General features: G+C 65.5%; 98 protein-coding genes and 3 tRNA genes. 56 read left to right on the forward strand and 45 right to left on the reverse strand.

What is annotated here, in order from left to right; translation table 11 throughout:
• From AD89_RS19925 to AD89_RS0110335, 6 genes are all read right to left on the reverse strand, one after another.
• Positions 1 to 207 (reverse strand): hypothetical protein (locus AD89_RS19925; protein ID WP_155807409.1); only part of this gene is annotated, 207 nt, incomplete at its 3' end.
• Positions 208 to 376: 169 nt separating this feature from the next.
• Complete coding sequence (gene ligA, locus AD89_RS0110315; protein WP_025778584.1) at positions 377 to 2,605, reverse strand: NAD-dependent DNA ligase LigA; 2,229 nt, start codon at positions 2,603 to 2,605, stop codon at positions 377 to 379.
• Positions 2,602 to 3,690: a hypothetical protein gene (locus tag AD89_RS0110320; RefSeq protein ID WP_025778586.1), complete on the reverse strand. Its 1,089-nt coding sequence runs from the start codon at positions 3,688 to 3,690 to the stop codon at positions 2,602 to 2,604. Before AD89_RS0110320 ends, ligA begins: the two co-directional genes overlap by 4 nt.
• A complete protein-coding gene (locus AD89_RS0110325) occupies positions 3,683 to 5,734 on the reverse strand; it encodes a S9 family peptidase (RefSeq protein WP_025778587.1) in 2,052 nt (683 codons plus the stop codon). Before AD89_RS0110325 ends, AD89_RS0110320 begins: the two co-directional genes overlap by 8 nt.
• 66 nt (positions 5,735 to 5,800) lie before the next feature.
• Positions 5,801 to 7,015: a tRNA 2-thiouridine(34) synthase MnmA gene (mnmA, locus tag AD89_RS0110330; RefSeq protein ID WP_025778590.1), complete on the reverse strand. Its 1,215-nt coding sequence runs from the start codon at positions 7,013 to 7,015 to the stop codon at positions 5,801 to 5,803.
• Positions 7,012 to 8,223 (reverse strand): cysteine desulfurase family protein, encoded by a 1,212-nt coding sequence (locus tag AD89_RS0110335; protein ID WP_025778592.1) that lies wholly within the window; start codon positions 8,221 to 8,223, stop codon positions 7,012 to 7,014. Before AD89_RS0110335 ends, mnmA begins: the two co-directional genes overlap by 4 nt.
• Before the next feature lie 114 nt (positions 8,224 to 8,337).
• On the opposite strand from AD89_RS0110335, the gene AD89_RS0110340 reads away from it, so the two are divergent.
• Together AD89_RS0110340 and AD89_RS0110345 are read left to right on the forward strand one after the other, a co-directional pair.
• A complete protein-coding gene (locus tag AD89_RS0110340; protein ID WP_025778593.1) occupies positions 8,338 to 8,688 on the forward strand; it encodes a hypothetical protein in 351 nt (116 codons plus the stop codon).
• A 146-nt stretch (positions 8,689 to 8,834) separates the two neighbouring features.
• On the forward strand, positions 8,835 to 9,227 hold the full coding sequence (locus AD89_RS0110345; RefSeq protein WP_025778594.1) for a hypothetical protein: 393 nt from the start codon (positions 8,835 to 8,837) through the stop codon (positions 9,225 to 9,227).
• Positions 9,228 to 9,234: 7 nt separating this feature from the next.
• Here the strand turns inward: AD89_RS0110345 and AD89_RS0110350 are convergent, their stop codons facing one another.
• From AD89_RS0110350 to AD89_RS0110360, 3 genes are all read right to left on the reverse strand, one after another.
• Entirely contained in the window at positions 9,235 to 10,923 is a 1,689-nt protein-coding gene (locus AD89_RS0110350; RefSeq protein ID WP_025778595.1) for a hypothetical protein, read from the reverse strand.
• Between the two features lie 167 nt (positions 10,924 to 11,090).
• On the reverse strand, positions 11,091 to 12,047 hold the full coding sequence (locus tag AD89_RS0110355) for a tetratricopeptide repeat protein (RefSeq protein WP_025778597.1): 957 nt from the start codon (positions 12,045 to 12,047) through the stop codon (positions 11,091 to 11,093).
• A 158-nt stretch (positions 12,048 to 12,205) separates the two neighbouring features.
• Entirely contained in the window at positions 12,206 to 13,825 is a 1,620-nt protein-coding gene (locus AD89_RS0110360; protein ID WP_025778599.1) for a hypothetical protein, read from the reverse strand.
• Between the two features lie 203 nt (positions 13,826 to 14,028).
• On the opposite strand from AD89_RS0110360, the gene orn reads away from it, so the two are divergent.
• Positions 14,029 to 14,628, forward strand: coding sequence for an oligoribonuclease (gene orn, locus AD89_RS0110365; protein ID WP_025778600.1), 600 nt, complete (start codon positions 14,029 to 14,031; stop codon positions 14,626 to 14,628).
• Positions 14,629 to 14,677: 49 nt separating this feature from the next.
• Here the strand turns inward: orn and AD89_RS0110370 are convergent, their stop codons facing one another.
• Complete coding sequence (locus AD89_RS0110370) at positions 14,678 to 15,598, reverse strand: SCO6745 family protein (RefSeq protein WP_025778602.1); 921 nt, start codon at positions 15,596 to 15,598, stop codon at positions 14,678 to 14,680.
• 308 nt (positions 15,599 to 15,906) lie between these two features.
• Between AD89_RS0110370 and AD89_RS0110375 the strand changes: the two genes are divergently transcribed.
• From AD89_RS0110375 to nhaA, 6 genes are all read left to right on the forward strand, one after another.
• Positions 15,907 to 16,902 carry a (Fe-S)-binding protein gene (locus tag AD89_RS0110375; protein WP_025778609.1) on the forward strand — a complete coding sequence of 332 codons (996 nt, stop codon included), beginning with the start codon at positions 15,907 to 15,909 and terminating at the stop codon, positions 16,900 to 16,902.
• Positions 16,899 to 18,422, forward strand: coding sequence for a lactate utilization protein B (locus tag AD89_RS0110380; RefSeq protein WP_231488579.1), 1,524 nt, complete (start codon positions 16,899 to 16,901; stop codon positions 18,420 to 18,422). Before AD89_RS0110375 ends, AD89_RS0110380 begins: the two co-directional genes overlap by 4 nt.
• Entirely contained in the window at positions 18,419 to 19,141 is a 723-nt protein-coding gene (locus AD89_RS18440) for a LutC/YkgG family protein (protein WP_025778616.1), read from the forward strand. Before AD89_RS0110380 ends, AD89_RS18440 begins: the two co-directional genes overlap by 4 nt.
• A gap of 91 nt (positions 19,142 to 19,232) precedes the next feature.
• Positions 19,233 to 19,967, forward strand: a complete 735-nt coding sequence (locus AD89_RS0110390) for an LmeA family phospholipid-binding protein (protein ID WP_035320471.1) — start codon at positions 19,233 to 19,235, stop codon at positions 19,965 to 19,967.
• Between the two features lie 269 nt (positions 19,968 to 20,236).
• Positions 20,237 to 20,389 (forward strand): hypothetical protein, encoded by a 153-nt coding sequence (locus AD89_RS19930; protein ID WP_155807410.1) that lies wholly within the window; start codon positions 20,237 to 20,239, stop codon positions 20,387 to 20,389.
• Positions 20,390 to 20,531: 142 nt separating this feature from the next.
• A complete protein-coding gene (gene nhaA / locus AD89_RS18445) occupies positions 20,532 to 21,839 on the forward strand; it encodes a Na+/H+ antiporter NhaA (protein ID WP_051505210.1) in 1,308 nt (435 codons plus the stop codon).
• 7 nt (positions 21,840 to 21,846) lie between these two features.
• Here the strand turns inward: nhaA and AD89_RS18450 are convergent, their stop codons facing one another.
• Positions 21,847 to 22,572: a hypothetical protein gene (locus tag AD89_RS18450; RefSeq protein WP_155807411.1), complete on the reverse strand. Its 726-nt coding sequence runs from the start codon at positions 22,570 to 22,572 to the stop codon at positions 21,847 to 21,849.
• Positions 22,573 to 22,583: 11 nt separating this feature from the next.
• The gene (locus AD89_RS0110405; protein ID WP_025778619.1) at positions 22,584 to 23,441 is read right to left on the reverse strand and encodes a hypothetical protein; all 858 of its coding nucleotides are present in this window, start codon (positions 23,439 to 23,441) and stop codon (positions 22,584 to 22,586) included.
• Between the two features lie 89 nt (positions 23,442 to 23,530).
• On the opposite strand from AD89_RS0110405, the gene AD89_RS0110410 reads away from it, so the two are divergent.
• A complete protein-coding gene (locus tag AD89_RS0110410) occupies positions 23,531 to 24,862 on the forward strand; it encodes a glutaminase (RefSeq protein ID WP_025778622.1) in 1,332 nt (443 codons plus the stop codon).
• 227 nt (positions 24,863 to 25,089) lie between these two features.
• A complete protein-coding gene (locus AD89_RS0110415) occupies positions 25,090 to 25,908 on the forward strand; it encodes a siderophore-interacting protein (protein ID WP_025778623.1) in 819 nt (272 codons plus the stop codon).
• 133 nt (positions 25,909 to 26,041) lie between these two features.
• Here the strand turns inward: AD89_RS0110415 and AD89_RS18455 are convergent, their stop codons facing one another.
• From AD89_RS18455 to AD89_RS0110435, 4 genes are all read right to left on the reverse strand, one after another.
• A complete protein-coding gene (locus AD89_RS18455; protein WP_025778624.1) occupies positions 26,042 to 28,216 on the reverse strand; it encodes a choice-of-anchor I family protein in 2,175 nt (724 codons plus the stop codon).
• A 230-nt stretch (positions 28,217 to 28,446) separates the two neighbouring features.
• Positions 28,447 to 29,364, reverse strand: coding sequence for a dihydrodipicolinate synthase family protein (locus tag AD89_RS0110425; protein ID WP_035320456.1), 918 nt, complete (start codon positions 29,362 to 29,364; stop codon positions 28,447 to 28,449).
• A gap of 108 nt (positions 29,365 to 29,472) precedes the next feature.
• On the reverse strand, positions 29,473 to 30,318 hold the full coding sequence (locus AD89_RS0110430; RefSeq protein ID WP_025778626.1) for a ribokinase: 846 nt from the start codon (positions 30,316 to 30,318) through the stop codon (positions 29,473 to 29,475).
• A 165-nt stretch (positions 30,319 to 30,483) separates the two neighbouring features.
• A tRNA-His gene (locus AD89_RS0110435) sits at positions 30,484 to 30,556 on the reverse strand.
• A gap of 227 nt (positions 30,557 to 30,783) precedes the next feature.
• Between AD89_RS0110435 and AD89_RS0110440 the strand changes: the two genes are divergently transcribed.
• From AD89_RS0110440 to AD89_RS0110470, 6 genes are all read left to right on the forward strand, one after another.
• Entirely contained in the window at positions 30,784 to 32,403 is a 1,620-nt protein-coding gene (locus AD89_RS0110440) for a hypothetical protein (protein WP_025778627.1), read from the forward strand.
• Between the two features lie 224 nt (positions 32,404 to 32,627).
• A complete protein-coding gene (locus tag AD89_RS0110445) occupies positions 32,628 to 34,259 on the forward strand; it encodes a hypothetical protein (RefSeq protein ID WP_025778629.1) in 1,632 nt (543 codons plus the stop codon).
• A gap of 6 nt (positions 34,260 to 34,265) precedes the next feature.
• Complete coding sequence (locus AD89_RS18460; protein WP_025778631.1) at positions 34,266 to 34,640, forward strand: cytidine deaminase; 375 nt, start codon at positions 34,266 to 34,268, stop codon at positions 34,638 to 34,640.
• A 226-nt stretch (positions 34,641 to 34,866) separates the two neighbouring features.
• Complete coding sequence (locus AD89_RS0110460; protein WP_025778633.1) at positions 34,867 to 35,151, forward strand: DUF3618 domain-containing protein; 285 nt, start codon at positions 34,867 to 34,869, stop codon at positions 35,149 to 35,151.
• Complete coding sequence (locus tag AD89_RS0110465) at positions 35,144 to 35,464, forward strand: GroES family chaperonin (protein ID WP_025778635.1); 321 nt, start codon at positions 35,144 to 35,146, stop codon at positions 35,462 to 35,464. The genes AD89_RS0110460 and AD89_RS0110465 overlap by 8 nt, the downstream gene beginning before the upstream one ends.
• A 139-nt stretch (positions 35,465 to 35,603) precedes the next feature.
• A tRNA-Lys gene (locus tag AD89_RS0110470) sits at positions 35,604 to 35,676 on the forward strand.
• A gap of 351 nt (positions 35,677 to 36,027) precedes the next feature.
• Here AD89_RS0110470 and AD89_RS0110475 read toward each other — a convergent pair.
• Positions 36,028 to 36,666, reverse strand: a complete 639-nt coding sequence (locus AD89_RS0110475; protein WP_025778637.1) for a GntR family transcriptional regulator — start codon at positions 36,664 to 36,666, stop codon at positions 36,028 to 36,030.
• Between the two features lie 179 nt (positions 36,667 to 36,845).
• On the opposite strand from AD89_RS0110475, the gene AD89_RS0110480 reads away from it, so the two are divergent.
• The 8 genes from AD89_RS0110480 to AD89_RS0110515 all read left to right on the forward strand — a co-directional run bounded on the left by AD89_RS0110480 (position 36,846) and on the right by AD89_RS0110515 (position 44,782).
• Positions 36,846 to 38,177 carry a divalent metal cation transporter gene (locus AD89_RS0110480; protein WP_025778639.1) on the forward strand — a complete coding sequence of 444 codons (1,332 nt, stop codon included), beginning with the start codon at positions 36,846 to 36,848 and terminating at the stop codon, positions 38,175 to 38,177.
• The gene (locus tag AD89_RS0110485) at positions 38,174 to 38,965 is read left to right on the forward strand and encodes a LamB/YcsF family protein (RefSeq protein WP_197021740.1); all 792 of its coding nucleotides are present in this window, start codon (positions 38,174 to 38,176) and stop codon (positions 38,963 to 38,965) included. The genes AD89_RS0110480 and AD89_RS0110485 overlap by 4 nt, the downstream gene beginning before the upstream one ends.
• Entirely contained in the window at positions 38,962 to 39,780 is an 819-nt protein-coding gene (locus tag AD89_RS0110490) for a putative hydro-lyase (protein ID WP_025778643.1), read from the forward strand. Before AD89_RS0110485 ends, AD89_RS0110490 begins: the two co-directional genes overlap by 4 nt.
• Positions 39,777 to 41,513, forward strand: a complete 1,737-nt coding sequence (locus tag AD89_RS0110495; RefSeq protein ID WP_081770430.1) for a carboxyltransferase domain-containing protein — start codon at positions 39,777 to 39,779, stop codon at positions 41,511 to 41,513. The genes AD89_RS0110490 and AD89_RS0110495 overlap by 4 nt, the downstream gene beginning before the upstream one ends.
• A 3-nt stretch (positions 41,514 to 41,516) precedes the next feature.
• Positions 41,517 to 43,277, forward strand: a complete 1,761-nt coding sequence (locus AD89_RS0110500) for an acetyl/propionyl/methylcrotonyl-CoA carboxylase subunit alpha (RefSeq protein WP_025778646.1) — start codon at positions 41,517 to 41,519, stop codon at positions 43,275 to 43,277.
• A 139-nt stretch (positions 43,278 to 43,416) separates the two neighbouring features.
• Complete coding sequence (gene bcp, locus AD89_RS0110505) at positions 43,417 to 43,890, forward strand: thioredoxin-dependent thiol peroxidase (protein ID WP_025778647.1); 474 nt, start codon at positions 43,417 to 43,419, stop codon at positions 43,888 to 43,890.
• A gap of 142 nt (positions 43,891 to 44,032) precedes the next feature.
• A tRNA-Leu gene (locus AD89_RS0110510) sits at positions 44,033 to 44,117 on the forward strand.
• A 200-nt stretch (positions 44,118 to 44,317) separates the two neighbouring features.
• The gene (locus AD89_RS0110515; protein ID WP_025778649.1) at positions 44,318 to 44,782 is read left to right on the forward strand and encodes a GNAT family N-acetyltransferase; all 465 of its coding nucleotides are present in this window, start codon (positions 44,318 to 44,320) and stop codon (positions 44,780 to 44,782) included.
• 51 nt (positions 44,783 to 44,833) lie between these two features.
• Here AD89_RS0110515 and AD89_RS0110520 read toward each other — a convergent pair whose 3' ends face one another.
• The gene (locus AD89_RS0110520) at positions 44,834 to 45,448 is read right to left on the reverse strand and encodes a MerR family transcriptional regulator (RefSeq protein ID WP_025778650.1); all 615 of its coding nucleotides are present in this window, start codon (positions 45,446 to 45,448) and stop codon (positions 44,834 to 44,836) included.
• A gap of 147 nt (positions 45,449 to 45,595) precedes the next feature.
• Between AD89_RS0110520 and AD89_RS0110525 the strand changes: the two genes are divergently transcribed.
• Positions 45,596 to 46,036 carry a DUF1772 domain-containing protein gene (locus AD89_RS0110525; RefSeq protein ID WP_025778652.1) on the forward strand — a complete coding sequence of 147 codons (441 nt, stop codon included), beginning with the start codon at positions 45,596 to 45,598 and terminating at the stop codon, positions 46,034 to 46,036.
• A 4-nt stretch (positions 46,037 to 46,040) separates the two neighbouring features.
• Here the strand turns inward: AD89_RS0110525 and AD89_RS0110530 are convergent, their stop codons facing one another.
• From AD89_RS0110530 to AD89_RS0110540, 3 genes are all read right to left on the reverse strand, one after another.
• A complete protein-coding gene (locus AD89_RS0110530) occupies positions 46,041 to 46,670 on the reverse strand; it encodes a maleylpyruvate isomerase family mycothiol-dependent enzyme (RefSeq protein ID WP_025778654.1) in 630 nt (209 codons plus the stop codon).
• The gene (locus tag AD89_RS0110535; protein WP_081770434.1) at positions 46,667 to 47,104 is read right to left on the reverse strand and encodes an ASCH domain-containing protein; all 438 of its coding nucleotides are present in this window, start codon (positions 47,102 to 47,104) and stop codon (positions 46,667 to 46,669) included. Before AD89_RS0110535 ends, AD89_RS0110530 begins: the two co-directional genes overlap by 4 nt.
• A gap of 80 nt (positions 47,105 to 47,184) precedes the next feature.
• Positions 47,185 to 47,814 (reverse strand): TetR/AcrR family transcriptional regulator C-terminal domain-containing protein, encoded by a 630-nt coding sequence (locus tag AD89_RS0110540; RefSeq protein WP_025778658.1) that lies wholly within the window; start codon positions 47,812 to 47,814, stop codon positions 47,185 to 47,187.
• A 131-nt stretch (positions 47,815 to 47,945) separates the two neighbouring features.
• On the opposite strand from AD89_RS0110540, the gene AD89_RS0110545 reads away from it, so the two are divergent.
• Both AD89_RS0110545 and AD89_RS0110550 read left to right on the forward strand, forming a co-directional pair.
• The gene (locus AD89_RS0110545; RefSeq protein ID WP_025778660.1) at positions 47,946 to 49,592 is read left to right on the forward strand and encodes an amidohydrolase; all 1,647 of its coding nucleotides are present in this window, start codon (positions 47,946 to 47,948) and stop codon (positions 49,590 to 49,592) included.
• Positions 49,593 to 49,607: 15 nt separating this feature from the next.
• A complete protein-coding gene (locus tag AD89_RS0110550; RefSeq protein WP_025778662.1) occupies positions 49,608 to 50,969 on the forward strand; it encodes an APC family permease in 1,362 nt (453 codons plus the stop codon).
• 122 nt (positions 50,970 to 51,091) lie between these two features.
• Here AD89_RS0110550 and AD89_RS0110555 read toward each other — a convergent pair whose 3' ends face one another.
• The gene (locus tag AD89_RS0110555; RefSeq protein WP_231488581.1) at positions 51,092 to 51,721 is read right to left on the reverse strand and encodes an HAD family hydrolase; all 630 of its coding nucleotides are present in this window, start codon (positions 51,719 to 51,721) and stop codon (positions 51,092 to 51,094) included.
• A 163-nt stretch (positions 51,722 to 51,884) separates the two neighbouring features.
• Here AD89_RS0110555 and AD89_RS0110560 point away from each other — a divergent pair, with 163 nt between their 5' ends.
• Both AD89_RS0110560 and AD89_RS0110565 read left to right on the forward strand, forming a co-directional pair.
• Complete coding sequence (locus AD89_RS0110560) at positions 51,885 to 52,232, forward strand: PadR family transcriptional regulator (protein WP_025778666.1); 348 nt, start codon at positions 51,885 to 51,887, stop codon at positions 52,230 to 52,232.
• Positions 52,229 to 53,200, forward strand: coding sequence for an HAAS signaling domain-containing protein (locus AD89_RS0110565; protein WP_025778668.1), 972 nt, complete (start codon positions 52,229 to 52,231; stop codon positions 53,198 to 53,200). The genes AD89_RS0110560 and AD89_RS0110565 overlap by 4 nt, the downstream gene beginning before the upstream one ends.
• A 56-nt stretch (positions 53,201 to 53,256) precedes the next feature.
• On the opposite strand, the gene AD89_RS0110570 is transcribed toward AD89_RS0110565, so the two are convergent.
• The 6 genes from AD89_RS0110570 to AD89_RS0110595 all read right to left on the reverse strand — a co-directional run bounded on the left by AD89_RS0110570 (position 53,257) and on the right by AD89_RS0110595 (position 60,942).
• A complete protein-coding gene (locus tag AD89_RS0110570; protein WP_025778670.1) occupies positions 53,257 to 54,525 on the reverse strand; it encodes a class I SAM-dependent methyltransferase in 1,269 nt (422 codons plus the stop codon).
• 53 nt (positions 54,526 to 54,578) lie between these two features.
• Entirely contained in the window at positions 54,579 to 54,860 is a 282-nt protein-coding gene (locus tag AD89_RS0110575; RefSeq protein ID WP_025778672.1) for an HPr family phosphocarrier protein, read from the reverse strand.
• A gap of 121 nt (positions 54,861 to 54,981) precedes the next feature.
• Positions 54,982 to 56,652, reverse strand: a complete 1,671-nt coding sequence (ptsP, locus tag AD89_RS0110580) for a phosphoenolpyruvate--protein phosphotransferase (protein ID WP_025778674.1) — start codon at positions 56,650 to 56,652, stop codon at positions 54,982 to 54,984.
• A gap of 38 nt (positions 56,653 to 56,690) precedes the next feature.
• Complete coding sequence (locus tag AD89_RS0110585; RefSeq protein ID WP_025778677.1) at positions 56,691 to 58,931, reverse strand: PTS fructose transporter subunit IIABC; 2,241 nt, start codon at positions 58,929 to 58,931, stop codon at positions 56,691 to 56,693.
• The gene (locus AD89_RS0110590; protein ID WP_025778679.1) at positions 58,928 to 60,151 is read right to left on the reverse strand and encodes a 1-phosphofructokinase family hexose kinase; all 1,224 of its coding nucleotides are present in this window, start codon (positions 60,149 to 60,151) and stop codon (positions 58,928 to 58,930) included. The genes AD89_RS0110585 and AD89_RS0110590 overlap by 4 nt, the downstream gene beginning before the upstream one ends.
• Complete coding sequence (locus AD89_RS0110595) at positions 60,148 to 60,942, reverse strand: DeoR/GlpR family DNA-binding transcription regulator (protein ID WP_025778681.1); 795 nt, start codon at positions 60,940 to 60,942, stop codon at positions 60,148 to 60,150. Before AD89_RS0110595 ends, AD89_RS0110590 begins: the two co-directional genes overlap by 4 nt.
• A gap of 296 nt (positions 60,943 to 61,238) precedes the next feature.
• Between AD89_RS0110595 and AD89_RS0110600 the strand changes: the two genes are divergently transcribed.
• Positions 61,239 to 61,649 carry a universal stress protein gene (locus AD89_RS0110600; protein WP_025778682.1) on the forward strand — a complete coding sequence of 137 codons (411 nt, stop codon included), beginning with the start codon at positions 61,239 to 61,241 and terminating at the stop codon, positions 61,647 to 61,649.
• On the opposite strand, the gene AD89_RS0110605 is transcribed toward AD89_RS0110600, so the two are convergent.
• The gene (locus AD89_RS0110605; RefSeq protein WP_025778684.1) at positions 61,621 to 62,595 is read right to left on the reverse strand and encodes a GlxA family transcriptional regulator; all 975 of its coding nucleotides are present in this window, start codon (positions 62,593 to 62,595) and stop codon (positions 61,621 to 61,623) included. The genes AD89_RS0110600 and AD89_RS0110605 overlap by 29 nt on opposite strands.
• An 81-nt stretch (positions 62,596 to 62,676) precedes the next feature.
• On the opposite strand from AD89_RS0110605, the gene AD89_RS0110610 reads away from it, so the two are divergent.
• Positions 62,677 to 63,993 (forward strand): APC family permease, encoded by a 1,317-nt coding sequence (locus AD89_RS0110610; protein ID WP_025778686.1) that lies wholly within the window; start codon positions 62,677 to 62,679, stop codon positions 63,991 to 63,993.
• A 6-nt stretch (positions 63,994 to 63,999) separates the two neighbouring features.
• On the opposite strand, the gene AD89_RS0110615 is transcribed toward AD89_RS0110610, so the two are convergent.
• The 3 genes from AD89_RS0110615 to sucC all read right to left on the reverse strand — a co-directional run bounded on the left by AD89_RS0110615 (position 64,000) and on the right by sucC (position 67,467).
• On the reverse strand, positions 64,000 to 65,079 hold the full coding sequence (locus tag AD89_RS0110615; protein WP_035320492.1) for a threonine aldolase family protein: 1,080 nt from the start codon (positions 65,077 to 65,079) through the stop codon (positions 64,000 to 64,002).
• A gap of 303 nt (positions 65,080 to 65,382) precedes the next feature.
• Positions 65,383 to 66,279 carry a succinate--CoA ligase subunit alpha gene (gene sucD / locus AD89_RS0110620; RefSeq protein ID WP_025778691.1) on the reverse strand — a complete coding sequence of 299 codons (897 nt, stop codon included), beginning with the start codon at positions 66,277 to 66,279 and terminating at the stop codon, positions 65,383 to 65,385.
• A gap of 18 nt (positions 66,280 to 66,297) precedes the next feature.
• Complete coding sequence (sucC, locus tag AD89_RS0110625; RefSeq protein ID WP_025778692.1) at positions 66,298 to 67,467, reverse strand: ADP-forming succinate--CoA ligase subunit beta; 1,170 nt, start codon at positions 67,465 to 67,467, stop codon at positions 66,298 to 66,300.
• 197 nt (positions 67,468 to 67,664) lie between these two features.
• Here sucC and AD89_RS0110630 point away from each other — a divergent pair, with 197 nt between their 5' ends.
• From AD89_RS0110630 to AD89_RS0110645, 4 genes are all read left to right on the forward strand, one after another.
• A complete protein-coding gene (locus AD89_RS0110630) occupies positions 67,665 to 68,159 on the forward strand; it encodes a MarR family winged helix-turn-helix transcriptional regulator (protein ID WP_025778695.1) in 495 nt (164 codons plus the stop codon).
• 3 nt (positions 68,160 to 68,162) lie between these two features.
• On the forward strand, positions 68,163 to 68,852 hold the full coding sequence (locus AD89_RS0110635; RefSeq protein WP_025778697.1) for a GNAT family N-acetyltransferase: 690 nt from the start codon (positions 68,163 to 68,165) through the stop codon (positions 68,850 to 68,852).
• A 202-nt stretch (positions 68,853 to 69,054) separates the two neighbouring features.
• On the forward strand, positions 69,055 to 69,765 hold the full coding sequence (locus AD89_RS0110640; protein WP_025778698.1) for a hypothetical protein: 711 nt from the start codon (positions 69,055 to 69,057) through the stop codon (positions 69,763 to 69,765).
• A gap of 147 nt (positions 69,766 to 69,912) precedes the next feature.
• Positions 69,913 to 71,220, forward strand: coding sequence for an FAD-dependent monooxygenase (locus AD89_RS0110645; RefSeq protein ID WP_025778700.1), 1,308 nt, complete (start codon positions 69,913 to 69,915; stop codon positions 71,218 to 71,220).
• A 279-nt stretch (positions 71,221 to 71,499) separates the two neighbouring features.
• Here AD89_RS0110645 and AD89_RS0110650 read toward each other — a convergent pair whose 3' ends face one another.
• From AD89_RS0110650 to AD89_RS0110670, 5 genes are all read right to left on the reverse strand, one after another.
• Positions 71,500 to 71,940 (reverse strand): hypothetical protein, encoded by a 441-nt coding sequence (locus AD89_RS0110650; protein WP_231488584.1) that lies wholly within the window; start codon positions 71,938 to 71,940, stop codon positions 71,500 to 71,502.
• Entirely contained in the window at positions 71,937 to 73,040 is a 1,104-nt protein-coding gene (locus AD89_RS0110655; RefSeq protein WP_025778703.1) for an adenosine deaminase, read from the reverse strand. The genes AD89_RS0110650 and AD89_RS0110655 overlap by 4 nt, the downstream gene beginning before the upstream one ends.
• A gap of 35 nt (positions 73,041 to 73,075) precedes the next feature.
• A complete protein-coding gene (locus AD89_RS0110660) occupies positions 73,076 to 74,242 on the reverse strand; it encodes a BMP family ABC transporter substrate-binding protein (protein WP_231488586.1) in 1,167 nt (388 codons plus the stop codon).
• Positions 74,243 to 74,362: 120 nt separating this feature from the next.
• Positions 74,363 to 75,535, reverse strand: a complete 1,173-nt coding sequence (locus tag AD89_RS0110665) for an amidohydrolase (RefSeq protein WP_025778706.1) — start codon at positions 75,533 to 75,535, stop codon at positions 74,363 to 74,365.
• Between the two features lie 145 nt (positions 75,536 to 75,680).
• Positions 75,681 to 76,790 (reverse strand): mannose-1-phosphate guanylyltransferase, encoded by a 1,110-nt coding sequence (locus AD89_RS0110670; protein WP_025778708.1) that lies wholly within the window; start codon positions 76,788 to 76,790, stop codon positions 75,681 to 75,683.
• A gap of 345 nt (positions 76,791 to 77,135) precedes the next feature.
• On the opposite strand from AD89_RS0110670, the gene sdhC reads away from it, so the two are divergent.
• The 6 genes from sdhC (at position 77,136) to AD89_RS19940 (ending at position 82,673) form a co-directional block, all read left to right on the forward strand.
• Positions 77,136 to 77,513 carry a succinate dehydrogenase, cytochrome b556 subunit gene (gene sdhC / locus AD89_RS0110675; RefSeq protein WP_081770431.1) on the forward strand — a complete coding sequence of 126 codons (378 nt, stop codon included), beginning with the start codon at positions 77,136 to 77,138 and terminating at the stop codon, positions 77,511 to 77,513.
• Between the two features lies 1 nt (position 77,514).
• On the forward strand, positions 77,515 to 77,964 hold the full coding sequence (locus AD89_RS0110680) for a succinate dehydrogenase hydrophobic membrane anchor subunit (RefSeq protein WP_025778711.1): 450 nt from the start codon (positions 77,515 to 77,517) through the stop codon (positions 77,962 to 77,964).
• A 9-nt stretch (positions 77,965 to 77,973) separates the two neighbouring features.
• A complete protein-coding gene (gene sdhA, locus AD89_RS0110685) occupies positions 77,974 to 79,734 on the forward strand; it encodes a succinate dehydrogenase flavoprotein subunit (RefSeq protein WP_025778713.1) in 1,761 nt (586 codons plus the stop codon).
• The gene (locus AD89_RS0110690; protein ID WP_025778715.1) at positions 79,734 to 80,522 is read left to right on the forward strand and encodes a succinate dehydrogenase iron-sulfur subunit; all 789 of its coding nucleotides are present in this window, start codon (positions 79,734 to 79,736) and stop codon (positions 80,520 to 80,522) included. The genes sdhA and AD89_RS0110690 overlap by 1 nt, the downstream gene beginning before the upstream one ends.
• Before the next feature lie 375 nt (positions 80,523 to 80,897).
• Positions 80,898 to 82,136 (forward strand): D-alanyl-D-alanine carboxypeptidase family protein, encoded by a 1,239-nt coding sequence (locus AD89_RS0110695; RefSeq protein WP_025778717.1) that lies wholly within the window; start codon positions 80,898 to 80,900, stop codon positions 82,134 to 82,136.
• Between the two features lie 366 nt (positions 82,137 to 82,502).
• Complete coding sequence (locus tag AD89_RS19940; protein WP_155807412.1) at positions 82,503 to 82,673, forward strand: hypothetical protein; 171 nt, start codon at positions 82,503 to 82,505, stop codon at positions 82,671 to 82,673.
• A 231-nt stretch (positions 82,674 to 82,904) separates the two neighbouring features.
• On the opposite strand, the gene AD89_RS0110705 is transcribed toward AD89_RS19940, so the two are convergent.
• Positions 82,905 to 83,102 (reverse strand): hypothetical protein, encoded by a 198-nt coding sequence (locus AD89_RS0110705; RefSeq protein WP_025778719.1) that lies wholly within the window; start codon positions 83,100 to 83,102, stop codon positions 82,905 to 82,907.
• A 10-nt stretch (positions 83,103 to 83,112) separates the two neighbouring features.
• Positions 83,113 to 83,262, reverse strand: a complete 150-nt coding sequence (locus AD89_RS19945; protein ID WP_155807413.1) for a hypothetical protein — start codon at positions 83,260 to 83,262, stop codon at positions 83,113 to 83,115.
• Between the two features lie 641 nt (positions 83,263 to 83,903).
• On the opposite strand from AD89_RS19945, the gene AD89_RS0110715 reads away from it, so the two are divergent.
• From AD89_RS0110715 to AD89_RS0110735, 4 genes are all read left to right on the forward strand, one after another.
• Positions 83,904 to 84,392, forward strand: coding sequence for an FBP domain-containing protein (locus AD89_RS0110715; protein ID WP_025778721.1), 489 nt, complete (start codon positions 83,904 to 83,906; stop codon positions 84,390 to 84,392).
• A gap of 127 nt (positions 84,393 to 84,519) precedes the next feature.
• Positions 84,520 to 84,948, forward strand: a complete 429-nt coding sequence (locus AD89_RS20660) for a helix-turn-helix domain-containing protein (RefSeq protein WP_025778723.1) — start codon at positions 84,520 to 84,522, stop codon at positions 84,946 to 84,948.
• A 745-nt stretch (positions 84,949 to 85,693) separates the two neighbouring features.
• The gene (locus AD89_RS0110730; protein WP_025778724.1) at positions 85,694 to 85,903 is read left to right on the forward strand and encodes a DUF3263 domain-containing protein; all 210 of its coding nucleotides are present in this window, start codon (positions 85,694 to 85,696) and stop codon (positions 85,901 to 85,903) included.
• On the forward strand, positions 85,890 to 86,948 hold the full coding sequence (locus tag AD89_RS0110735; protein WP_025778725.1) for a tyrosine-type recombinase/integrase: 1,059 nt from the start codon (positions 85,890 to 85,892) through the stop codon (positions 86,946 to 86,948). Before AD89_RS0110730 ends, AD89_RS0110735 begins: the two co-directional genes overlap by 14 nt.
• Positions 86,949 to 87,280: 332 nt before the next feature.
• Here AD89_RS0110735 and nrdF read toward each other — a convergent pair whose 3' ends face one another.
• From nrdF to AD89_RS19950, 5 genes are all read right to left on the reverse strand, one after another.
• Positions 87,281 to 88,252 (reverse strand): class 1b ribonucleoside-diphosphate reductase subunit beta, encoded by a 972-nt coding sequence (nrdF, locus tag AD89_RS0110740; RefSeq protein ID WP_025778726.1) that lies wholly within the window; start codon positions 88,250 to 88,252, stop codon positions 87,281 to 87,283.
• A 146-nt stretch (positions 88,253 to 88,398) separates the two neighbouring features.
• Entirely contained in the window at positions 88,399 to 90,525 is a 2,127-nt protein-coding gene (gene nrdE, locus AD89_RS0110745) for a class 1b ribonucleoside-diphosphate reductase subunit alpha (protein ID WP_231488591.1), read from the reverse strand.
• 5 nt (positions 90,526 to 90,530) lie between these two features.
• On the reverse strand, positions 90,531 to 90,944 hold the full coding sequence (nrdI, locus tag AD89_RS0110750) for a class Ib ribonucleoside-diphosphate reductase assembly flavoprotein NrdI (protein WP_025778729.1): 414 nt from the start codon (positions 90,942 to 90,944) through the stop codon (positions 90,531 to 90,533).
• A gap of 2 nt (positions 90,945 to 90,946) precedes the next feature.
• Positions 90,947 to 91,192: a glutaredoxin-like protein NrdH gene (gene nrdH / locus AD89_RS0110755; RefSeq protein WP_025778731.1), complete on the reverse strand. Its 246-nt coding sequence runs from the start codon at positions 91,190 to 91,192 to the stop codon at positions 90,947 to 90,949.
• A gap of 421 nt (positions 91,193 to 91,613) precedes the next feature.
• Positions 91,614 to 91,775 (reverse strand): hypothetical protein, encoded by a 162-nt coding sequence (locus AD89_RS19950; protein ID WP_155807414.1) that lies wholly within the window; start codon positions 91,773 to 91,775, stop codon positions 91,614 to 91,616.
• 312 nt (positions 91,776 to 92,087) lie between these two features.
• On the opposite strand from AD89_RS19950, the gene AD89_RS0110765 reads away from it, so the two are divergent.
• The 7 genes from AD89_RS0110765 to AD89_RS0110795 all read left to right on the forward strand — a co-directional run bounded on the left by AD89_RS0110765 (position 92,088) and on the right by AD89_RS0110795 (position 98,608).
• Positions 92,088 to 93,083, forward strand: a complete 996-nt coding sequence (locus AD89_RS0110765; RefSeq protein WP_025778733.1) for an AAA family ATPase — start codon at positions 92,088 to 92,090, stop codon at positions 93,081 to 93,083.
• A gap of 12 nt (positions 93,084 to 93,095) precedes the next feature.
• Positions 93,096 to 93,980, forward strand: coding sequence for a DUF58 domain-containing protein (locus tag AD89_RS0110770; RefSeq protein ID WP_025778735.1), 885 nt, complete (start codon positions 93,096 to 93,098; stop codon positions 93,978 to 93,980).
• Positions 93,967 to 94,419: a hypothetical protein gene (locus AD89_RS0110775; RefSeq protein ID WP_025778736.1), complete on the forward strand. Its 453-nt coding sequence runs from the start codon at positions 93,967 to 93,969 to the stop codon at positions 94,417 to 94,419. The genes AD89_RS0110770 and AD89_RS0110775 overlap by 14 nt, the downstream gene beginning before the upstream one ends.
• Positions 94,410 to 95,384, forward strand: a complete 975-nt coding sequence (locus tag AD89_RS0110780) for a vWA domain-containing protein (RefSeq protein WP_025778738.1) — start codon at positions 94,410 to 94,412, stop codon at positions 95,382 to 95,384. The genes AD89_RS0110775 and AD89_RS0110780 overlap by 10 nt, the downstream gene beginning before the upstream one ends.
• Positions 95,381 to 96,571, forward strand: coding sequence for a vWA domain-containing protein (locus tag AD89_RS0110785; RefSeq protein ID WP_025778740.1), 1,191 nt, complete (start codon positions 95,381 to 95,383; stop codon positions 96,569 to 96,571). The genes AD89_RS0110780 and AD89_RS0110785 overlap by 4 nt, the downstream gene beginning before the upstream one ends.
• Complete coding sequence (locus AD89_RS0110790) at positions 96,568 to 97,350, forward strand: hypothetical protein (RefSeq protein ID WP_025778742.1); 783 nt, start codon at positions 96,568 to 96,570, stop codon at positions 97,348 to 97,350. Before AD89_RS0110785 ends, AD89_RS0110790 begins: the two co-directional genes overlap by 4 nt.
• A 70-nt stretch (positions 97,351 to 97,420) precedes the next feature.
• A complete protein-coding gene (locus AD89_RS0110795; protein WP_025778744.1) occupies positions 97,421 to 98,608 on the forward strand; it encodes a histidinol-phosphate transaminase in 1,188 nt (395 codons plus the stop codon).
• A gap of 83 nt (positions 98,609 to 98,691) precedes the next feature.
• On the opposite strand, the gene AD89_RS0110800 is transcribed toward AD89_RS0110795, so the two are convergent.
• Positions 98,692 to 100,113: a PucR family transcriptional regulator gene (locus AD89_RS0110800; RefSeq protein ID WP_025778745.1), complete on the reverse strand. Its 1,422-nt coding sequence runs from the start codon at positions 100,111 to 100,113 to the stop codon at positions 98,692 to 98,694.
• Between the two features lie 144 nt (positions 100,114 to 100,257).
• On the opposite strand from AD89_RS0110800, the gene speB reads away from it, so the two are divergent.
• Genes speB through AD89_RS0110815 form a run of 3 tightly spaced genes read left to right on the forward strand, consistent with a single transcriptional unit; the run spans position 100,258 to position 104,525 of the window.
• The gene (gene speB / locus AD89_RS0110805; protein WP_025778747.1) at positions 100,258 to 101,268 is read left to right on the forward strand and encodes an agmatinase; all 1,011 of its coding nucleotides are present in this window, start codon (positions 100,258 to 100,260) and stop codon (positions 101,266 to 101,268) included.
• A 2-nt stretch (positions 101,269 to 101,270) separates the two neighbouring features.
• Positions 101,271 to 102,974: a thiamine pyrophosphate-binding protein gene (locus tag AD89_RS0110810; RefSeq protein WP_025778749.1), complete on the forward strand. Its 1,704-nt coding sequence runs from the start codon at positions 101,271 to 101,273 to the stop codon at positions 102,972 to 102,974.
• A 24-nt stretch (positions 102,975 to 102,998) separates the two neighbouring features.
• A complete protein-coding gene (locus tag AD89_RS0110815; protein ID WP_025778750.1) occupies positions 102,999 to 104,525 on the forward strand; it encodes a sodium:solute symporter in 1,527 nt (508 codons plus the stop codon).
• Positions 104,526 to 104,541: the final 16 nt, after the last annotated feature.

The following is a 104,541-nucleotide window of genomic DNA, read 5'->3' on the forward strand; positions in this document are numbered from 1 at the left end:
GAATGCAGTCGTCGACTCCTCGGTACGCCCGGTGGCCGGGGTCACCGAAGTGCGCATGGACGTCAGGGCCGGCTGCGCACTGCGTTTGGTGCTGTTCGGTCCCGGCCCCAGCACCAGGTCGGCCAGACCCGCCGTAACCGGCACTGCGGTCAGGGCCGCGGCGACGACCACGCAGGTACCGGCAAGGACTTTGGGGATCCATCTCATGTCCCACACTCTTCCACTCGAAGCTGTCTCTGAGCTTGGCTGAGTCTGAACCCCGACTTCGAATTCGGTCACGAACGAATCACAGCCGCACCATGGAAACTCCAGGACCCGCGAAGTATTCCCTCCGGCACCGAGGCACCAGGGACCAGGCACGAGGCCCGGGCACATCTCAGTCGAGGCTGCCGGTCTCCAGCAGCACCCGGAACTGGTCCTCGTCGAGGACAGGCACGCCCAGCGACTCCGCCTTGTCCAACTTCGACCCGGCGTTCTCACCGGCGACGACATAGTCGGTCTTCTTCGAGACCGATCCCGCCGCCTTGCCGCCGGCACCAAGGATCGCCTCCTTGATGCCATCGCGGGTGAACGAGCTCAGCGATCCGGTCGCCACGATCGTCAGCCCTTCGAGGGTCTGCGCGGCGGCCTCGACTTCCTCGTCTTCCATCCGCACCCCGGCTGCTGCCCAAGTGTCGACGATCTCGTTGTGCCAGTCGATCTCGAACCAATCGCGGATGCTCTGTGCGATCGTCGGACCGATGTTCTCGACGGCCGACAGCTCTTCGAGGCTGGCCTCACGGATGGCCGCAAGGGTGCGGAACTTCGCGGCCAGGGTCCGTGCCGCGGTCGGTCCGACATGGCGGATCGACAAAGCGACGAGCACCCGCCACAGTTCTTGATCTTTTGCCTTCTCCAATTCTTCGAAGAGCTTCTTCGTGTTCGCGCTCGGAGCGCTCGGCTTCTTCGCGGTTCCCCGGGTGAAGAAGTAGGGCACAAGTTCTCGTTCGCCGGTCTCCACACCCTTGGACTTCTTGTTCCGCCAGATCTTGACATCACGCAGATCATCGGGAGTGAGGTCGAAGAGGAAGGCCTCCGAGGTCAGCGGAGGTGTGTCCGGTTCGGCCGGTGCCGTCAGCGCCAGCGCGGCCTCCTCGCCGAGGGCTTCGATGTCGAAGGCCGCGCGGGAGGCGAGGTAGAAGATGCGATTGGCCAGCTGCGCGGGACACGACCGTGAGTTCGGGCACCGCAGGTCCTTGTCGCCTTTCTTCTGCTCGCCGAGCTCGGTCCCGCATGACGGGCAGTGGGTGGGCATGACGAATTCGTGTTCGGATCCGTCCCGCAGGGCCGCGACCGGGCCGAGCACCTCGGGGATGACGTCGCCGGCCTTGCGCAGGGTGACGGTGTCGCCGATGAGCACACCCTTGCGCTTGACCTCGTATCCGTTGTGCAGGGTCGCCCGCTCGACGGTCGACCCGGCCACGCTCACCGGTTCCATTACGGCGAATGGGGTCACTCGCCCGGTCCGACCCACCTGCACCTGGATGTCGATGAGCTTCGTCGTGACCTCCTCGGGCGGGTATTTGAATGCGGTCGCCCACCTCGGTGCGCGAGAGGTGTAGCCCATCGCCTCCTGCACGGCGATATCGTCGATCTTGATGACGATCCCGTCGATCTCGTGGGTGACGTCGTGACGGTGTTCGCCGTAGTAGGCGATGAAGTCTTCGATCTCATCGACGGTGTCGAGAACCTTGAAATAGTCGCTGATCGGCAGACCCCACGACCGGAACTGTTCGTAGACCTCGGACTGGTGGGCAGGCTCGGGATGCGAATCGTCGGCCGGCGTCCACACGGCGATTCCGTGGACGAGCATGTGCAGGGGCCGACGCGCCGTGACGGCCGGATCCTTCTGCCGCAGCGAACCGGCCGCGGAGTTCCGTGGATTCGCGAAGGGGGCTTTGCCCTCGGCAACAAGCGAGGCATTGAGTTCGGCGAAGTCCTCGACGGGGAAGAACACCTCACCGCGGATCTCCACCTCGGCCGGCGGGTGCTCGGTATCGAGATGGTGCGGGATATCGGAGATCGTGCGCACGTTCGCGGTGATGTCCTCACCGATGCGTCCGTCGCCGCGGGTCGCGGCCCGCACGAGTTCGCCGTTCCGGTAGAGCAGGTTGACGGCAAGTCCGTCGATCTTGAGTTCGCACAGGAACTTCGACTTCACCGAGGTGGCCGACCGTACCCGTTCGTACCAGGCTCGCAGTTCGTCGTAGTCGAAGACGTTGTCGAGGCTGTACATCGGTCCGATGTGTTCGACCGGGTCGAACGTCGAGGTGTCGACGACGCCGCCGACTGTCTGCGTCGGCGAGGAGTCGGTGACGAGTTCGGGGAACTGCGCCTCGAGGTCTTCGAGACGATGGACGAGTTCGTCGTACTCGGCGTCGGAGACGAGCAGGGAGTCCTGATAGTAGGCGGCCCGCAGCTCCTCGATCTTCTCGGTCAGCTGAGCATGCGCCTGAGCGCGAGCGGTCGCGTCGGTGAGGTCGACGCCCTGCAGGTCGAGTGTGGTCGAATCCGAGGTCTGGTGCTCGGGCGTCGATGAGTCGGCGTTCTCCGGTGTCGTGGTCATTCGATCTCCTCAAGAGCCCGCCGCAGACCGGCGGCGATGGTCATGGTCCCCCGATTGTGCTCGGGTCCGATCCCCTGCTGGTCCTCCAGCAGGGGCGGGTGGGTCATCGGCAGTTCGGGGCCGGCGATGATCCCGAATTCGCGCAGGCTCGCGGTCACCATGCCGATGCGCGACCACGGGGTGCGGATCCGCTCGCACCAATGGTTGACCGCGTCCGATCGCCCACCGGCCTCGGTCGGCAGGTGGATCCAGGTGCCGAGCCCCGCCTCGGCGAGGATCGCCAGCTGCTCCCAGCTGTGTGGTCTCAGGCTAGCCAACGGCACTGACACGGAACGGGCGCCGGTGCGGCGGACCGCCTCGGCGGCGGGGATCTCCTTGCCCTGCAGGCGCAGGGGCTCGAGGTCCGGCAGGGCGAGCACGGTGGGCGGCAGGTGGCGCAGTGTGGATTCGAGCGCCGCCCACACCTGGGTTTCGCTGATGGCCGGCAGGCTCGCCCATCCGGACACGCTCGGCCAGGTGCCGGTGAGCACCGGGGTCAGGCGTGATTCGACGAGGCGGACGGTCGGCTGCATGCCCAAGCCCGCGATGCGATCGGTGAAGGCTGCGATGCCGAAGGCGTATGCCTGAACGACATCACGGCGGGCCCCATAATCGCCGAGGACGCGGGCTCCGGAGCTCAGGCTCAGCGCGGTCACGAGCGTCCACGGTCCCGGCAGGCTGATCTGGACCTGCCCGGGCCGGGACCCACCGTATTCGGCGATCGCGTCGAAGGCTTCGATCAGCGCCGAGTCCTCGAGTCGTTCGTCTTTGCCCGCCGAGGCGGTCAGCCGCCACCCGTAGGATGTGCGGTCGACGTGGAGTTCGGTGAGCAGGCCGACGGCACGGCCGATGGCGTCGGCGCCCCACCTGTCCTCGGACCGGTCGGCGGTCAGGGGCACCGGCGGAAGCTGGTCGGAGAGGATGTCGAAGCCGGCGGCCGCGGCCTCTCGAACCGGGCTGGTCGCGATATAGCCGCGACGCGGATCACGGGCTCCGGGCAGCCAGATTCCCGTGGTCGTGGCGGCGGGCAGAACTCGGTCAGCCATGCTGGTGGGCGCGGGGGATTCCGAAGACGTCGACATAGAATCCGAACTCGCTTTCCAGGGAATCGATGATGGTTTCGGCGCGGACGAAGCCGTGGGATTCGCCCTTGTACAGACGGTAAATGTACTCCACTCCGGCCAGTTGAAGTGTATCGACGAACTCCTGGGCCTGTGAGGGCGGGACGATCGGGTCACGGTCGCCTTGCATCACGGCCACGGGCACGGTGATATCGCTGGTCCGGCGGATCGGCGAACGGGTGATGTATTCGTCCTGGGCGGCGGGCCAGGGGCCGACGAGCCCGTCGATGTAGTGGGATTCGAAGTCGTGGGTGTCGACGACGAAGCGCATGAGGTCGGTGACTCCGAAATACGAGGTGCCGCAGGCGAACACGTTCGTCGAAGCCAGGGCGGACAGCACAGTCCACCCGCCCGATGAGGCTCCGGAGATCGCGATGCGGTTCGGGTCGGCGAGTCCGGCTGCGACGAGCCCGTTGACGGCGGCGACGGTGTCCTCGACGTCGACGACTCCCCATCCGCCGCGCAGCCGGTCACGCCAGGCGCGGCCGAATCCGGTCGACCCGCCGTAGTTGACCTCGAGGACGCCGATGCCCTGGGAGGTGAAGAAGCTCGTGCGGGCTGTCATCTCCGGGGTCGCCTGTCCCGTCGGTCCGCCGTGGATCGAGACCACGAAGGGCGGGAGTTCGTCGACGGGAGCGGCGAAGCGGGGATTGTGGGGAGGATGGATGACGACGGGCACTCCCCCGAGTTCGCCGACGCTCGGGCGGGAATAGTAGCCCTGGTGGGTGTCGAGGCGTTCGCTGGCGATCTCCGTGAACAGTCCGGTCACCCGGTCGACGGCGTAGAGGGCTCCGGGTCGCCTCGTCGACTTCGCGGTCAGAAGCAGGTGAGTGCGGCCGAGGTCGAGGAGTTCGATCGTGCCGAACGTCTCCCCCGTCGTATCGATGGTCTCCCAAGCCGTGTCGGATGGACTCAGCGTTGTGGAGGAAGGGGGCAGCCGGCGGCGCACGAGTGTCGCGGTCGCCGCCTGCGAATGGGCCCACACCTCATCTCCGTCGTTGAGGTGCCACCGGGTGCCCAGCTGCCAGAGGGCCCCGCCGATCTCCTCGCCGGTGTCGATGACCGATCTCAGCCGGTCGAATCCGATTCTTTCGGGCGCCGGCGCCTGACGGTCGTCGGTGACGAGGGGACGCACGGCGACGGGATCGATGTCGAGGCCGTACAGCGACCAGTGCCCTTCATGGTCGGAGATGACGTGGAGGGACGAATCCGACGTGAACTCCGCCTGGAGCAGCGAGATTCCCGGGTCGGTCGGACTCGGCAATCCCGGGTCGGATCTGCGCGGGCGTTCGATCCCGTCACCGCTGAGCACGGCGACCGCAGGGGTGGCCGGGGTGCGGACATCGACCAGCCACAGCGTGGTTCCGTCCCACGGCATGTTCGGGTGCTCCCAGCCGATGAATGCCAGGGTGCTGCCGTCGGGTGAGAGCCTGGGCCAGGCCATGAAATGCGAGTGGGTCGAGAGCACATTCGTCGTCCCGTGCTTGGTCAGCAGCACGATGGCACGTTCACGACGGGTGGACCGACAGTCCTCGCGCACACAAAGCAGCCCCCACGGACTCATGTGCAGATCCCCGTAGCGGATCCGCCCCGAGGTGTCCGGGGTCAGCGCGTGCGGGGCTCGCCCGGGAATGATCTGCCACACGCGCTGATCAGCGGCGTTGACGAAGTAGATGACCTCGCTGCTCTGGTCGAGAGCCCACGAGGCTCCCCCGTATTCGTGGACGGCGGAGCGGATGTTGAACCCGGTGGGAATGACCTGCTCGCGCTCTCCCGGACGTGACAGCGACGTGCGGACGAGTCCGGTGCGGGCCTTCTCTGCGGGAATCTTCGTCGAGTAGAAGATCTCGTCCCCGCGGAAAGCGGCATCGAAGATCGGAGCGGCACCGGCAGCCACCTCGGCGGCACCCAGAGGTGACGACCAGGTTCCATAAGGCGCCGTGACGACATCTTGGGGACTTTCCTTCATGCCCCCAGAGTATCGCCAGTGGCCGACATCGGGCCCGAACCCCTCGCCTCGACTCGCGAAAGCGGCTCAGGCGCCGGCGAACTCGGGTGCCGGGGTGATGCGGTCCTTCGCCGTGGAGTCGATGGTGGCCTGGCCGAGCACACGGGTGCCGCGGTAGATGACCATGGTCTGGCCCGGAGCCACTCCGGACAGCTCCTCATCGACATCGACGTGCATGAGCTGCCCGGCCGGACGTGCGGCAGGCACCTCGACCTCGTCGACGATGGGGTTGGCTTCATGCTCGGGGGCTGCGGCGACGAACTCGCCGAGCCAGGCCCGGGCCGGCACCGGATCGGCGTGGGCACGGATCTGCACTTCGCAGTCGATTCCGGTCTCCGGGGTGTCCCCCATGTCCGAGGGTGCGGCTCCGGCCCAGGAGGTGCGGATGCCGGTCAGATGCGAGACCGCGAGGTCGGCACGCGATCCGACGGTGACGGTGTTCGTCGCCGGGTCGAGGCCGGTGACGAACCGCGGCTTGCCATCACGAGCGGGCTTCTCGATGCCCAGGCCCTTGCGCTGACCGATCGTGTATGTCATCGCGCCGTCGTGCTCGCCGAGAACCTCACCTTCGGAGTCCTTGATGAGTCCCGGACGCATCGGGATCTTGTCGGCCAGCCACGCCTTCGTGTCCCCGTCGGGGATGAAGCAGATGTCGTAGGAGTCGGGCTTGTTCGCCACGGAGAAACCGCGCTCGGCCGCCTCGGCGCGCACTTCGGCCTTCGACGCGGTCGCTCCGATCGGGAAGTAGCAGTGCTCGAGCTGGTCGGAGGTGAGCACACCGAGGACGTACGACTGGTCCTTGGCCAGATCCTCACCGCGATGGAGTTCGGGCCGGCCGTCGTCATCGCGGAGCACTTCGGCGTAGTGGCCGGTGGCGATGGCGTCGAAGCCGAGCGCCAGGGCGCGGTCGAGGAGGGCCGCGAACTTGATGCGCTCATTGCAGCGCATGCACGGGTTCGGGGTGCGCCCGGCGGCGTATTCGGCGATGAAGTCATCGACGATGTCTTCCTTGAACCGCTCGGAGAAGTCCCAGACATAGAAGGGGATGTCGAGCATTCCCGCCACGCGGTGGGCGTCGCGGGAGTCTTCGATCGTGCAGCAGCCGCGCGATCCGGTGCGCAGGGTCCCGGGCATCCGGGACAGGGCGAGGTGAACGCCGACGACTTCGTGTCCGGCGTCGACGGCACGGGCGGCTGCGACGGAGGAATCGACTCCGCCGGACATGGCGACGAGTACTCTCATGATGCTCCTTGCATCCATCGGGGTGTTGCCGAAACCATCCCGGCTCGGCGTGCCTGGTCGACGACCTCGGGCAGAGCCGCGAGCAGGGCGTCGACATCGGCTTCGGTCGTATCGTGACCGAGTGTGAAGCGTTGGGTGGTGCGGGCGCTGTCCTCATCCAGACCGCAGGCCAAGAGCACATGGGAGGGACGGGAGACACCGGCAGAACAGGCCGAACCCGTCGAGGTGGCCAATCCCCTGGCATCGAGACCGAACAGCAGCGAGTCCCCCTCGCACCCCGGGAACGTGAAGTGGGCGTTGGCCGGCAGGCGGTCCGCTCCGCGCGGGCCGGAGAGCCTGACCCCGTCGATGCTCGATTCGATTCCGTCGATGAGGCGGTCCCGCAGTCCCGACAGGCGTGCCGCCCGGGACTCGAGGTCGGTCGTGACGAGATCGACGGCGGCGGCGAAGGCCACCGCACCGGCGACGTCGAGGGTGCCCGAGCGCACGCTGCGCTCCTGTCCCCCACCGTGGAGGATCGGCGTCGGCGTCGCCGCGCGGTCGAGCAGGAGTGCGCCGATGCCGACGGGGCCGCCGATCTTGTGCGCGGTGATCGTCATCGCCGTTGCCTTGAGTGCGGCGAAGTCGAGCGGGATCTGCCCGAGCGCCTGCACGGCGTCGATGTGGAAGGGAATGCCGAGTTCGGCGGCGATCTCACCGATCTCGGCGAGCGGCTGCAGAGTGCCGATCTCGTTGTTCGCGGCCATCACGCTGATGAGCGCGGTGCGTTCTGGGTCGCGGCGCAGTTCGGTCAGTGCCGCGTCGAGGTCGAGTCGTCCGGTCTCATCGACGTCGAGGTAGACGGCTTCGGCGCCGAGGCTCTCCAACCACTCCACGGTCTCGAGGATCGCGGGATGTTCGATCGCCGTCGTCAGCACCCGCGGGCGCGCCGGCGCCGTGAACGTGTCGTTGTTGCGAGCGAGGTAGAGGCCCTTGAGCGCGAAATTGTCCGCTTCGGTGCCGCCGGATGTGAAGATCACCTCCGACGAGGTGGCTGCACCGACCGCGCGGGCGATGACCTCGCGTGCCTCTTCGATGCGCATCCGCGCGGCTTGGCCGACCGCGTGCAGGGCCGAAGGGTTGGCCCGGCGGGCCAGCTCTTTTGTGTACACCTCGAGCACCTCGGCGGGCATCGGCGAGGTGGCGGCGTGATCGAGATAGATGGGCACCCTGCAATTTTAGGCCGTGAGCCGGGCTACGGCCAGGATCCGTGCGGCATCTCACCCGCCAAGCGGCACCTCCGGACGAGTTGCCCGCCGGCATGGCCGACTAAACTGACTCGGGTGTTCACCGTTTTCACCATCGTCCTCTATGCCGCCACCGGTATCCTGACCCTGTGGTCGATCATCGAGACCATCCGCAACCGTCCGGCCGGCAAGGCCCTGCTCGGCGGTGCCGCTCTGCTTCTGCTGCTGCTCATCGTGCAGCTGATCATCTCGATCGCGACCTTCGGTTCCACGCATGATGTCGACCCGCTGCTGTACTTCGGCTACATCATCACCGCGATCATGGTGATGGCGCTGGCCGGTTTCTGGGCTTTTGCGGAACTGAGCCGCTGGGGGCCGGGAGTGCTGGCTGCGGCAGGGCTGACGGTGATCGTCATGATCGAGAGATTGGACCAGATTTGGCAGTGACCAGGCGCAATCGGTTCGGCGGGGACTCCGCCGACGATGCGAACTCAGCAGGCAATAGCCCAGCAGGCCGGGCACAAGCAGCGGGCGACGCGGACTCCACGGCCGCCTCGGCGCGGGGAAAGACGGGACGGTCGCCGTACTCGGCGATGCATACGGGGCCGGGACGGGCGCTGACAGCGGTGTACGGCGTCTTCGCGCTCTCGGCCACGGCCCGGGCGGGCTATCAGCTCATCCGCGAGTTCGACGTTGCGCCGATCGCGTATTCGCTGTCCGCCATGGCTGCGGTGATCTACATCCTCGCCACGGTCTGCTTGGTCATCGGCAACCGGGTCTCACACCGGATCGCCGTCGCCGCCTGCGCGATCGAGTTCGTCGGCGTCATCGTCGTCGGCATCCTCAGCCACACCCATCCCGAGGACTTCGCGAAGCCGTCGGTGTGGTCGAACTTCGGCAGCGGGTACGGCTATATTCCGCTGCTCCTGCCGCTCATCGGCCTGTGGTGGCTGCTGCGCGTCGGCCGCCGCGCCAGCCGCGGCTGAGCCCGGGTCACTCCACCTTGGAGGACAGGACGTTCCAGTCGGTGGCGACTGCGGTGAGTTCGTCACCGGTTCGCATCAGCACATAGGGGTGCGCAGTGTCGACCGTGATGGTGTCGCCCTCTTTGTCGTTCGTCTTCACGGCTTCGACGGTGTCGCCGAGGTCGAGAGCGTAGTCCGACGGCGCCTTGATCGTCAGCGTGCAGCGCACTTCGCCCATTCCGATCGCACCGTGCTCGGTGCTCAAACTCATGTCCTCGAACTTGAGGTCCTCATAGGGCTTGCAGTCGATGTCGACCTTGTCGAAGCCGGAGTCCTTGTCCCGCAGGTCACCCACGTAGTCGCGGAATCCCTTGAATCCGCCCTCCTTGAGTCCGTCGGGTCCCCCTGACTTCGCTTTGCCGTCGACGAGGAACGACGAGACGTCATCGGAGGCGGTCGTCATCTCGTCGGCGAAGTCCTCGGGGCCTTCCTCGACGGCTCCGCTGTCATCGGCCATCAGCGTCGGCATCTGGTCGGCGGGGATATAGGATGCCGAGCGCACGAGCGGATCGGTCGAGGCCGATTCCCGCGTCACCAGCATCACCTGGGTCAGCTGCTCGTCGCCGTCCGTGGAACTCTTGTCGGCGGTGCCGAAGGCGTAGAACCACATCGGGTATTCGGTGAAGTTCGGGCTGCCGGCGACGACCTCGGTGAAGTTCGGCGCACGCAGCTTCTGCTTCGCCTTGTCCGCGATCTGGATCTGCGCGCGGGTGTGGTCGATGAGCGGTGCCGCCTGGATCTTGTCGAGGTCTGTGCCCTTGTCGCCGAGCGTCTTGTCCAGCGATTCCGTGTAGTTCGTCATGAACTTCCCGGCCTCACCGGGGCGGACCGCGGTGCGTTCGTACGGAGTGACGTCCGGGCTGCTGGGTTTGGCGATCGGCAAGTCCGCACAGCCGCTGAGCACGAGTCCGGTGCCCAACACCGAGGCCGTCACTGCGCGGAAGGACCGCCGGTTCCGCAGATCCCGTCGCCGAGGCGGCGCTTGGCCGGCCGTGCCCGGCTGCACCGTCGAGATCGGCTGGGTCGCCGGACCCGGCTCGCCCTTGACCGGACGGTCAGCGGCCGGTCCCCTGTCGTCACGGCCGCTGCGGCCGGAGCCGTCTGAGGGACCGTCTTCGCCGCCGTCGTGGGGTCCGCTGCCGCCGCCCGCGGGTCCGCCGTCCTCGGGTCCGCTGTTGTCCGAGCTGCCGGTGTCCTTCTTCGGCGGGCGGATGCGTGAGGCCCACCAGCGCATGAAGAAGAACACGGAGAATCCGGCGAGGATGATGGCGCCGGCGATGCCGAGCAGGCTGAGTGCGAACACGCCCTTGACGCGCATCTGGAGGCTCACCGTCGTTCCCTCGAGACTGTCATCGGAGTTCGCAGGCGCGATGACGAGCACCTGTGGCTGCGCATCGAGGTCGAAGGTCTTCGCGACCGTCTGCCCCGTATCTGTGCTGATCCACCAGTCGCGGTCGGCGATATCGGCCTCCGGCTTGTCATCACCGGGAGTGAACCGATGGGAGGCGGAGTTCGGGAACGAGACATCACTGATCTGCTCCTGTGCCACACCGTCGAGGTAGCTGTCGGCGTCGACGCCGCTGGCGGTGCCGACGAACAGCTCCGTGCCCGTCGAGTTCTTCGCCGTCACGGTCACGCTCGAACCCGAGTAGGGCACGATCGCCTCGTCGAGGACGACGGCGTAGGCCCCGTCCCTGACTGTGAAGGCCGGCGTCTCGGTGATCTCGTCGGTGCCGACGACCGAGAGCGCAGAGATGACCAGTCCGGCGAGCGTGAGTGCCGCTACGCCGAAGAGGACGGCGGTGATGAGTCGGATTCGCTGGATCAGAACAATGCCCTCATGAGTGCGGTCCGTGCCTTGGTCACGGCTGGATCGTCGGCGCCGAGGACCTCGAAGAGATCGAGGACGCGCAGGCGCAGGGATTCCTTCTCATCGCCCGTGGAGGTGCGGATGAGAGAGATGAGTCGGTTGAAGGCACCGGCGGCGTTGCCGCTGACGACTTCGGCATCGGCGGCTGCCTTCGCGGCTTCGACGTCCTTGGGGTCGGCATCGGCGGCAGCGATGAGGTCAGCCGGTTCCTGGTCGATGAGGCGGCGACCCAGTCCGGCCCGGGCTAGACCGAACTTCGCCTCTTCGTCGGCCGGAGAGTTCGCCAGCGCAGCCTTGAACAAGCTCTCAGCGGTGTCGAAGTCGCCCTTGGCCAGAGCCTCTTCGGCTTCCGGATGGGCGGGGCCGGCCGGTTCGGGTTCGCCTTCCCCGGTGACGGCGTGCCCGGTCACGCCGTTCTCACCGGCGAGCTTGAGCAGTTCGTCGAAGTATGCCTGGACCTGCGGTTCGGGCAGAGCACTCTGGAACAGCGGCACGGGCTGGCCCTTGATGAGGGCGACGACCGTGGGGATCGACTGGACGCCGAAAGCCTGCTGCAGACGCGGGTTCGCATCGACGTCGACCTTCGCCAGCACGAGGCGTCCCCCATAGGAGGTGACGACGCGTTCGAGGATGGGCGAGAGCTGTTTGCAGGGTTCGCACCATTCGGCCCACAGGTCGATGACGACGGGCACGCGGTCGGACATCGCCACCAGGCTGGTGAAGGTCGACTCATCGACATCGAAGACCAGTCCGGGAACGGCGACCGCATTCGGGTCCCCTCCGGCCTGGCCGCCGGCGGCACCGGCACCCGCACCGGCCTGTCCGCCCTGTTCGGCCGGCATATTCTTGCTGCGCACCGCCGACAGGTCGAGTCCCTGATCGGGCTGTGCGTTCTCCTGCGAGGGATCCATTGACACGTGGTCTCCTTTGTGACGCGGTCGGTGGGTTCGGCGACAGCCGTGACGCACCTTGGTCGATGCTTTTCCAACAGAACGTATCAACACCGGTGCGCCTACGGCTATTTCCTCAGCCGTCAGGGAAGGGACGCCACGGCGCCGGCCCTTCCGTTTCAGCCTGCTTCGGCTCCGGCGAGAGTCTCGAGTCCGCCGATGAGTCTGACCTTGCCGTCCTTGGGCACGAGGAAAGTGAGCACCTGGGTGGTCTTCGTCGTCACGGGCTGCTTGGTCGACGCGGAGCCGACGAGCTCCTTCTGCGGCGATGACAGGGTCAGGGTGCCGGTGCGTCCCTCTTTCGATTCGGGGCTGATCGTCGATTCGGCGTCGATGACTCCGGTGACGATGGCGGCGTCGCCGGCGGTGCCCTGGGCGACGAGCTCCTTGCCCGGGGTGTACTTGTACTTCACCTCGGCATTGCCTTCTTCGGCGCTGGCCTTCTGCTCCTTCTGGTTCTTCCAGATGGACTTCGAGAAGTCATCGGAGTCGAACTTCTTCGCCTCCTTCGAGTCCGCTCCGCTGCCGAGGGCCTTCGCGTAGTCGGCGACGGCCTTCTCCGGAGTCGTGACGAAGTCCTTGGATCCGGGCTCGAGCATCGTCGCGCCCTGACGCGAGTCGGGCAGCTCGGGCAGCTTCGTGCCGGCCGTCAGCTGGGTCTGCGACCACAGCTTGTAGTCGCTGCGCGGATCCTCCTGAGTCAGCACGAGCAGCTGCGAGCTCCCTCCGGCAGAGGTGATCAGGCTGGTCACGCGCGGCCAAGCATCGGTGGCCGAGGTGTAGTTGGCGACGATCTCGTCGCTGGCCACGGCCGGTGCCATCTTCTGGTCGTCGACGTCTTCCTTGATCGTGTACAGGTCTTCGCGCTGTTTGAGAGCAGGGCCGGCGGCACGTTCGGCCAGCGCCTTCTTGTCGGTCTTCTTGTCTGCGGCCTTGATGTCGGTGGCGACAGAGTCGAGGATCCGCTTGGCCTGGTCGTCGGTGACTCCCGCGGCCGCTGAGCTCGGTGCCTCGGACGGTTCGGGCTTCGGCAGCTCTTCGGGCCCGCAGGCGCTGAGTGCGAGCACGGGGACGACGGCGAATGCGGTGCCGTATTCGGCGAGCTTGCGGCGACGTTCCTGGCGGGCCTTGCGTCGGTTCGCTTCCTTCTTCGAATTGTTCGCGCCGAGGACGAGGAGGACGACGCCGCTGATGAAGACGACACCTCCGATGATCATCAGCGGCAGCGCCCAGGGGGTGTCTGCGTGGTTGGGCCAGGTCAGCGTCACGGATTTGACCGCTCCGGCTTCACCGTCACCGGCGATGAGGAAGCCGGTTCGGTTGGCATCGTCGTTCCACTCCAGTTCCACCGAATCGGTGCCGGTGACTTCCGACTGCCACAGATCGGCACCGGCCGGGTTGGGCACCTTGCCTTCACCGTCGGTCGCCTTGGTCGTGAGCTTTCCGCCTTCGGCGAGACCGGTGATGCGGTCGTAGGCGGACTGTCCTGCCCAGGCTTCGACGTTCTCGATCGGCGCCTGGGCGATCGTGAGGTCGCCGCTGCCCTTGACCGTGAGGGTGGTCGGGGTTTCGTAGAGGTTGAGCATTCCGGGGTCGACGATGACCGCCGGTTTGTCGGCGTCGATCTGTGCGGTGGCAGTGATCGTATCCTCCGGCGCCCACAGGGTCTTCTGCAGGATGCCGAGGCCACCGACGACGACACCCACCACCATGAGGATCACAGCGAATGTGTAGCGCACGTGCGTACCTTCCCTCAGCCGAGCAAAAATGGCACCCCAGTTCGGGGACTCTCCAAGTTTAAGTCACATGCCGGACATCGCCTTTGTGCGCACGCTCAGTGTGTGTCGACGTTCACACGCCCGCCCCGGAATGTCCCGATCACCGGCCCCTGGCCTAAGCTGGGCGGGTGAGCAACGACAGAATTGTGTGGATCGACTGCGAAATGACCGGCCTCGACGAGGTGCGGGACGAACTCATCGAGGTGGCCGCGATCGTCACCGACTTCGAGCTCAACCCCCTCGACGAGGGAATCGACATCGTCATCAGGCCTTCGGCGGATGCCCGGGCGAACATGAATGAGTTCGTCACGAATATGCACACCTCCTCGGGCCTGATCACCGAACTCGACTCCGGCACCACCGTCGCCGAGGCGCAGACGAAGGTCCTCGAATACGTGAAGAAGCATGTCCCCGAGGCGGGCAAGGCTCCGCTGGGCGGGAATTCGGTGGGCACCGACAAGGTCTTCCTGACCAAGCAGATGCCCGAACTCGTCGAGCACCTGCACTACCGGATCATCGACGTCTCCTCGATCAAGGAACTGTCCAAGCAGTGGTTCCCGCGCGTCTACTTCCAGGCGCCGGCCAAGCACGGCAATCACCGCGCACTCGGGGACATCATCGACTCGATCATCGAGCTCCAGTACTACCGGAGGGCCGTGTTCTCCGCCGAGGGGCCGAGCTCGGATGAGGCGAAATCGATCGCCGCCGAGGTGGCCGAGAGCTTTTCGACCCTCACCGAGGCGAACGCGTCCGACGAGGGCTGAGCGCCTCAGCCGGCCGAGGCGAACGGGTCGGACGAGGGCTGATCGTGCCTCAGCCGGCCTTCTTCTCGGGGCGGGCGAAGATGTTCGACGGGAAGGCACCGGACTGGGCGATGACCTTGATCAGGGTGCGGCTCGGCGAGAGCAGCGATTCGATCGTCCGATCGTCGAGGACCGACCACGCGGCTGCAACAGTGCCGTCGGTCAGGGCTTCGACCTGTTCCTTCAGGTCACGGCCCGCCTCGGTGATGGTGGGCAGGTCATGCCCGCGGTCGTCCTTGTCCACGGTGATCAGCCCCGCCTCGGCGAGCCTCGTCTGCGCGGTCTGCCATTCCTCATCCGTGTAGCCGCGGGTCTTCTGCGCCGCCCGCGGGCGGAATCCGGCGCCGGTGGCGACGTCGAGCATGAGGGCGTCGATTCCGGGCACACCGGCGGTGACGAGGGAGGCGACATGGCCGTCCCCGCGGAATTCGCGGGCCACGGTCGCCACGTCCCACAACTTCTCGAACGCGGTGTGCCCTTGGTGGCTGCCGATGACATCGGCGGTGGCGCCGGCCAGGGTGCGACCGGAGAAGTCCATGGCGGCGAGCACGGGGGCCAGAGTCTGGGTCATCTGGTCGGCCGCCTCGGTGAGCAAGGCGATGTCGTCACGATCGTCGAAGAGCTCGGCCATGTACGCGCTCACGGCGTCGAAGCGGGCCTGGATCATCTGCTCCGGGCTCACCGTCTCCCACAGGCGCGGCAGCATTCCGGCGACGAAATTCGGGGAGTAGTTGTAGTACGCGGCGGACACGACTCCGGGATTCACCCGTCCCAGCGGCGCCGAACGGGCAGCCATATTGCCTTCGACACCGGGTTCGAGTCCGTACTTGGCGTACTCGGCGCCGACCGCCTGTGAGAAGTAGATCGACGAGTGGAAGGAGTTGATGCGGGCCGAGACCGTTCTGATGTTCTGTGTACGCTGGGAGTCCATATCGTCATCCTAAGGGCGGTCCCCCTCCCACGTAAGGTCTGCGCGTGCGTCGCTGCCCGCACCGACCGGCGCAGGAGATTAGCACAGTCTTATAGGACCTAAATCGTTTGCCCCTCCCCCGAGGCGGCCGGACTCCCGCGTCGATCCTCGCACCGGCGCGCCCGTCCGGTCGCGCACATTTGCCGCGTCAGGACCCGGTGCTACGGTCTGAGCATGGAGTGACACGGACCGTTTGCGACCACGGCATCGTCTCGGTCGGAAGTCGATCCCGCCAACCGCATCAGCACAGCGTCCGGCTTGGAGGTCAGATGAGGATCGCACTGTTCGCCACCTGCATCGTCGATGCAATGTATCCCGAGGTTGCGCAGGCAACCGTGAGTATTCTGCGGCGACTCGGCCATGAGGTGATCTTCCCCGAAGGCCAGTCGTGCTGCGGGCAGATGCACATCAACTCCGGTAAGTTCGCGCAGGCCGAACCGGTCATCGCCAATCACGTCCGCGCCTTCACGAGCACCGAATGGGATGCCGCCGTCGCCCCGTCCGCCTCCTGCGTGGCCTCGCTCGGCCACCAGCAGCCGATGGTCGCCACCCGGGTGGGCAATGATGCCCTGGCATCCGAGGCCGCCGAGGTGGCCGGCCGCACCTACGAGCTCACCCAGTTCCTCACCGACGTCCAAGGCGTCACGGATGCCGCTACCGATCTCGGTTCCTATTTCCCGCACCGGGTGACGTATCACCCGTCGTGCCACGGAATGCGGCTGCTGCGCCTCGGCGATCGGCAGTCCTCCCTCGTCCGGTCCGTCGAGGCCATCGACTTCGTCGAACTGCCTCTGGCCGATTCCTGCTGCGGGTTCGGCGGCACCTTCTCCGTGAAGAACCCGGAGGTGTCCTCTGCGATGCTCGCCGACAAGGTGCGCACGATCCAGGCGACCGACGCCGATGTCTGCACCGGCGGCGATGTCTCCTGTCTGCTGCACATCGGCGGCGGAATGTCGCGGTTCGAACGCACCGGCAGCTTCGACGGCGCCCCGGACGTCACCGCCGTGCATGTGAAGGAGACGAGCTCGACCGATGAGCATGGGCACACGACCGAGACGCTGACGACGGTCGTCGGGGCCGACGATGATGACCACCTCACCCCAGGTCATCGGGGCACCTCTCCGTCCGAGCCGAGCCGCACCCAGTCCGGGTTCCGCGTCGGTCAAGCCGCGGTCCATCTGGCCCGGATCCTCGCGTCGACGAGGGAGGACCCGCTGCGGGTGCCGAGCGAAGGAGCAGAAGTGAGCGGAGGGAGCCTGCGATGACCTTTCTGGGAATGCCGCTGCTGCCGTCGAAGCGACGCAGCGATCTGCCCGGCGGGCAGGGCAACATCATCGAAGCCGAGGCCTTTCCCGAGGTCTCACACCAGCATCTGAGCAACCAGCAGCTGCGCAACAACATCGGCCACGCCACCTCGACGATCCGGTCGAAGCGCGCCGAGGTCGTCTCCGAGCTCGACGACTGGGAGAACCTGCGCGACGCCGGTGAGGCCACGAAGAACGAAGTGATGGAGAACCTGCCCGAGTACCTCGCGCAGTTCGAAGAGGCATTCACCGCCGCCGGCGGCATCATCCACTGGGCCCGTGACGCCGATGAGGCCAATGCCATCGTCACCGAACTCGTCGAGGACAATGCGCCGGTGCTCGAGACCGGCCGCCGCGAGGTCATCAAGGTCAAGTCGATGGCCACCCAGGAGATCGGTCTCAACGAGCACCTCGAGGCCGAGGGCATCGATGCGTTCGAGACGGATCTGGCCGAACTCATCGTCCAGCTCGGCGAGGACAAACCCAGCCACATCCTCGTTCCCGCCATCCACCGCAACCGGGATGAGATCCGTGAGATCTTCATGGACAAGATGCCCGACGCCGGGGAACTGACGAACGAACCTGCCGTCCTCGCCGAGGCGGCCCGCCGACATCTGCGCCACAAATTCCTCACCACCAAGGTCGCGATCTCCGGAGCGAACTTCGGTATCGCGGAGACCGGCACCCTCGGAGTGGTCGAGTCCGAGGGCAACGGGCGCATGTGCCTGACCTTGCCGGAGACGCTCATCACCGTCATGGGCATCGAGAAGCTGCTGCCGAGGTTCGCCGACCTCGAAGTGTTCCTGCAGCTGCTGCCACGCTCGTCGACGGGTGAGCGGATGAACCCGTACACCTCGTTCTGGACGGGGAAGTCTGAGGGAGACGGTCCGCAGAACGTCCATCTCGTTCTCCTCGACAACGGACGCACCCGGGCCCTGGCCGATGAGCACGGACGTACGGCGCTCAACTGCATCCGCTGCTCGGCATGCATGAACGTCTGCCCCGTCTACGAACGCACCGGCGGCCACGCCTACGGCTCGACCTATCCGGGACCGATCGGAGCGATCCTGTCCCCGCTGCTCACGGGAGTCGAAGAGCAGGGCAACGGTTCGCTGCCGTACGCGTCGAGCCTGTGCGGCGCCTGCTACGACGTGTGCCCTGTGAAGATCAATATCCCGGACATCCTCGTCCATCTGCGGGGCGAAGATGTCAAAGCCAACCACTCCCCTGTGTCCTCCCAGCTCGACGCCGCCCTCACCGGCGCGTCGTGGATGATGGGCGACGGGAAGCGGATGGCAGCGGCGGAGAAGGGACTGCCTCTCGCGCACAAGGTCACCGGCGGTGAGCAGATCAACGCTCTGCCCGGAATCGCCGGCGCCTGGACCTCGAGCCGCGACATCCCGGCCCTGCCCGAGAAGAGCTTCCGACAGCTGTGGGCCGAAGAGGAAGCGAACGACCGCGACGAGGAGGGACAGCGATGAGCGATACCGCCCGCGAGGAGATCCTCGCCCGCATCAGTGAGGCCCTCGGTCGCCGCGGCGGCGGGGAATACGTGTCGTCGTCTCCGCGCACAGCGGTACCGGGCACCGGCGGCACGGCAGATGCCCTATCCGGGGGGGTCGCCTCGGCGAAGCCTGCCGCCACGGCCGCCGATGCCGGATACCACCATGAGGGCACGCACACTGGTGAGAACCTCGTCGAGCTGCTCATCGACCGCCTCGTCGACTACAAAGCCAACGTCCACCGCGCCGACGGCGACCCGAGCGCAACGATCGCCGAACTCATCGGCGACCACTCCTCGGTCGTCGTCCCCCGCGGTCTCGACTCGTCCTGGCTGGAGGGGTACTCCGGTGATGTGCGGGTCGATGCTCCCGGTGAGGAGCTCAGCGTCGACGACCTCGACGCTCAGGGGGCGGTGGTGACCGCGTCGGCGGTGGCGATCGCGCAGACCGGCACCATCGTCCTCGACGGATCGGGCGAGTGCGGCCGGAGGGCGATCACGCTCGTGCCCGACCATCATGTGTGCATCGTCCGGACGGACGACATCGTCGACATCGTCCCTGAGGGAATCGCTCGGCTCGACGCGCACGCACCGCTGACGTTCATCTCCGGGCCCTCGGCCACGAGCGACATCGAGCTCAGCCGGGTCGAAGGAGTGCACGGACCGCGCACCCTCGACGTCATCATCCTCAACGAGTGAGCGCAGCGGGGACGTTCGACTCTGCCGAGCCGGCGAGCGCACTCGGACCAGCGAATGCGAATGGACCGGCGAGTGCGGAACAATGGAGCTCATGACCACGGCGCAGACCCTTCAGTACCCGCGGCCGGATGACCAGCCTCGACGTCGCAGCCGGCGGACGATGTTCATCGTCTCCGCGGTCGTCATCGTCCTCACCCTCATCATCGGCATCATCGCTGCCGACCGCATCGTCGACTACACCACGGAGCAGCGCATCGCCGACGGGCTTGCTGACTACGGAGACGCCGAGGTCTCTGTCGAAGGCTTCCCCATCCTCACGCAGCTGGCCTCCGGAGAGCTGAACTCGGTGCATGTCACCGCCGCCGAGGCGACCTATGAGGGCGTCGACTTCACCGACGTCGACGCGAAGCTCTTTGACGTTCCGACCAGCGGGTCGAAGCCGATCGGCACCGTCGAGGGCACTGCGGTGCTCCCCCACTCGACCCTCGACGAACTCGCCGCCGAGCATGCGAACCTGCCCGAGGGCATGACATTCACCACCGTCGACGGTGAGCTCTACCTCAAGGGGTCGATGCTCGGTCAGGATCTGCTCGTGGGCATCGACCCGAAGGCCGACGGCAGACGGGCCGTCGTCGATGCGACGACGATCAAGCTGGGTTCGGCGGAGTTCTCCCTCGACCGCCTGCCCGGGTTCCTCACCTCGGAGATCACCGATATCGTCATCGATCTCGACTTCCTGCCCGCCGGTCTCGAACTCACCGACATCACCGCCACCGAGGCGGGACTGCAGGTCCGCCTCCACGGATCCGGCGTCAGTCTGCCGTGACCGGCGGGGAACCCGGGCGATCACGGTCGGGGCGGGCCGCCTCGGCGGTCGGGTTCCTGGGCGGTCGGGTTCCTGGGGGAACCGAACCCGATTCTCGAAGATAAGTGGGCCAAAGTGTCATTTTCGCCCGGTGGGCTCAGGGTTCGAGTGCAGCAGTGGACTGGTCTCAGGCTACCTGCTCATGCAGCAGATCAGTTAGGACTTCGGCCGGTGGCTCGGCCTTATGTCTCGGTGGCACGGCGCGCTGCCGGTCGGCTACACTGTCGGGGATGACTCCCGCCATGCGCAACGCCGCTTTCCGCCCGAAAGTGTGGGTTCTGCCGCACTCGGGCACCAACGGCTACATCACCGCGTGGGGCGAGATGCAGTCGGGCACACAGCCGTTCTCACACGGAGATCTTCCGCTCCGACCCCTGGTGTGACTCTCCGACAGTTCTCATCTGCCGAGCCGACGACGTCCGCTCGAATCACGCACGGACGCTCAGCGTCGCCGAACTGAGCGCTGTCTGCACATCCACTCTTCGGGTCGATCTCTCTTGTCTGCCGACCACGAACGGGATCCCTGTGACCACTACCTCTGCACCCACCTCACGATCCGCCTCACCGACCATTCCGGGACAGCAGCTGTTCCGGGCACTCCGCCGCGACACCGTCGGTGGCGCGCTGCTCCTCATCGCCGCTGCCGCCGCTCTGATCTGGGCGAACTCCCCCGCATCGGCTGGATACTTCGCAATCCGCGACTGGGAATTCGGCTATGAACCCTGGCACCTGCGGCTGAGCATCGGACAATGGGCCGCCGACGGACTGCTCGCAGTCTTCTTCTTCCTCGTCGGCATCGAACTCAAAGCGGAATTCACCCGCGGTGACCTGCGGCGTCTCCGCACCGCCGTCGTCCCGATCGCCGCGGCGGCCGGCGGAGTCCTCGTCCCCGCCCTCATCTGTGCGGCCCTTCTGCTCACCCGTCCGGAGCTGCTGCGCGGTTGGGCCATCCCCACCGCGACCGACATCGCCTTCGCCGTTGCCGTCCTCGCGATCGTCGGCTCCCACCTGCCCAAGGCGCTGCGCATCTTCCTGCTCACCCTGGCCGCGGTCGACGACCTGCTGGCGATCACCATCATTGCGCTCTTCTACACCGAGACCATCGCGGCTCTCCCCCTTGCCACGGCGCTCGGAGTCGTCCTCGTCTTCGGACTCGTCGCACACCGGTTCCGTCGCGTCTTCGTCGACCGTGCCTGGGCCGCGTGGGTCGTCCTCCTCCCGCTCGGCCTCGTCGCCTGGGCACTCATGCACGCCTCCGGTGTCCACGCGACCATCGCCGGAGTGCTGCTGGGCTTCATGATCCCCGCCGTCGTCGGTCGTGGTTCGACCCGCACGACCGGTGACGAACACGATCGCTCCATCGACCTCGCCGAGGCGCTCGAGCACCGTATCCGACCGCTGTCTGCCGGATTCGCCGTTCCGGTCTTCGCCTTCTTCGCCGCCGGTGTCGATATCGGAGGACTCCACGGTCTGGCCTCCGCGTTCTCCCATCCCCTGACCTACGGGATCATGACGGCACTGATCGTCGGCAAGCCGGTCGGCATCCTCGCCTCCACGTGGCTGGTCACCCGGTTCACCGCAAGTGTGGACCCCAGCCTGCGCTGGGCCGACCTCACCGGCATCGGTCTGCTTGCCGGCATCGGCTTCACCGTCTCCCTCCTCGTCGCCGACCTCAGCTTCACCGCCGGTTCGGTCGAACACGATGTTGCGAAGGTTGCCGTTCTCAGCGCCTCACTGCTCTCGGCCGTGCTCGCCGCGCTCATCCTCACGGTCCGGAACGCCCACCACCGTCGCCGCTCTCAGGCACTCCTTGCCGGACTCAGGCGTGAGTGAGGCCGACTCAGGAATCGATGTCCGGCGTCGGCACTGCTGTCGGGTCGGCGTCGATCGTGATCCGGACTGCGTCGATGACAGTGTGATCGCGCAGCAGCTCCTCTCCCGACACGGTCCAGGATTCTCCCTTCTTCTCTCCGCATGACTGGCCGCGCGGAGCGAAGACCTCACAGTCGACAGCGGTGATCGGTGCTGCTGACTCGATGACGAGATCTCCGCGGTCCAGGGGTCGAACGTACACGACGACGCCGCTGCCCTGTTCTCCGTTCAGGTCCGCGGCCGGCACCGCTGCTCCGGCAACCTCGTAGTCGAGGATTCCTCGGTGAGATCCTGCGGCGAGCCGGTCCGTGGAGAAGTCGATATCGACCGAATGCAGCTCTGTGTCGATGTGCGCCTCGCCAGCGGTCGAATCGATGGTTCCCCGCGGATTCGAATACTGAGCCCGCAGGTACGGAGGCAGCAGAGACTCGGTGTCGGGCAGGCGGAATCCGTCGTGGACTTCCCCGCCGAACCCCCATGCCGTATCGAGCACGAGCTCGAGTTTCGTGTCCATCCGCACCGAGTAGCTGCCGTCGGCGGCGATGCTGACCGTGTGCTCGACATACTTGCTGCGCAGCGGGTTCGGTGCGGCATCCACTCCGCCGGGCGCTGCGATCACAGTCGTGATCGTCACAGCCGCTGCGAGCGCCGCCGTGACGGAAAACGCGCGACTGCGTGCGAATCTGTGCTTCATCTCGCTCATCCCTACCTTTCAGACGCGGGGATCGGGGACGCCGTCATTCCTGCAGGAGGAGCGAAGGCGATGATTTCACGGCTGTCGGCTACGGACTCCCGCCACACCACGTGCGCGCCGGTATCAGAGTCATCAGCATCATCGACCCGAGCGAATGATTCAGCGTCACAGCCGTCGCCGAGGTCGAAGTCGACGTTGTCGGCAGGACAGTAGACGGGCCCGTCGGTGTCGATGTCGAGCGTATGTGTCTTCTGAGCGAGCTGACCATTGCCGAGGGCGGGGACGGGCACGGCGAAGAATTCCTCGCCGTCCACGGAGATGAACACGTCATCGAGGGCATACTCGAGCTCGATGACATGACGACCTTCGCTCCACTGCACGGACCGTCCGTCGGAATCCTGCGGGGTGATTTCGACGTGCACCGCCGGATGGTCGAAGCCCTTCTGCTCCGACTCGTCGACGTCGATGTTCAGCTCTCCGAGAGTCTTCGGTGAGTCCTGAGTCGAATCATCGGCTGTGCTCAGCTCGACTGCGCTCAGCGACGACAGTGTCGGCATCATCGCCAGTCGGCGGTCGGTCTGCGGATCTTGACCCACCCCTGCGTCACTGATCCACAGACCGACAGGTTGTCCGTTCTCGGGTGGGGTTTCGAAGATCAGCCTTTGGCGAATCTGCACGGTCCCGTCTCTGCGCGGGGCCACCTCGGTGATGGTCTCCTGCGGGGTCAGCGCATGTTCGGACAGCCTCGTGGTCTCGTGGTGGGGCGGTGTGGACCGCAGCACCAACGCGGTCACGATCACGCCGATGACAACGACGGTGACCGCGGTGAACGCGAGGCCGACGAGGAGGGGCAACTTGGTCCGTGTCATGGTTCCAACGTAGTATCGGGCCGGTGTCAGCGCAGGCACGAGCGATGCCAGTCCTGGAACAACCGACTACAACTGCAGCAGGAGGTGCCATGCGATCGCCCATCCCGGATTTCCTCGATGAGACGCTCGAACGATTCCGACCGGACCGGTCCGGGGAGAATGCGGACTACATCCCGGACCTTGCCTCAGCGGATCCGGAGAAGCTCGCGATCTGCATCTCCACCCTCGACGGCGTCGAGTACACTTCCGGTGATGCCGACTTCGAGTTCTCGATCCAGTCGATGTCGAAGCCCTTCATCTACGGTCTCGCCCTCGAGCAGGAGGGCCTGGCCGGAGTGCTCGAGCACGTCGGCGTCGAACCCAGCGGTGAGAAGTTCAATGAGCTCTCGCTGGACAAGAAGTCGGGCCGACCGCTCAACCCGATGATCAACGCCGGGGCGATGACAATCCACTCCGTCCTCGGCGATCCCGGTGCAGGACTGGCCGAACGCACCGAGATCGTGCGCGCGGGCCTCTCCCGCTTCGCCGGCCGGGAGCTGTCGATCGACGAATCGGTGGCCGACGGGGAGTGGCGCGAAGCCTACCGCAACGTCGCCATTGCGAACATGCTCCGCTCCTACGACATCTTCTATGACGACCCCGACGAGGTGGTCCGCGGCTATATCGAACAGTGCGCGATCACCGTCACCGTCAAAGACCTCGCAATCATGGCCTCGACGCTGGCCGGCGGCGGCATCAACCCGCTGACCGGGGAACGGGTGCTCTCCCCCAGGGTCAACCGGCAGGTGCTCGCAGTCATGATGACGTGCGGCATGTACGACGCAGCCGGCGACTGGATGACGGAGATCGGGATTCCCGCCAAGAGCGGTGTCTCCGGCGGAGTCTTCGGTGTCATGCCCGGTCAGGTCGGCATCGCCACGTTCTCCCCGCGCCTGGACAGGCACGGCACGAGCGTCCGCGGAGCGAAGATCTTCCAGGACCTCTCCGACCGCCTGAGCCTGCACATCATGGATGCGCCGGAACCGGCACGGTCGATCATCCGCCGTGACCGCCGCTTCGTCGACGCACAGGGCAAGATGGTCCGCATCTGCAGCCTGCAGGGACTCATCCAGTGGAGCGGTTCGGAGAACGTCCTGCGCGCGATGGACGAACCCGGTTCCACCACGAACACCTTCGTCCTCGACCTGCGCCGCGTCAACGAGATCAACTCCGTCGCCCGGAGCATGCTCACCGAGGCGCTGTCACGAATGAAGGACGATGGGATCCGTGTGGTCCTGCTCGACCCCGACGACATGATGCAGTGCAAGGGACCGAACTCCGCTCTTCAGGGCGTGCAGATCCTCGATTCGCTCAAATCAGTCAAAGGACTCAAACGCATCCGCGACGATCGTCGCCGGGAGAAGGCCGACCGGTCCAACTGACCGCGATGGCGGGTGACCGGTTGGCCCACCTGACAGCGACGGTGGGCGGTCGACCGGTCCCACCGACCGCGGGTCCCGACGGTCGACGAGTGCCGCCTGACCGCGACGGCGGGCGGTCGACAAGGATTTGATAAGGTGAGCCTTACCGAACCCCTGCGCCGAGGCGGCTCCTCACTCAGAGCCCGACCGTGAGCTTCCAGGGGCACCCCGTTTGAGAAAGGCCGCCCGTGACGACCGCACCCGACACCCCCGAACGCACCGCACGACCTGCCCGCCGGCAGGCGGTGCTCACCGTCCTCGAGAGGACCGAGGTCAGCCCGCATCTGGTGCGGCTCCGCCTCGGCGGCGATACCTTCGACAACATCAGCTCGAACGATGCGACCGACAAGTACGTCAAACTCCTCTTCTCCGATCCGGCGCATGAGCTCGTCCCACCCTATGATCTGGCGCAGCTGCGCGAGGAGTCTCCCGAGAAGCTGCCGAGCCGGCGCACCTACACGGTGAGGGAGATCGACCTGGAGGAGAAGTGGCTGAGCATCGACTTCGTCATCCACGACGATGACGGAATCGCCGGGCCCTGGGCGAAGAACGCGCAGCCCGGAGACACACTCGTCCTCTCCGGAGCAGGCGGAAAGTACGCCCCCGTTGCCGAGTCCGCCTGGCACCTGCTCATCGCCGACCATTCCGCGATCCCCGCCGTGAGCTCTGCCCTCGAGGCGATGCCCGCCGGAGCCGCCGGGGTCGTCCTGGCGTGCGTCACCGACGAAGCCGATCGCGTTCTGCCTGCAGCGCCTGCCGGCATCGAAGTGAGATGGGTGGACTCGGACGCAGAGCTCATTGCCGCGGTCGAGGAGCTCGAATGGCGTTCGGGCACCCCGCAGGTCTTCGCCCACGGCGAGCGCGAGACGATCAAGATCATCCGCACGATCCTCAAGGACCGCGAAGTCCCGCGGGAGTCGCTGTCGATCTCCGCCTACTGGGCCCGCGGACGCGCCGAGGACCAGTTCCAGGCCGAGAAGCGCGAACCCATCGGCCAGATCGACTGATGTGCCTGCCCGGTCACGCCGACCGCTCGAGTTGCCGTCGACCGCTCACGGCATACTGCGAGCGGTCGACGCTGTGGTGAGCGGTCGGCGCTGTGGTGAGCGGTCGACGCTGAGGTGAGCGGTCGGCGTGGGTTCAGCTGCGGCGGCGGGTGAGGAAGAAGGCCGCTGTGCCGATCGCGATGAGGCCGACGGCGATGCCGCCGAGGATGAGGTACTGACCGAGATCGGCGCCGGTACGCGGCAGCGGATCTCCGTCGGCGTCGCTGGAAGCTTCGGAGTCGTCTGCGTTCGAGCCGGCTGCTGAGTCGCTGCCAGCGCCGGTGTTCGAGTCGCTGTCCGACTCCGCCCCGTCAGCGCCCGTACCGTTGGCGGCCGAGTCCGATTCGCTGCCCGAGTCCGATTCGCGGCCGGAGTCCGATTCGCTGCCGGCATCGGCCTGAGCATCGTCGTCGGTACCCGCATCCTCGTTCGCACCCGCGTTTTGGTCAGCGCCGGCATCGTCATCGGCACCCGCAGCATCAGCGCCGGCATCGTCATCGGCACCCGCAGCATCAGCGCCGGCGTTCTCATCGTCGCCGTCGTCGCCACCGTTCGCGAGATCGGCGACCGAGGAGAGGCTCGTCGTGCCCGAGACCTCGTTGCCGACGACGAGCGCGGCCTCTCCCGTCGGCGACTCGTCCGCGTTGAGGAACGTGAGGCCCTCCGGCCCGAGGTCTCCGGCGCTCGAGAGCAGCTCAGCCGGATCCGAGGCGTCCTCGATCTCGTCCTCGACGGAGACCGAGAAGTCCCGGTTGTTGAAGTAGGTCGCGAACTTCGGTGCGCTCGGCTCGCTGAGATCGAAGGCGGCGATTCCGCCGATGCGTTCGAAGCCGACGAACGCGTAGGTCCTCTCTCCCACTTCACCGATGGTCAGCGCTTCGGGCTCGGGGCCTTTGTCGTCGCTGCGTCCCTCGAGGTTCGACTCGGAATGGTTGGAGTTGAAGAACTCGGGCACCGCCTCGGCGGTCAGCTTCTCGAACTCGTCCCCGGAATCGGCGACGAGCTTCCCATCGGTCGTCCACACGGAGAACGAGCGGGCACCGAAGGTCACCAGCTCCTCGTAGCAGTCGCCGGCGTCGTTGAGGCCCAGATCGGTGACGATCTTCAGTCGCCCGAGATCCTCATCGCCGAGCTTGTCGGCCAGCGGCGAGGTCTCGCACACCGGCGCGAGGCCGTCTTCGCCGAGGTCCTTGACCCTGGCCGCGTCGACGAAGTCACCCCACTCCCGCGAATCGCCCTCGTTCGCGGTCACGAGGTAGTCGGTGCCGCCGGAGGTGAACGTCGAGATCGTGTCGGGCATGTACGCGCCCTTGAGCCCCTCGTATTCGGTGATGTTCACGGTCGGGGCATCCTCGGGATCCCGGTCGGAGGCGTCGAGACCGCTGCCGGCCTGACCGTGGTCCTTCAACCCCAGTGGGAGGATCTCGTCCACCTCGGCCGCAGCGATGTCGACGACCGCGATCGCGTTCGCCTCCTGCAGGGTGGCGTAGGCCTTGTCCCCTGCGACCGTGATGTACTCGGGTTCGAGGTTGCGCGAGATCGGCAGATCGTCTTCGGGTGTGGGTCCGACGATCCGCACATCCTCGGGCAGCGTCTTCGCACCGCCGTCCTCGAACTCGTGGAAGTCCGCGGTGTGCACATCCGTCTCCGACGGAGCGGCCACCTCGGCGGGGAGATCGATGACGGACACCGAGCCTTCCGGGTCGGTCGAGAAATCATCGGCCGGTTCGCCCTCGTTCGCGACCAGGGCGTGAGTGCCGTCCGGGGTGACGGTGACCATATCGGGCAGGGAGCCGACGGGAACCTCGCCGAGGATGTCCGCTCCGGGGTCGTTCGCGTCGAAGAACATCACGGTTCCCGGCTGCGTCTTGTCCTGGTTCTCGAGGGCGATGACGCCGAGGCCGTCCTCGCGAACGGAGATCGAGTTCGCGACTCCCGTGCCGGTGATCTCGGAGATCTTCGTCGGGTTTGTCGGGTCGGAGGCGTCGATGACGTCGACGGTGGCGGCCTGGGCGTTGACGGTGAAGACCGTGTCACCGTGGACGGCGGTGATCTCAGCGGCGGATTCGTCGACCTGTCCGGTCTCATGGGAGCCGAGGAAACCCATGTCGATCTGCGCGTCCGAGGCCGAGGAGCTGATCGGGGAGTCCACTTCTGCGGCATGGGCGGTGCTCACACCGGTCGCCGTGCCGCCGACGGTGAAGCCGGTGGCCAGCAGGAGTGCGGCGGTCGAAGCCGTCAGCGACTTCGCGGACAGTGGGATCGTCATCGGTTCTCCGGGTTCGATTGGGTGTCGCGGGCCGATTGAACCCGCAAACACCTATTCATAGGCACCCGGAATGGACCGGTTCCGAACCGCAGGTGGACTGATGGTGAACTCGTCTGCCCGGCGACGACGCGCCGACCGCTCACGTTGCCGTCGCTGTACCAGGGTGTGCGGTGCGCGGTCGGCGGAGACGTCAGCGCTCGGCGAGGTTCGGGGTCAGCCGAGGTTCGGGGTCAGGCGAGGTCGAGGCGCTCGGCCACCTCGGCGACTTTCCGCTTCGCTGCGGCGTCGAGATCGCGGACCGGCAGGGGAAGGCTGCCGGCACCGACGAGCCCGAGGTGTTCGGCGACGGCGGCACTCACGCGCAGGCTTCCGCCGAATTCGGTGAACAGATCCCACAGCGGCTGCAGCTCGGCGGAGAGTTCGCGGGCCAGCTGCGCATTGCCGAGTTCCGCGGCTCGTGTGATCTCGAGCAGCGGCTCGGGGATGGTGCCGCCGACGGCCGTGTACCAGGCATCGCAGCCGGCGATGAGGCCCTCAGCACCATGAGCGTCGCCGGAGACGCCGATCGTGACCTCGTCGCCGACGGCGGCCCGGATCTCACCGATGCGCTCCTGCCACCCGGCAGGTGAGGCCGGGGTTCCGGGGATCTTGATCGAGGCCACTCCGTCGAGGGCCGACAGACGGGCGTAGAGCTCGGTGGTGAACGTGAAGTGCGTGGTGCCGGGGTTGTCGTAGACGACGACGGGCAGGTCGGTGGACTCGTTGACCGTGCGGAAGAGGCCGAACACCTCGTCGTCGGTCAGCGGCTGATAGCTCACCGGCGCCAACAGCAGTCCGTGGGCTCCGGCGGCTTCGGCCGAGGCGACATTGGCCAGCACATCCCTCGTCCGCAGCGCCCCGACGCCGACGAAGACGGGAATGTCGAGAGCGGATTCGACCGTCAACGCAGCCACTCGGGCACGCTCATCGGTGTCGAGATACGCGTAAGAACCGGTCGAACCCAACGCTGTGATCGAGTCGACTCCGGCGAGGACGAGGCGTTCGATGAGCCCGACGAAGGCATCCTCGTCGAGGGAATCATCTTTCAGCGGCGTCAGCGGGAAGGCACTCAGCCCGGTGAACAGGGACGCGTCGGGGGTGTTCGTCAATGGTCCTCCTCGGGTGGATGTGGGCCGCCGATGGCGCGAACCTTGTGTGGCGGCAACGAGCCTCGGGCGGCAGCAGCGGATGGGTCCGTCTGAGTTCAGTCTGCCAGGTCAGTCGACGGCGGACAGGTACGTCTCGAACACGTCGAGCTCCGGTTGGGCGGAGGCGACCTCCACGGCGGCCGCGCCCACGGCGTTGGCTGCCCGCAGTGCGCGTTCCGGCGCGAGTCCGCTGATCAGGCCGATGGTCAGGGCCGCGCAGTAAGCGTCTCCGGCGCCGACTGCGCTCACGGGGGTCGATTCGACCGCCTCGGCGAAGGCGATCTGCTCACCCTTCTGCAGCAGTGCCGATCCCTTCGCCCCATAGGTGACGGCCACGAGCTGCCCGGTCTGCAGCTGCGGCAGCCGGCAGTATTCGGTCTCGTTGACGATGATGAGATCGGCACGATCGACCACCTCGGCGGGCAGAGGACGGGCGGGAGCCGCGTTGACGGCGAGGAACCCGGGCACACGCTGGGCGAGTTCGACGATGAGGTCGAGGGGGATCTCGAGCTGAGTGAGCACGGCCTCGTCGGCACCGAATTCGATTCCTGCGAGGCTGACTGAAGCATTCGCACCTTCGCACACGGCGATCTGGTTCTCACCGGCGGCGTCGACCATGATGAGCGCGGTCCCGGTCTCGGCGGTCGCCTCGGCGATGTCATCGGTCCGCACGCCGGCGGCACGGAGCGCTTCGAGCATCGCCCGGCCGTCGGAGTCGCGACCGACCGCACCGATCATGCGGGTCCGCGCACCGAGGCGGGCGGCCGCTGCGGCCTGATTCGCGCCCTTCCCACCGGGCGAGCGCGACAGTCGGCCGCCTCCCACGGTCTCACCGGCGGCGGGAAGTCGGGAGGTCGTGGCGGTGATGTCGGCGTTGATGCTGCCGACGACCGTCAGGGAGCAGTCGGTGGTCATGACCTCATTATCGATGATCGCGGGCGGGGCGACGATGACCGTCGACGATCGGGGGTCAGGCGGCGATGACCGTCGACGATCGGGGGTGGGGCGAGTGTGGGCACACGGCGGGAATGAGAGAAGCCCCGTGATCCGTTCGCACAGATCACGGGGCTTCCCGAGCGGGGTGAGTAACGGGACTTGAACCCGCGACATCCGCGACCACAACGCGGCGCTCTACCAGCTGAGCTATACCCACCACATGCGCTGCACCCCAAGGCGCAGACAGCAAGATTTATCGTAACCGCTCCCGCCTGACCCGGGCAAACCAGAACCGCCCCTGAGCCCCGATGAGACGCAGATCTCATTGCGTGCAACGATTCAGTAGAGATCTATAACGGTTTCGGAAAACGGGTAGGAGCACCCCAGGACATTCATTAGTATTGACTCGGCCCTGCCCTCGATGACTGTCAAGGAACCCTGTACATGCCTCGTGCGTTGATCTCCGTCTCCGACGACGGGTTCACCTACACCACCCTCAACGGGGCGACGAGTCGCTATTCGGACACCGGGCAGGCCATCTCCTACCTCAGCGACTATGCCAAGGAGACCGCGACTCCCCTGACCGTGACGATCGATGATGGGTCGAAGAAGACCGAGATCGGCATCGATGAGAACGGGAAAGTCGGGGCGGCCCCCACGCAGGACACCGGCGCCGAGGCGGCCGTGGACGAAGCGTCCGCCGCGGCGTCCACGGATGGTTCGGATGGTTCGGCGCAGGCGCCCGGACATCCGGAGCCTTCCGACCAGAAGGCAAAGGGCCAGAGCTCGAACGGTGACAGCTACCCGCTGGGCACCCCGTTCTCCGGACCGGCCGCGCCGGCCACGCCGACGGTGAAGAAGACCCCGGTGCGCAGACGATCGGCCCGTAAACGTCCGCAGCGGCTGAAGAAGATCACCGTCCCCGGGCTCGTGCTCATCGGTCTGGCGATCCTCATGATCGGCGCATTCGTCGTTCCCAACATCGTCCCCGTCGACTCCCCCGACACCCCGCAGACGATCGGCTCGGAACAGCAGGTCAACCCCGCCTCCGAACTCTCCGTCGACAAGGCCCAAGACGTTGTGCCCAGCTACGACAATTCCCCGGCCTGGGAAGCCGAGGTCCCCAGACGCGCCTCCGTGACGGCTTCTGATCGCGGAGTCCTCCTCGTCAACGACAACCGCCTCGAAGTCCTCGATGCAGACACCGGCCGGTCTCGGTACAAAGCCAAGATTGACGAGTCCCCGACCTTCGCCGTCGACACCGTCATCGACGGACGGCCGGCCCTGCTGTGGCAGTCGGGCGATACCGCCGAGGCGCTCTTCGACGGGAAATCGAAGCCGAAGACCTACCAGCTGCCGGAGAACGCACGCATCACCTCGGCCGGCAAGAGCGTGCTCATCAAATCGGGCAACAAGCTCTCGACATTCGGCGCCGATGGGCTGGAAGACGTACCCACCCCGCAGGCCGGGTCGACACCGATGGCCATCGACGACGATGAGCTCTTCAGCTCGGACTGGAACGGTCCGGTCACGGCGCAGAACATCGAGACCGGCGACGAGCGCAGCATCAAGCTCGAAAGGCCCGGCGACGACCTGAAGATCATCGACTGGATCTCGGCCGGCCACGGCAAGGCGATCACGCTGTGGGGCGAACAGGGGGCCTCGACGAACTCGGGCCACAGGATCCAGATCGTCGTCCACTCCCTCGACGATGGGTCGATCCTCTCGACCGTGACCACGACGACCGACATCGTCGGCGAGAAGTCCTGGGTGCGCGGACAGGCCGGAAAGCGCGCCTATATCGGCCCCTATCTCTTCGATCTCGAGTCGGGTCTGCTGCTCATGGACGTCTCAAGCCGCGACATCCATCTCTCCGAACCGCGCGGAACGATCGTGCCCTGCACGATGGACACGAACACCTCATGCCTGCTCGCCGGAAAGCAGGCGTTCAAGACAGACACCGATCTGCTGGCCGTCGTCGATGAAGGCAACGAGGCGCTGGTGCTCGGCGATGACTCGACCGTTCGGGCCTACCCGAAGAAGTCCGAGACGCAGGATCGCTGATTCCCGGCAGAGGTCGCCGGTTCCCGGTGGGGAACGTCGGCGACAGGTCTTCGGTAGCGGATCGTCGGCCCCGGACCGCCGCTCTGTCACGGATCCCGCGGCACGGCGAAACACGCCTATGGCTTTAACACATCTGGCCGAGACATTAGGATAGTGCCCGATGTGTCTGAACGTCATGTCCCCTTGACCCAATGAAGTCGGAATCCCCACCGCGAAGGAACGTAGTGCCAGTCTCACTCAGGTTCAGCCGCAGAGCCGCCGCAATCGGCGCCGCGCTTGCCCTGGCAGCACTGCCGATCTCGGCGACGTTCTCTCCCGCACTCGCCCAGCCGAGTCCCACCCACACGGCCGACGCCAGTACGAGTTCCGAGGCAGGTGCTTCTGCGGGAACAGATTCCGCTTCAAGTGATGACGCAGATTCGACGGCAAACAGCGTGGACGCCACCGACGCCGATTCGAGCAGCGCCGACAATGGTGTGACCGAAGTCGAGGGTGTGACCGACGACAACTCAGTTCCGGGTCCCGATGAAGACGGTGACAAGGCCTGCAAGGACCAGGAGTGGACCTCGGACGAACCGTGCGAAATCGACGGTGAACTCACCGCCGAATGGCAGAACGTCGGCCATCAACTGTCCGTCCCGGCCAACGACCAGGAAATAGGCGCCGGCACCCTGCCGAAGAGCTGGGTCGGAAAGTCTTTCGAAGCCCCGGAACAGGCGATGAAGCGGATTCCCGCACAGTCTTCCACCAGCGATGCCGCTGATTCGGCCGCGAATGATTCGGACACCGACGACAGCGGGCAGTCCGTTGCAGAAGCGACCGCTGCAGCAGCACCCACTGAATACCATTTCAATGACAAAGGTCAGATCGTTGCCGACGGTCAGACCGATGCGATGGACTTCGAGGAGTTCGCTCCCTCCGGACCGAACCCCGAATGGACTTTCACGGTCGATGACGAGGGCCAGATCGTCGCCGAGGGTCAGCAGTACCCCGACGACGACGGGGCCGAAGCATCGAGCGACCCGGATGGCTCGTCCTCCGCCGATTCGACCGCCGGCGCCGATGAGAACGGTTCGACAGACAGCGATCCCGCTCCGACGGCGGATGGGTCGACCTCGTCCGACGGCGACACTTCCGACAGCGACACCGGTGGTGGCAAGACCGCCAACAAGGACGGTGTCACCTCCGACGACGGCTCCACGAGCGACCGCGACGCCGGCACGGACGGGGCGTCGTCGGACAGCGACACCTCTGATGACAGCGCCACCTCGACCGATGGCGGCACCTCGTCGGATTCGGGATCGAATGACAGTGCGAACGCCTCGGGCGACTCGGACTCCGGCGGCAGAGAATCCGACGCCGACACCGTTTCGGGCTCCGACGGCTCTCGCAGCAGCGATTCCGACAGCTCGGGTTCCGATTCGGATTCCGACGAGGACGAAGAGAAGGATTCGGACAAGGACGGTACCGGTTCATCGGTCGGAGCCTCTGACGCCGACGGCACCACCCCCGACCCGTCGAACGGCAATGGCTCCCCGGACGACGAACGCGAAACCATTCCCGGCAACGCCGGTGACGAATGGCTGCCCGGTGACGGTGAGAACACCAAACGCCCCGACTATTCGGACCCGGTGCCACGCAACCCCGAGGAGCCGGCACCCGAAGACGATACGGATCTCATCACGGGTGGAGATCAGCCGTCTCCGCGGGCCAATCAGAATCCGGCGACCTCGTTCGGCGAATCCATCATCTCCACGATCGTCAGCTCCTGGCCCGTCTTCGTCCTCGCCGCTTCCGGCATGGCCGCGGTCGGGTTCATCATCTACCTCATGGGTCGCCGCGGAAAACAGGACTGAGGCCGAATGGAGCTCTTCGACTCCGAACTGCGTATGATCGCCGCTGCCGAAGAGCTCACCGCTGGGCTCGGGGACAATGAGAACCACACCGTCGCCGCTGCCGCGATGGACACCGCCGGGCGCATCCACACCGGAGTCAGTGTCTTCCACGTCACCGGCGGCCCCTGCGCAGAGCTCGTCGCGATCGGTGCCGCCGCAGCCGCGAATGCCGGCCCACTGGTCACGATCGTCGCAGTCGGGAACCAAACACGAGGAGTGCTGGCCCCGTGCGGACGCTGCCGTCAGGTCATCTCTGGCGTACTTCGAGAACACCGAGCATGGCACGCTTCCCGTGGGAGTCGCCTCGGTGATGGTGAAGGGACTCGACGAACTGGAGCCTGAGGATCTCGACCTCACCCGCCCGGGTGGGGTGGAGCGGTATATCCCCGGTCTCCGCGGCCACTACCCGGCGATGCCCGCCGACGCGAACGTCGAGATCGTAAGATTCCGTCGAACCGCGGCCGATATCTGACACTCGCAGTGCCCAGCCGCTAAGCTGGACAGCGAAGCACTGTGGCACAAGGTCACAGACGCAGCAAAGCATTCTCGACCGGGAGGACTCGACCCGATGACTGACAACGTCTACACCTCAGATGTGACCGTCGACCAGGCGACAACCGCGCAGCTCGCGGAGTCGATCCGACTGCGCGAAGAGCGCATCGCCGAGAACATCGACGAGCTCGTCGGCCGCATCCACCCGAAGGTGCTGGCGACGCGCGCCGTTAACAAGGCGAAGTCCGAGGTCGTCGAGGAAGACGGCTCCCCCAAGCCCGAGATCATCGCACTCGGCGCCGGCGCCGTCCTCGGTGTGGCCGCCCTCGTCGTCGGACTCTCCGGTCGCAAGCGTGGCTGATGCCGCACTTCCGATCCGGATGCTCCATGACCGGATCCTGCTCGAACCCAGCGAGGAAGCCGGGGAACGCAGATCCTCGGCGGGCATCGTCATTCCCGCCACCGCCAGCATGGGCAGACGCCTCGTGTGGGGCAAGGTCGTGGCCGCGGGCCCGCATGTGAGGCAGGCCAACCTCGGCGACACCGTCCTCTACGACCCTGAGGAACTCGCCGAGGTGGAGCTCGAGGGACGCGCGTATGTGCTGCTGCGTGAGCGCGACGTCCACGCGATCTCCGAACCGGCCGAGCAGTCGAGTTCCGGGATGTACCTGTAGGGACTGGCCGCTATCTGATCGGGTATCTGACCTGGGGCTTGCGACCTTCATCACAAAATCAAATATGGGCCGATCTCGGTTTGCATGATCGGCAGACACCTGAGTAATATTAATTCTCGTTGCGCAGGAAGCGCGGCACGCACCTCTAGCTCAATTGGCAGAGCAACTGACTCTTAATCAGTGGGTTCCGGGTTCAAGTCCCGGGGGGTGCACAGAGAACTGAGAACCGCTTCTGACATCACGTCGGAGGCGGTTCTTTCGCATTCACCCTTGTCGGCCCACCCTGCTCTCAAGTTCGGTTCACCCTGCTCTCACGTCACCAGGTTCCTCCATGTGCCATCCAGAGCAGGGTGGACCGATTCGCCGGATTGCACCTGCTGCGGCGGCGTCCTGGTTGGGGACCACTCGCGAGCCGCACGGTCCGGCCCTTGGATGGCGGCGGCACCGTTTGAGTCGAAAAGCCCATGTTTGAAACTGTGCTGTCTGACTTCAGGTGGGCTGCCAGCAGATTCGGCTCCGGTCAGGGGCAGGACGAGCGGCTCTCGGCACGGGCAGGGCCCGGTTCAGTCCTGTCCCGCGCGGGCGTAGGCACCGAGAACCTGTCTCTCCGAATCCCCGAGGTAGACGGCAAGCCTGGCAGCGGCGGCCCCCGGCCCATCAGAGCGATAGATCTCGACCACCTCGCGGTTGCGCTCGATGAAAGGCGCATGGAGGAAGTCGAGGACCTCGACCTTGAGGAAGGCCAGGCGCAGCTCGGCGAGCACATTGGCAAACGACCGCATCAACCGCCTGCTGTCCGACAGCGAGACGACGGCATTGTGGAACCCCATGTTCGCCGTGCCGACTTCCAGCCAGTTCTCTTCGGCGGCGAACTTCTCGGCGGCGTCGACGGCCGCCTCCATCCTCACGGCGTTCGGGTGGTTGCGCGGGGCGTGCTCGAGCACAGAGCACTCGACGTGATGACGCACCCGGTAGATGTCGACGACATCGGCGGTGCTCGGTGACGCCACTGAGACGCCTCGGTGCGGGATATGCGTGACCAAGCCCTGCTCACCGAGGACCCGGAACGCCTCGCGCAGGGTATTGCGCGAAACATCGAATTCCTTCGCCAGCGCGGTTTCGGACAGCCGCTCACCGGGGCGCAGCTCTCCCGCGATGAGACGGTCAGTGAGCCTGTTGACCAGGGACGAATCGTGATTCACCTCTCCATCCTACTGAACCGACACCGCAAACTCCCATCCGTCCGTCCACAATCTCACGAAGAAAAATGTGACCCCCGTCTATGTTTGTTCAACAATAGGTGCTAGATTGTTTACCACTTCACGTGTGCCAGGACACAGACATCGCTGTCCTCACCCCATCGACACACGCGAAGGAACTCATGACCACCAGACAGTCGGAGACTCCCATGTCACACGCACCGGAATCCCAACCGCCGGAATCGAGCTCGTCGGACGCAACCGCGTCGGGACGCGCCAATGCCTCGAGTGAGATCGGCTCGAAGATCAGCCGCAGCGCGATCGTCGGGGCCATCTTCCTCATGGCCACCTCGGCGATCGGTCCGGGCTTCATCACCCAGACGGCCACCTTCACGGCTCAGATGGGGGCGGCCTTCGCCTTCGCGATCTTCGCCTCGATCCTCATCGACATCGCCATCCAGCTCAATATCTGGCGGATGGTGACCTCCTCGGGCAAGCGCGCGGCCCAGCTGGCCTCCTCGGCCGTGCCGGGTTCGGGCATCCTCCTGTCCATCCTCATCGTCATCGGCGGACTGGCCTTCAACATCGGCAATATCGCCGGCGGCGGGCTCGGCCTCAACGCACTGCTGGGCATCGACCCGAAACTCGGCGGACTGCTCACCGGCGTGCTCGCGATCGGCATCTTCCTGTTCAAACGCGCCGGAAAGGTCGTCGACACCGTCGTCCTCGTCCTCGGCATCGGGATGATCATCCTCACCTGCATCGTCGCCATCGTCTCGAACCCGCCCGTCGGTGAGGCGCTCAGACAGTCGATCGCACCCGACACCATCAACTTCGCCACCGTGACCACGATCGTCGGCGGCACCGTCGGCGGCTACATCACCTACTCGGGTGCCCACCGCTACCTCGACTCGGGCAAGACCGGCCCGGAGAACGCCGGTTCGGTCATGCGTTCGGCGCTGTCGGGCATCATCGTCACCGGTGTCATGCGCTACATCCTCTTCCTCGCCATCCTCGGCGTCGTCGCCTCCGGAGTCGCCCTCGACCTCGATTCGAGCGTGGCGAACCCCGCCGGTCAGGCCTTCGCAGCAGTCCTCGGCGAGGCGGGAATGCGCATCTTCGGCGCCATCTTCTGGGCCGCGGCACTGAGCTCGGTCATCGGCGCCGCCTACACCTCGGCGACCTTCCTCTCCGCGTTCTCCACGCGCCTCGCGGGCGGTTGGCCGCTGCAGCTGGCGACCGTGGCCTTCATTGTCGTCTCACTCATCGTCTACCTCGCCCTCGGCACGGCACCCGCCACTCTGCTCGTCTTCGTCGGCGGCTTCAACGGCCTCATCCTGCCGATCGGTCTGACGATCTTCATGTACATCGGCTGGTTCCGCCCGCGCCTGCTACGCACGGATTCGTACCCGAAGTGGTTGCTCATCATCGGCACCGCAGCAACACTGGTCACGTGGTACACGGCCACACAGTCCGTCGGCCCCATCTTCGCCATGATCGGAATCGGAGGATGACATTGTCTGTCAACAGCGAACTGAGAATCGACCTCAACTCTGACCTCGGGGAGAACGTGCCCGACCGCGTCGTCAGCGACGATGCGGCCATGCTCGGCCTCGTCACCAGTGCTAACGTCTCCTGCGGGTTCCACGCCGGCAATCCCGAAGGCATCCGCGCAACCGTCGACGCCGCTACGAAGGGCGGAGTCGCCATCGGTGCCCACCCCGGATACGACGACTACGAAGGCTTCGGTCGTCGCGCCCTCGACGTGCCCGCAGCCACCCTGCAGGCCCAGGTCGAATACCAGATCGGTGCCCTCATCGGCCTGACCACTGCCGTCGGCGGAGATGTCTCCTACGTCAAACCCCACGGCGGCCTCTACAACGCGATCGTCCACGATGAGGCGCAGGCGAAGGTCGTCGTCGATGCCGTCAGTGCCATCGACGACTCGCTGGTCTTCCTCGGACTCGCCGGCAGCGTGGCCAACCGCGTCGCCGCCGAATCCGGGCTGACCGTCGCCGCCGAGGCCTTCGCTGACCGGTCCTACAACCCCGACGGTTCCCTGGTCTCCCGGTCGGAGCCGAACGCGGTCCTCCACGATCCCGAGGCCGTAGCCTCCCGCGTCCTGCGCCTCGTCCAGACCGGACAGGTCGAAGCCATCGACGGCAGCCTCGTCGACGTCGATGCGCAGTCCATCTGCTTCCACGGCGACAGCCAGGGATCCATCGACATGGCCCGGGCGGCCCGTGACCTCCTCGAATCCGAAGGCGTCACGATCGCCGCCTTCGCCGGAGCCGAACGATGAGCGCCGCCACCCCCACAGGCACCTCTGCCATGGACACGATGGGGGCTGCCGGTGCGGAAGCCCGCGCACGCATCCGGGCAGGATTCGACGGTCCCACCTCGGGGATGGCGCCGGGACTCGTCCAGGCGAATCTCATCTCCGTCCCCGCGGACTGGGCTTTCGACGTCCTCCTCTTCACCCAGCGCAACCCGAAGCCGTGCCCGGTCGTCGACGTCCTCGAACCCGGACAGCTGGCATCCGCGCTGGCGCCGGGCAGCGATATCCGCACCGACATCCCCGGCTACCGGATCTGGGAGAACGGCGCCCAGACCGACGAAGTCACCGACGCCACTTCAGTCTGGGAGCAGCATCCGGACCTCGTGTCCTTCCTCATCGGCTGTTCATTCACCTTCGAGAACGGGCTCACCGAGGCCGGCATCCCGATCCGCCACCAGGAAGCCGGCCGCAATGTGCCGATGTACCGCACGTCGACCGCGTGCGCCCCGGCCGGTCGGATCAGCGGCGACATGGTCGTGTCCATGCGTCCGATCCCGGCATCCCAGGTCGCCGAGGCGGTGCGTATCACCGACCGCTTCCCCGCCGTCCACGGTGCCCCGATCCACATCGGCGACCCGTCCCAGATCGGCATCGCTGACCTCGACGCGCCCGATTTCGGTGACGCCCCGGTCATCCACGACGGCGACATTCCCGTGTTCTGGGCCTGCGGAGTCACCCCGCAGGCAGCCATCCAGGCCTCGGGAATTCCCTTCGCGATCACACACTCACCTGGGAAGATGTTCATCACCGACGAGCCGGAAGACACCTACCGCCAATGATCTCGACCCCGCTGGCCAGCACCCTGACCTTCCACACCGCCTCGAGGCGCCACCTCCTCGTCGAGTGCGCCGACCTGCCCGCGACGATGGCCCTGCACCACAGCCTCGAAGCCGCTGATCTGCCCGGCGTCACTGAACTCATCCCGGCCGCCCGCACAGTGCTGCTGAGCTTCGACCCCGCACGCACGAGTGCCGAGACGCTGACCGACGCGGTGCGCGGGCTCGGGCACACCGAGTCGGTCTCGGACACGGCCCGGGAGGTCACGATCGATGTCCGCTACGACGGGGACGACCTCGCCGAGGTGGCCGACCTCCTCTCCGTCTCCCCCGCCGAGGTGATCAACCGCCACCAGGCCGCGACCTGGCAGGTCGCGTTCGCCGGCTTCGCTCCCGGCTTCGGCTACCTCGCCGGTGACGACGAGCTCTTCGACGTTCCCCGCCGATCGTCCCCTCGCACGCGTGTGCCCGTGGGCTCGGTGGCTCTGGCCGGTGAGTTCACCGGTGTCTACCCGCGCTCCTCCCCCGGCGGCTGGCAGCTCATCGGACGCACCGATGCGAAGCTGTGGGATCTCGATCGCCAGCCCCCGGCCCTGTTCGTACCCGGCACGATCGTGAAGTTCGCCGAGGCGGGGCGGGAGATCGTCGAGGTCGCGGGCTCGAGTGCGAGGTCGGGTGCCTCAGGTTTCTCGGGTTCGCCAGGTGCGGAAGGTGCGGCGTCGGATTCTGCGGTGGATTCAGCAGCGGATTCGGCATCCGATTCGGCGGCAGCGGCCTCCCATTCCTTCGAGGTGCTGCGTCCCGGGCTGCAGCTGCTCATCCAGGATCTCGGCCGACCAGGTTTCGCCTCGATGGGCGTCTCCGCCGCCGGTGCCGCCGACCGCTCCGCGCTGACCGCGGCCAACCGTCTCGTCGGCAATGCCGAGTCTGCTGCCGGGCTGGAGAGCTTCGGCGGCGGAGTGCTCCTGCGCTCAGCGGGTGACGGCGTCGCCGCGGTCACCGGGGCCACCGGAACGATCACCGTGACCGCTGCCGATGGCACGGTTCTCACGCCCCGCCTCGGCGAGGCCTTTGCCCTGGCCGACGGGGACGAACTCGAACTCGGCCCGGCCGAGCGCGGAGTCCGGCGGTATCTCGCCATCCGCGGTGGAATCGATGTCGACACGGCGCTCGGCAGCAGCTCCGCCGACACCCTGGCCGGGCTCGGTCCGGCCGCTGTGGACAAAGGCACCACGGTGGGAGTGCACGATCCGCGGACGGCGCCCAACCTCGTCGATCCCAATCCCACGCAGCCAAGGGATCTTCCGCAGCCGGGGGAGACCGTGATGCTGAGCGTGACGCGGGGACCGCGCGAGGACTGGTTCACCGAGGCCGGGGTCGAGACTCTGCTGTCACAGGAGTGGACGGTCACCCACGAATCCGACCGGGTGGGCCTGCGCCTGTCCGGTGAGGTTCCACTCGAACGTGCCCGCACGGGCGAGCTGCCCAGCGAAGGCGCGGTCACCGGTGCCCTGCAGGTTCCGCCGAACGGTCAGCCGGTGCTCTTCGGGCCCGACCATCCGCTCACCGGCGGCTATCCGATCATCGCCAGTGTCGATGATGTCGACCTCGCCGCGCAGCTGCCTCCCGGCGTGAAGCTGCGCTTCACCACCTCTGCCCGACCGACGCCGAACGCCCACTCGGCCGAGGCGTCCAGCACCGCTGCAGGGCCCCGCACCAACGAGAACGAAGGCTGAACAATGTCGAGAATCCTCATCGCCAACCGCGGCGAGATCGCCGTCCGCATCATCCGCGCCTGCGCCCAGCACGGCCACACTTCGGTGGCTGTTTATGCTGATCAGGACGCCGACGCCATGCATGCCCGCCTTGCCGACGAAGCATTCGCCCTGCCCGGGACTTCGGCGGGTGAGACCTACCTCAACATCGATGCGATCCTGACCGCCGCGAAGTCCGCCGGCGCCGATGCCGTCCACCCCGGGTACGGATTCCTGTCCGAGAACGCCGATTTCGCCGCCGCCGTCGAAGCCGCCGGGCTCATCTGGATCGGCCCGACCACGGAGACGATCACGGCCCTCGGCGACAAAGTCACGGCCCGTCAGCTCGCGCAGAAGGTCGGTGCCCCCTTGGCGCCGGGCATCGACCGTCCCCTGGAGAACGCGGCCGAGGTCGAGTCCTTCGCCGCCGAGGCGGGACTGCCGATCATCATCAAGGCCGCCCACGGCGGCGGCGGACGCGGAATGAAGATCGTCCACGAGCCGACCGAGGTAGCCGGTGCCTTCGAATCGGCGACCCGTGAGGCCGTCGAGGCTTTCGGTCGGCCCGAGTGCTTCGTCGAGAAGTTCCTCGAGCGTCCCCGCCATGTCGAGGTCCAGATCGTCGGAGACGGTCAGGGTCGGGTCGTGGCCGTCGGTGACCGCGACTGCTCCGCTCAGCGGCGCAATCAGAAGCTCATCGAGGAAGCGCCCGCCCCGGGACTGACGGATGAGCAGCGCGAACGTCTGCACCGTTCGGCCGAAGCCATCTGCGCCGAGGTGGACTACCGCGGTGCCGGCACCGTCGAATTCCTGCTCGCCGCCGACGGCACCATGACGTTCCTCGAGGTCAACACCCGGCTACAGGTCGAGCATCCCGTCACCGAGGTGACCTCCGGGGTCGACCTCGTCGCCGAGCAGTTCCGCATCGCCTTCGGTCACGGCCTGTCACTGGAGGCGACCCCGCAGCCGGTCGGTCATGCGATCGAGCTGCGCATCAACGCCGAGGATCCCGGCCGCGGATTCCTCCCGACTCCGGGACGCATCGATGTCCTCGATGTGCCCGGCGGCCTCGGTGTGCGCTGGGATTCCGGTGTGCGTGCCGGTGACACCGTGCAGCCGGCCTTCGATTCCCTCTTCGCGAAGCTCATCGTCCATGGCCCCGACCGCGAGCAGGCGATCGCCCGCACTGTGACAGCGGCGAAGGAGCTCCATGTCGAGGGCCCGGCCACCGTGGTGCCGTGCTCTCTGGCGATCCTGCGTGATGAGGCATTCACCGGTCTCGGCGTCGCCGGTGTCGATGGCATCCACACCCAGTGGATCGAAGCCGAGCTGCTGCCGCGCTTCGAGCCCCAGCAGCGCCCGGCCCCGGTCGCCGACGGTCAGATGCAGCGCATGTCGATCGAGATCGACGGGAAGCTGACCACCATCGGATTACCCGCCGGACTGCTCGCCGCCCTCGGCTCGGTCGGTGGGGCTGGACAGGGCAACGTCGGTCAGGGCGGTGCCGCCGGGAACAATGGAGCCGCCTCGGCGAGCGCCGGGGATGTCACCGCACCTGTGCCGGGCAGCCTCGTGGATTTCCTCGTCGACGACGGTGCGACAGTGGCAGAAGGTGACGGGGTCGCCGTGCTTTCGGCGATGAAGATGGAGACACGCGTCGAAGCACCCGTGGCGGGAACGTTCCGTCGGTCGGCGGCCGTCGGCGACGTCGTGTCGGTCGGGCAGGCCATCGCACGGGTCGACTGAGACGGCGGGCCGCCTCGGCGAAAGGATCGGTCGAGGTGGTTGCGTACATCGGTCGAGGCATCGGGCCCGGCAACGGAATAGAGTGGTGGTCAGCAATGGTTGTCCAAGTCGGAGACCACCCCAATCAGGAGGAGCATTCATGTCACGTCTGTCGGTCGGCGACACCGCCCCGGAGTTCACCCTCGTCAACCAGGGCGGAAAGTCCGTGAGCCTCAGCGATTTCCGAGGTCAGCGGGTCGTCGTGTACTTCTACCCGGCCGCTATGACCCCGGGCTGCACGACCGAGGCCTGCGATTTCCGGGACTCGCTCTCGGCACTCAAGGCCGCCGGAATCGCCGTCGTCGGCATCTCCCCGGACAAGCCGGAGAAGCTGCAGCAGTTCATCGAGAAGGAGGGGCTCAACTTCGACCTTCTCTCCGATGAGGACAAGACGATGATGACCGAGTGGGGTGCCTTCGGCGAGAAGAAGAACTACGGCAAGGTCGTCCAGGGCGTCATCCGCTCGACCGTCGTCGTCGATGCCGAGGGCAAGGTCGAACTCGCCCAGTACAACGTCAAGGCCACCGGGCACGTCGCCCGCGTGCGCAAGGAGCTCGGCATCGACGCTGCCTGAGTCGACTGCGACTTCGTCGCATTGCCCAGGGAGCGGCGGCGGCGCGATCGCGGCCTGAGCATCGGGGCGGTCCGAGTTTTCAGCAACTCGGGCCGCCCCTGCTAATCTTGAGGACGTTGTGGCCGCGTGGGTGGCCGCTTCAGCGCGAGTGGCGGAATTGGTAGACGCGCTGGATTTAGGTTCCAGTGTCTTCGGACGTAGGGGTTCAAGTCCCCTCTCGCGTACCACGGACCCCGGGGCGGAAGTCGACACGCTTCCTCCCCGGGGCCTTTTTCTGTCTCTTCGTGAGCCGCATGCGACGAGTTCCGGACGATCCGTGCGGAATCTGCCGCACACTTTCAGCACACATCGTCCGGAACTCCGCTTGAACAGATGCGGAGAACGTAATGTGGTCAGTGCTGCACCGAACCGAGTGAGAGGACTGCCGATGACGACGTTCCCGGCCCCGACGATCCGCCCCGCCGCCCCGGCCGACGAGACCCGGTGGAAGGAGCTCTTCCGTGCCTACCGCGAGTTCTACCGACTGGAACCGTCCGAGGAGGTCGTCTCCCGCGTATGGGGCTGGATCATCGATCCCGATCATGAGTGCCAGGGACTCGTCGCCGAGGCGGCCGGAACGATCATCGGAATCGCCGACTATCGTCGTTTCTCGCGTCCCTCGACCGGCAGCGTCGGCATCTGGCTCGACGATCTCTTCACCGATCCCGAGGCGCGCGGCCGAGGTGCCGGACGCGCCTTGATCGCGCACCTGCAGTCGCTTGCGGGAGCCGAAGGCTGTTCGGTGGTCCGGTGGATCACCGCCGATGACAACACTCAGGCTCAAGTGCTCTATGACGATGTCGCAGCGAAGACGAACTGGCTCACCTACGACGCGAAGCCGGCACAACTGTGATCGATGGGAGCAATGGGTCTGAGGCTGTCGCCCAGACCGAACCGTTCTCTGTCAGCTCTCGTCCGAGCGAGTGAGGTCCTGCGCGAAGTGCTGCTGGGCAAGCAGGACCAGCGCCTCGAGCAGTGGTGTCCGCAGCACACTGCCGAGGACGACTCCGCGGATCCGCCCCTCCAGGCTGACGGCGTCGCTGATCGCGTCGAGGTCGGTCCGGCCGACGTCTTCTGCCGCTTCGACATAGGCGTCGAGCCGTTCGAGGAGCGGAGTCAGGCCCTCGTCGGACAGCATGGCAATCGCGTTCACGGCCGCCCGATAGGCCGGCGATGAGGTCGCGCAGCGCCATCCTCGCGCGGTGATCGCACGGTCGAGGATCGCCGAGGCAGCCGTATCGTCCGTCTCGGCCTCGCCGATGAGCGCGTCCTGGGTGACGCCCATCGCTTCGATCTCCGAAGCCTGCCCGTCCACCGCATCGACGACGGCTCGCACCTTCGCCAAGGGCAGTCCGGCCACCGACGTCATCGCCCGGATGAGGCGCAGCCGCTCGAGATGAGTTCGATCGTAGACGGCTTGATTCACGCTCGTCCGTCGTCCCGGCTGCAGCAGCCCTTCTCGCAGGTAGTACTTGATGGTCGGCACACTGAGGTCCGAACGGCGGGACAGCTCCGCCATCCTCATCTCCGGTCTGTCCGTCGGCTCCTGCATCGCCCTCTCTTCCCGGCACCGCCAGCAATTTTGTGTGACTGATCTTGCTCGACCTTAGCAGATACCTCTACTATCTATTACGGATAGTTGAACTACCTATTAGAAGGAGAGGCCATGGACGCCGTCGCATTGGCCGCGGTCCTCGTCACCGGTTTCGTCGGCTCAGCGGAGTTCGGGTCGGCTGCCCTGGTCCACCCGGTGATCCGTCGACTGGGGACGGACGATCAGCTCATCATGGAGAAGGGCCTGCTGAAGACGTTCGGCCGGGTGATGCCGGTGGGGATGACCGCGGCGACTGCGCTTGCCATCATCATTGCCATCGATGAGTCCAACGTCTGGCTGGTCTCAGCTGCAATCAGCCTCGGCGTCGCTCTGGTCGTGACGATCGTCGGGAACGTCCCGATCAATTCCCGGACGGGACGGATCACCGAGGAGACCGCCCCCACAGGTTTCATCGCCATGCGCAGACGGTGGGACGTCTTCCAGATCGTGCGCGCTTCGCTGCAATTGCTCGGATTCGTCCTGGTGACGGTCGGCGTCGTCGGATTCGGCTGAGGTTTCAGTCCATCCGTCGCCGGAGCTCGGCGACTCCGCTCCCGGTCAGATCTGTCAGTGCCTCCGGCCGGCCGGCCATGGCCAGGACGAGGTCGAGGACACGACCGGTCACTTCCGGCCCGCTTCCGGATTCGAAGTCAGCGTCGACAGCACTGAGCTTCAGCCCTTTGACCAGGGTCTTCGAGTTCACAGCGAAGTCCTTCGAGCCGAAGTATCGGGCCACCTCGACTGTCGCCTCGGCGTCGGGGGTCAGGTCGCGTTCCAGTGGTCGTGCGATGTCCTGTCCGTGGACGATGACTTCGCCGAGGAAGGCCGGGAAGTCTTTGGTCGGCGCGATAGTCAGTGGGATCGAGCTGTGGAACTTCGCAAGGGTCTCCTCTGGTGAGTCACCGAGGCGGCGCTCGAGCAGTCGCGCATTGTGTTTGGCAGGATCGAATCCCGCCCGGACGATGCTGCGGGTCCAGGCCCACTTCCCGGTGTTGGCTGCGGCTGTCAGGTGGGCGACGACCTGCTCGACCGTCCAGTCTGCACACAGAGTGGCGAGCGCCCACTGCGCGGGTTCGAGTGTGGTGAGCAGATCGGCCAGGCGCGCGCGTTCCGTGTGGATGAGGCCCCAGTATTCGGTCTCGTTCATCTGCTCGTCTCCTGTGATTCGTCGCCGAAGACGCTGACGGGCGCTTCGCCGTCAGCACTGAAGACTAAACGGAAGCGTTCGCAGACGACCGGCATCTCGGTCGAAAATCCGCGTCGACCATGCTCTTGCCAAAAGCGCTCATGGATTTCGCGCCATGCGGCGAGGGTTCGGTCGCCCTCCCCTTCCGAATGGGCATGCTCGGCGGTCACCTCGTAGAACGGAACGATATCGATCGCCGTGGTTTCGAGGAGGGCCCTCGGTCGGCCACGTCCGTCGAGGATGATGCTCAGTTCACCCACCTCGGGGACGGATTCGTCATCGGCTTCGATGTCCCACAGCGCCGAGGCGGTGCCGGTCTTGGTCCCAGCCAGCACGAGAGCGAGGAGGTCGTCCGCATGCTCGGGAGTCGCGCCGAAGGCCCATGCTTCGGGCATCGCCTCCGGTAGGTCGGGGATGCAGCTGCGGACCCGCACCCAGAACGAGTCGAGTGTGACATCGAGCCTTGCCGAATGACTCACGACACAGCCTCAAGCCGATGCTTCAGACCTTGGATCAGGCTAGTCAGCCCAAACTCGAAGGACGCCACCGCTGACGAGTTCTCGCCGAATTGAGGATCCAGCGCACCTCGAATCTCCGCAAATCTGTCTCCGGCCGATTCCTGAGTGATGAGGTCGACCGGAGCGACGATGTCCAGAGCGGAACCGAGGACATAGGCTTCGACAGACCGCATCACCGCCACAGTCTGACCCTGCGGCCATCCCCCTCGACGAAGTCCACCGATCACGGAGTCATACATTTCATACGTTGAGAGGTCTCGAATCGAGGTCGTGGCCAGCAAACGGATGAGGTTCGGATGGTTGGCAAAAGCCCTGAGATACGACCGCGCCCACAGCTCCAGAGCTCTGTCCCACGGCACGCTCTCCGACGAACCCTCGATCCCAGCAAATACTTGAACGTCGATTCCAGCCACGATACGCGCGCGCATCAACTCGATGAGTTCACCTCGGCCGGAGACATGGTTGTACAGAGAGGACACCTGCCGGTCGACGCGAGCCGCCAGAGTTCGCATCGACAATGCCTCTTCGCCGAGGTCGTCGACAAGCGCGAGCGCGGCATCAACCAGCCGGCCCTGATTCAATCTCACAGAATGCTCGCTCTCAATTTCGCACTTCCTTCCACCTTTCGAGCAGTGTATCGTGTTCCCAGTCACGCACGAACACTGTTCGTCACAGCGCAGAAATCACCGGTCACTCGCATTGGAGCAGGAGGACGGCCATGAAGATTCAGCACTTCCACAACGGCATCATCTGGTTGGGCGCCGGCGCCCGAACTGAGGATTCCCTTGTGGTTCAAGACGGCACTGTCGTTGCCTCTGGTTCACATGCGGTGGCGGCCGTCCTCGATCAAATTTCGAGCCACGACGGCGCAGAGCTTGAGTCAATAGACCTCGATGGCGGGTTCCTCATGCCGTCCTTCGGCGACGGCCATGCTCATCCGATCTTCGGTGGCATGGAAGCAGAGGGCCCACAGGTGAGATCGTGCACGAGCGTCGAAGAGATCATCGCCGAAGTGGAACGGTACGCCGAGGCGCATCCTGACGACGACTGGATCACTGGTGCTTCATATGACGGCAGCCTCGTACGTGACGGTCTCTTCGACGCCGAATGGCTCGACAGGGCCGTGCCCGACCGACCGGTCGTCCTTCGTGCCTGGGACTACCACACCGTGTGGTGCAATTCTCGAGCATTGGAACTGGCAGGGATCACCGCCGCAACCCCGGAACCGCAGATAGGCGAGATTCCTCGCCGAGACGACGGCTCACCGCTGGGCACTCTGCGTGAATGGGGTGCGGTAGATCTGATCGATGCTTTTCGTCCGCCGCACCACGAATCCGTCCGACTCCGCGCTCTCGATCGGGCAGCCGAATATTACCTCGCTCGAGGCGTCACTTGGGTCCAGGACGCGTGGGTGGAACCAGCCGATGTCGAGACCTATGTGTCCGCCTCTCAGCAGGATCGGCTCAAACTGAGATTCAATCTCGCGTTCTACGCCGATCCCCGCCGCTTCACGCAACAACTGCCCGAAATGCTTTCTGCGCGCCAAAGGATCGAGGAACTTTCGGATCCATTCCTGACCGCTCGGACCGTGAAGTTCTTCGCCGACGGAGTCATCGAGAACGAAACCGGTGCACTCATCGAGCCCTACTGCACCTCCCTTCACAACCACGGCATGCGAGTCTGGGAAGGAGATTCGCTGGCGGAAGCGGTTCGCGAGGTCGACGCGGCAGGGTTTCAGATCCACATCCACGCCATCGGCGACGCGGCCGTTCGACAGGCATTGGATGCCATCGAGTACACAATCCGGCACAACGGAGCCCGTGATCGGCGGCCGGTGATCGCACATGCCCAGATCATCGACTCTGCCGACCTGTCCCGCTTTGCTGAACTCGGCGTCATCGCGAATATGCAGCCTCTGTGGGCTCAGCTCGATGACCTCATGACGGTACTCACCGTCCCCCGGATCGGCAGAGAACGCGCCGTGGCCCAATATCGGATGCGCAGTGTCCTCGACAGCGGCGGGCACCTAGCGTTCGGGTCGGACTGGCCCTGTACTTCAGGGGCACCACTCGAGGGTCTCGCCGTTGCCGTGAGCAGACAGACCGACGACGGTGAGCCCGACGGCGGGTGGACTCCCGAAGAGATCCTCGACATCGAACGCTCTCTCGACGCCTATTCGGCCGCGGTGGCCCACCAAGCATTTGCAGACCAAAGATCCGAAGAGTGGGGAGTGATCCGTCCAGGTGCGAGCGCCGACTTCATCATTCTCGGTACGGATCCTCGGAAACTGCTCCCACAGGAACTGTCTGCAACCCCAGTTCGCCGCACATACCTGCGCGGCGTAGCCGTCCATTCAGCGGACTGAATCGAAAGGACAATGATGTCCCGTTCCAATCACACCGTCACCGCCCCGGGCACCGCCGAGACCCACTTGAAACGAGCCCTCGGGGTACCTTCACTCGTCTTCTTCGGCCTCGTCTACATGGTTCCGCTGACGGTCTTCACGACTTACGGAATCGTTACTCAGATCACCGGCGGTCGCGTCCCAGCCGCTTACATCATCACCTTGCTGGCAATGGTGTTCACCGCCAGGTCATACGCGAAGATGGCCGGGGCGATGCCCTTCGCCGGTTCGGCATACACGTACACGCAGAAGAGCTTCGGAGCCGGAATCGGCTTCGTTGCCGGTTGGGCACTGCTTCTTGACTACCTGTTCCTACCGATGATCAATTATCTCGTCATCGGCATCTACCTCAGTGCGGCCTTCCCCGTGGTCCCGGCGTGGGTCTTCGTGGTCTCTGCCATTGTTCTCGTCACCGTCCTCAACGTCATCGGAATCGTCTCCGTTGCACGGGCCAACATCGTCATCATCGCTGCTCAAGCAATCTTCATCGTTGTCTTCGCCGCGCTCGGCATCGCCTCATTCACCGGATCCGGTTCTGTCGACCTCACCGCCCCATTCACCGGTGACGGCTCGGCACCCGGATTCGACAATGTCATGGCCGGCGCAGCGATACTGTGTCTGTCATTCCTCGGCTTCGATGCGGTCTCGACTTTGTCCGAGGAAGCCAAGGACGCGAAGAGAGCAGTCCCCCGCGCAATCGTCATCGCCACTGTCACCGGCGGCCTCATCTACATTGTTCTTTCATACCTGGCTCAGCTGGTCTACCCGTCGAATCAGTTCGCCGATGTCGATTCAGGCGCGCTCGACGTCATGGCGGCGGCCGGCGGCGAATTCCTCACCGCCTTCTTCACCGCCGCCTATGTCGCCGGAGCATGCGGCTCAGCTCTGACCTCGCAGGCATCAGTCTCACGCATTCTCTTCGCGATGGGTCGAGACGGCGTGCTCCCGAAAAGCTACTTCGGCCGCTTGTCACCGCGCTTTCACACACCCACGATTGCGACTCTCACAGTCGGCGGAGTCTCTCTGCTTGCGCTCGCCGTCGACCTCGCATTCATATCGGAGATGGTCAGCTTCGGTGCTCTGATCGCGTTCTCAGCAGTGAATCTGTCGGTCATCAAACACTTCATCATCGACGAGAAGAACCGTGGTTCACGTGCTGTTCTGAGTTACATCGTTCTGCCGGGAATCGGATTCTGCCTAACCTTGTGGCTGTGGACGAGCTTGTCTCCACGGACTCTGCTCATCGGCGCTATCTGGCTGATCCTCGGAGTCGGTTACCTCGCATTCGTCACACGGGGCTTCCGGAAGCCGACACCGACGCTTGACCTCGCGGATTGAAGCTTCCGCACCCAGCCTTCGGAGCTCGCCGTCGATTCGGATCAGCCGGAAGCCGCACAGCACGACTGAGCAAAGCCACGATCGCCTGAGTCGGGGCCGAACGGCAACGACGGCGGCTCCGCTCACGCAGCCCCGCGAAGAAACGTCTCGATCGCCTCGATCGTCGACGGGTTGTCGCGGTGCACGATCGCGTTCATGCCCACGGCACGAGCACCCTCGGCGCAGATCTCGTGATCATCGATGAAGAACACGTCGCTCGCATCGACACCGATCCGCTCGAGCGCATTCTCATATGCTTCCGGTTCGGGTTTGAGCAGACCGGTTTCGTGACTGTAGAGGATCGGGTCAAAGACTGCACTGAACCCGAACCGGCGCTCCTCTTCATAACGTGCCCCGTCCACCGAGTTCGACAGGATCGCCACCCCGGCACTCGAACGGAGCTCGGTTGCATAGTCGAACAGCTCAACGTTGAGCCTGCCGCAGTATTCGTTCCACATCTCGGCGCGCATGGCTTCGGCCTCTGCTGGTTCCATATCGAGAGCCCGCCCGGTCCGAGTCCAATACTCGGTCTCGAGGTTCGAACGGCGCGAGATATCCGGCAGCTCCGCCGCGATCAGCCGCGCCCGATATTCCTCGAGACCGAATCCTGATCGCTCCTGCCACCGCGACTGGAACCTCGCACCCCAGGCGTCATCATCGACGACCTCCAAGACTCCCCCGATGTCGAAGAGCACCCATTTTCTCGCACTCATGAAGCAAGACTACCTGCCGATGCCTTCGCCGCCTCTTTGGCGAATAGCCCAATTCAGGGTGGGCAGCCCAGGTTCAAACATGGGCTGCTCACCCGAAACTGGGCCGCAGCGAAAAATACCCCTCCTCTTGTAATAGTGTGTGTCACACACTATCGTGTGATGCATGAACGAGGACTCACAGAAGGCATTGGCCACACACGAACAGGAGCTGCGACGCGGCACCGTGGTCTTCGCCAGTCTCGTCGCCTGTCGACGGCCGCAGTACGGCTACTCGCTGCTGACGACGCTGACCGAAGCAGGCATCACCACCGAGGCCAACACCCTCTACCCCCTCCTGCGACGGCTCGAGAAACAGGGCCTGCTGACGGCCGAATGGAATACCGAACAAGCCCGCCCCCGCAAGTACTACACGCTCACCGACAGCGGCGCCGAAGTCGCCGCCGCACTGCACAGCCACTGGCTCGAACTCAACTCCAGCATCACCCAGCTCTGGAAGGACGGAACACCATGAGTGCGCTCACCGAAATCTACGTCGACAACGTCACCCGCCACCTGCCTGAAGACTCCCGTCCCGACATCGCCGCCGAGATCACCGCCACGATCGACGACATGGTCGAAGCCCGCCTCGGCGAGGATGCGGCCGCGTCCCCGGATCGCACGGCCGCCATCGAACGCGAGGTTCTCGAAGAGCTCGGTGATCCCGTCGCGCTGTCTCGGGAGTACTCGAACTCCCCGCAGCACCTCATCGGGCCCAATTCCTACCCGCTCTATATCTGGTCGCTGCGCTGGGTATTGCCCATCGTCGGCCTGCTCGCCGTTCTCACAAACGTCGTGACCACCATCGCCGTCTCCCCCGAAGTCCAGATCGGAGAGATCATCGGCAAGACGGCCGGCAACACGGTCATCGCCCTGCTGACCGCCTTCGCCGCCATCACGATCATCATCGGCCTCGGCGACCGCGGAACGGACGGCGGTGCGGCCGAAGCGATGCAGAAACGACAACCGGGCACGTGGACGGTCGATGACCTCGATCGTCGCGATTCCCACGGCAAACAGATCCGCGCCGAGGCAGGCCTCGGGCTGGTCTTCATCGTCGCCCTGGCATCCGTCCCGCTCATCCCGACGACCCTGCTCTACGTCGGTCACCTCAACGATGGGGAGACGTTCATCAACCCCGACCTCGGCGTCGGCTGGCTGGTCGGCTACTGGGCCTTCCTTGCCCTCATGGCCGCCGTCGAGATCATCAAGTTCACGACCGCCTCGGCGAAACCGGCCGTGGCCCTCATCGGCGGAATCGTCGACGTCGCCATGGCCGTCTTCCTCACCATCGCGCTGCTCACTCAGCCGGTCCTCCACCCCGAGCTCACGAACACCGCGAACGCCGACATCCAGCAGATCATCACGGTCATCGCGATCTGGATCATCGTGATCTGGGACCAGGTGAGCACCTGGCGGATCTATCGCCGCAATCGTCGGTGAGGTTGTGCGGTCGGGACGGCCACCTGCCGTCCCGATCGCACAGCTGCCGAGAGATCTCAGCCGCGGCGGCTGGCAATGACCGTGAACTTCTTGTTCCGGGCCAGCTGCCGACTCGGTCCGATGATCGATTCGAGCCGATCCCGGTAGCGCAGGTGCGAATTGAACACCGTGAGCACCTGCCCGCCCGGAGCCAGATGCTTCGCGGCCGTGGCCATGAGCGCCGCGGCCGTCTCTGTCTCGATGGTCGTTCCCTGATGGAACGGCGGATTGAGCAGGACCAGGTCGAATTCGCCCAGGTCCGCGAGCGCCGGCTCTTCCCGGTCCGCGGCATCACCGAGGATGATGTCGACGTCGACTCCGTTCGCCTCCGCTGTGGCCCTCGCCGAGGCGACCGCCGCCTTCGACACATCGATGCCGAGTCCCGTATTCGCTCCCGAGGCCCGCGTCGCTGCTGTGAGCAGCCAGCCGTTGCCGCAGCCGAGGTCGAGCACGGATTCCGGCGCCTCGTCGTCGAGCAGTCCCAGCAGTGAGTCGATGAGCAGCGCCGAGCCCTCATCGCTCTTCGTCCCGGAGAAGCAGGCCCCATGTGCACGGACTTCGAACTCGCCGACGCCGCGACGGGAGATCACCCCGCGGCGTGGGAACTCCGGCAGGCTCGGCGAGGACAGGGGACGGCTGCCGATGATCATCCGGTGCTTGCCGACCCCGGGCGAGACATCGACTCGGCCGAAGCCGCGGGCAAGTTCCTTGTTGAGGCCGCGACTCATCGCATCGCTGCGGCCGATGACGATGATAATGCTCACGAATGGCTGTAGCACCGCGATCGTCTCGGTGAGCGCATTCGTCGCCTTCGGAGCGTTGATGACGGCCCACGTCTCCCCCACACCGAGTTCGGCCAGTCCCGCGATCTCACTGAGCTCGCTCACCGCCAGTACGGGGGCCGCCTCGGTGACGGCCTCCCCGGGGAATTCGCCGGCTCCGGCCAGGGACTCGACCGTCGCGGCCAAGGTCCGTGCCTCGTCGAGACGGTCGTTGTATGTGCATACCTGAGTCAGACGGCTGAGCAGGGTCGCCTGCAGACCGTGCGCATCGTCGACGAGGATGAGGTTCTCGGGGACCTCGGCTGAGAGTTCGGCGGCGACAAAGGTGCCTTCGGTGTCTCGGCCCGAGACGTCGAGGGCTCCGCAGCGACGACCGATGACGTAGTCGATGAGCATCCGGGCCTGCGGCAGGCCGGGCATGTCGATCAGCTGTGGGGACTCCGCCAGCAGGTCCCGGCTGCGGTGGGCGGCGGCGGAGTCAGGGGGCAGCAGGGAGGCGGACATTCGATCAGTCTAGACTGAGCGGACCGGTCGCCGCTTCCTCGCGGGTGTGCCGCTCAGCCTTCGGCGTCGTGGTCGGTCTCGATGAGCTGCTTGAGGTCGGCCAGTGCTTCGTCGGCTCCGTCACCCTCGGCGCGCAGAACGACCTTCTGACCGTATTCCGCGCCGAGGCCCATGAGGGAGAGCACGCTGGCCGCATCGAGGGCGTCCTCGGCCGGTTCTCCCTCCAAGGCGATGGTGATCTCGAGGTCATAGTCTGCGGCGGCCTCGGCCAGCAGTGCTGCTGGACGGGCGTGCAGGCCGACGGTGCTTCCGACTGTTGCGATGGTCTCTGCCATGAGTTGTCCTTCCTGATCAGACCGGCCGTGGTTCGGCCTGCCCGGTGTTTCGGCGTTTCCTGTTGGTGGTGTCTGTGGTGGTGCTGAGTATGTCACGGGGTCACTCCCCCGACGGCCGGACTCACAGCCCGAGCTCGTCGAGGATCGGCAGCTCGGCTCGCACCGCGGCCTTCGCCTCGCTCGGGCTGCGCGCCGCAAGTGCACTGCCGGCGATCTGCTGTGCCCGCTCCAGGGAGACACCGGACAGCACCTCGGCGACGGCAGGCAGCGCTCGGGGCGCCATGGACAGGCTGGTGACTCCGAGACCGACGAGCACGACGGCCAATGCCGGATCGGCTGCGGCCTCTCCGCACACGCCCACCGACTTCTCCGCCGCAGCTCCTTGGGCGGCGGCCATGCCGATGAGCTGCAGGACTGCCGGCTGCCAGGAGTCACTGAGTTCGGCCAGACCGCCGAGCATGCGGTCGGAGGCCATGACGTACTGGGTGAGATCATTCGTGCCGATGGACGCGAATTCGACTTCCTCGAGGATCGTGGCGGCCTGCAGCGCCGCTGAGGGGACCTCGACCATGACACCGGCGGTGGGGAGTCCTGCCGCACGGACGAGTTCTGCGAACTGCCGGGCCTCCTCCGCGGTGGCGATCATCGGAGCCATGACGTGGACGGTCACCGCATGCTTCGAAGCGGCCAGCGCGATCGCCTCAAGCTGACGTTCGAGGACTCCCTGAGCCCTGCGGCTGGTCCGGAATCCGCGTACACCCAGGGCCGGGTTCGGTTCATCGGAGTCGGTGAGGAACGGCAGAGGCTTGTCGGCTCCGGCGTCGAGAGTGCGCACGACGACTTTGTGATCGTCGAAGGCCGCGAACACCTGCCCGTAGGCGTCGGCCTGTTCCTCGACGCTGGGTTCGGTGTCGCGATCGAGGAAGCAGAACTCGGTGCGCAGCAGTCCGACACCTTCGGCACCGGCGGCCGCCGCTGCCCGTGCCTGAGCGCCGTCGCCGACATTCGCACGCAGCGGAATCCGCGTGCCGTCTGCCAGCAGACAGGGTCCCGTGAAGGACTGCAGCCGTCCGGCCGTCTCCACCCACGCTTCGACGAGTTCAGTCTCCGACGCTCCGGGTTCGGTGCGCAGGATGCCCGCACCGCCGTCGACGAAGACGGGTGTGCGGTCGGTGATCTCGCGGACTCCGGTGGCTGCAACCACGGCCGGAATGCCCAGCGATCGGGCGAGGATGGCCGTATGGCTCTGTGGCCCGCCCTCTTCGCAGACGAGTCCGATCACAAGCTCGGGATCGAGCGTCGCGGTGTCGGCGGGAGCGAGGTCGGTGGCGATGAGCACGAACGGCTCTGTCGAGTGCGGGATGCCGGGTGCCGGCACTCCGCGCAGGTGGGCGACGAGTCGGGCACGGACGTCGAGGACGTCGGCTGCGCGTTCGGCCATATAGCCGCCGAGCTTCTCCAGCTGGGCTGCGGTTTCCGCGGCCACCGTCCAGACTGCGGTTTCCGCGTCGGTGTCGGACAGGCGTTTGATCGCCGTCTTCACCAGGGTGGGGTCTTTGGCCATGAGTGCGGTGGCCTTGAGTACGTCGCGGGCGTCTCCGGTGACGGTCTCCGCCCGCTCACGCAGTTCGGCGTGGACGGCGGCCGAGGCTTCACAGATTCTGTTCGCCTCCGCCTCGGTGTCGGCCGGGGCCGGCTTCGCCACGGGTGCGGACACGGGTTCGGGCATGGTCAGCGCCGGGGCGATGACCCGTCCGGGCACGACTCCGATGCCTGAGATCTCTAAGGACATCCCCATTCCTTCCTCTCTTGCCTCTCGCACTATGGCGTTCAGACTCGCGTGGCGTCAGCGTTCGACGATACCGGTTCAGTCGGATTCGCCTCGTCGGCTGAACCGGATCCGGTGGTCGAACCGGTCGTCGCGGCTGCGGTCGCGGTCGCTGCGGACGGGGCGGTCGCCTCGGCGAGGCCTGCCGCTCCGCCCTTGCGGACGAAGATCTTGAGCGCGAGCACGAGCAGGGCGCTGATGATCGTGCCGACGACGACGGAGAGCAGGAACAGCAGGAACGAGTCGATGGCGAAGAAGACGAACACTCCGCCGTGCGGGGCCTGGCTGGTGACGGAGAAGGCCATCGTCATGCCGCCGGTGACGCCGGCTCCGACGACCGATGCGGGGATCACGCGCAGCGGATCGGAGGCGGCGAAGGGAATCGCGCCTTCGGAGATGAACGCGGCGCCGAGCAGCCAGGCGGCCTTGCCGTTCTCCTTCTCCGCCTGGGAGAAGATGCGCGGGCGGACGGCGGTGGCCAACGCCATGGCCAGGGGCGGAACCATTCCGGCGGCCATGACCGTGGCCATGATCTCCCACGGCACGGGGTTCTCGACGGAGCCTGCGGCGAGCCCGGCTACGGCGAACGAATACGCGACCTTGTTGACGGGGCCGCCCAGGTCGACGGCCATCATGGTGCCGAGGATGAGCCCGAGGATGACGGCGGCGGTTCCCGTCATCGAGCTCAGCCAGCTGTCGAGGCCCTTGGTCAGGGCGCTGATCGGTCCGCCGAGGACCATGAACATCAGCCCCGAGGAGACGAGGGAGGCCACCAGCGGAATGATGACGACGGGCATGAGTCCGCGCAGCCACCTCGGTGCGGCGAAGGAGCCGATCCAGTGGGCGATGTAGCCGGCGAGGAGTCCGCCGATGATGCCGCCGATGAAGCCGGCGCCCATGAGCACGGCGACGGCGCCGACGGTGAAGCCGGGAGCGATTCCGGGCCGGTCGGCGATTCCGAAGGCGATGTATCCGGCCAGGGCGGCGACGAGGAAGCTCATCGACAGGTTGCCGATCTGGAAGGCCACGGCGCCTAAGTAGGCGCCGACGGGTCCGAGGGCCAGGTCGCCGTATTCGGTGGGCAGATTCCACAGGGAGTTGCCGAGGACGATGTCCTCGGCGTAGTCGGGGATGTCGAAACCGCCGAGGAGGAAGCCCAAGGCCATGAGCAGCCCGCCGGCGGCGACGAAGGGGATCATATAGCTGACGCCGGTCAGCAGCACACGTTTGAGATGGGCGCCGACGCTTTCGCGTGAGCCGGACTGCGCATCGGACGAGTCGTCGGCGGCGTGAGCGGCGGTGAGCCTGCGGCCGTTGGGGGCGTCCGCCTCGGCGAGGGCCTTCGTGATGAGGCCCTGCGGATCATCGATCCCGGCCTTGACCGGCACCTGCACATAGGGTTTGCCGGCGAACCGTGCCTTGTCGCGGACGTCGACGTCGACGGCGAAGACGACGGCGTCGGCGGCATCGATGACGGCTTGGTCGATCGGGGTCGTGCCGCTCGATCCCTGGGTCTCGGTGACGACGTCGATGCCCATCTCGGAGCCGGCCTGGGCGAGCGCGTCGGCGGCCATATAGGTGTGAGCAATTCCCGTCGGGCAGGCCGTGACGGCGACGACGCGGCGGGGATTGTCGGTCGAGGATGCGGGGGATTCGGTGGGGGCCGCTGATGTGGGGATCGGCTCGGTGGTGGTCGGCGCTCCGCCGGTGGTGGTCGGCGCTCCGCCGGTGGGGGTCGGCTCGGTGGTGGTCGGCGCTCCGCCGGTGGGAGTCGCCTCTTCGGGCGTCTCGCGCAGGCCCAGTGCGGTTTCGACGAGGTCGACGATCTCCTGCTCGGTTGCAGCCGCGCGCAGTGAGGCGACGAAGTCCTTCTTGACCAACGATCGCGCGAGCTTCGACAGAAGCTTGAGGTGGTCCTTGCCGGCGCCTTCGGGGGCGGCGATCATGAACACGAGGTCGGCGGGGCCGTCCTTGGCACCGAAGTCCACCGGAGGGTTCAGTCGGGCCATCGCGAGGCTGGGTTCGGTGACCGCCTCGGTGCGGGCGTGCGGGATGGCGATGCCTCCGGGAACACCTGTCGGGGTCTTCTCTTCGCGGGCGATCGCCGCGGCGGCCAGCCCGTCGGCTGAGTTCGCGCGGTCCTGTTCTGCGATCTTGGCGGCCAGGGCGCGGATGACAGCGGACGACTCCGTCCCCTGATCCGCGTCGAGGATCACCAGTTCTGTTGTGATGAGCGATGTCATCGTGCCTCCTCGGTTTCGGGGACTGTGCCCTCATGTCGGTGGGAAGAGTCGTCGGTGGGTGCGGCAGCTTGTGCTGCGGGCGCGGCTGCTGGTGCTGCCACGGTTGGTTCAAGTGGTGTCACGGTCACCGCGTCGGTCCGCGCGTCCTCCGGGCTCGGCACTCCGGTGCCGCGCAGCCCGGCCGCCGCGGCCCCATAGGCGACGGCCTGGGCCAGCGCTGCACTGGGTTCACGACCGCCTGTCAGTCCGAGCAGGTACCCGGCCAGGGTGGAATCGCCTGCGCCCACGGTGCTGACAACGTCCATCGGCGGATGCTGGGCATGCCACGCGGTCTCCGGCTGGGCGAGGACTGCTCCACCGGCGCCCAGAGTTGCAAGGATCGATCGTGGGTGGGCGCCGCCTGCCGTGAGCAGAGCCGATGTGGCGCGGGCTGTGAGCTGCGGTGAGGATTCCAGGCGCCCGGCGATCGCGAGCAGGTCTGCGGTTTCGAGGGGTGCGGCAGACTCATGCGCTTCTGCGGTCTTGCGAAGTTCGGCGGCCTCGAACGATTCGGTCGCGCCTCTGTCGCTGTCCGGCCGAGCGTCGCCCCGGGGTTTTCCGGCGTTGAGGAGACCGGCAGCCCGCAGGAGTCCTGCGGCACTGAGGAGTTCGGCGAGTTCCTCGGCGTTCGGTTTGATGAGATCCGGTGAGGCCGTCAGGGCCGCAGCCAGTGGAGCACCGGACGTGTCGACGGCGATCAGCGGCGGCTCGTCGAGCCCACGGATGCGTTCGATGGCACGGGCGTAGAAGTCATCATCGACTCCCGGCGGCAGCGACCCGGCCAGGACAACCCAGCTCGCGCCGGCGGCCTGGTCGGCAACGAGGTCGAGCAGTGCGTTCTGGGACTGCGGGCTCAAGAGTGAGCCTGGTTCGTTGATCTTCGTCGTCGTGCCGTCGGGTTCGGTGACGGTGATATTGGACCGCAGCGGTGTGCCGGTGGGAATGGAACGATGAGCCAGTCCGATCGCGTCGAGTCCGGTGAGCACCGGGTCGTCGACGTCTCCGGGCAGGACCGCCAGAGTGTCACGATCGGCGGCGGCCACGGCACGGGAGACATTGACTCCCTTGCCGCCGGGCTGCTGTCCGGCCCAGACTGCGCGCTGAACCTGACCGCGGAGAACCGGGCCGGGCAGTTCGATGGTCCGGTCGAGGCTGGGGTTGGCTGTGAGGGTGAGGATCATGGAGTGACGACCTCGACTTCCGCGGTCTCCAGGTGGGTCGCCATCGGCTCGTCAGGCGCTTCGTCGGTGATGAGAACATCGATCTGGTCGAGTTCGGCGAACCGCACAAGCGAGACGGCATCGAACTTTGCGGAATCGGCGAGCACGGCGACCTTACGTCCGGAGTGCACGAACGCCGACTTCGTCGCCGCCTCGTCGTGGTCGGGCGTGGAGACGCCGTCGTCGCTGAGTCCGTTGGTGCCGAGCACGGCGAGATCGACGCGGTGGCCGTCGATGGCCGTGATCGTCTGCGGTCCGACCATGGCCCGGGTGACCGGGCGGAAGCGGCCGGGCAGAACGAAGATCTCGACGCCGGGAGCACCGGCCAGACTGTCGATGACGGACAGCGAGTTCGTGATCACGCGCAGCTGTCGCGGGGACTGTCCGGCGGACTGACGCGCGGTGGCTTGGTCTGCGATCGCACGGGCGAAGGCCGCGCAGGTCGTGCCGCCGTCCAGGGAGATGCTCATCGTCTCCTCCAGCAGACTCAGTGCGGTCCGGGCGATCGCGGTCTTCTCATCGAGATTGTGGATCTCACGGTCGCCGAAGGTCGGCTCTTCGAGGCTGTGGGGACGGCACGGTACGGCTCCCCCATGGACGCGCTGGAGGGCTCCGGCCTTTTCCAGGGCGGCGAGGTCGCGTCGGACGGTTTCCGTGGTGATGTCGAAATCGGCGGCCAGATCGGTGACATTGACCCGGCCTGCTTCGCTGACCAGCTCAGCGATGCGTCGTTGCCGTTCTTCAGCGAACACGTCCGGCCCTTTCCTACTCGCGGCTCATCGTCGTTCAGGCGAATAACCACGTGGCTATCTGTTGGTTTGACTGATAGTAGGACTCTATTCACGTGCTGTCAATCACGTTCCAACATATACCCAATTATTCCAACATTCCGTTCATGCAGACGGAGCAGAGTAGCGTCGGTGAGGGGATCGGCAGTCGGCGGGTCAGCTGCGGAGCCCTCCCTGCGGAGTGAACAGCCACCCGTCCGAACAGGGCGGATATGCTAGTAGTTGAGAGAGCTTCGTCCAATGTCGCACCAGGAGAGATCATGACAATCCTCGTCGGTTATTCCCCCTCGCCCGAAGGCAAGGCCGCTGTCGAATTCGGCATCGAGCAGGCCCGCGCATTCGACGACGTCCTCGTCGTGCTCAATGCCGGAATCGGTGAGACCCCCGACGAACGCGGTGTCGCCACCAGCAAAGACATCGAGGAGCTCAAGGAGACTCTGAAGTCCTCCGAAGTCTCCCACGAGATCCTTCAGTTCCTCCGCGGCAACGATCCCGTCGAAGAGCTGCTGGCGCTGGCCGAGGCGACCTCCGACACCCGCATGATCGTCATCGGATCACGCCGCCGCTCCCCCGTCGGCAAGCTCATCATGGGCTCGACGGCCCAGCGCATCATCCTCGACTCCGACGTCCCCGTCGTCTCCGTCAAGGTCGACCGACGGAAGAAGAAGTAGCCGCGGCGAAGGACTCCCGATACTGCGAGGGGCTCGTCCCGACCGAGCGGCGGAAGTGCTCACGCAGCTGGGTCGCCGACGAATAGCCGACCTTCCGCCCGATCGCCTCGATCGACAGATCGCTGACCTCGAGCAGCTCCTGCGCTGCGCGGATCCTCTCCTGGGTGATCCACTGCAGCGGTGTCGTTCCGAGCTCCTGCTGGAACCGTCTGCCCAGCTGCCGTACGGACACGTTCGCGTGCCGGGCCAGGGCAGGGGCGTCGATGTCCTCGCCGAGGCGGCTCGCCGCCCACTCGAGCGTGGCCGAGAGCCCCTGATCGGCGGCGGCGGGAACCGGCCGCTCGACGAACTGCAGCTGGTTTCCGCTGCGGGCCGGTGCGACGACCATCCTCCGCGCGATCAATCGCGCCGTCGTTGCTCCGATCTCGCGTCGGACGATGTGCAGACAGGTGTCGATCGCCGCAGCGGTGCCCGCGGCTGTGACGATCTGCCCCGCATCGGTGAACAGGTTGGCCTCGACGACGTCGATGCGTGGGAAATCGCGTGCCAACTGGTCGGCGAACAGCCAGTGAGTGCTCGCCTGACTCCCATCGAGGAGGCCCGCACCGGCGAGCAGGAAGGCACCGCTGCACAGTGAGACGATCACGGCTCCCTCCGCATGGGCACGGCGGAGGGCCGCTCGTTCCGCCTCGGTGCCGGTGTGGGGCAGGCTGGCGCTGACGATGACGACGTCTGCTCCGTTCAGGCCCTCGAGATCGTGCGTGGATTCGATCCGCACTGCGGAGACGTGCTTGGTCTCCAACCAGCGCGGTCCGCTCTCCGAGCAGACGCGGAAGTCGATCGGCGGTGACCCAACTTCCGTGCGGTCGATCCCGAAGACCTCGGCCGTGACGCCGAATTCGAAGAGGGAGAGTCCGTCTCTGATGAGCACTGCTGCGGTGAACATCGTCCCATTATGACCGAAAACCGGTGAGACGTGTCGTTTAAGACACTCGTGGTTCTCTGCGATCGGCGGTTGAGTGGAGTCATGACTTCACCACGCGCCTCTGCGACCTCGGTCGCAGCATCACAATCGCCCGCGCCGAGGTCCCCCGACGGGCACTCGACGGGGTGGGCCAGGATCTGGTCACTCGGACCGGGAGTCGCCGCAGGTCTGTCATCCGTCGTCGGAGCCGGACTCATCGCGGTGCCGGCCGCTGTCCTGCATGAGTCCGGAGCCGCGGCCGCTCTCACCTGGATCATCGCGGCGCTCGTCTGCCTGCCCATGCTCATGCTCTTCGGCGACACCGTCACCGCCTCGGGGCACAGCGCCGATCCTCTTCGCGAGACGATCAGGGTCGGGCTGGGGCGTCGTCCCGCGGAGATGGTCCCCCTCATGTTCTCGATGGTCGTGGTCGTCGGACTGCCCTCGGGGTCCGTGATGGCGGCGCGGAACCTCGCGGCCATCATGGCCATCGACGTTCCCGAGATCGCGATCGCCGCCGCGCTCATGGCCTTCGCCGTCGTCGTCAATCTGCGCGGCCGGTCGCTGGGCAGCACTGTCGAGCGCGTCGGCGCGGTGGTCCTCGTCATCGCCATCGTCGCGGTCGTCGCCTGGTCTCTGCTGCACCCGAGCCGAACGCCCGACGTCGTCCCCGACATCCCCGAGCTGGCCCTCATCCCCGCCGGGGCGCTCATCGCGTTCTGGGCGTTCATCGGCTTCGAGAATCTCACCTTCCTCGCCCGTGAGCTGCCGGATCCACGGCGTGACTTCGCCCCGGTGGCGATCATCTCGCTGGCACTGCTGCTGGTCCTCGTCCTCACCCTCACCGTGGCCGTTCAGGCGCAGTCGAGCCAGGTCGATCCGGTCACCGGGATCGTCGACGCTCTGCGGTCCACGCCGTGGGGAGGAGTCGCCGCAAGCGTCCTGGCCGCCATGGGGATCCTGGCGATCACGCTCAATGCCGTGGCCTGGACCAGGGGCGTGGCCACCATCGTCGCTGTGGCCGCGACGGAGCGGATTCTGCCGCGGTCCTTGGCCGTCGAAACCGGTGCGACGCCGCGCCGGGCCATCCTGGTCCTCAGCGTCGGATTCACGGTGTCGCTGGTGATTCTCCTGGTGAGACCGGATCTCGTCGTCGACATGATCGGCGCGGCCAGCGGCGTCTTCGTCATCATCTACATCATGTGCATCGTCGCCTACGTCCGCACCGCCGGACTGCGAGTGTGGAGCGTGGCCAATCTCGCGCTCGTCCCGCTCATGGCATGGTCGCTCATCGCATCGGGGCCCCGCGCGATCTTTCCCGTCGCGGTCTTCCTCGTCGCCGGTGCGGTCACCCTCGCCCGGGCCCGAAACCGAGCTTGAGGTCCTTCAGTCACCGACGATGGCGGCGACCAGGGTGTCGACGTCCTCGGTCGTCGTATCGAACGCACACATGAGGCGGACGATGTCCTTGGCCAACGGCCAGTCCGCGAAGGCGAACGTCTGCCGGGCCCGGGCGGCCACCTCGGCGGGCATCCGGACGAACACGACGTTCGACTCGACCTTCTGCACGATCTCGAGCCCGGGGACACGGTCGCGTTCGGCCGCCTCGGCGAGTCTGTGGGCAAGGTGCTGCGCCATCGCATTCGACCGGGTGGCGGAGTTGCGCCACAGATCGCCCTCGTACAGTGCGTTCAGCTGAGCGGAGAGGAAGCGCATCTTCGAGGCCAGCTGCAGGTTCATCTTGCGCAGGAATCGCATTCCGTGGCCGATGTCGGGGTTCAGAACGACGACCGCCTCGGCACCGAGCAGGCCGTTCTTCGTTCCGCCGAGGCTGAGGATGTCGACTCCGACCACAGTCGTGATGTCGCCGAGTCCGACGCCGAGGTGGGCGGCGGCATTGCCGAGTCGGGACCCGTCGACGTGGAGGATCATGTCGTTCTCGTGCGCGGTGGCCGCGATCGCCGCGATCTCGTCCGGGGTGTAGGTCGTGCCCCATTCGGTGGACTGGGAGATGCTCACGGCCAGCGGCTGCGCATTGTGTTCGTGGCCGCGGCCGATGATCGCACCCGTGATGGTTTCGGGGGTGAGTTTGCCGTTCTCGGTGGCGGCACCGACGATCTTGAGCCCGCCGACCTTCTCCGGGGCTCCGGTTTCGTCGTAGTTGATATGCGCCGAGGCGGCCGTGATCACTGCGGCCCACCGCGGCAGCGCCGACTGCAGGGCCAGGACATTGGCTCCGGTGCCGTTGAAGACGGGGAACGCCTGGGCCTCGGGCCCGAAATGGTGGGCCATGATGTCGCGGAAGCGCTGTGTCCACGGGTCGCCGCCGTAGCCGGGCGTGTGGCCGACGTTGGCCTCGGCGATGGCGGTGATGACTTCGGGGTGGACTCCGGCCCAGTTGTCGGAGCCGAAGTTGCGCGGGTGCGCGGTCGGTCTGGTGTCGACGGGCGGGGCGGCGGTGCCGATGTCGGGGAGGGTGTCCGCGGGGTTCGTCGACGGCGTTGTCTGATCAGGTGTCTGGGAGTTCACGATCTCAGACTAGTACGTGTCGCGCGAGGTGCGCGGTGCGGTCCACGCGCGGCGAATTGTCCGGAGTGGAGTCACCGGCGTCACGCACCTCTCCATACACCCGCTGGCTCAACGTGCATGCGCAGAGCATTTATGCCGTGCGCGGCGCCTGCACTTTGAGCCAGCTGGTATGCACTGAGAGCGAGCCAGCCGGTCGAAATCGGCTGGCTCGCCCTCAGCAGCGGTTGCGTCTCACGCGACTCAGGCGAGGAGTCCGCGCATGAGTTCGGCGGTCTCGGTCGGGGTCTTGCCGACCTTGACGCCTGCAGCCTCGAGGGCTTCCTTCTTGGCCTGAGCGGTTCCCGAGGAGCCGGAGACGATGGCGCCGGCGTGGCCCATGGTCTTGCCCTCGGGAGCGGTGAAGCCTGCGACGTAGCCGACGACCGGCTTCGTCACGTTCTCCTTGATGAAGGCGGCGGCACGCTCTTCGGCGTCTCCGCCGATCTCGCCGATCATGACGATGGCTTCGGTGTCAGGATCGGCCTCGAAGGCTTCGAGCGCATCGATGTGCGTGGTGCCGATGACCGGGTCTCCGCCGATGCCGATGGCGGTCGAGAAGCCGAGGTCACGCAGCTCGTACATCATCTGGTAGGTCAGGGTGCCGGACTTCGAGACGAGGCCCAGCTTGCCCTTCTTCGTGATGTTGGCCGGGATGATGCCGGCCAGCGACTCACCGGGGGTGATGATGCCCGGGCAGTTGGGCCCGATGATGCGGGTGGCGTTTCCGGCCGCCTGCGCACGAGCCCAGACCTCGGCCGAATCCTGCACGGGGATGCCCTCGGTGATGATGACGAGCAGACCGATCTTCGCGTCGATGGCCTCGATCGCGGCGTCCTTGGAGAATGCCGGCGGCACGAAGGCCACGGACACGTCAGCACCGGTGGCTTCCATCGCCTCGGCGACGGAACCGAAGACGGGGAGTTCGACCTCGTTGCCGTCCTTGTCGTTGTGCGTCACGGTGGTGCCGGCCTTGCGGGCGTTGACACCGCCGACGACGTTCGACCCGGCGGCGAGCATACGAGCGGTGTGCTTCGAGCCCTCTCCGCCGGTGATGCCCTGGACGATGATCTTCGAATCGGAATTCAGGAAGATAGACATTGTTGTAGAGACCTTTCCTTACTTGGCAGCAGCCAGTTCGGCGGCCTTGTCGGCTCCACCGTCCATCGTGTCAGTGAGCGTGACGAGCGGGTGCGCTGCCTTCTGCAGGATGGCGCGTCCCTGCTCCACGTTGTTGCCGTCGAGGCGGACAACGAGCGGCTTGGTGGCCTGGTCGCCGAGGATCTCGAGGGCCTTGACGATGCCGTCGGCCACAGCGTCGCAGGCGGTGATTCCGCCGAAGACGTTGACGAACACGGACTTCACCTGGTCATCGCCGAGGATGACGTCGAGTCCGTTGGCCATGACCTCAGCCGAGGCGCCGCCTCCGATGTCGAGGAAGTTCGCGGGCTTGACGCCGCTGTGGTTCTCACCTGCGTAGGCGACGACGTCGAGGGTCGACATGACCAGTCCTGCGCCGTTGCCGATGATTCCGACCTCACCGTCGAGCTTGACGTAGTTGAGGTCGAGCTTCTTGGCCTTGAGTTCCAGCGGGTTCTCTGCGCTGATGTCGCGCAGCTCCTCGTGCTCCTCGTGGCGGAAGTCGGCGTTGTCATCGAGCGAGACCTTGCCGTCGAGGGCGATGATGTCACCGGCACCGGTCTTGACCAGCGGGTTGACCTCGACGAGGGTGGCGTCTTCCTTTTCGAAGACGGTCCACAGGCTGGTCAGCACGGGGGCGACCTTCGCGGCGGTGTCGGCGTCGAAGCCGGCCGCCTCGGCGATCTCTGCTGCCTTGGCATCGTTGATGCCGTCGATGGCGGACACGGGGATCTTGGCGAGCGCTTCCGGACGTTCCACCGCCAGCTGCTCGATCTCCACTCCGCCTTCCTTCGAGCACATGGCCAGATAGGTGCGGTTGGACCGGTCGAGGAGGACGGAGAAATAGTACTCCTCCGCGATATCGGCACCTTCGGCAATCATCACCTTTTCGGTGATGTGGCCCTTGATGTCGAGTCCCAGGATGTCCTTGGCACGCGCCTCGGCCTCATCGGGGTTCTTGGCGACCTTGACGCCGCCGGCCTTTCCACGGCCGCCGATCTTGACCTGTGACTTGACGACGACGACTCCGCCGCCAAGATCCTCGGCGGCCTTCTTCGCTGCTTCTGGCGTCGTCGCGACCTGGGCCTTGAGCACGGGCACTCCGTGCTTCTCGAACAGGTCACGTGCTTGATACTCGAAAAGATCCACGTGTATTCCTTCGCTCTCACTGCCGGGTGGTTGGCCCCTGCAGGTTCGTTGACGGATGCAACAACCAAGGACAACCATATTCCCAAACGCACCCGTCCATCCAAACCTGCAGGTTAAACAGACCCTGAGCGTAAGGAATCTCTCGTCAAAAAGTATCTTTGCGCTCAAGATTCTTGATATGGACGTAAAATCGATTCATGGACGAAGTGGATCGAATAGTCGCAGCCTGGCGACGTGAGCGTCCGGATCTCGACGTCTCCCCGATGGAGATCCTCTCCCGCGTCTCGCGTCTGGCCAGACAGTTGGACCTGGCACGGAAGTCGAGCTTCTCCGACTACGGAATCGAGGGCTGGGCCTTCGACGTGCTCTCCGCCCTCCGTCGAGCCGGTGAGCCCTATCAACTCTCCCCGTCGACACTGTTGCAAGAGACACTCGTCACGAGCGGCACCATGACCAATCGCATCGACCGGCTCGTCGCCCGCGGTTGGGTCGAACGCCGCCCCGACCCCGGCGATCGGCGCGGAGTGCTCGTCCACCTCACCGAGAGCGGCCGTGCCACCGTCGATTCCGCCCTGGCCGATCTGCTGGTGAAGGAGCGCGAGATCCTCAGCGGACTCACCCCCGCCGGCAGCCGCAAACTCGCCGGACTTCTGCGCGAGCTGTCCACCGGCTTCGACGGCAGCGAGGACTGAGCCATGCACGACGACCTCACGGATTTCCCGGGCGCACAGCCGCCTCGGCGAGAACCCGTCCACGGTCGATATGTCGACCTCGAACCCATCGATCCGACCGTCCACGGCGATTCGCTCTTCTCCGCGGTCTCGGCACCGGACGGGATCGAGGAGCGGTTCCGCTACCTGCCGCAGACACCGCAGACCGAACGCAGCGACTTCGATTCCTGGATCGCCGAGGCGGCCACGTCGTCTGATCCCCTCTTCTTCGCCGTCGTGGACCGGTCCACGGGGCGGGCCGAGGGCCGGCAGGCGCTCATGCGCATCGACGCCGCCAACGGCGTCATGGAAATCGGACACATCCTCTGGGGTCCGGGGCTGGCCCGGACTCGCGCGGCCACCGAGGCGCTCTTCCTCTGCGCCGATCTCGCCTTCGCCTCCGGTTTCCGACGGTTCGAGTGGAAATGCGATGACGCGAATGCCCCGTCGAATGCCGCTGCCGAACGCTTCGGGTTCACCTTCGAAGGGGTGTTCCGGCAGCACCTCGTGTACAAGGGCCGCAACCGCGACACCACGTGGTTCTCGATCATCGACAGCGAATGGCCGGCCCTGCGATCGGCGTATGAGCAGTGGCTCGACGAAGCGAACTTCGATGCCGCAGGTGCCCAGCGGAAGAGCCTGCGCGAACTCATCGCCGCAGCACGCCGCGGCTGAGTGGGCAGGGCCGGACGGCGCGGCCGGACGTCAGGTCTGTGGCGTCAGGTCTGTGGCGTCAGGACGCAGCCTCTCGCCCGGGCAGAGGCCTCGCGCCCGCCCCGCTTTCGCCGCCTCGCCGCGCGTCCACCCGGGCACGGGCCGTCGCGCACACTAGGCTGGAAGCGACACCATCTGGACGCTGACGACACCTCGAGGAACCATGCGACTTCGCCCCCTTGCCCTGCTGTCCGCCGCTGCGATTGCTGCCACGACGACGGCCTGCGTGGCGACACCCAACGAGACCCGGCCCCAGCCGCGCCCCTCGGTGAGCAAAGAAGAGGTCACCCCGATCGAGACGCCGGACGATGCACCGAAGGTGTCCATCGTCGATTCCTCGCCGGGTGGGGCGAAGGACACCGACCCGCTGTGGCAGGGCCTCGCCGAGGCGGCCGAGAAGAAGACCGAGGCCTACCTCAAGGTCTACGTGCACACCGGCAACCCCGAGGTTCCCGATTCCGGCGAGACGACCGTGACTGCCGACAGCCCCGACAGCGTCAGCGTCACCGTCGATGCGGACAACGTCGATGACGGGGCGTCCCCGTTCCTGCTCATCCACGGCACCTTCGACGTCGAGGAGATCGGGAACTCGTCCTACACGCTGACAACCGTCGACGACGAAGACATCCCCGAGCTCGACCCGAAGGGCCCGAACGACGAGAAGCGCTGCACCGCCGATGACGCTCAGGACCGCATCGGGCTGGCCGCCGATGACCTCGCCGAGGATCCCGGCCGTCGGGAAGAGTTCCGCCAGCAGTGGGGCGGCTCGCCTCGCGTGTGGTGGGGCATCCAGAAGACCGCCATCAGCCTCGGCGAAGAGGGCGGAGTCGCCGGCGACTTCCTCACCGAAGCCTGCGGCGAATACCTCCAATGATCTCTGCGCTCCGCCTCGGCCCGAGTTAAGTGGTGGCAGATTTCCATTCTGAGGCGGCGGGTTTTGGGCAATCTGCGCACACTCAAGGCGTACCGACGACCAGCCGGCGCCCTCGCCACCCGCCGTCCTGCATGCGACGATGACTCTATGAGAATCGCTGTCATCGGAGCTGGAATCGGCGGACTCTCGGCGGCCGTGGGACTGCAGAGGGCCGGCGCCGAGGTCACCGTGTTCGAACGTGCCCCCGAGGTGCGAGCCGGTGGTTCGGGGCTGTCGATCTTCGCCAACGGTCTCGCCGCGCTGGAGACGCTCGGCCTGCGCGAGGCATTCGATGCGGTGACCGACTCCAGTGTCGAAGGCTTCGCCGCAGGTCAGCGTCGCGCCGATGGTCGTTGGATCGCGCGGGTGCCCGACGAGGCCGTCGGTGCGCTGCGCATCGTCGACCGTGCCGATCTCCACCGCATCCTCCTCGAGGCGCTGGCTCCTGGGACTGTGCGCACCGACGCCGAGGTGGCCTCGGCAGCATCGGATGGGACGCTGACCTTCACACCCGTCTCCTCGCACCTCGATGCATCTGCACGTTTCGACCTCGTGATCGGCGCCGACGGTCTGCACAGCCGGGTCCGCACCGTTGTCGCCGGTGAGGCGGTGGCACCGCGGTACTCCGGGTATTCCGCGTGGCGGGGCATCACCTCGGTGCCGGTGGATCTGTCCGGCGAGGCAGGGGAATCGGTCGGGCGCGGACGCCGCTTCGGCATCGCCCCGCTGGCCGACGGCCGCGTCTACTGGTTCGCGGTGGCGAACATGCCCGAGGACGCGGTCTTCGCCGACGAGAAGGCCACCGCCCTGCAGATGTTCACCGGCTGGCACTCCCCCATTGCCGAGCTCATCGCCGCCACCGACGCCGAGGCGGTCCGCCGCACCGCGATCTCCGACCTCTCCCGCCGGCTGGCCAACTTCCACCGCGGCCGCGTCGTCCTCCTCGGGGATGCCGCACATGCGATGACGCCGGACCTCGGCCAAGGCGGAGGTCAGGCTCTCGAAGATGCGGCGACACTCACAGTCCTGCTCACCCCGCTGCTCGGGGAGTCTCCGGGATCTGGGGCGAGCCGGCTCGGACGAGTCGAAGAGCAAGCGGCCACAGGTGCGGGCACTCGCGCCGGCGCGAACCCGGACCACCGTGCGGGGCCTCGCACCGGCGCGAACCCGGACCACAATTTGGGCCCGAGCGTCTCAGTACCGCCGGACCTCGCTGCGGCACTGGGCCGCTATGACTCCCTGCGCCGCCCGCGGACGCAGTCGATCGCGCAGAAGTCCCGGCTCATGGGGCAGATGTTCCAACTCGAATCGCCGCTTCTGGCGGGGCTGCGCAATGCCGTCTTCTCCGCGGTTCCGTCGCGACTCAATGCCGCTCAGGCTGCGAGCGTCCAGAAATGGTCGCCGCCGCAGGTGTGATGCTGACTTGTTCCGACTGATCCGCGGGCCCGTAGCCGCGGTCAGCCCCGCTGACGCGAGTCAAGTGTGCGCAGATTGCCCGGCAGACGCCGGATTTTGGCAATCTGCGTACAGTTCACGCATTCTCTCAGCAGCGTCGGGCCGCCCCAGCTGCTCGAACTCGAAAACTTGGGTCGCGAACAGACACTCAGCGCAGAATACAGGTCGCTATCGGATACTTTCGAGGAGAAAAGTATCCGAAAGCGACCTATGTTCGGGCGAGTACCTGCTTGAACCGGCTCAGTCGGTCAGGGCGCGGTTGTAGGCGTCGACGACCGGGGGCAGGAAGAAGCCCATGATCACGGCGATCGCGGTGACGAGGCAGGCGAGTCCCAGCAGCAGGGAACCGCCGATGACGCTGAAGGCGAAGACGATGACGAGCAGCTCGAAGGCGATCGCCGCCGGACGCGCCCACCGGTGCAGGCGCCAGGCACCCCGGGCCGCGGCGCCGACACCCGCGGCGAAGATGAGGAACATGACGGCCAGACCGATCAGCGACGCCGCCAACGGCCCAGCGGTGATCGCCGTGATGACGAACGACACCGCCGCCCCGATCAGGGCCAATGCCTGGACGCCGAGGACGATGACGGGCAGCATCATCGCCCGCGGGGTCGGAATCCCGTGCCCCTCAGGCTCCGGTGACGCACCGGAACCTGCGGCCCGGCCATTGCGTGAGCTCAAATGGTCACCCGGGCGAATCCGGGGATGAGGATCTCATCGAGCATGCGCTCACGCACATCCAGCGGCAGGAAGGCCGCGGTCACAGCGTTGACCGTCGCCCATTCGAGGTCGGTCTGGTTCCAGCCGGCCTCGTCGACGAGCAGTCGCATCTCCCGTGAGACGGAGGTGCCCGACATCAGCCGGTTGTCCGGGTTGATGGTGACGGCGAAGCCGAGGTCCTTCAGTCCCGTGATCGGGTGGCCGGCGATGGTGCCTCCGATGTCGGTCTGCAGGTTGGAGCTCGGGCACAGTTCGAGCGGGATCTGCTGATCGAGGACCCAGGCGGCGAGGCTGCCGAGCTGGCCCTGACCGTCGACGATGTCCATGTCCTCGACGATGCGCGCACCATGGCCCAGACGCTGGGCATGGCAGATGGTGACCGCCTCGTGGATGGATTCCTTGCCGGCGGCCTCACCGGCATGGATCGTCACCGGCACATACGCCTGATGCAGAGCGTTGAAGGCGGAGAGGTGCGCGGACGGCGGGAAGCCGTTCTCGGGTCCGGCGATGTCGAATCCGACGACTCCGGAATCCGCGCCCTTCTCACGATGGCGGATGGCCAGTTCGGCGATCGCCAGCGAGTTGTCGGCCTGACGCATGGCCGTGATGAGCTGGCCGACGCGGATGTACTTGCCCTCGGCCGCCGCCTCGGAGACGCCGGCTTCCAGACCGTCCTGGACGGCTTCGACGACGGCGTCGAGTTCGAGACCGCCGTCGAGGTGCTGCTCGGGAGCCCACCGGGCTTCGGCGTAGAAGACGCCGTCGGCCACCTGGTCGAGGACCCATTCCTTGGCCACTCGGCGCAGGTTGTCCTCGCTCTGCATGACCGCCACGGTGTGCGAGAACGTCTCGAGGTAGCGGACCAGGTCACCGGAGTTCGCGGACTCCGAGAACCACCGACGCAGCGACTCGGCATCGGCGGCGGGCAGGGTGTGGCCGATCGAGTCGGCCAGCTCGATCATCGTCGACGGGCGCAGACCGCCGTCGAGGTGATCATGGAGGGAGACTTTGGGCAGCTGCAGGATGGGGTCGTCCGATGCGACGCCGGCGGGTACATTCATCACCGTCTCAGCTTATCCGATGCGGCGCGCACCCCTCATCCCTTCTCCGGGTCGATCTCCCCGCTCTTGATCCGCTCCCGCAGGTCCGTGATCCCCCGCCCGGCGTCGGAGACGCGGGAGAGGAATCCGTCCTCGGCGACGATCCGCACCCCGCCGTTGTCGATCGTGCCCTTGTACCGTCGCTCGCTGACTTCGAAGCCGCCGATCTCCTCCGGCTCCGTCTTCGGGGCGGGGGCCACTTCGTCGGGGTTCCTGCTCTGCGGCCAATCGGGGAACATCGTCCGCAGTCCGCGGCGCACGTTCGGCTCCACGGTGGCCACGATCGCCTTCGAGAACCCGCCTGCGGTGCCGTACCAGATCACCTTCGGCAGGCTCGGCCCATCGTCCCCGCCCTCCGGTTCCTCCGTGGCCGTGGTGAGATCGGTCCGCTTCTCATCCGCCGAGGTGACCACCCCCATCGCGGCCGCCGATCCGAACGGGACGAGCACGTCGACATCGGCATCGAAGGACCGCTCGAAGTACTCTTTCCCCGCGTCGCGGGTGTCGTCGATCGCCCGAGGCGAACCGTTCGCCGAGGCGACCCGTCCCGAGGAGGGACGGTAGGACTCCGCCTTCGGCAGGTCCTCGTCCTTCTCCTTGTTGTACAGGTCGACACCGGCGTCGAAGGCGGCGAGGATGCGGTCGGCCTGCGGGAATCCGTGCGCGACGACGATGCCGACCTTCCCCGTCTCCGAGGCAGTGGCCGCGGTGAAGCCGGCGATGAATGCCGGTGGGACGAGGTCGAAATCCATGCTCAGCACGTTCTTCGGCAGGTCGTCGGTACCGGGCGAGACCCCGAGGAACAGGTCATCGGGGTGAGCCGCGGCGAAGTCCGCGAGTTCGTCCGCTCCGCCGGGGCCGATGACCGTGGTCAGTGCACAGTCGTGTCTGTGCATCCGATCCAATGCCGCCGAGGTGGCCGACCCACCCGAGACGCGTTGACTCGAGGTGCCCGAGAAGACTCCGGCCCCGCGGGCCAGTTCCGTCTCCTCGAGGGTGAGTGCACCGGCGGAGTGATCGTCGAAACCGGCCGGGGCCGAGACGAGGCAGCCCAGCCGCTCCTCTTCGAGGGCTTCGGGGGCATTCACGGAGCAGGCGCTGAGCGTGAGGACGCCGACCGCGGCGAGCGCGGCGATCTGCGCGGTTCGGGCTCTCATCCTCATGGGTCCAAGATTATCGGCCCACCCTGACACGGCGTAATCAGGCATCGTCCGTGGCAGATCACGTGGCAGGCCAGAGGGCAGCAGCGGCCGACCGCGCGCGGGCAATCAGCCGCCGGGCCATCACCGGTCGCGGTCGAGGACCTTGAGCGCGGTGGCCGTGAACACGCGGGCGGCGATCTCCACGGCGCGTTCGTCGATGAGCAGATCACCCTGGTGGATGTCGTAGGTGATGCCGCCGGGGGTGCGGGTGCCCAGACGGATGAGCGCTCCCGGGCAGTGAGTGAGGTACCAGGCGAAGTCCTCCCCGCCCATGGACTGCGGGGTCAGCTGCACCGAGTTCTCGCCGAGTTCCCCGCGGACGGCGGATTCGATGAGGGTGACCTGGTCTTCGGTGTTGACCACCGGTGGGACGCCTCGGCGATGTTCGAGGTCGACCTCGACTCCGTAGGGTCCGGCGATGCGATCGACGAGCTCGGGCAGCACTTCGGCGACTTGGTTCCAGCCGTCGACGTCGAGGCAGCGCAGGGTTCCGCGCAGGATCCCCTCGCTGGGGACGACGTTCGCGGCATGGCCGGCGCTGATCTCACCCCACACCAGAGAGATCGCGTGGCGCGGGTCGATCAGCCGGCCCAGGGTCGAGGGCAGATCGGTGGCGAGTTTGCCCAGCGCGTAGACGAGGTCCTCGGTCAGGTGCGGACGGGAGGTGTGCCCTCCGTGACCGGAGAGGCGGATGATGACGGTGTCGCCGGCGGCGGTGATGGCGCCGATGCGCGAACCGACCTTGCCGATGTCGACGTTCGGGTCGCAGTGGACGGCGTAGACCTCGGGCACGTCGTCGAGCACGCCTTGGGAGATCACGCGCAGGGCACCGCCCGGGGTGACCTCTTCACCGGGCTGGAAGATCAGGCGCACGCGTCCGCCGAGTCCGCCGGGCCGTGTCTCGTGGATCTTCTGCAGGGCGATGCCGGCACCGATGAGTGAGGTCAGGTGGACGTCGTGGCCGCAGGCGTGGGCGACGCCGGGCACGGTGGACCGGAATTCCTCATCGATGAGGTCATCGACCGGCAGGGCGTCGATATCGGCGCGCAGCCCCACGGCCACCGGTCCTTCGCCGATGTCGCAGACGACTCCGGTGCTCTCGAGGCGCCGTGGCGTGAGACCGGCGGCCTCGAGGCGGGCGACGATCTTGTCGGTGGTCTCGAACTCCTGGAAGGACAGTTCCGGATGGGCATGGATGTCGCGGCGGAAATCGATGAGTTCAGCACCGATCTCAGCGATTGTCGAGCTGATCACGTCGGGTCCTTCAGTGCGGGGAGGTCGGGGATGGGCGATGTCGAACATTTCAAGCCATGCTAGGCACTCGATGTCATAAATGTGCCCATTGCGACCAATTTCGACATACTTCCCGCTCCACTCCCCCGGGAGCGCCGACTGTGGATCAGAGCAGTTCGTCGAGTCCGCGCTCACCGGCGAGGGACACAGCCTTCTTCACGTCCTGGGCGTGCGAGCGGGAGGTGATGAGCAGGACGTCGTCGGTGTCGACGACGACGAGGTCATCGAGCCCGACGATGGCCACCGTCCGCGGTCCTTCGGAGAACACGACTCCCGAGGCATCGACCTCGAGCAGGTCGGTGTTCCCGCCGATCGAGATCACTCCCCGCGGTTCCCCGGGCACCGGCTGGCGCAGCCTGGCCACCGAATCGAAGTCGCCGACGTCGTCCCAGCCGAAGTCACCGGGGATGACGATGACACGACCGGCTGCGGCTGCCGGTTCGGCCACCACATAGTCGATGGCTCGCTTCTCCAGTCCGGGCCACACGGCACTGAGGACCTCATCATGGTCTGGGGTGTCCCAGGCCTCGGCGATCCGGGCCAGCCCAGAATAGAGGGGCGGGTCCTCCTCGGCGAGGATGTCGAGCAGGGCGGAGGCCTTGGCGATGAACATGCCCGCGTTCCAGCGGTAGCGTCCGGAGTTCACATACTGACGAGCCGTGCTCGCCTCCGGCTTCTCCGCGAACGCCAGCGCCCGCCGGGCCGTGGGCGCCCCGTCGAGCCCGAGCAGGTCACCGGTCTCGATATAGCCGTAGGCCGTGGCGGGATTGCGGGGCATGATGCCGACCGTGACGATGTCTCCGGTCTCCGCGGCGGCGACGGCCTGATCGATGACGAGCCGGAATTCGTCGACGTTCGTGATCGAATGATCGGCGGAGAACGATCCGACGATGGCCTCGGGATCCTCGCGGGCGATGAGCATGGCGGCCAGACCGATGGCGGCAGCGGAATCCTTCGGGGAGGGTTCGGCGATGATCTGGCCGCGGGCGATATGCGGCAGCTGCTCGGCGACCTGATCGAAGTGGCTCTCGCCGGTGACCACCCAGACTCTGTCGTCGCCGACGATCGGCGCGACGCGGTCCCAGGTAGCCTGGATGAGGCTGCGACCGAGGCCGAGGACATCGTGGAGGAACTTCGGCGTCGCCCGACGAGACAGCGGCCACAGGCGCGTTCCGGATCCGCCGGCGGGGATGATGGCGTGGAAGTGCGTGTTCACGATCTCAGTGTCTCAGAGTTCGGGCACACCTTCCCCGAGGTTGCCCGCCGTGTCGGATGAGCCGATCCCCAAGGCTCCGGTGGGGATCTCCCCACCTCGGGACCGCCTCGGCGAGGGTGTGACCGTGTTCCCGGGCTGACCAGGTCAGAACGGGAACGAGACAATTTAGAGCACACGACTGTGATGTAAATGAAATTCCGTGAGACGGTGAATCCCAGTTTTGAGGGAATTGCCAGGGTTGCGGTGTGATCCGGGACGCTCAGCCGTGTCTCGACTGGCACGGAAGCGGTCTTCGGCGTAGTTTCTAGACGTACACACCCGAATTATCAAGATGGAGGATGCTCCGTGGCCAAAGCGTCTACGGGCACTCTGTACCGAGGAAACGAAGGAATGTGGTCCTGGGTCGCGCATCGCGTCACAGGCGTCGGAATCTTCTTCTTCCTTCTGGTCCACGTGCTCGATACTGCCCTCGTCCGCGTCTCGCCCGAGGCCTACAACGCAGTGATCGGAACCTACAAGACACCGGTCATGGCATTCGGTGAGATCGCGCTCGTCGCCGCCATCGCATTCCATGCGTTCAACGGTCTGCGCGTCATTCTCGTCGATTTCTCGAAGAGTGGCCCGAAAAATCAGAAGAAGCTGTTCTGGGGAGTCATGGTTGTCTGGCTCATCATCATGATCGCCTTCATTCCCCGCCAGCTGATGCACACCTTCGGAGGCTGACATGAGCACAACATCCATTCCGGCTCCGCGGACCGGCTACTCCCGGCACAAGTCGACGCGCTCGAAGTTCGAGATGTTCGCATGGCTGTTCATGCGCATCTCCGGCGTCGTGCTCGTCATCCTCATCTTCGGCCACCTGTTCGTGAACCTGTGGGCCGGCGACGGCGTCCAGGCCATCGACTTCGGATTCGTCGCAGGCAAATGGGCCAGCCCGTTCTGGCAGATCTGGGATCTGCTCATGCTGTGGCTGGCGATGCTGCACGGCACCAACGGTCTGCGCACCATCATCATGGACTACTCCGAGAAGCCCGGCACACGCATGTCCCTGCAGGTGATCCTCTACATCGCCTCGGTCATCGTCATCGTGCTCGGCACGCTCGTCATCTTCACGTTCGATCCCTGCCCGGCCGGAGCGGACCCCTCGGTCCTGGCTGAGTTCTGCAAGGCCTAAAGGAGAAACATGCAGGTACATCATTACGACGTCGTCATCGTCGGCGCCGGCGGCGCCGGCATGCGTGCGGCGATCGAGTCGGGCCAGCGCGCCCGCACCGCCGTTCTCACGAAGCTCTACCCCACCCGTTCGCACACCGGTGCCGCCCAGGGCGGAATGTGCGCCGCACTGGCGAACGTGGAAGAGGACAACTGGGAATGGCACACCTTCGACACCGTCAAGGGCGGTGACTACCTGGTCGACCAGGACGCCGCGGAGGTGATGGCCAAGGAAGCCATCGACGCCGTCCTCGACCTCGAGAAGATGGGGCTGCCGTTCAACCGCACCCCCGAGGGCAAGATCGACCAGCGTCGCTTCGGCGGGCACACCCGCGACCACGGCAAGTCGGCCGTGCGCCGCTCCTGCTACGCCGCAGACCGCACCGGTCACATGATCCTCCAGACCCTGTACCAACAGTGCGTCAAGCACGGCGTGGAGTTCTACAACGAGTTCTACGTCCTCGACCTCCTCATGACCGAGGTCGACGGGGTCAAGCGCCCGGCCGGAGTCGTGTCCTACGAACTGGCCACCGGCGAGATCCACGTCTTCCAGGCCAAGTCGGTCGTCTTCGCCACCGGCGGTGTCGGCAAGGTCTTCAAGACCACCTCGAATGCGCACACCCTGACCGGTGACGGCATGGCCGTGACCTACAACCGCGGGATCCCGCTGGAGGACATGGAGTTCTTCCAGTTCCACCCCACAGGCCTCGCCGGCCTGGGCATCCTGCTCTCCGAGGCGGCACGTGGTGAGGGCGGCATCCTCCGCAACTCCGAGGGTGAGCGCTTCATGGAGCGCTACGCCCCGACGATCAAGGACCTCGCTCCGCGTGACATCGTGGCCCGTTCGATGGCCAACGAGGTGCGCGAGGGCCGCGGCTGCGGACCGAACAAGGACTACGTCCTGCTCGACCTCACACACCTCGAACCCTCCCACATCGACGAGAAGCTGCCGGACATCACCGAGTTCGCCCGCACCTACCTCGGTGTGGAGCCCTACACCGAGCCGGTGCCGGTCTTCCCGACCGCGCACTACGCGATGGGCGGCATCCCGACGAACATCGAAGCCGAAGTGCTCGCCGACAACGACACCGTCATCCCCGGCCTCTACGCCGCCGGTGAGTGCGCCTGCGTGTCCGTGCACGGTTCGAACCGTCTGGGCACGAACTCGCTGCTCGACATCAACGTCTTCGGCAAGCGCGCCGGCATCGCCGCTGCGGAATATGCGCAGACCGCCGAGTTCGTCGAGCTGCCCGAGAGCCCGGAGACCGAAGTCGTCGAGATGCTCGAGAAGATGCGCACCTCGGACGGCACCGAGCGCATCGCGGCGATCCGCAAGGATCTGCAGGACATCATGGACGCCAACGTCCAGGTGTTCCGCACCGATGAGACGCTGCGTGAGGCTCTCGACGAGATCGCCAAGCTGCGCGAGCGCTACAACAACGTAGGCATCCAGGACCGCGGCAAGCGCTACAACCTCGATCTGCTCGAGGCCGTCGAGCTCGGCTTCCTGCTCGAGCTCGCCGAGGTCATCTCTGTCGCCGCCATCCACCGCAAGGAATCGCGCGGAGGACACTTCCGCGAGGACTTCCCGGATCGTGACGACGAGAAGTTCATGCACCACACGATGACCTACCTCGATCCCGAAGCGGAGACCGACGGCATCAAGGGCATGCGTCTGGAGACGAAGCCCGTCATCGTCACCCGTTACCAGCCGATGGAGCGTAAGTACTGATGAGCACCGATACCACCCCAGAGCCAGCGTCGAAGATCGACCTGCCGACCCACGTGTCGGGCGAAGGCGGAACCATTCCGTCCTTCGACTGCACCTTCCGGATCGCTCGTTTCGACCCCGAGGTCGATTCGGAGCCGCACTGGGAGGAATACAACGTCACGATGTACGGCACCGACCGCGTGCTGGATGCCCTTCACAAGATCAAGTGGGAGATCGACGGTTCGCTGTCCTTCCGCCGGTCCTGCGCCCACGGCGTCTGCGGTTCCGATGCGATGCGCATCAACGGCCGCAACCGCCTGGCCTGCAAGACGCTGCTCAAGGACCTCGACACGTCCAAGCCGATCACCGTCGAGGCGATCAAGGGCCTTCCGCTCGAGAAGGACATGATTGTCGACATGGAGCCCTTCTTCCAGTCGTACCGCGAGGTCATGCCGTTCCTCGTCACCTCGGGACACGAGCCCACGCGTGAGCGTCTGCAGTCGGCCGAACAGCGTGAGGCCTTCGACGACACCACGAAGTGCATCCTCTGCGCAGCCTGCACCTCCTCGTGCCCCGTGTTCTGGACCGACGGCCAGTACTTCGGTCCCGCCGCGATCGTCAATGCGCATCGTTTCATCTTCGATTCGCGTGACGAAGGCGGAGACATGCGCCTGGAGGTCCTCAACGACAAGGAAGGCGTGTGGCGCTGCCGCACCACCTTCAACTGCACCGAGGCCTGCCCGCGCGGCATCGAAATCACCAAGGCCATCGCCGAGGTGAAGCAGGCGATCCTGCAGCGCGCGTTCTGATCGCGTAAGCGCAAGTCAGACTGCTGCGGCCCCGCACCACACGGTGCGGGGCCGCTTTCGTCTGCGTCCCTTCTGAGCGGGCTGGCGGCCGTCTAGCGGGACCTCCTCGGTGGGATCGGGCCGCCTCGGTGGTGGGAACAACTTCCTCAAATACACGGTTGAAGTCAGACAGCACTGATTTGAACATGTGCTATTGGACTTCAACTGTGCTTTTGCGGAAGTGGTCCAGTCGAGGGTGGATAGACCACATTTGAACGTGGGCTATCCGCTTCAGACTGGGCTGCCGGCGGACGCTCGCTTCTCGTGTGGGCCGCCTCCAAGAGGGTGAGGGAATCCTGAGGACGAGCTGCCTGCGGCGAAAGTAGACTGGGGCGCATGCGTTTCACCCGCTCGACTGCTTCCTCACCGCGTGCCGCGCTCCTGCGCGTCCTCGGCTTCGCTGCCGCGCTGCTGGTTCTTCCCGCCCAGCTCGTCCACTCCCCCGCTCCCGCGCAGGCAGTGTCCCAGCCGGCGGAGTCGACAGCACCGGCGTATGTCAGTCCCGACGACCTCGGTGACGGTGCGAAGCCGCCGAAGCCGACGGGCACGTCCTGGCTTGTCGGCGACCTCGACTCCGGGGAGCTGCATGTGGCGAAGAAGGTGGAGAAGCGGCACGCTCCGGCGTCGACGATCAAACTGCTCACGGCTCTCGCGCTCGTCGACGAGTTCGACGACAAGAAGAAGAAGGTGACCGCCGAGTTCGAGGACATGGAAGTCGATGGGACGAAGGTCGGCCTCATGCAGACGAACAAGTACTCGATCGATCTGCTCTTCCACGCGATGCTGATGTCGAGCGCCAATGATGCGGCGAATGCTCTGGGTCGGGCAGTCGGCGGGCAGGACAAAGCCGTGAAGCTGATGAACGAGAAGGCCGCGGAACTGGGCCTGTCGAACACACAGGCGAAGAACACCTCGGGCCTGGACGCGAAAGGCCAGTACACGACCGCCGAGGACCTCATGAAGCTCGCATGGGCGGTGCGTGAGGACGACTACCTGATGAAGGTCATCGGCACGGAGACGTACAAGTTCCCGGGCGGGACGAACCCGGAGACGAAAGAGAAGTTCAAAGGCTACGAGATCCAGAACCACACGAAGATCGTCGGCCAGGTCGACGGCGGGCTGGGCCTGAAGAACGGATTCACCCGGGCCGCGAAGGGTTCGTATGTGGCCGTGGCCGAGCGTGACGGCCACCGTGTGGTCGCGACGATGCTCGGCATCGACAACAACTCGCGTCAGGTCGCCGTCGACCTGCTCGAATGGGATTTCGCCCAGACCGACCCGAAATCGCTGCAGACCGTTCCCGTCGGGGTTCAGGCCACCGCCGAGGCGGTCCCCACCGCCACCGGCAGCTCGAGTGATGCCGGGGGCGCGGATTCGGATGCGAGCGGTGCGGCGGATTCCCAGGAGTCATCCCAGGAGTCAGATGATCCGCAGCCGTCGATGACGTCCCAGGCTGTTGGTGTGGCGCTGGACAATCCCCTGGCTCTCGTCCTTCTGGCCGGCGGTATCGTGCTGTTCATCGCCACCGTCGCGCTGTGGGTGCGAGTCCGGGCGCGGATGCAGGGCCGTCGCTGACGACGCGATGCCCGACCTCGTCAAGGGTCGGTCGGAGCGCGGACTCGGTGCCGCCTCGGCGAGGATATCGCGAACCTGAGTGGAACTGTCTGATCCGAATTGGACAATCGTCGATCGGACGCGATACGATCAGTCCTTGCGTTCGAAGTAGTCCGCATTCATCGAACCGATCGTTGCGTTGCTCCTGACGACAAACTTGTGAAGTCGTAGGCCCCGATCATGGTTCGACCTTGCAGATGAATGTTCCGGACACTGTGTCTCTTCGAATCGCAGATCCCCATGGCGATCACCCAATCGCCGTATCGAGAACCTGAAGAATAGCGCGCGTCGATGCCTGCTATTCACAACTGAAGAAAGGAGGGAACCATGTCTGAGTTCCCACAGTGGGTCCAGCGCGGACTCGCACACGCAGGAATGATCGATCCCCGGATCAGCCGTCAGGCTCCTGGTGAGATCACCATCGAGGATGCGACCGGCCGAGTTGTGCTGTTCACCGGCACCTCGCTGCGTGAGATCACGCCGATGGCCGCCGCCTGATACGAACCTCGGTCACCCTGATCTGCAGGAATCAGCACGGCCCCGATCGGGTCGGCCTGATCCCGACTGATTGAGAAGACGCCCACTTGCTGCCGGGTTTTACGCAGCAGGTGGGCGTCAGTCATTCACAGCCGCATCGACCACGGCATATGCTCATGGCAAATACCGAATCGGCCCAAACCGAGCTTATCTGCTCGGTTTGGGCCGATTCGCCATCTGTGGCGCAAGGACTCAGAAGTCCCAGTCGTCGTCTTCGGTGTTCTCGGCCTTGCCGATGACGTAGGACGAACCCGAACCGGAGAAGAAGTCGTGGTTCGTTCTCCCGCCGAGGTCAACCGTGTGGTCGTTGAATTCCCGCGGCGGCTGGGTGGGGTGTGCCTGGGTTGAATGTGGGTTGATTTGGGCGAAGTGTGGGCAATTTCTGGGCAAGCGTGGGCATTCACTTCCCCTCCGACCACACATCGTCCGGCATCAGCCATACGCCGATCGTCTGGACTCGACGGTCCTTGATCTCAACGTAGATCGCACCATCGAAACCGAGCCGCGTCGCGGTGCCGTCGAGCCGCACTTCACCGTCCCGCTCGAACACGACACGAGCACGGGCCGGGATGGGTGGGCGACGCTGGAACGAACCGCGAGCGCCAGCATCGTTGCGGATCTTCTGCCAATAACGCCAGGTCGCTGTGCCGTAGTCCGGATTCGATTATGCGTTCTATTCTGCATCCGCCGTACTCCACCCACAGCCAAAGGCCGAACCGGACACGAGCGCACGCGAACTGAGCTAGCACCGACTTCCCAGCGAAAGCATCGATGCCAGCAGTACGCAACAGAACCATGTTGAACCAGTGATGCGGACTTGGATATAGTCAAACTCGGAAACTATCGCCGAACCACCTGAAATCTCAGGAAGAAAGGGATGGTGGCCCTCGTGGCCTGCTTCTAGTCCTGCTGCCCTAGAATCACCCGAACTCCGCATTCACAGCCGGTCGGGTGATAGGTGACTTGTGCCTAAACACAATCGACCTAGCTTCTACCCATTCCCTGTTGCCGTAGCTGATTGCCACGTTAACCATTCTCAGTTAGCCACTCGCGTTCACCGGTCATGCTTGGTGCAAACAAAGCCCGCCTGCACTTCCAAAGAGCTACCCGCAAGATTGCCCGAAGGCTAAACTGCACCGGCTTCACGGCTATTCAACTTCAGGCAACTACTGAAATCAGAGAAAGCCAGTCATGCAGCAACTCAATGCCACTCAGATTAAGAAGTCCTTTATCAACACCTCTCGCCGCGAAGTGGAAAAGATCACGCTGCCGCCTAATCTCGCTGAGATCGAGTGGGCGGAGCTCGACTACTTTGGTTGGGCTGATGCGAAAATTCCTCAACGGGCCTATATTGTCGTTCCGGTGGATGACGTCCCACGCGGACTGATGCTCAGGGCAGTGCCCATGGCGAAGTCTCAAGCGATGTGTAGTTGGTGTGAGGATCTGCACGAGACCACCGGCGTTCGGATGTTCACAGCGAAGAAGGCCGGGCCTTCGGGAAGAAACGGCAATTCGCTCGGGACGCTCATACACGGCAATTTCGAATGCTCCGAGATCGTCAGGAATCCTCCTCGTGCAGTCGAAAGTCACAATGACTTCGAAGCCCATGTGTCAATGCGCGTCGACAAACTGAACGAGCGTGCCACCAGCTTCGTCAAGAGAGTGCTAGGCGAAAAGTAGTCGCTACTCAGGCCCGTCAAGCCACGGCGATCCCGCCATGAAACAACGTAGGCCCCCACCGTGGTTACGGCGGGGGCCTACGTTGCATCCGCTACCCTATTGCCATGCCCTCAACGATGAGCCCAGCATGACAACGTGCGCCGCAGTGTGGTGTGGCTGGGATGCGGTGGCGCGTGGATTGTGCAAACGTTGCTATGACCGGTACCGGCGCGGCATCAGCCCTATCTCTCCAACCAAGCGTCACGCGTTAGCCGAGGACAAGGCGCGCCTGCACGACGAGATTACACTGCGCCGAGAGGCCGGGCAGAGCATTGCCGACATTGCGGCCGCCGTCGGGGTGAATACGTCAACGGCGAGTAGGTGGTTGCGCGAGTGGGAGGTCGAAGTTGGACAGCGCGAAGATGCGAGAGCTGCGAACCTGTGGCGGCCCCGGGCGCGAGACGACATTGAGTTCGCGGTGAAACGCACCGATCTCACGGTCGCGGAGCGGGCTGCGGCGTTGGGTCGGTCGGTGTCGGCTATCCAAGAGGTGGTTCGAAGTAAGAGAGAAGGATAGTCGCTATTTTCCCCGCCACCTACTGGTTCTTAGTCTTTAGATCTTTCCTGAACAACTTCACCGTTGTATCGATCTGAGAATTGTACTTCTCCCAGTACTCTTCCCAAGTCGCGAAAACGCCCCACCGCTACAAGACGGTGGGGCGCGTTCGGAATCAGTGCCGGGGCTGGTAGTCCTCCGGCGGCGGGGTAGCGTCGATCTCGGCTACGGCGAGCGCTTCGTATCCGTCGTCGGTCGTCGAGTGGTTCGTCTTCCGTGTCGTCGGGGGTCGATTTCTTCCGCGGTGTCGGTGTCTCCGACGTGTTTGGTGACGATGGTGTTCGCGGCTGCGGTGAGTCCGAATGCGCCGCCGATGTAGAGGACGAAGTTGGTGGTTACGGCGTGTCATTCGGGGACGTTGTCGGGGCCGTAGGCGGTGGCGATTGCGCCGAGTGCGACGCCGATGAGTGCGTAGGCGCCGTAGACGGGTTTGCGGTATTTCGCTGGGATGATGTCGTTGAGGGGCGTGGGTCAGCCTTTCAGTGTGCGGTTGGTGACGGAGGTGATCTTCGCGGTCTTCGAGTTCGTCCACACCTGGATGCGGAGACGTTCGGACCGGTCACCCTCGTTGACGTCTTCAAATGGGCGCACAACGCTTACAAAGCGGCCGACGAGCTGTGGGTGACTCCGGAAGTGCTGGAGGACCGTCTGAGGGTTCTGCACCCTCACGAGAGACGTCTGCTCGCGCTGATTGGAGCAGCCCGCCATGGATGACCTCGGAAAACAAGTGCTCGACCTTGAAAGCAAACACCCGAAATACGGCGGGGCGAAGGATCATGCGATCCGGAAACGGTTCGGGTTCTCCGCCACCACCTACTTCCAGATTTTGAATCGGCTCCTCGACGACCCCGAAGCGGCAGGGATGGAACCGGTGCTCATCAACGGACTACGGAGACTCAGAGATGGCCAGCATTGAAGCCTACGACACGAAGAAGGGTCGCCGGTACAGGGTTCGGTACACCAAGCCCGACCGGAAGCCCACGGACCGGCGCGGATTCCGCACGAAACGCGAGGCCCAGGTCTTCCTCAACACCGTCGAAGCGTCGAAACTTGAAGGCACCTACGTGGACCCGACGAGGGGAAAGATCACTGTCGAGAAGCTCCGAACGCACTGGTTGAAAACTGTCAGCGTCAAGGAATCATCGAAAAGGGTGTACGACACCGCGTTGCGTGTTCACATCTACCCGAAGTTCGGCGCACTACCCGTGAACGGGGTATCCCGATCGAACGTTAGAGAGTGGGTTGCGAAGCTGTCGGAGAAGCGAGCTGCCAGGACCGTCCGCAGGGCACACTACGTCCTCCAAGCAGTTCTTCAGACGGCGGTCGACGATCACCTGATCCCGCGCAACCCCGCCAGCGGTTTCAAGAACTTACCGTCGCTGACTCACCGGAAGAACGTATACCTCACCTATGAGCAGGTAGAGAAGGTAGCGCAAGCTGCGGATGAGCATCACTTGCGTGCTCAGGGCGGCCGGTACGGGTTCGTAATTTACATTGCCGCATACATGGGATTGCGGTGGAGCGAGATCGCGATCCTGACACCGGAGGACGTCGACCAGGAGGCCCGGCGCGTGCGGGTTCGCGCCGAAGTGTCGAAGAACAGCAGGGAACGGTCAGTCGGGTATCCGAAGTTCATGCACGATCGGTTCCGAGTTCTCACGCTGAAAGCCGCCCCCGCCGGTCTCCTCATCCCCGATTTGGCTGAGCCGAAGAATCAGGAGTCATGGTTTCTTTCTGTGCGGAAGAAGGCCAAGCTTGACGAGGGGTTCGTGTTTCACGATCTACGCCACTCCGCGGCATCGTTTGCGGTATCCGCTGGCGCTTCGGTGAAGGTCGTGCAGAACATGCTCGGTCACTCCTCCGCAGCCATGACCTTGGACGTGTACTCGGATCTGTTCGACACCGATGTGGATGATGCGGCCGAGCGGATTGACCCAGCTCGCAGTGCGCGGCTCGCGTGAAGCTTTCACGATAGATAGAGTGGGCGTGAGAACGAATTGCACTTCGTTCTCACGCCCGGTTGGGGATCCTGCAGACGGATCAGTACTTACTTCTTCTTGGGCTTATGAACGACGGTCGTCCGCGGATTGCGGGCGGCCGTCGACATCTTCACAAAGCGTCCAGTGATAGCACTGCGCGCATGTCCCTTCTTAGCCAATCTCAATTCACCTCCCCTCAAACTTATATATGGGCAGAGACTGGGCAGACCGTTCTCAGTCAGCCCAAGTCTTCGCATACAGTGCGGGCCCACTCACCTCAGAAATCAAGGCGAGCAGGCCCGTCACCAGCAGGTTTAGAAGTCCCAGTCGTCGTCTTCGGTGTTCTCGGCCTTGCCGATGACGTAGGACGAACCCGAACCGGAGAAGAAGTCGTGGTTCTCATCGCTGCCCGGTGAGAGAGCCGCGAGGATCGCCGGATTGACCTTCGTGACCTCCTTGGGGAACATCGCTTCGTAGCCGAGGTTCATCAGCGCCTTGTTGGCGTTGTAGTGGAGGAACATCTTGCAGTCCTCCGACAGGCCCACCGAATCGTAGATGTCGTGGGTGTAGGCGACCTCGTTCTCGTAGAGCTCGAACATGAGGTTCATGGTGTAGTCCTTGAGCTCCTGCTTGCGCTCCTCGGACTGCGATTCGAGACCCTTCTGGTACTTGTAGCCGATGTAGTAGCCGTGCACGGCCTCATCGCGGATGATCAGACGGATGAGGTCAGCAGTGTTCGTCAGCTTGGCGTGTGCCGACCAGTACATGGGCAGGTAGAAGCCCGAATAGAAGAGGAAGGACTCGAGCAGCGTCGAGGCGACCTTGCGCTTGAGCGGATCGTCTCCTCGGTAGTAGCTGAGGATGATGTCTGCCTTGGACTGCAGGTACTTGTTCTCACGCGACCAGCGGAAGGCCTCGTCGATCTCCTTCGTCGAGCACAGGGTCGAGAAGATGGAGGAGTACGACTTCGCGTGGACGCTCTCCATGAACGCGATGTTCGTCAGCACAGCCTCTTCGTGCGGGGTCACCGCATCCGGGATGAGCGAGATCGCCCCGACAGTGCCCTGGATCGTATCGAGCAGGGTCAGACCGGTGAAGACGCGCATCGTCAGCGTCTTCTCATCATCGGTCAGAGTCGCCCAGGACTGGATGTCGTTGCTCAGCGGGACCTTCTCCGGCAGCCAGAAGTTGCCGGTCAGGCGATCCCAGACCTCATCATCGATCGGATCGACGACGCGGTTCCAATTGATGGCATCGACATGCGATGCCAGAGTCAGATTCTCCAACGCTTTCTCTCTTCCCAAAGTGCTGTTCGTCGTGAGTACGAGTTGTCTGCGCGGCAGACGAAAGTCATATGCGCGGGCCCGGCCGGTGGGACGGGGCCCGCACGAAGCCGGCGGACCGATTCACATCGGTCCGCCGATTCCATTGATCAGAGCATGCAGGAGACGCAGCCTTCAACCTCCGTGCCCTGCAGAGCGAGCTGCCGGAGCCGGATGTAGTAGATGGTCTTGATCCCCTTGCGCCAGGCGTAGATCTGCGCCTTGTTGATGTCACGAGTGGTGGCGGTGTCCATGAAGAACAGCGTCAGCGACAGGCCCTGGTCGACGTGCTTCGTGGCCTCGGCATACGTGTCGATGATCTTCTCGTAGCCGACCTCGTAGGCATCCTGATAGTACTCGAGGTTGTCGTTGTCCATGAAGGGAGCCGGGTAGTACACGCGGCCGACCTTGCCCTCCTTGCGGATTTCGATCTTCGAGGCCACCGGGTGGATCGACGAGGTCGAGTTGTTGATGTACGAGATCGAACCGGTCGGCGGCACGGCCTGGAGGTTCTGGTTGTAGATGCCGTGCTCGGCCACCTGAGCCTTGAGCTCTCGCCAGTCGTCTTGGGTCGGGATGTGCACGTTCGCTGCGGAGAACAGTTCGGCCACACGAGCGGTGCGCGGCTGCCAGGCCTCATCGGTGTACTTGTCGAAGTATTCGCCGGTGGCGTACTTCGACCGCTCGAAGCCGGCGAAGGTCTCACCGCGCTCCTTCGCGATCTCCATCGACGCGCGCACACAGTGGTAGGCGACGGTGTAGAAGTACATGTTCGTGAAGTCCAGGCCCTCATCGGAGCCGTAGTAGATGTGCTCCCGAGCCAGATAGCCGTGGAGGTTCATCTGCCCCAGTCCGATGGCATGCGACATGTCGTTGCCGCGGGCGATCGAGGGCACGGACTGGATGTTCGAGGTTTCGGCGACAGCGGTGAGTCCGCGGATCGCGGTCTCGATGGTCTGACCGAAGTTGTCCGAGTCCATCGTCAGAGCGATGTTGAGCGAACCGAGGTTGCAGGAGATGTCCTTGCCGACGACATCGTAGCCGAGATCATCGTCGTACTTGCTGGGCTCGGAGACCTGGAGGATCTCCGAGCAGAGGTTGGACATGATGATCTTGCCGTCGATCGGATTCGCCTTGTTGACGGTGTCCTCGAACATCACGTACGGGTAGCCGGACTCGAACTGGATCTCGGCCAGAGTCTGGAAGAATTCGCGGGCGTTGATCTTCTTCTTCTTGATCGCCGCGTTGTCGACGAGCTCGGTGTACTTCTCGGTGACATTGATGTCGGAGAAGGGCACACCGTAGACGCGCTCGACGTCGTAGGGGCTGAAGAGGTACATGTCCTCGTTGCGCTTGGCCAGCTCGAAGGTGACGTCCGGGATCACAACGCCCAGGGACAGGGTCTTGATTCGGATCTTCTCATCGGCGTTCTCGCGCTTGGTGTCGAGGAACTTGTAGATGTCTGGGTGGTGGGCGTGCAGGTACACGGCACCGGCGCCCTGACGCGCTCCGAGCTGGTTGGCATAGGAGAACGAGTCCTCGAGCAGCTTCATCACGGGGATGACGCCGGAGGACTGGTTCTCGATCTTCTTGATCGGGGCACCGGATTCGCGGATGTTCGTCAGGGCGAAGGCCACACCGCCGCCGCGCTTGGACAGCTGCAGAGCGGAATTGATGGAGCGGCCGATCGACTCCATATTGTCTTCGATGCGCAGCAGGAAGCAGGAGACGAGCTCACCGCGCTGCCTCTTTCCGGCGTTGAGGAACGTCGGGGTGGCCGGCTGGAAACGGCCGGCGATGATCTCGTCGACGAGCTGGGTGGCCAGCGTCTCGTCGCCACGGGCCAGGAACAGAGCGACCATGACGACGCGGTCCTCGAAGCGTTCGAGGTAGCGCTTCCCGTCGAAGGTCTTCAGCGTGTAGGAGGTGTAGAACTTGAACGCACCGAGGAAGGTCTGGAAGCGGAACTTCTGATCATAGGCGCGCGTCGACAGCTGTTCGATGAACTCGAACGAATACTGCTCCAGGACCTCGGGCTCGTAGTAGTCCTTCTCGACGAGGTAGTCGAGCTTCTCCTTGAGGTTGTGGAAGAAGACGGTGTTGTTGTTCACGTGCTGCAGGAAGTACTGGCGGGCAGCCTGCTTGTCACGTTCGAACTGGATCCTGCCGTCCTCGTCGTACAGGTTCAGCATCGCGTTGAGCGCGTGGTAATCCAGATCCGTCTCTTCGCGGATGATGTCCTCTACATTGCGGTCTTCAGCGAGCTCGCGCACAGTTTGTCCAATCCTAGGTTGACAGCGTCGACATCATCCTGAGTGCCCAGGAGTTCGACTCGATACATGAGGGGTACTTGACACTTTGCCGCGACCTTGACGGCCGCACGGCAGTAGTCCTCGCCGAAGTTCGTGTTTCCGGCGCCGATGACACCGACGAGATGACGTCGGTTCTCTTCGACATTGAGGAATCTGATGACTTGCTTGGGAACAGCCCCGCGATTGCGGCCGGCCCCATATGTGGGGGTGACGAGAACGAATGGCTCATCCACTCGCAGCGTCGGCTCCGTGGTCAACGTCGGCAGCCGCACTGCCGGGTGACGCAGCTTCGCGACGAAGCGGTGCGTGTACTCGGAGTTGGCAGAGAAGTAGACCAGCAGCATTGTCAGGCCACGACGGACGCAGACTGTTCGCCGGTCAGGGTGGCGATCTTGTCGGGACGGAAGCCCGACCAATGGTCGTTGTCGGTGACGACGACGGGAGCCTGCATGTAGCCCATCGCCTTGACGACATCGAGGGCGTTCTCGTCGACGCTGAGATCGACCGACTTGTACTTCAGGCCCTTGGCGTCGAGAGCACGGTAGGTGGCGTTGCACTGGACGCAAGCTGGCTTGGTGTACACGGTGATCATGACGACTCCTTCAATCTGCTGTGCAGTTCGGCATTCTGATGACTGTGACCGTGTCCCGTCAACTGCTCGATCATGATGAATATCACCAGGCGCAGGCTCAGGGGTGACCACTAGATGTTGTGTTCGGGTTAGACCTTACCCCTATATCCAGTGTTACACCAGTGTCATTCGAAGGTTCCACACCCTGTGTCATCACCGTCCACAATCGTCCACAGGCTGTGAACGACACTCGTGTAGTTCGATCACCTGCGCGGACGCTGGCATCGGCGGCTTCCAGGTTCATTTTCGGCTCTTTTTCCACCGACGTTTTCCACCGCTTTCCACAGGAAAACTTTTTGCCTGTGGGCATGTCGCGGACCCTCCGTCCGACGATTCCGAACTTTCTCGTGCGGCACCGGTCACGTCGGGGTGGAGGCGATCATCACATCGCCTCGTCACGGCTCGCAGGGACCGACGCACCACCTGTCGTGCGGACCGGGCCGGCCGCCTCGGTGCGGACCGCATCGGCGACCCCGGTGCGGACCGGGCCGGCCGCGTCGGTGACGGTGGTCTCCTCCGGATATGTTCGGGGTTCGCTTCGCACCTCCTCCCTGACCGTCGTCTGTCTCATCGACGTTACAGATCGGCCCTGACATGAGATGGCCCGGCTGTGAACGGGGAGTGGCAGATCCCCTGCGACTCCTCTGCGTCCGGCTCTGCCTCCGGCTCTGCGACCGACTCTGCGACCGGGCGGACGATCGAGGCCGGAGTCGGAGGTGTGTCAGCACTGCAACGTCGACGGCTGTTGCGTGTCAGTGCCACCCAATATGCTGGAGACCACAGAAACGCACCGCACTGCGTGACTGACGAGCACAGTGACACCGAGCGACCAGTGACACCGAGAGACTGAGGGACCATGACGGCAACGGCACCGGCGAACACGCAGGAGATCGCGCACGCACAGACGATCCTCAAGGCCTTGGAGTCCTACCTCGACCATTTCGTCGTCGGGCAGCAGCGGCTGCGCGAATCCCTGCTCATCGGGCTCCTCTCCAGCGGTCATCTGCTGTTGGAGAGCGTGCCGGGGCTGGCGAAGACCACGGCCGCCGCCGCGTTGGCCAATGCCGTGGACGGACAGTTCTCCCGCATCCAGTGCACCCCTGACCTGCTGCCGGCCGACATCATCGGCTCGCAGATCTACAACGCGCATGAGGGCTCGTTCAATACGGTGCTCGGCCCCGTGCATGCGAACATCGTCCTCCTCGACGAGATCAACCGGTCATCGGCGAAGACCCAGTCGGCGATGCTCGAGGCCATGCAGGAGAAGCAGACGACGATCGGCGGCAAACGCTTCGAACTCCCCCGCCCCTTCCTCGTCATGGCCACCCAGAACCCGATCGAGCAGGAGGGCACCTACCAGCTGCCGGAAGCTCAGCTCGATCGGTTCATGATCAAGGATCTGCTCACCCACCCGAACCCCGGCGAGGAGGTCGAGATCCTCTCCCGCCTCGACTCCGGAGTCTTCGACAAGGATTCGGTGCCCGATCCGGCCTGCACCCTCGACGATGTCGTGACCATGCAGAGCTATGCCCGCACCGTCTACATCGACCCGGCCATCACCCGCTACCTCGTCGAACTCGTCCACGCCACCCGCAATACGACGAAGTACCTCGGGCGATTCGCCCCGTACATCGAATACGGGGCCAGTCCGCGTGCCTCCATCGCGTTCACGAACGCCGGCCGGGCGCTGGCGATGATCCGCGGCCGCAACTACGTCATCCCCGAAGACATCAAGGACCTCGCCCACAGAGTGCTGGCCCACCGCATCCAACTGGGCTTCGAAGCCGCCGCCGAGAACATCACGAGCGCCCAGATCGTCGACGCTCTCCTCATGGCCGTGCCCACCCCCTGAGCGGCGATACCCATGACTGTCCTGCTCAATCGCATCAAGGCGCGGATGACCATCCACGCCCACCGGCGGACCCGGCGTCTCCTCGACGGGGACTACTCCTCGGTCTTCCACGGCCACAGCCTCGACTTCGATGATCTGCGCGACTACATCCCCGGTGACGAGGTCCGCGACATCGACTGGAAGGTCACCGCCAGACACACAGAGCCCCTGGTCAAACGCTATGTCGCCCACCGCAGGCACATCCTCGGACTCGTCGTCGACACCTCCCGCAACTTCGACGCCGTGACCTCCGCCGGCGCCGACAAACGCCACCTGGCCATCCTCATGGCCGGCATGGTCGGCTACCTCGCCGTCCGCCACGCCGACGACGTCATGCTCATCCACGGACACGCGAACCACACCACTGCCTCCCCGCGGAAGGGCAGCGAGGCCCACCTCGAGCACCTCCTGCAGCAGATCCTCGCCGAGACCGGCACCACCTCCCCCGGGTCGATCAACACCCAGCTGCAGTGGATCACCAGCCACATCAACCATCGGATGCTGCTGGTCGTCATCTCCGATCAGGCCCCGCTGGGCCCGGAGGCCGAAGCGACGATCCGCCGGCTGCGCGCCCAACACGAGGTCCTGTGGATCACGATCACCGACGCGGACCTCGCGGGTCTGCCGGCCGCCTCGGCGCCGTTCGACGTCGCCCGCCCCGACCACGGGTTGCCGACCTCGGTGATGACGAAACCCGAGGTCCGACAGGAATTCGCCCTCGCCGAGGCGGCCCGCCGTCAGCAGCGGAACGACCTTCTCGCCAAGCTGGGCATCGCCCACATCGAAATCGATCACCCGAAGTCGGCCCTCGGCCGGCTCCACACTCTTCTGCTGAGGCATCGCCGTGGGCCCAGCTGAGCTCATCGGGCCCCTGGAGGTCTCACCGGCGTGGTACGTGGCAGCCTGCTTCGTGCTGCTGCTGGTGCTCGGAAATTTCTTCGCCCCGCTCTTCCGCTCCGCTGCCGGAGTCACCGCAGCGGCGGGTCCGCGCATCCCGATTCCCGTGCGCAGCACCTACCTCTCCCGCATCAGCGCCGTGGAGACGGGCTTGAGCGCCGAGTCCGCGGACGTGCGCGCATCGGCACAGGAACTGGCAGCGATCGTACGCGAATTCGCCCATGACGCGTGGGGCGTCAAAGCCGAACATCTGACCTACCGCGATGCGGCCGTCGCCGGTCTCGACGACCTCGCCGACTGCCTGCTCGGCCTCTACGAGGCGGAGTTCGCCGAAGCGGAGCCGGCAGGTCTGCAGCCGCAGATTGCCGAGGCCAGGAAGCTGGTGGCGCGATGGTCCTGATGTTCTGGTGGCTGGCGCTCATCCTGCTGGTCCTCGCCGCAGCCGCGGTGTTCTTCTTCCGCCGTCCGAAGCAGACGGAGTCCTCACTGGCCGTGGCCCACAGCGGACGGATGACGAGCCTGCCGAGTTTCCGCAGAGCCATGCGCAGACGCCTGGTGACCACGGTCGCCCTCCTCGGCGTCGTCGTCCTCACCGGACTGTCAGCGCTGGCGGGAATCGCCCGCCCGGCCTGGATCGAGACGGTCAACCCGGAACGGAAGATGCGCGATGTTATGCTCTGCCTCGACGTGTCCGGCTCGATGCTCGGCTACGATGCGGATCTGCTCGAGTCCTACCAGGAGCTCGTCGACCGCTTCGACGGCGAACGCATCGGACTGACCGTCTTCAACGCCACCGCGGTCTCCGCATTCCCGCTCACCGACGACTACGACATGGTCCAGAACTACCTCGCCGAAGCCGAGGAGGGGTTCCGCACCTGGGGTGCCGAGGGCACCGACTACTCATGGTCGACCTCGCCCCCGAACATCGGCGGCTCCTCGCTCATCGGCGACGGGCTCGTCAGCTGCGTCGACAACTTCGACCGACAGGACGAGGACCGGTCCCGGTCGATCATCTTCGCCACGGACAATATGCTCGCCGGTCAGCCGCTCTTCGAACTCAACGAAGCCGCCGATATCGCCGTCGAGGCGAAGGTCCGCGTCTACAGCCTCTCCCCTCCCTCGGTGCTGACGACCACCCAGACGAAGGAGTTGCGTTCCGTGTCCGACCGCACCGGCGGCGAACAGTTCGACATGGGTTCGGCCTCGACGATCGACCGCATCGTCGAGGAGATCCAGAGCCAGGAGGCGGCGAACACGCCCGGGCGGTCGTACACGATCGTCCATGACATGCCGATGGTTCCGCTCGGCATCGCCGTCTTCGGCCTCGCCGGAGTGTTCGTGCTGGCATGGAGGACGAAATCATGATCTTCGATCCCGTGTTCACCTGGTTCGGCTGGGGCTTCCTCGTCCTCGCCCTGCTCACCGTGTGCATCATCCCGGTCATCCGCGGCGACGGTCCGCGCTGGAAGTGGTTCGCCCGCATGGGCGTCGTCGCCCTGCTCGCGCTCGCTCTGGCCCGCCCCGGTGTCCCCATCAAATCCTCGACCGAGGAGTACGAGGCGCGAGCCGATGTGTACTTCGTCGTCGACGTCACGACGTCGATGGCCGCCGAGGACTTCGACGGCAACGACACCCGTCTGACCGGGGTCAAGGAGGACATGCTCGAACTCGCCGATGCCTTCCCCGGCACCCGGCTGAGCATCATCACCTTCGCGTCGACCGCAGCCACCGTGATGCCGCTGACGACCGATCACTCCGCCTTCGCCTCCGCCGTCGACGTCCTCGAACCCGAGTCGTCGATGAACTCGAGGGGCTCATCGATCACCGAGGCCGGTGAGGAGCTCGAGAAGCGGATGACGTCGAACGATGAGGACCGCCCGGAGAACAAGAACGTCGTGTTCTACTTCGGCGACGGTGAGCAGACCGTGTCGGAGACCCCGGACTCGTGGTCGTCGTTCGCGTCCCGCATCGACAGCGGAGCCGTCTTCGGATACGGCACCGAACAAGGCGGGAAGATGCGCGACAGCCAGCCGTTCGGCTACGGGTCCGGAGTCGGTGATCCCGGCACTGCGCCCGGCATCGGCGACCCCGATGACCCCGACGACGATCAGGCACCACCCGAATACGTCCAGGACCGCAACGGCGAACCCGGGATCTCGACGATCGACGAGGGCAACCTGCGCCGGATCGCCTCTGACCTCGGCGTCGACTACCACCACCGCGACGGAAACGGCGCGATCTCCAGCGTCTACACCGCTCCGAAATACGATCAGGCCCTGGTGAGGAAGGACGGCCGGGTCACCGTCGACGAATACTATTGGGTCCCGCTCATCCTCGTCTTCGCGTGGATCGCCGTGGAACTCGTCTTCGGAGTCCGCGAATATCTTCGCCTCAAGGCGATCACCCCGAAACGCCCTCGCCGAGGCGGCCCACCCGGTCCCGGCGGCCCGGTTCCCTACCAGCAGGTCCCCCAGCAGGCCGTTCCCCATCAGGCGGTTCCCCATGGGCCGTCGCCTCACCAATCAGCGCCCTACCGGGGAGGTCCGCGATGAACCGGCTGCAGAATCTGTGGTCACGGCTGCGTCGGATCACGAAGATCAACCTCGTCCTCGGCACGATACTCGCCCTGGTGTTCGGCTATATCGCGATGGCCACCTATTTCGGAACGGCCTCGCAGGTCCGATACACCTCGAATGACTTCCCCGGTGCGAAGAAGGCGGCGACGGCGTTCCTTCGGGTCAGCCCGTTCCAACGCCACATCGGCTACTTCAACCGCGGCACCGCCGAGGCGGCCGTCGGCGATTTCGATGCCGCCCAGACCGACCTCGAATCTGCTCTGGAGATCGCTCCGACCTCGGCCGAGTGTGCGGTGCGGATCAACCTGTCCTATGTCTACGAGAAGCAGGCAGATCAGATCGCCTCGCAGGACCCCGACCAGTCGCAGGAGCTCTACGACCGATCGCTGAAGACGCTCGAGGACGCGCCCGAGGAGTGCCAGCCGAAGAAGAGCGAAGAGAAGCAGAAGAGCAGCCAGGCGAAGGAACGCGTCGAGGACAAGAAGCAGGGCGAGAAGGCCAAGGAAGAGGGAACCGACGACAGCGAGTCCGATGACGAGGATTCGCAGGATCAGGACTCCGACGACGACACATCCTCCGGAGACGAGGGCCAGGACTCCGACGAGGAGAAGACGCCGGACGATTCCTCCGGCAAATCCGAACGTGAGAAGAAGCGAGACGAGCTCGAGAAGCGCCGCGAGGACTCCGAACGCCAGCAGCGACAGCAGGGCCCAGGCGGCGACGGCGGCCGATCGACCCCGGAGAAACCCTGGTGATCACCGGCTCGGGCCTCCGATCGCTCGGGCGAGAGGCTGCGGCGCCGCTGCCCTGTGACATCATGAGTCCATGACCGTCTCCGACCCCAGCGCCTCAGATCCTGCTCCGTCCTCCACGCCCGGAACGTCGTCGTCGAACGCATCCGGCTCCGCCGCTTCGGTGTCCCCCTCCCCCGCGGCCGTGCCGCGGCTGCGGGCCGCTCTGGAGACCTTCCCTCCCTATATTCCGGGCAAACCTCCCCGCCGCGTCGACGGCTTGGAGTCGTTCAAACTCTCCTCGAACGAGAACTTCCTGCCTCCCCTGCCGGCAGTCCTCGACACCATGGTCGCCCATGCGACGAACCCCGCGCTCTACCCCGACGATGCCGCACTGGCCCTGCGTCAGGGACTGGCCGACCGCCTCGGCGTCGGACTGGATCAGCTCGTCGTCACCACCGGAGCCAGCGAACTGCTCGTCGCACTGACCCAGATCACCTCGGACGCCACCACCGAGGCGATCTATCCGTGGCCGTCGTTCGAGATGTACCCGCAGACCACCGGGCTCGCCGGTTCCACTCGCCACGAGGTGCCGCTGACGCCCGACGGCCGTCACGACCTCGACGCGATGGCGGCGGCGATCACCGAGGCCACCAGCCTCATCATCCTGTGCTCACCCAACAACCCGACCGGCCCGGTGCTGCGCGACGACGAGGTCCGCGCTTTCCTCGACACAGTCCCTGCCCACGTCCTCGTCGCCCTCGACGAAGCCTACTGGGAGTTCGCCACCGCACCCGGCCGAGCCGATGGACTCGGTCTCGTCCGCGACTATCCGAATCTCGTTCTGCTGCGCACCTTCTCCAAGGCCCACGGGCTCGCCGGACTGCGCGTCGGCTACGCCGTCGCCCACCCGCCGGTCATCGCAGGACTGCTCAAGGCCGTCGTCCCCTTCGGCGTCACCGACCTCAGCCAGGCCGCCGCCCTCGAATCCCTCAATCACTGGGACGACGTGCTCGAGCGGGCCGGCGAGATCGCACAGACCCGCGATGCCTTCGCGGCCGCTCTGCGCGAACAGGGCTGGGACGTGCCCGAAGCACAGGCGAACTATGTCTGGCTGCCGTTGGGTGAGAAATCCGATGCCTTCGAAGACGCCTGCGTCGAGCAGGCCGTGGCGGTGCGCAACCTCGGTGCCGGTGTGCGCATCAGCATCGGCGAGGACGAAGCGCTGGCCCGGGTGCTTGAGATCGCCGAACGCTTCCGCATCGAACACTTCGAGGAGTAGTCAGCGAGCACAGCCGGGCAGAAGACTGCCGCGCAGAACACTGTGCCGGGCAGCCGGTGAGAGGTCAGCCTTGAGAGGTGAGCCTAGAGTTCGGCGAGTTCGAGGGCCATCGACACCGCCTGACGCGTTTCGGCACGGGAGAGGTCGCGGCCGAGCAGCTTCTCGATCTTCGCCAACCGTGCCCGCACCGTATGCCGGTGGACTCCCAATTCGGCGGCGATGCGCTCCCGTGCCCCGGAGGCGGCGATGAACACCCGCAGAGTCTCCAACAGCTCCTGACCACCACGGGCCCGGAAGAGCTCGCCGAGGACACGATCGACGAACCGGTCGGCAGCCTCCTCATCGACGGCCGAGAGCAGCGCCCTGACCTCGGACGCCTCGGACTCATGCTGCGTCCGCCACAGCATCCACGTGTGATGGAGCTGCCCCAACGGCAGCCTCTTCTCCGCAAGCACGTCCAGGCCGGTGACCTCGGCTGCCTTCGCCACCAGCTCATCGAGCCCACGCTCCTGCGCCCCGACGACTCCGAGCAGCGAACCGGTGCGGATGAGCAGACTCCGCCCGACGATGTCGGCGATGAGGCGTTCGGCGGAGTCGCCGCGGACACCGCCGAAGATGTGCATCCCCACTGTCGCCACCGGCGCCAGACCCGTCACCCGCGTCCACTCCCCGCGCGCCTGACCATCGGCCAGATCGGTGTCGAAGAGCAGCGACCGACCGGAGGGAACGGGCAGATCCGCCAACGACATCGCCAACAGCGCCGCGGCGGTCGACAGCAGCAGGGCACGTGTCTTCGGGGATCCGGCCGCCTCGGCGGGGGTGAGAATCCACCCGAGCGGATGGTCACCGCCGATCGGAACGGCCTCGACGATCCGCGAACCGGTGCGGATCAGTCGAGGTCCCGCCGTCGGTTTCAACGACTCCTCGATGAGCGCCGAACGCACGTCGGCCTCGGCATCGTCCCCGCTCAACGCCCGCCCGGTCGGCGAGACGAACCGGACCGGAGCCTCCAGCGTCTCCGCCAGATCGGCCACGAGAGCAGCAGGCCCCTCACCGGCCAACGCGGTCGCGAAACGACGTGCGGCGCTGCTCGCCCGGGTCAGCTCCCTGTTGGTCTCGGCCTCACGCATCCGGGTGAAGGCATCGACGACGGCGACGAACGGCACCGGCTCGGGCACTCCGAACAGCGCCAGCCCCGCCTCCTGCGCGGCGGCGACGAGCTTCGGCGGGACCTGCTGCCACGGCAGGTCGGAGCCCAGACCGATGCCGAGCGCATGCACGCCGACGGACTTGAGGCGGCGCACATAGTCCGCAACCGTGTCCCCGCCGAGGTCCTGGCCGACCCCGATCGTCAGCAGCACCTCACCGCCGGCAAGCCATTCGTCGACCTCCGGAAGCTCCGAGGAATGGACGATCGTGACATCCTGCTCAGCTGCGGTGGGCGAATCGACGATGACGTCGAGCGCGAGTTCGGTGCGTGACCAGATCTGCTCCAAGGTGACCATGCACCCGATTCTATCCACATTGGACAGCACCGAGTTTAATTACTCCACTTTGGATATCTGTGTTGTGTGACCCAGGTCCTAGGCTGAGGACACAACCTCCGACCCATCGGGGTCGGGTCAGCCGCCACGACGAAGGAGAAGCCAGTGACGTCTCAGCCGCTCGGCCCTGCCGACTACAGCAAGACACCCCGCTACGCGGGCCCCCCGACGTTCGGACTGCTGCCTCGCATCGACGAGGTCGAAGCCAAACGGCCCGGCGAGAAGATCGACGTCAAGGTCATCGGCATCCCCTTCGACGCCGGCGTCAGCTACCGTCCCGGCGCCCGCTTCGGACCCGCTCACATCCGCCAGTCCTCGAAGCTGCTGCGCCCCTACAACCAGGCCACGAACGTCCACCCGTTCACCTGGCAGCAGGTCGCCGACTGCGGTGACCTCGGCGTCAACCCCTTCGACATCGAAGAGACCATCACCACCGTCGAGGCCAACGCCGACGCGATGCGCGCCGATGGCGCCAAGCTGCTCACCCTCGGCGGAGATCACACCCTGGCACTGCCGAACCTGCGTTCCCTGCACAAGACGCACGGGAAGATCGCCGTCCTCCACTTCGATGCGCATCTGGACACCTGGGACACCTACTTCGGTGCGCCCTACACCCACGGCACTCCGTTCCGCCGCGCCAGCGAAGAGGGTCTCATCGATATGACCGCGTCGATGCACATCGGCATCCGCGGTCCGCTCTATGGGAAGAAGGACCTCGAAGACGACGAGGTGCTCGGCTTCCAGATCATCCGCAGCGACGAATACCAGTTCACCTCTGTCGCCGACGTCGTCGCCCGCATGCGGGGTCGTCTCGGTGATGCGCCTGTCTACATCTCCGTCGACATCGACGTCCTCGATCCGGCGGCCGCTCCCGGCACCGGCACCCCCGAGGCCGGCGGAATGACCAGCCGTGAGCTGCTCAATTCGATCCGCGGACTCCAGGGACTGGATGTCGTCGGCGCCGAGATCGTCGAGGTCGCCCCGGCCTACGATCACGCCGAGGTCACCGGACTCGCCGCCGCCCATGTCGGCTACGAGATCCTGTCCCTGTGGGCGGCTGAGAACAACGGAATCACGGCGCCCTCCGGCCCGTCCGGCAGCGCCCTCGGAGTCTGAGCATGAACGACGAACACAACGTCCGCAACGGCGGTCGCGCGGTGGTGGCGACCCTGGCCGCCCACGGTGTCGATACGATCTTCGGCATCCCCGGCACCCACAACCTCGAGTTCTACCGGCATCTGCCGGAGTTCGGGATCCGCGCCGTGACACCGCGGCACGAGCAGGGAGCCGGCTACGGTGCCGACGGGTACTACCTCGTCTCCGGCAAACCCGGGGTCGTCATCACGACCTCGGGGCCGGGACTGACCAATGTCATCACCGCCGCCGCGACCGCCTATGCCGAGTCCCGCCCGATGCTCATCCTCTCCCCCGGTGTGCCCACCGGTTTCGAACGCGCCGACGTCGGCATGCTCCACGAGACGAAGGACTCCTCCGGGGCGGTGGGTCACCTCCTCGTGTCCTCCCAGCGCACCCGCACCGCCGAAGGCGCCGCTCAGGCCGTCGCCGAGGCGTTCGCAATGTTCGACTCGGCCCGTCCCGGACCCGTGCACATCGAGGTTCCCCTCGACGTGCTCGAGGGGGCATGGAACGGCAGCGTCCCGGTCCCGTTCGCGAGACGCCGCCCTGGACTCGACGATCATGTCGTGGCCCGTGCCGCCGAGGCGATCCGTACGGCCAAGCGCCCGCTGGTCATCGCCGGCGGCGGAGCCCGGCGCGCTCACGCCGAGGTTGCCCGTCTCATCGAGGCCCTCGACGCTCCCCTGGCGACGACGGCCAACGGCAAGGGCATCGTGTCCGAGACGCATCCGCTGTCACTGGGTTCGAACGTGCGCTTCCCCAGCGTGCAGGCCGAGTCCGCGGCTGCCGATGTGCTCATCGTGCTCGGATCCGAACTGGCCGACTCCGACCTGTGGGGCGGAGCCATCGGCGCGCAGACACGCATCGGCGTCCGTGATGACTCGGTCTCGCAGACCGTCATCCGCTGCGATATCGACCCCGACCAGCTGAACAAGAACCTTCCCGGGGACATCCTCGCCTGTGCGGACGCCGGCGAGTTCCTCACCGCGCTCATGAGCGCGCTCGAATCCGCACCGGCCACGGCCGCCTCGGCGAGGAATGCCGGAACGGATGCGTCCGAACGACACGGATGGGCCGCCTCGGCGACAGAATCCGGGGCCTCCCGGGTCGCCCGGATCCGGGAGAGCTGGGCCACCGAATTCGACTTCGACGCGATCGGCGCCAGGGTCACACGGCTCGTCAAAGAGGGAGCGGGATCGACCGTCGTCATCTCCGGTGACTCCTCGCAGGTCACCTACGACGGCACCGTGCACGCCCTGACGGCGAGCACACCCGACCAGCTGCTCTACATGCCCGGATTCGCCACCCTGGGGTACGGCATTCCCGCCGCGCTCGGGGCGAAGCTCGCCGACCCTGCGCGTCCGGTCGTGTGCATCCTCGGCGACGGTGCGGCCATGTTCTCCATCCAGGAGCTCATGACCGCGGCCGAGCTGGGACTGGGCATCCCCTTCGTCGTCGTCGACAACGGCGGATACGCGGAGATCGAAGGACAGATGGTCGACCGCGACATCGAACCCTTCGCCGTCAGGCTCGCCCGCCCGGACTTCGCGAAGCTCGGTCAGTCCATGGGCGGGGCCGGGGTGACGATCGCCGAGGCGGACATCGACTCCGCCCTGCCCTCCGCCATCGCCGAGGCGCTCGATCGCAGGGTGCCCACTGCCATTCACATCACCGTCGGCCACTGAGCCGATCCAACAGAGAGGGTCACCGTGGACTCTGCAATTGTCATCATCTATCTCGCCGCCATGGTGGGATTCGGAGTCTGGGGCCGATTCAAGGCCCATAACCAGGAGGACTTCCTCGTCGCCGGGCGCCGCCTCGGCGGGCTGCTCTACACCGGCACGATGTCGGCCGTCGTCCTCGGCGGCGCGTCGACGATCGGCGGTGTGGGCCTCGGCTACACGGCCGGACTGTCGGGCATGTGGCTCGTGTTGTCGATCGGCTTGGGCATCATCGCGCTGTCGCTGTTCTTCGCGCCGAAGATTCAGAAGCTCGAGATCTACACGGTCTCGCAGATGCTCGAACTCCGCTACGGCAGGGGCTCCCGGTTCGTCTCCGGAGCGATCATGACCGCCTACGGTCTGATGATCTCGACGACGTCGACGGTCGCCTACGCGACGGTCTTCCATACCCTGTTCGACCTCAACAAGGTGTGGTCGGTGCTCATCGGCGGCGGCATCGTCATCCTCTATTCGATGCTCGGCGGAATGTGGTCGATCACGCTGACGGACTTCGTGCAGTTCTTCATCCAGACGATCGGCATCTTCCTCATCATGCTGCCGCTCGTGCTCTCGAAGTCCGGGGGCATCGGTCAGCTGTTCTCCTCGCTGCCCGACACGCACACCTCACCGGTGGGCATCGGCTGGCAGGGGATCCTCGGCTACATCCTCATCTACACCCTCGGTCTGCTCATCGGCCAGGACATCTGGCAGCGCGTGTTCACCGCCCGCAGCCCGGGAGTGGCCCGGTGGGGCGGATTCTCCGCGGGCGTCTACTGCCTGCTCTACGCCGCGGCCGGTGCGCTCATCGGCATGGCCGCGACCACGATCGTGCCCGGCATCGAGGTCCAGGACGATGTGTTCGCCGCCGTCGTCGATGCCTCCATGTCGCCGGTGCTCGGCGGAATCGTGCTGGCTGCGGCGCTGGCCGCAATGATGTCGACGGCGTCCGGTTCGCTCATGGCCGCCTCGACCGTCTGCCGCCAGGACATCGTCGAACCGATCCTCGCCCGCAAGGACATCGTGCCGGCCTCGGCCGGATCGTCTGCGGACGGCGCAGCGACGGATGGGTCGGCCGCCTCGGCGAATGGAACCGGATCGGGAACGAGCGCGAGGTCGACGCTCGTACGGTCGCTGGTGCGCGAGACCGGTGACGAGGTGCGCGACTCGCGCATCTACCTCATCGTGCTCGGTGTCGTCACCCTGGTGCTCGCGATGATCATGCCCAGCGTCGTCGAGGCGCTGACCGTGGCGTACAACCTGCTGGTGGCCGGCCTGTTCATCCCGATCCTCGGCGGCCTCGTGTTCAAGCGCGGCACGATCGTCGGCGTCATGGCCGGCATGATCCTCGGTGCCGTGACCACCGTGGTGGTGATGATCACGATGGGCATCTACTCGAACGAGGCGATCTACCTCGGCCTCATCGCCTCGCTGGTCGGCTACCTCGTCGGGTCCTTCGCATCGAAGCCGACCTCCCCGGAGGTCATGGCCGCCTGGAAGGAACGCATCAACCGCTGATTACTACCTGACGGCG

This window comes from Brevibacterium sp. VCM10 (assembly GCF_000583215.1).
GTDB lineage: Bacteria > Actinomycetota > Actinomycetes > Actinomycetales > Brevibacteriaceae > Brevibacterium > Brevibacterium linens.

Bases quoted from the DNA above. Each gene is read 5' to 3' on its own strand.
- ligA (WP_025778584.1), bottom strand. From the start codon at position 2,605: ATGACCACGACACCGGAGAACGCCGACTCATCGACGCCCGAGCACCAG.
- AD89_RS0110320 (WP_025778586.1), bottom strand. From the start codon at position 3,690: ATGGCTGACCGAGTTCTGCCCGCCGCCACGACCACGGGAATCTGGCTG.
- AD89_RS0110325 (WP_025778587.1), bottom strand. From the start codon at position 5,734: ATGAAGGAAAGTCCCCAAGATGTCGTCACGGCGCCTTATGGAACCTGG.
- mnmA (WP_025778590.1), bottom strand. From the start codon at position 7,015: ATGAGAGTACTCGTCGCCATGTCCGGCGGAGTCGATTCCTCCGTCGCA.
- AD89_RS0110345 (WP_025778594.1), top strand. From the start codon at position 8,835: ATGCATACGGGGCCGGGACGGGCGCTGACAGCGGTGTACGGCGTCTTC.
- AD89_RS0110355 (WP_025778597.1), bottom strand. From the start codon at position 12,047: ATGGATCCCTCGCAGGAGAACGCACAGCCCGATCAGGGACTCGACCTG.
- orn (WP_025778600.1), top strand. From the start codon at position 14,029: ATGACCGGCCTCGACGAGGTGCGGGACGAACTCATCGAGGTGGCCGCG.
- AD89_RS0110370 (WP_025778602.1), bottom strand. From the start codon at position 15,598: ATGGACTCCCAGCGTACACAGAACATCAGAACGGTCTCGGCCCGCATC.
- AD89_RS0110375 (WP_025778609.1), top strand. From the start codon at position 15,907: ATGAGGATCGCACTGTTCGCCACCTGCATCGTCGATGCAATGTATCCC.
- AD89_RS0110380 (WP_231488579.1), top strand. From the start codon at position 16,899: ATGACCTTTCTGGGAATGCCGCTGCTGCCGTCGAAGCGACGCAGCGAT.
- AD89_RS18440 (WP_025778616.1), top strand. From the start codon at position 18,419: ATGAGCGATACCGCCCGCGAGGAGATCCTCGCCCGCATCAGTGAGGCC.
- AD89_RS0110390 (WP_035320471.1), top strand. From the start codon at position 19,233: ATGACCACGGCGCAGACCCTTCAGTACCCGCGGCCGGATGACCAGCCT.
- AD89_RS19930 (WP_155807410.1), top strand. From the start codon at position 20,237: ATGACTCCCGCCATGCGCAACGCCGCTTTCCGCCCGAAAGTGTGGGTT.
- AD89_RS18450 (WP_155807411.1), bottom strand. From the start codon at position 22,572: ATGAAGCACAGATTCGCACGCAGTCGCGCGTTTTCCGTCACGGCGGCG.
- AD89_RS0110405 (WP_025778619.1), bottom strand. From the start codon at position 23,441: ATGACACGGACCAAGTTGCCCCTCCTCGTCGGCCTCGCGTTCACCGCG.
- AD89_RS0110410 (WP_025778622.1), top strand. From the start codon at position 23,531: ATGCGATCGCCCATCCCGGATTTCCTCGATGAGACGCTCGAACGATTC.
- AD89_RS18455 (WP_025778624.1), bottom strand. From the start codon at position 28,216: ATGACGATCCCACTGTCCGCGAAGTCGCTGACGGCTTCGACCGCCGCA.
- AD89_RS0110430 (WP_025778626.1), bottom strand. From the start codon at position 30,318: ATGACCACCGACTGCTCCCTGACGGTCGTCGGCAGCATCAACGCCGAC.
- AD89_RS0110440 (WP_025778627.1), top strand. From the start codon at position 30,784: ATGCCTCGTGCGTTGATCTCCGTCTCCGACGACGGGTTCACCTACACC.
- AD89_RS18460 (WP_025778631.1), top strand. From the start codon at position 34,266: ATGGAGCTCTTCGACTCCGAACTGCGTATGATCGCCGCTGCCGAAGAG.
- AD89_RS0110460 (WP_025778633.1), top strand. From the start codon at position 34,867: ATGACTGACAACGTCTACACCTCAGATGTGACCGTCGACCAGGCGACA.
- AD89_RS0110480 (WP_025778639.1), top strand. From the start codon at position 36,846: ATGACCACCAGACAGTCGGAGACTCCCATGTCACACGCACCGGAATCC.
- AD89_RS0110485 (WP_197021740.1), top strand. From the start codon at position 38,174: ATGACATTGTCTGTCAACAGCGAACTGAGAATCGACCTCAACTCTGAC.
- AD89_RS0110490 (WP_025778643.1), top strand. From the start codon at position 38,962: ATGAGCGCCGCCACCCCCACAGGCACCTCTGCCATGGACACGATGGGG.
- AD89_RS0110495 (WP_081770430.1), top strand. From the start codon at position 39,777: ATGATCTCGACCCCGCTGGCCAGCACCCTGACCTTCCACACCGCCTCG.
- AD89_RS0110500 (WP_025778646.1), top strand. From the start codon at position 41,517: ATGTCGAGAATCCTCATCGCCAACCGCGGCGAGATCGCCGTCCGCATC.
- bcp (WP_025778647.1), top strand. From the start codon at position 43,417: ATGTCACGTCTGTCGGTCGGCGACACCGCCCCGGAGTTCACCCTCGTC.
- AD89_RS0110515 (WP_025778649.1), top strand. From the start codon at position 44,318: ATGACGACGTTCCCGGCCCCGACGATCCGCCCCGCCGCCCCGGCCGAC.
- AD89_RS0110520 (WP_025778650.1), bottom strand. From the start codon at position 45,448: ATGGCGGAGCTGTCCCGCCGTTCGGACCTCAGTGTGCCGACCATCAAG.
- AD89_RS0110525 (WP_025778652.1), top strand. From the start codon at position 45,596: ATGGACGCCGTCGCATTGGCCGCGGTCCTCGTCACCGGTTTCGTCGGC.
- AD89_RS0110530 (WP_025778654.1), bottom strand. From the start codon at position 46,670: ATGAACGAGACCGAATACTGGGGCCTCATCCACACGGAACGCGCGCGC.
- AD89_RS0110535 (WP_081770434.1), bottom strand. From the start codon at position 47,104: ATGCCCGAAGCATGGGCCTTCGGCGCGACTCCCGAGCATGCGGACGAC.
- AD89_RS0110545 (WP_025778660.1), top strand. From the start codon at position 47,946: ATGAAGATTCAGCACTTCCACAACGGCATCATCTGGTTGGGCGCCGGC.
- AD89_RS0110550 (WP_025778662.1), top strand. From the start codon at position 49,608: ATGTCCCGTTCCAATCACACCGTCACCGCCCCGGGCACCGCCGAGACC.
- AD89_RS0110555 (WP_231488581.1), bottom strand. From the start codon at position 51,721: ATGAGTGCGAGAAAATGGGTGCTCTTCGACATCGGGGGAGTCTTGGAG.
- AD89_RS0110560 (WP_025778666.1), top strand. From the start codon at position 51,885: ATGAACGAGGACTCACAGAAGGCATTGGCCACACACGAACAGGAGCTG.
- AD89_RS0110565 (WP_025778668.1), top strand. From the start codon at position 52,229: ATGAGTGCGCTCACCGAAATCTACGTCGACAACGTCACCCGCCACCTG.
- AD89_RS0110570 (WP_025778670.1), bottom strand. From the start codon at position 54,525: ATGTCCGCCTCCCTGCTGCCCCCTGACTCCGCCGCCGCCCACCGCAGC.
- AD89_RS0110575 (WP_025778672.1), bottom strand. From the start codon at position 54,860: ATGGCAGAGACCATCGCAACAGTCGGAAGCACCGTCGGCCTGCACGCC.
- ptsP (WP_025778674.1), bottom strand. From the start codon at position 56,652: ATGTCCTTAGAGATCTCAGGCATCGGAGTCGTGCCCGGACGGGTCATC.
- AD89_RS0110585 (WP_025778677.1), bottom strand. From the start codon at position 58,931: ATGACATCGCTCATCACAACAGAACTGGTGATCCTCGACGCGGATCAG.
- AD89_RS0110590 (WP_025778679.1), bottom strand. From the start codon at position 60,151: ATGATCCTCACCCTCACAGCCAACCCCAGCCTCGACCGGACCATCGAA.
- AD89_RS0110600 (WP_025778682.1), top strand. From the start codon at position 61,239: ATGACAATCCTCGTCGGTTATTCCCCCTCGCCCGAAGGCAAGGCCGCT.
- AD89_RS0110605 (WP_025778684.1), bottom strand. From the start codon at position 62,595: ATGTTCACCGCAGCAGTGCTCATCAGAGACGGACTCTCCCTCTTCGAA.
- AD89_RS0110610 (WP_025778686.1), top strand. From the start codon at position 62,677: ATGACTTCACCACGCGCCTCTGCGACCTCGGTCGCAGCATCACAATCG.
- sucD (WP_025778691.1), bottom strand. From the start codon at position 66,279: ATGTCTATCTTCCTGAATTCCGATTCGAAGATCATCGTCCAGGGCATC.
- AD89_RS0110630 (WP_025778695.1), top strand. From the start codon at position 67,665: ATGGACGAAGTGGATCGAATAGTCGCAGCCTGGCGACGTGAGCGTCCG.
- AD89_RS0110635 (WP_025778697.1), top strand. From the start codon at position 68,163: ATGCACGACGACCTCACGGATTTCCCGGGCGCACAGCCGCCTCGGCGA.
- AD89_RS0110640 (WP_025778698.1), top strand. From the start codon at position 69,055: ATGCGACTTCGCCCCCTTGCCCTGCTGTCCGCCGCTGCGATTGCTGCC.
- AD89_RS0110645 (WP_025778700.1), top strand. From the start codon at position 69,913: ATGAGAATCGCTGTCATCGGAGCTGGAATCGGCGGACTCTCGGCGGCC.
- AD89_RS0110655 (WP_025778703.1), bottom strand. From the start codon at position 73,040: ATGAATGTACCCGCCGGCGTCGCATCGGACGACCCCATCCTGCAGCTG.
- AD89_RS0110660 (WP_231488586.1), bottom strand. From the start codon at position 74,242: ATGAGGATGAGAGCCCGAACCGCGCAGATCGCCGCGCTCGCCGCGGTC.
- AD89_RS0110680 (WP_025778711.1), top strand. From the start codon at position 77,515: ATGAGCACAACATCCATTCCGGCTCCGCGGACCGGCTACTCCCGGCAC.
- sdhA (WP_025778713.1), top strand. From the start codon at position 77,974: ATGCAGGTACATCATTACGACGTCGTCATCGTCGGCGCCGGCGGCGCC.
- AD89_RS0110690 (WP_025778715.1), top strand. From the start codon at position 79,734: ATGAGCACCGATACCACCCCAGAGCCAGCGTCGAAGATCGACCTGCCG.
- AD89_RS0110695 (WP_025778717.1), top strand. From the start codon at position 80,898: ATGCGTTTCACCCGCTCGACTGCTTCCTCACCGCGTGCCGCGCTCCTG.
- AD89_RS19940 (WP_155807412.1), top strand. From the start codon at position 82,503: ATGTCTGAGTTCCCACAGTGGGTCCAGCGCGGACTCGCACACGCAGGA.
- AD89_RS0110715 (WP_025778721.1), top strand. From the start codon at position 83,904: ATGCAGCAACTCAATGCCACTCAGATTAAGAAGTCCTTTATCAACACC.
- AD89_RS20660 (WP_025778723.1), top strand. From the start codon at position 84,520: ATGACAACGTGCGCCGCAGTGTGGTGTGGCTGGGATGCGGTGGCGCGT.
- AD89_RS0110730 (WP_025778724.1), top strand. From the start codon at position 85,694: ATGGATGACCTCGGAAAACAAGTGCTCGACCTTGAAAGCAAACACCCG.
- AD89_RS0110735 (WP_025778725.1), top strand. From the start codon at position 85,890: ATGGCCAGCATTGAAGCCTACGACACGAAGAAGGGTCGCCGGTACAGG.
- nrdI (WP_025778729.1), bottom strand. From the start codon at position 90,944: ATGCTGCTGGTCTACTTCTCTGCCAACTCCGAGTACACGCACCGCTTC.
- nrdH (WP_025778731.1), bottom strand. From the start codon at position 91,192: ATGATCACCGTGTACACCAAGCCAGCTTGCGTCCAGTGCAACGCCACC.
- AD89_RS0110765 (WP_025778733.1), top strand. From the start codon at position 92,088: ATGACGGCAACGGCACCGGCGAACACGCAGGAGATCGCGCACGCACAG.
- AD89_RS0110770 (WP_025778735.1), top strand. From the start codon at position 93,096: ATGACTGTCCTGCTCAATCGCATCAAGGCGCGGATGACCATCCACGCC.
- AD89_RS0110780 (WP_025778738.1), top strand. From the start codon at position 94,410: ATGGTCCTGATGTTCTGGTGGCTGGCGCTCATCCTGCTGGTCCTCGCC.
- AD89_RS0110785 (WP_025778740.1), top strand. From the start codon at position 95,381: ATGATCTTCGATCCCGTGTTCACCTGGTTCGGCTGGGGCTTCCTCGTC.
- AD89_RS0110790 (WP_025778742.1), top strand. From the start codon at position 96,568: ATGAACCGGCTGCAGAATCTGTGGTCACGGCTGCGTCGGATCACGAAG.
- AD89_RS0110795 (WP_025778744.1), top strand. From the start codon at position 97,421: ATGACCGTCTCCGACCCCAGCGCCTCAGATCCTGCTCCGTCCTCCACG.
- AD89_RS0110800 (WP_025778745.1), bottom strand. From the start codon at position 100,113: ATGGTCACCTTGGAGCAGATCTGGTCACGCACCGAACTCGCGCTCGAC.
- AD89_RS0110810 (WP_025778749.1), top strand. From the start codon at position 101,271: ATGAACGACGAACACAACGTCCGCAACGGCGGTCGCGCGGTGGTGGCG.